Annotated in this window: 109 protein-coding genes, 1 tRNA gene and 1 pseudogene; 53 read left to right on the top strand and 58 right to left on the bottom strand. The window is 48.7% G+C overall.

Annotated elements, in window-relative coordinates:
- The first annotated feature begins 242 nt into the window (after positions 1-242).
- Together MR847_RS07105 and MR847_RS07100 are read left to right on the top strand one after the other, a co-directional pair.
- Positions 243-1,649, top strand: coding sequence for a glycosyl hydrolase family 5 (locus MR847_RS07105; RefSeq protein ID WP_277001989.1), 1,407 nt, complete (start codon positions 243-245; stop codon positions 1,647-1,649).
- A gap of 43 nt (positions 1,650-1,692) precedes the next feature.
- Positions 1,693-3,537, top strand: a complete 1,845-nt coding sequence (locus MR847_RS07100; RefSeq protein ID WP_287723348.1) for a glycosyl hydrolase family 5 — start codon at positions 1,693-1,695, stop codon at positions 3,535-3,537.
- Positions 3,538-3,637: 100 nt separating this feature from the next.
- Here MR847_RS07100 and MR847_RS07095 read toward each other — a convergent pair whose 3' ends face one another.
- Positions 3,638-4,588, bottom strand: coding sequence for a tetratricopeptide repeat protein (locus MR847_RS07095; RefSeq protein WP_241899481.1), 951 nt, complete (start codon positions 4,586-4,588; stop codon positions 3,638-3,640).
- 309 nt (positions 4,589-4,897) lie between these two features.
- Here MR847_RS07095 and MR847_RS07090 point away from each other — a divergent pair, with 309 nt between their 5' ends.
- On the top strand, positions 4,898-5,119 hold the full coding sequence (locus tag MR847_RS07090) for a hypothetical protein (RefSeq protein ID WP_277000223.1): 222 nt from the start codon (positions 4,898-4,900) through the stop codon (positions 5,117-5,119).
- Here MR847_RS07090 and MR847_RS07085 read toward each other — a convergent pair whose 3' ends face one another.
- On the bottom strand, positions 5,120-6,925 hold the full coding sequence (locus MR847_RS07085) for an ABC transporter substrate-binding protein (RefSeq protein WP_287723345.1): 1,806 nt from the start codon (positions 6,923-6,925) through the stop codon (positions 5,120-5,122). It abuts the gene before it with no gap.
- A gap of 3 nt (positions 6,926-6,928) precedes the next feature.
- Positions 6,929-7,252, bottom strand: a complete 324-nt coding sequence (locus MR847_RS07080) for a nucleotidyltransferase family protein (RefSeq protein ID WP_100426778.1) — start codon at positions 7,250-7,252, stop codon at positions 6,929-6,931.
- A gap of 150 nt (positions 7,253-7,402) precedes the next feature.
- Between MR847_RS07080 and MR847_RS07075 the strand changes: the two genes are divergently transcribed.
- Positions 7,403-8,851: a DUF3943 domain-containing protein gene (locus tag MR847_RS07075; protein ID WP_287723344.1), complete on the top strand. Its 1,449-nt coding sequence runs from the start codon at positions 7,403-7,405 to the stop codon at positions 8,849-8,851.
- Between the two features lie 12 nt (positions 8,852-8,863).
- On the opposite strand, the gene tmk is transcribed toward MR847_RS07075, so the two are convergent.
- The 5 genes from tmk to MR847_RS07050 all read right to left on the bottom strand — a co-directional run bounded on the left by tmk (position 8,864) and on the right by MR847_RS07050 (position 15,739).
- Positions 8,864-9,496 (bottom strand): dTMP kinase, encoded by a 633-nt coding sequence (gene tmk / locus MR847_RS07070; protein ID WP_287723342.1) that lies wholly within the window; start codon positions 9,494-9,496, stop codon positions 8,864-8,866.
- A gap of 5 nt (positions 9,497-9,501) precedes the next feature.
- On the bottom strand, positions 9,502-12,411 hold the full coding sequence (gene secA / locus MR847_RS07065; protein WP_287723340.1) for a preprotein translocase subunit SecA: 2,910 nt from the start codon (positions 12,409-12,411) through the stop codon (positions 9,502-9,504).
- 121 nt (positions 12,412-12,532) lie between these two features.
- Positions 12,533-13,333: a hypothetical protein gene (locus MR847_RS07060; protein WP_100425322.1), complete on the bottom strand. Its 801-nt coding sequence runs from the start codon at positions 13,331-13,333 to the stop codon at positions 12,533-12,535.
- Between the two features lie 196 nt (positions 13,334-13,529).
- Positions 13,530-14,714 carry an acyltransferase family protein gene (locus MR847_RS07055; protein ID WP_287723339.1) on the bottom strand — a complete coding sequence of 395 codons (1,185 nt, stop codon included), beginning with the start codon at positions 14,712-14,714 and terminating at the stop codon, positions 13,530-13,532.
- 74 nt (positions 14,715-14,788) lie between these two features.
- The gene (locus tag MR847_RS07050; protein ID WP_100425321.1) at positions 14,789-15,739 is read right to left on the bottom strand and encodes an aldolase catalytic domain-containing protein; all 951 of its coding nucleotides are present in this window, start codon (positions 15,737-15,739) and stop codon (positions 14,789-14,791) included.
- Positions 15,740-16,068: 329 nt separating this feature from the next.
- Between MR847_RS07050 and MR847_RS07045 the strand changes: the two genes are divergently transcribed.
- Both MR847_RS07045 and MR847_RS07040 read left to right on the top strand, forming a co-directional pair.
- The gene (locus MR847_RS07045) at positions 16,069-17,022 is read left to right on the top strand and encodes a Fic family protein (protein WP_277000239.1); all 954 of its coding nucleotides are present in this window, start codon (positions 16,069-16,071) and stop codon (positions 17,020-17,022) included.
- Positions 17,023-17,119: 97 nt separating this feature from the next.
- Positions 17,120-18,403, top strand: a complete 1,284-nt coding sequence (locus MR847_RS07040; RefSeq protein WP_277000293.1) for an O-acetylhomoserine aminocarboxypropyltransferase/cysteine synthase family protein — start codon at positions 17,120-17,122, stop codon at positions 18,401-18,403.
- Between the two features lie 145 nt (positions 18,404-18,548).
- Here MR847_RS07040 and MR847_RS07035 read toward each other — a convergent pair whose 3' ends face one another.
- From MR847_RS07035 to rsmG, 8 genes are all read right to left on the bottom strand, one after another.
- Positions 18,549-18,977, bottom strand: coding sequence for a hypothetical protein (locus MR847_RS07035; protein WP_277000242.1), 429 nt, complete (start codon positions 18,975-18,977; stop codon positions 18,549-18,551).
- Between the two features lie 26 nt (positions 18,978-19,003).
- Positions 19,004-19,076 (bottom strand) — tRNA-Met (locus MR847_RS07030).
- 76 nt (positions 19,077-19,152) lie between these two features.
- On the bottom strand, positions 19,153-19,902 hold the full coding sequence (locus MR847_RS07025) for a metallophosphoesterase family protein (protein ID WP_287723336.1): 750 nt from the start codon (positions 19,900-19,902) through the stop codon (positions 19,153-19,155).
- A 387-nt stretch (positions 19,903-20,289) separates the two neighbouring features.
- The gene (locus MR847_RS07020) at positions 20,290-20,643 is read right to left on the bottom strand and encodes a bactofilin family protein (RefSeq protein ID WP_277000247.1); all 354 of its coding nucleotides are present in this window, start codon (positions 20,641-20,643) and stop codon (positions 20,290-20,292) included.
- A gap of 10 nt (positions 20,644-20,653) precedes the next feature.
- Complete coding sequence (locus tag MR847_RS07015; protein WP_106519255.1) at positions 20,654-21,445, bottom strand: M23 family metallopeptidase; 792 nt, start codon at positions 21,443-21,445, stop codon at positions 20,654-20,656.
- On the bottom strand, positions 21,442-22,341 hold the full coding sequence (locus MR847_RS07010; RefSeq protein WP_287723335.1) for a ParB/RepB/Spo0J family partition protein: 900 nt from the start codon (positions 22,339-22,341) through the stop codon (positions 21,442-21,444). The genes MR847_RS07015 and MR847_RS07010 overlap by 4 nt, the downstream gene beginning before the upstream one ends.
- Positions 22,342-22,343: 2 nt before the next feature.
- Positions 22,344-23,129, bottom strand: a complete 786-nt coding sequence (locus tag MR847_RS07005; protein WP_100425311.1) for a ParA family protein — start codon at positions 23,127-23,129, stop codon at positions 22,344-22,346.
- Complete coding sequence (gene rsmG / locus MR847_RS07000; protein ID WP_287723333.1) at positions 23,122-23,772, bottom strand: 16S rRNA (guanine(527)-N(7))-methyltransferase RsmG; 651 nt, start codon at positions 23,770-23,772, stop codon at positions 23,122-23,124. Before rsmG ends, MR847_RS07005 begins: the two co-directional genes overlap by 8 nt.
- Positions 23,773-24,967: 1,195 nt before the next feature.
- Between rsmG and MR847_RS06995 the strand changes: the two genes are divergently transcribed.
- Complete coding sequence (locus tag MR847_RS06995; protein WP_287723331.1) at positions 24,968-25,699, top strand: sulfite exporter TauE/SafE family protein; 732 nt, start codon at positions 24,968-24,970, stop codon at positions 25,697-25,699.
- 199 nt (positions 25,700-25,898) lie between these two features.
- Here MR847_RS06995 and MR847_RS06990 read toward each other — a convergent pair whose 3' ends face one another.
- On the bottom strand, positions 25,899-26,711 hold the full coding sequence (locus MR847_RS06990) for a lysophospholipid acyltransferase family protein (protein WP_287723330.1): 813 nt from the start codon (positions 26,709-26,711) through the stop codon (positions 25,899-25,901).
- A 232-nt stretch (positions 26,712-26,943) separates the two neighbouring features.
- Between MR847_RS06990 and MR847_RS06985 the strand changes: the two genes are divergently transcribed.
- Both MR847_RS06985 and MR847_RS06980 read left to right on the top strand, forming a co-directional pair.
- Positions 26,944-27,318 carry an Hsp20/alpha crystallin family protein gene (locus MR847_RS06985; RefSeq protein ID WP_157797911.1) on the top strand — a complete coding sequence of 125 codons (375 nt, stop codon included), beginning with the start codon at positions 26,944-26,946 and terminating at the stop codon, positions 27,316-27,318.
- A 63-nt stretch (positions 27,319-27,381) separates the two neighbouring features.
- Positions 27,382-27,750, top strand: a complete 369-nt coding sequence (locus tag MR847_RS06980; RefSeq protein ID WP_100425305.1) for an Hsp20/alpha crystallin family protein — start codon at positions 27,382-27,384, stop codon at positions 27,748-27,750.
- A gap of 95 nt (positions 27,751-27,845) precedes the next feature.
- Here MR847_RS06980 and MR847_RS06975 read toward each other — a convergent pair whose 3' ends face one another.
- Positions 27,846-30,203: an FISUMP domain-containing protein gene (locus MR847_RS06975; protein ID WP_287723328.1), complete on the bottom strand. Its 2,358-nt coding sequence runs from the start codon at positions 30,201-30,203 to the stop codon at positions 27,846-27,848.
- Positions 30,204-30,494: 291 nt separating this feature from the next.
- On the opposite strand from MR847_RS06975, the gene MR847_RS06970 reads away from it, so the two are divergent.
- Positions 30,495-32,705, top strand: a complete 2,211-nt coding sequence (locus MR847_RS06970) for an FISUMP domain-containing protein (RefSeq protein WP_287723327.1) — start codon at positions 30,495-30,497, stop codon at positions 32,703-32,705.
- Positions 32,706-32,712: 7 nt separating this feature from the next.
- Here MR847_RS06970 and MR847_RS06965 read toward each other — a convergent pair whose 3' ends face one another.
- Entirely contained in the window at positions 32,713-33,282 is a 570-nt protein-coding gene (locus MR847_RS06965; RefSeq protein ID WP_287723326.1) for a flavin reductase family protein, read from the bottom strand.
- Between the two features lie 253 nt (positions 33,283-33,535).
- On the opposite strand from MR847_RS06965, the gene MR847_RS06960 reads away from it, so the two are divergent.
- On the top strand, positions 33,536-33,712 hold the full coding sequence (locus tag MR847_RS06960; protein WP_157797910.1) for a hypothetical protein: 177 nt from the start codon (positions 33,536-33,538) through the stop codon (positions 33,710-33,712).
- Here MR847_RS06960 and MR847_RS06955 read toward each other — a convergent pair.
- On the bottom strand, positions 33,709-34,029 hold the full coding sequence (locus tag MR847_RS06955) for a hypothetical protein (protein ID WP_106519250.1): 321 nt from the start codon (positions 34,027-34,029) through the stop codon (positions 33,709-33,711). The genes MR847_RS06960 and MR847_RS06955 overlap by 4 nt on opposite strands.
- A gap of 92 nt (positions 34,030-34,121) precedes the next feature.
- On the opposite strand from MR847_RS06955, the gene MR847_RS06950 reads away from it, so the two are divergent.
- From MR847_RS06950 to MR847_RS06935, 4 genes are all read left to right on the top strand, one after another.
- A complete protein-coding gene (locus tag MR847_RS06950) occupies positions 34,122-35,156 on the top strand; it encodes a tetratricopeptide repeat protein (protein WP_157797909.1) in 1,035 nt (344 codons plus the stop codon).
- An 11-nt stretch (positions 35,157-35,167) separates the two neighbouring features.
- A complete protein-coding gene (locus tag MR847_RS06945) occupies positions 35,168-36,133 on the top strand; it encodes an aldose 1-epimerase (RefSeq protein ID WP_287723324.1) in 966 nt (321 codons plus the stop codon).
- Positions 36,134-36,333: 200 nt separating this feature from the next.
- Positions 36,334-36,804, top strand: coding sequence for a TraR/DksA family transcriptional regulator (locus MR847_RS06940; RefSeq protein WP_100425297.1), 471 nt, complete (start codon positions 36,334-36,336; stop codon positions 36,802-36,804).
- 68 nt (positions 36,805-36,872) lie between these two features.
- Entirely contained in the window at positions 36,873-37,784 is a 912-nt protein-coding gene (locus MR847_RS06935) for a hypothetical protein (RefSeq protein WP_106519248.1), read from the top strand.
- Here the strand turns inward: MR847_RS06935 and MR847_RS06930 are convergent.
- Positions 37,776-38,648, bottom strand: coding sequence for a DMT family transporter (locus tag MR847_RS06930; protein WP_277000275.1), 873 nt, complete (start codon positions 38,646-38,648; stop codon positions 37,776-37,778). The two genes, MR847_RS06935 and MR847_RS06930, sit on opposite strands and share 9 nt — an antisense overlap.
- Positions 38,649-39,083: 435 nt before the next feature.
- On the opposite strand from MR847_RS06930, the gene mscL reads away from it, so the two are divergent.
- Positions 39,084-39,530, top strand: coding sequence for a large-conductance mechanosensitive channel protein MscL (gene mscL, locus MR847_RS06925; RefSeq protein ID WP_100425294.1), 447 nt, complete (start codon positions 39,084-39,086; stop codon positions 39,528-39,530).
- Between the two features lie 71 nt (positions 39,531-39,601).
- Here mscL and rbr read toward each other — a convergent pair whose 3' ends face one another.
- The 10 genes from rbr to lptC all read right to left on the bottom strand — a co-directional run bounded on the left by rbr (position 39,602) and on the right by lptC (position 51,230).
- Entirely contained in the window at positions 39,602-40,141 is a 540-nt protein-coding gene (gene rbr / locus MR847_RS06920; RefSeq protein ID WP_100425293.1) for a rubrerythrin, read from the bottom strand.
- Between the two features lie 38 nt (positions 40,142-40,179).
- Positions 40,180-41,751, bottom strand: a complete 1,572-nt coding sequence (gene murJ / locus MR847_RS06915; RefSeq protein ID WP_100425292.1) for a murein biosynthesis integral membrane protein MurJ — start codon at positions 41,749-41,751, stop codon at positions 40,180-40,182.
- Between the two features lie 43 nt (positions 41,752-41,794).
- Positions 41,795-44,551 (bottom strand): CotH kinase family protein, encoded by a 2,757-nt coding sequence (locus tag MR847_RS06910; RefSeq protein ID WP_287723322.1) that lies wholly within the window; start codon positions 44,549-44,551, stop codon positions 41,795-41,797.
- A gap of 51 nt (positions 44,552-44,602) precedes the next feature.
- On the bottom strand, positions 44,603-45,499 hold the full coding sequence (locus tag MR847_RS06905; RefSeq protein WP_287723321.1) for an MlaD family protein: 897 nt from the start codon (positions 45,497-45,499) through the stop codon (positions 44,603-44,605).
- A complete protein-coding gene (gene hprK, locus MR847_RS06900) occupies positions 45,492-46,520 on the bottom strand; it encodes an HPr(Ser) kinase/phosphatase (protein WP_241899477.1) in 1,029 nt (342 codons plus the stop codon). The genes MR847_RS06905 and hprK overlap by 8 nt, the downstream gene beginning before the upstream one ends.
- A 2-nt stretch (positions 46,521-46,522) precedes the next feature.
- Complete coding sequence (hpf, locus tag MR847_RS06895) at positions 46,523-46,855, bottom strand: ribosome hibernation-promoting factor, HPF/YfiA family (protein WP_106519243.1); 333 nt, start codon at positions 46,853-46,855, stop codon at positions 46,523-46,525.
- Positions 46,856-47,011: 156 nt separating this feature from the next.
- The gene (rpoN, locus tag MR847_RS06890; protein ID WP_287723320.1) at positions 47,012-48,499 is read right to left on the bottom strand and encodes an RNA polymerase factor sigma-54; all 1,488 of its coding nucleotides are present in this window, start codon (positions 48,497-48,499) and stop codon (positions 47,012-47,014) included.
- Positions 48,500-48,544: 45 nt separating this feature from the next.
- Positions 48,545-49,282 (bottom strand): LPS export ABC transporter ATP-binding protein, encoded by a 738-nt coding sequence (gene lptB, locus MR847_RS06885; RefSeq protein WP_100425287.1) that lies wholly within the window; start codon positions 49,280-49,282, stop codon positions 48,545-48,547.
- The gene (locus MR847_RS06880) at positions 49,279-50,529 is read right to left on the bottom strand and encodes a hypothetical protein (protein ID WP_287723319.1); all 1,251 of its coding nucleotides are present in this window, start codon (positions 50,527-50,529) and stop codon (positions 49,279-49,281) included. The genes lptB and MR847_RS06880 overlap by 4 nt, the downstream gene beginning before the upstream one ends.
- The gene (gene lptC, locus MR847_RS06875) at positions 50,526-51,230 is read right to left on the bottom strand and encodes an LPS export ABC transporter periplasmic protein LptC (protein ID WP_287723317.1); all 705 of its coding nucleotides are present in this window, start codon (positions 51,228-51,230) and stop codon (positions 50,526-50,528) included. The genes MR847_RS06880 and lptC overlap by 4 nt, the downstream gene beginning before the upstream one ends.
- A 111-nt stretch (positions 51,231-51,341) precedes the next feature.
- Between lptC and MR847_RS06870 the strand changes: the two genes are divergently transcribed.
- Positions 51,342-52,409 (top strand): glucokinase, encoded by a 1,068-nt coding sequence (locus MR847_RS06870; protein ID WP_157797907.1) that lies wholly within the window; start codon positions 51,342-51,344, stop codon positions 52,407-52,409.
- A 44-nt stretch (positions 52,410-52,453) separates the two neighbouring features.
- Here the strand turns inward: MR847_RS06870 and MR847_RS06865 are convergent, their stop codons facing one another.
- Positions 52,454-53,197 carry an arylamine N-acetyltransferase family protein gene (locus tag MR847_RS06865; RefSeq protein WP_287723315.1) on the bottom strand — a complete coding sequence of 248 codons (744 nt, stop codon included), beginning with the start codon at positions 53,195-53,197 and terminating at the stop codon, positions 52,454-52,456.
- Positions 53,198-54,550, bottom strand: coding sequence for a tRNA uridine-5-carboxymethylaminomethyl(34) synthesis GTPase MnmE (gene mnmE / locus MR847_RS06860; RefSeq protein WP_287723314.1), 1,353 nt, complete (start codon positions 54,548-54,550; stop codon positions 53,198-53,200).
- 173 nt (positions 54,551-54,723) lie between these two features.
- On the opposite strand from mnmE, the pseudogene MR847_RS11025 reads away from it, so the two are divergent.
- From MR847_RS11025 to MR847_RS06830, 7 genes and pseudogenes are all read left to right on the top strand, one after another.
- A pseudogene (locus MR847_RS11025) lies at positions 54,724-54,936 on the top strand (EcoRI family type II restriction endonuclease); the annotation flags it as partial.
- A 30-nt stretch (positions 54,937-54,966) separates the two neighbouring features.
- A complete protein-coding gene (locus tag MR847_RS06855; protein WP_100425280.1) occupies positions 54,967-55,935 on the top strand; it encodes an adenine-specific methyltransferase EcoRI family protein in 969 nt (322 codons plus the stop codon).
- 125 nt (positions 55,936-56,060) lie between these two features.
- Positions 56,061-56,654 (top strand): ATP-dependent Clp protease proteolytic subunit, encoded by a 594-nt coding sequence (locus tag MR847_RS06850; RefSeq protein WP_287723313.1) that lies wholly within the window; start codon positions 56,061-56,063, stop codon positions 56,652-56,654.
- The gene (gene ftsY / locus MR847_RS06845) at positions 56,654-57,556 is read left to right on the top strand and encodes a signal recognition particle-docking protein FtsY (protein WP_100425278.1); all 903 of its coding nucleotides are present in this window, start codon (positions 56,654-56,656) and stop codon (positions 57,554-57,556) included. The genes MR847_RS06850 and ftsY overlap by 1 nt, the downstream gene beginning before the upstream one ends.
- Positions 57,531-57,902 (top strand): hypothetical protein, encoded by a 372-nt coding sequence (locus tag MR847_RS06840; RefSeq protein WP_287723312.1) that lies wholly within the window; start codon positions 57,531-57,533, stop codon positions 57,900-57,902. The genes ftsY and MR847_RS06840 overlap by 26 nt, the downstream gene beginning before the upstream one ends.
- The gene (locus MR847_RS06835) at positions 57,899-58,402 is read left to right on the top strand and encodes a thioredoxin family protein (protein ID WP_287723311.1); all 504 of its coding nucleotides are present in this window, start codon (positions 57,899-57,901) and stop codon (positions 58,400-58,402) included. Before MR847_RS06840 ends, MR847_RS06835 begins: the two co-directional genes overlap by 4 nt.
- The gene (locus tag MR847_RS06830; RefSeq protein ID WP_287723310.1) at positions 58,399-60,030 is read left to right on the top strand and encodes a glycosyltransferase family 2 protein; all 1,632 of its coding nucleotides are present in this window, start codon (positions 58,399-58,401) and stop codon (positions 60,028-60,030) included. Before MR847_RS06835 ends, MR847_RS06830 begins: the two co-directional genes overlap by 4 nt.
- 6 nt (positions 60,031-60,036) lie before the next feature.
- On the opposite strand, the gene MR847_RS06825 is transcribed toward MR847_RS06830, so the two are convergent.
- Complete coding sequence (locus MR847_RS06825; protein ID WP_100425275.1) at positions 60,037-60,321, bottom strand: hypothetical protein; 285 nt, start codon at positions 60,319-60,321, stop codon at positions 60,037-60,039.
- A gap of 24 nt (positions 60,322-60,345) precedes the next feature.
- Here MR847_RS06825 and MR847_RS06820 point away from each other — a divergent pair, with 24 nt between their 5' ends.
- Positions 60,346-61,155, top strand: coding sequence for a menaquinone biosynthetic enzyme MqnA/MqnD family protein (locus tag MR847_RS06820; RefSeq protein ID WP_100425274.1), 810 nt, complete (start codon positions 60,346-60,348; stop codon positions 61,153-61,155).
- On the opposite strand, the gene MR847_RS06815 is transcribed toward MR847_RS06820, so the two are convergent.
- Positions 61,124-61,768, bottom strand: coding sequence for a bifunctional 4-hydroxy-2-oxoglutarate aldolase/2-dehydro-3-deoxy-phosphogluconate aldolase (locus MR847_RS06815; protein ID WP_287723308.1), 645 nt, complete (start codon positions 61,766-61,768; stop codon positions 61,124-61,126). The genes MR847_RS06820 and MR847_RS06815 overlap by 32 nt on opposite strands.
- Before the next feature lie 106 nt (positions 61,769-61,874).
- On the opposite strand from MR847_RS06815, the gene MR847_RS06810 reads away from it, so the two are divergent.
- The 3 genes from MR847_RS06810 to MR847_RS06800 all read left to right on the top strand — a co-directional run bounded on the left by MR847_RS06810 (position 61,875) and on the right by MR847_RS06800 (position 65,928).
- Positions 61,875-64,217, top strand: coding sequence for a ribonuclease R family protein (locus MR847_RS06810; RefSeq protein ID WP_287723307.1), 2,343 nt, complete (start codon positions 61,875-61,877; stop codon positions 64,215-64,217).
- A 3-nt stretch (positions 64,218-64,220) separates the two neighbouring features.
- Positions 64,221-65,108 (top strand): rhamnan synthesis F family protein, encoded by an 888-nt coding sequence (locus MR847_RS06805; RefSeq protein ID WP_287723306.1) that lies wholly within the window; start codon positions 64,221-64,223, stop codon positions 65,106-65,108.
- Positions 65,109-65,235: 127 nt separating this feature from the next.
- Positions 65,236-65,928: a hypothetical protein gene (locus MR847_RS06800; RefSeq protein ID WP_146139433.1), complete on the top strand. Its 693-nt coding sequence runs from the start codon at positions 65,236-65,238 to the stop codon at positions 65,926-65,928.
- A 5-nt stretch (positions 65,929-65,933) separates the two neighbouring features.
- Here the strand turns inward: MR847_RS06800 and hemE are convergent, their stop codons facing one another.
- Genes hemE through MR847_RS06740 form a run of 12 tightly spaced genes read right to left on the bottom strand, consistent with a single transcriptional unit; the run spans position 65,934 to position 79,396 of the window.
- Complete coding sequence (gene hemE, locus MR847_RS06795; RefSeq protein WP_287723305.1) at positions 65,934-66,947, bottom strand: uroporphyrinogen decarboxylase; 1,014 nt, start codon at positions 66,945-66,947, stop codon at positions 65,934-65,936.
- Entirely contained in the window at positions 66,934-67,776 is an 843-nt protein-coding gene (locus tag MR847_RS06790; protein WP_277000078.1) for a 50S ribosomal protein L11 methyltransferase, read from the bottom strand. Before MR847_RS06790 ends, hemE begins: the two co-directional genes overlap by 14 nt.
- A complete protein-coding gene (locus MR847_RS06785; RefSeq protein WP_106519227.1) occupies positions 67,763-68,635 on the bottom strand; it encodes a DMT family transporter in 873 nt (290 codons plus the stop codon). The genes MR847_RS06790 and MR847_RS06785 overlap by 14 nt, the downstream gene beginning before the upstream one ends.
- The gene (locus tag MR847_RS06780) at positions 68,636-70,882 is read right to left on the bottom strand and encodes a lytic transglycosylase domain-containing protein (protein ID WP_287723304.1); all 2,247 of its coding nucleotides are present in this window, start codon (positions 70,880-70,882) and stop codon (positions 68,636-68,638) included.
- Positions 70,875-72,698, bottom strand: coding sequence for a phosphoenolpyruvate--protein phosphotransferase (ptsP, locus tag MR847_RS06775; protein WP_106519225.1), 1,824 nt, complete (start codon positions 72,696-72,698; stop codon positions 70,875-70,877). The genes MR847_RS06780 and ptsP overlap by 8 nt, the downstream gene beginning before the upstream one ends.
- On the bottom strand, positions 72,679-72,954 hold the full coding sequence (locus tag MR847_RS06770) for an HPr family phosphocarrier protein (protein ID WP_106519224.1): 276 nt from the start codon (positions 72,952-72,954) through the stop codon (positions 72,679-72,681). Before MR847_RS06770 ends, ptsP begins: the two co-directional genes overlap by 20 nt.
- Before the next feature lie 22 nt (positions 72,955-72,976).
- A complete protein-coding gene (locus MR847_RS06765) occupies positions 72,977-73,885 on the bottom strand; it encodes an MlaD family protein (RefSeq protein ID WP_100425263.1) in 909 nt (302 codons plus the stop codon).
- Positions 73,886-73,901: 16 nt separating this feature from the next.
- Positions 73,902-74,585, bottom strand: coding sequence for a TrmH family RNA methyltransferase (locus MR847_RS06760; protein WP_287723303.1), 684 nt, complete (start codon positions 74,583-74,585; stop codon positions 73,902-73,904).
- A 6-nt stretch (positions 74,586-74,591) separates the two neighbouring features.
- The gene (locus MR847_RS06755; protein ID WP_287723302.1) at positions 74,592-75,551 is read right to left on the bottom strand and encodes a hypothetical protein; all 960 of its coding nucleotides are present in this window, start codon (positions 75,549-75,551) and stop codon (positions 74,592-74,594) included.
- A gap of 7 nt (positions 75,552-75,558) precedes the next feature.
- On the bottom strand, positions 75,559-77,103 hold the full coding sequence (locus tag MR847_RS06750) for a M16 family metallopeptidase (protein WP_287723301.1): 1,545 nt from the start codon (positions 77,101-77,103) through the stop codon (positions 75,559-75,561).
- A complete protein-coding gene (locus MR847_RS06745) occupies positions 77,104-78,558 on the bottom strand; it encodes a M16 family metallopeptidase (RefSeq protein WP_100425260.1) in 1,455 nt (484 codons plus the stop codon). It lies immediately after the preceding gene.
- A 13-nt stretch (positions 78,559-78,571) separates the two neighbouring features.
- On the bottom strand, positions 78,572-79,396 hold the full coding sequence (locus MR847_RS06740) for a tetratricopeptide repeat protein (protein ID WP_287723300.1): 825 nt from the start codon (positions 79,394-79,396) through the stop codon (positions 78,572-78,574).
- A gap of 29 nt (positions 79,397-79,425) precedes the next feature.
- Here MR847_RS06740 and MR847_RS06735 point away from each other — a divergent pair, with 29 nt between their 5' ends.
- From MR847_RS06735 to MR847_RS06695, 9 genes are all read left to right on the top strand, one after another.
- Positions 79,426-79,947 carry a zf-TFIIB domain-containing protein gene (locus MR847_RS06735; RefSeq protein WP_100425258.1) on the top strand — a complete coding sequence of 174 codons (522 nt, stop codon included), beginning with the start codon at positions 79,426-79,428 and terminating at the stop codon, positions 79,945-79,947.
- An 8-nt stretch (positions 79,948-79,955) separates the two neighbouring features.
- A complete protein-coding gene (locus tag MR847_RS06730; RefSeq protein WP_287723299.1) occupies positions 79,956-80,672 on the top strand; it encodes a hypothetical protein in 717 nt (238 codons plus the stop codon).
- A complete protein-coding gene (locus MR847_RS06725; RefSeq protein WP_287723298.1) occupies positions 80,669-81,448 on the top strand; it encodes a hypothetical protein in 780 nt (259 codons plus the stop codon). The genes MR847_RS06730 and MR847_RS06725 overlap by 4 nt, the downstream gene beginning before the upstream one ends.
- Entirely contained in the window at positions 81,384-82,601 is a 1,218-nt protein-coding gene (locus tag MR847_RS06720) for an AI-2E family transporter (protein ID WP_100425255.1), read from the top strand. Before MR847_RS06725 ends, MR847_RS06720 begins: the two co-directional genes overlap by 65 nt.
- A gap of 84 nt (positions 82,602-82,685) precedes the next feature.
- Complete coding sequence (locus tag MR847_RS06715) at positions 82,686-83,006, top strand: HU family DNA-binding protein (RefSeq protein ID WP_277000087.1); 321 nt, start codon at positions 82,686-82,688, stop codon at positions 83,004-83,006.
- A 187-nt stretch (positions 83,007-83,193) separates the two neighbouring features.
- On the top strand, positions 83,194-83,385 hold the full coding sequence (locus MR847_RS06710) for a hypothetical protein (protein WP_100425253.1): 192 nt from the start codon (positions 83,194-83,196) through the stop codon (positions 83,383-83,385).
- A gap of 158 nt (positions 83,386-83,543) precedes the next feature.
- Positions 83,544-85,148 carry a biotin attachment protein gene (locus MR847_RS06705; RefSeq protein WP_287723297.1) on the top strand — a complete coding sequence of 535 codons (1,605 nt, stop codon included), beginning with the start codon at positions 83,544-83,546 and terminating at the stop codon, positions 85,146-85,148.
- Between the two features lie 135 nt (positions 85,149-85,283).
- Entirely contained in the window at positions 85,284-85,673 is a 390-nt protein-coding gene (locus MR847_RS06700; protein ID WP_287723296.1) for a hypothetical protein, read from the top strand.
- A gap of 66 nt (positions 85,674-85,739) precedes the next feature.
- The gene (locus tag MR847_RS06695) at positions 85,740-86,855 is read left to right on the top strand and encodes a hypothetical protein (RefSeq protein WP_287723295.1); all 1,116 of its coding nucleotides are present in this window, start codon (positions 85,740-85,742) and stop codon (positions 86,853-86,855) included.
- A gap of 351 nt (positions 86,856-87,206) precedes the next feature.
- On the opposite strand, the gene MR847_RS06690 is transcribed toward MR847_RS06695, so the two are convergent.
- The 4 genes from MR847_RS06690 to MR847_RS06675 all read right to left on the bottom strand — a co-directional run bounded on the left by MR847_RS06690 (position 87,207) and on the right by MR847_RS06675 (position 90,955).
- A complete protein-coding gene (locus tag MR847_RS06690; RefSeq protein ID WP_100425250.1) occupies positions 87,207-88,745 on the bottom strand; it encodes an Rne/Rng family ribonuclease in 1,539 nt (512 codons plus the stop codon).
- Positions 88,746-88,876: 131 nt separating this feature from the next.
- Complete coding sequence (locus MR847_RS06685) at positions 88,877-89,839, bottom strand: HAD family hydrolase (protein WP_277000048.1); 963 nt, start codon at positions 89,837-89,839, stop codon at positions 88,877-88,879.
- Between the two features lie 6 nt (positions 89,840-89,845).
- Entirely contained in the window at positions 89,846-90,676 is an 831-nt protein-coding gene (locus MR847_RS06680; RefSeq protein WP_198514871.1) for a M23 family metallopeptidase, read from the bottom strand.
- A gap of 9 nt (positions 90,677-90,685) precedes the next feature.
- On the bottom strand, positions 90,686-90,955 hold the full coding sequence (locus MR847_RS06675) for a hypothetical protein (protein ID WP_146139431.1): 270 nt from the start codon (positions 90,953-90,955) through the stop codon (positions 90,686-90,688).
- A 75-nt stretch (positions 90,956-91,030) separates the two neighbouring features.
- On the opposite strand from MR847_RS06675, the gene MR847_RS06670 reads away from it, so the two are divergent.
- Both MR847_RS06670 and dnaN read left to right on the top strand, forming a co-directional pair.
- Positions 91,031-91,174, top strand: coding sequence for a hypothetical protein (locus tag MR847_RS06670; RefSeq protein ID WP_157797902.1), 144 nt, complete (start codon positions 91,031-91,033; stop codon positions 91,172-91,174).
- 11 nt (positions 91,175-91,185) lie between these two features.
- Complete coding sequence (gene dnaN, locus MR847_RS06665) at positions 91,186-92,307, top strand: DNA polymerase III subunit beta (RefSeq protein ID WP_100425247.1); 1,122 nt, start codon at positions 91,186-91,188, stop codon at positions 92,305-92,307.
- Between the two features lie 68 nt (positions 92,308-92,375).
- On the opposite strand, the gene MR847_RS06660 is transcribed toward dnaN, so the two are convergent.
- On the bottom strand, positions 92,376-94,151 hold the full coding sequence (locus MR847_RS06660) for an ATP-dependent nuclease (RefSeq protein WP_287723294.1): 1,776 nt from the start codon (positions 94,149-94,151) through the stop codon (positions 92,376-92,378).
- 151 nt (positions 94,152-94,302) lie between these two features.
- Between MR847_RS06660 and MR847_RS06655 the strand changes: the two genes are divergently transcribed.
- The gene (locus MR847_RS06655) at positions 94,303-94,482 is read left to right on the top strand and encodes a hypothetical protein (protein WP_277000040.1); all 180 of its coding nucleotides are present in this window, start codon (positions 94,303-94,305) and stop codon (positions 94,480-94,482) included.
- Positions 94,483-94,490: 8 nt separating this feature from the next.
- Positions 94,491-94,649, top strand: a complete 159-nt coding sequence (locus MR847_RS06650; RefSeq protein WP_287723293.1) for a hypothetical protein — start codon at positions 94,491-94,493, stop codon at positions 94,647-94,649.
- A 6-nt stretch (positions 94,650-94,655) separates the two neighbouring features.
- On the opposite strand, the gene MR847_RS06645 is transcribed toward MR847_RS06650, so the two are convergent.
- Together MR847_RS06645 and MR847_RS06640 are read right to left on the bottom strand one after the other, a co-directional pair.
- On the bottom strand, positions 94,656-95,309 hold the full coding sequence (locus MR847_RS06645) for a potassium channel family protein (RefSeq protein WP_100425244.1): 654 nt from the start codon (positions 95,307-95,309) through the stop codon (positions 94,656-94,658).
- A gap of 3 nt (positions 95,310-95,312) precedes the next feature.
- Positions 95,313-96,704 carry a TrkH family potassium uptake protein gene (locus MR847_RS06640; RefSeq protein WP_287723292.1) on the bottom strand — a complete coding sequence of 464 codons (1,392 nt, stop codon included), beginning with the start codon at positions 96,702-96,704 and terminating at the stop codon, positions 95,313-95,315.
- A gap of 43 nt (positions 96,705-96,747) precedes the next feature.
- Between MR847_RS06640 and MR847_RS06635 the strand changes: the two genes are divergently transcribed.
- Positions 96,748-97,632: a hypothetical protein gene (locus tag MR847_RS06635; protein ID WP_287723291.1), complete on the top strand. Its 885-nt coding sequence runs from the start codon at positions 96,748-96,750 to the stop codon at positions 97,630-97,632.
- Positions 97,633-97,637: 5 nt separating this feature from the next.
- Here the strand turns inward: MR847_RS06635 and MR847_RS06630 are convergent, their stop codons facing one another.
- On the bottom strand, positions 97,638-98,813 hold the full coding sequence (locus MR847_RS06630; RefSeq protein WP_287723290.1) for a glycosyltransferase family 4 protein: 1,176 nt from the start codon (positions 98,811-98,813) through the stop codon (positions 97,638-97,640).
- Positions 98,810-99,265, bottom strand: coding sequence for a hypothetical protein (locus MR847_RS06625; protein ID WP_287723289.1), 456 nt, complete (start codon positions 99,263-99,265; stop codon positions 98,810-98,812). Before MR847_RS06625 ends, MR847_RS06630 begins: the two co-directional genes overlap by 4 nt.
- Before the next feature lie 61 nt (positions 99,266-99,326).
- On the opposite strand from MR847_RS06625, the gene MR847_RS06620 reads away from it, so the two are divergent.
- Positions 99,327-101,204 carry a DUF4954 family protein gene (locus MR847_RS06620; protein ID WP_277000028.1) on the top strand — a complete coding sequence of 626 codons (1,878 nt, stop codon included), beginning with the start codon at positions 99,327-99,329 and terminating at the stop codon, positions 101,202-101,204.
- Positions 101,204-101,785: a M48 family metalloprotease gene (locus MR847_RS06615; protein ID WP_287723288.1), complete on the top strand. Its 582-nt coding sequence runs from the start codon at positions 101,204-101,206 to the stop codon at positions 101,783-101,785. Before MR847_RS06620 ends, MR847_RS06615 begins: the two co-directional genes overlap by 1 nt.
- Here MR847_RS06615 and MR847_RS06610 read toward each other — a convergent pair.
- Positions 101,757-102,599 carry an outer membrane beta-barrel protein gene (locus MR847_RS06610; RefSeq protein ID WP_287723287.1) on the bottom strand — a complete coding sequence of 281 codons (843 nt, stop codon included), beginning with the start codon at positions 102,597-102,599 and terminating at the stop codon, positions 101,757-101,759. The genes MR847_RS06615 and MR847_RS06610 overlap by 29 nt on opposite strands.
- 99 nt (positions 102,600-102,698) lie before the next feature.
- On the opposite strand from MR847_RS06610, the gene leuS reads away from it, so the two are divergent.
- The 8 genes from leuS (at position 102,699) to MR847_RS06570 (ending at position 110,966) form a co-directional block, all read left to right on the top strand.
- Positions 102,699-105,392 (top strand): leucine--tRNA ligase, encoded by a 2,694-nt coding sequence (gene leuS / locus MR847_RS06605; protein WP_287723286.1) that lies wholly within the window; start codon positions 102,699-102,701, stop codon positions 105,390-105,392.
- A 23-nt stretch (positions 105,393-105,415) separates the two neighbouring features.
- Complete coding sequence (locus tag MR847_RS06600; RefSeq protein ID WP_100425235.1) at positions 105,416-107,149, top strand: maltotransferase domain-containing protein; 1,734 nt, start codon at positions 105,416-105,418, stop codon at positions 107,147-107,149.
- 60 nt (positions 107,150-107,209) lie between these two features.
- Positions 107,210-107,977 (top strand): ABC transporter ATP-binding protein, encoded by a 768-nt coding sequence (locus MR847_RS06595; protein WP_106519208.1) that lies wholly within the window; start codon positions 107,210-107,212, stop codon positions 107,975-107,977.
- Positions 107,974-109,188, top strand: a complete 1,215-nt coding sequence (locus MR847_RS06590; protein WP_287723285.1) for an ABC transporter permease — start codon at positions 107,974-107,976, stop codon at positions 109,186-109,188. The genes MR847_RS06595 and MR847_RS06590 overlap by 4 nt, the downstream gene beginning before the upstream one ends.
- Positions 109,189-109,520: 332 nt before the next feature.
- Positions 109,521-109,676, top strand: coding sequence for a hypothetical protein (locus MR847_RS06585; protein WP_158256913.1), 156 nt, complete (start codon positions 109,521-109,523; stop codon positions 109,674-109,676).
- Complete coding sequence (locus tag MR847_RS06580) at positions 109,673-110,200, top strand: hypothetical protein (protein ID WP_287723284.1); 528 nt, start codon at positions 109,673-109,675, stop codon at positions 110,198-110,200. Before MR847_RS06585 ends, MR847_RS06580 begins: the two co-directional genes overlap by 4 nt.
- A 74-nt stretch (positions 110,201-110,274) precedes the next feature.
- A complete protein-coding gene (locus tag MR847_RS06575) occupies positions 110,275-110,748 on the top strand; it encodes a DivIVA domain-containing protein (protein WP_100425227.1) in 474 nt (157 codons plus the stop codon).
- Positions 110,745-110,966 (top strand): DUF167 domain-containing protein, encoded by a 222-nt coding sequence (locus MR847_RS06570; RefSeq protein ID WP_106519205.1) that lies wholly within the window; start codon positions 110,745-110,747, stop codon positions 110,964-110,966. Before MR847_RS06575 ends, MR847_RS06570 begins: the two co-directional genes overlap by 4 nt.
- Positions 110,967-110,979: 13 nt before the next feature.
- Here MR847_RS06570 and MR847_RS06565 read toward each other — a convergent pair whose 3' ends face one another.
- Positions 110,980-112,467, bottom strand: coding sequence for a hypothetical protein (locus tag MR847_RS06565; RefSeq protein ID WP_287723283.1), 1,488 nt, complete (start codon positions 112,465-112,467; stop codon positions 110,980-110,982).
- A 38-nt stretch (positions 112,468-112,505) separates the two neighbouring features.
- Between MR847_RS06565 and pyrC the strand changes: the two genes are divergently transcribed.
- A complete protein-coding gene (gene pyrC, locus MR847_RS06560) occupies positions 112,506-113,507 on the top strand; it encodes a dihydroorotase (protein ID WP_287723282.1) in 1,002 nt (333 codons plus the stop codon).
- The last annotated feature ends 221 nt before the right edge of the window (positions 113,508-113,728 follow it).

The raw sequence follows: 113,728 nt of genomic DNA, 5'->3' as shown, positions 1-113,728 counted from the left end.
TAAAGATACTAACTATTTACAAATTAAGCGTCACCGAATGATATTCCACACCCTTTTTGTTTCCAACTTTTTTCCCGCTCAAAATTTTGTTTTCTTTTTCTTACATAAAATACAAAAAAGATTCCTTGGGAACGATTAAAGAACACTTAATCACAGTGAAGAGAATTTTACAAGAAAAATAAGACGGCCGAAATTATTTTAAATCCGTCAAATTTGATCAAGTCCGACGGGACGAGGTTTCTATGAAATTTCCTTTTGCAAAAGCCGCTCTGCTTGTATGTGCAGCTGTCTTTACATGGAACTGTTCGAGTGATTCTTCGAGCGGTTTAGACCCCGCAGACGCTTCGTCTTCGAGCGCAGCGATTACCGCAGATCCGAGCGCCACTTTGGTCGCCACCGTGACAGTTGGCGAAATTTATTCCGATATGACCGTCCGCGATGCAAGCGGCAACGTCATCGGTACATTTGATTCGGCCACTGGTACAATTACCTTGATCGACGGAAGCGTTGTCGATACGAACGGCACGGTGATTTCCGGCCCGACATCTTCTGCCGCGACAGGCGACATCACGTCTTCAGCAACAATGGGCGACGTAACGTCTTCGGCCAGCGGAGACATCGCTAGTTCGAGCAGCGAAGCTGTAGAAACCGTTTCTTCGAGCAGCGCAGCCGGTTTTAGCGGTAGCGGTGTCATGGACCCGAGCGGTTACGAAGTTCCTGTTTTGAACTCCCTTTTGAACAATGGTGCCACCGGTTGGAGCTCCCGCTACTGGGATGCTTGCAAACCGCACTGCTCTTGGCCGGGTAACGTGGACACCACGAGCGAAGCGACCTACCAGGCAAGCTACACCACGGCCCGCAACTGCAACATTCACGACGTTGAAATTCCGACTTACACGTTGAGCTATAACGTTCAGCAGTATTGGATGGGCTATCAGGGCACAACCAGCGCCTGCTCGAGCGATCGTGGCGGTGGAAGTAGCGGTGCATTCGCCTGCACGGATATGGCTCCTGTCGCCGTGAACGATACGCTTTCTTATGGCTTTGTCGCCGCACCGGGTAACGGAAATGCGGGCTGCGGTAAGTGCTACCACATTCAATTCAATGGTGGAAACCATGCAAACGATGTCAAGGCAACGCACAAGGCTCTTGCCGGCAAGCACATGATCGTGATGGCTTCGAACATCGGTTATGACGTGGAAGAAGGCCAGTTCGACATGATGGTCCCGGGTGGTGGCGTCGGTCTTTATGACGCTCTTTCTACCATGGTGAGCGGTTCCAACGTACAATGGGGCGCCCAGTACGGTGGCTTCCTGACTTACTGCCAGCAGTCTCTCGGTTACGATAATACGGTCGCCAAGTATCAGGAATGCGTGAAGGATATGTGCGCAGCGGCATTTACCGGCTACGACAACCTTCTCAAGGGCTGTAATTGGTTTGCCGACTGGTACATGGCCGCCGACAACCCGACTTACAACTGGGAAGAAATCGAATGCCCGCAATACCTGATCGACAAGTATAAAACAACCATCAACACCACCAAGGATACTCGCATTGCTTGGAAGGACGACTGGTCTACCTATACGGGCGGCGCCTTGGACACCCTCGAATGTCTTTCCGACAGTTATCCGCAGGGTTGCAATAAGTAATAGAACTTAACGGTGTGTGTGTTTGGATCCAAGCAGAGGAATCATGATGAAAAAACGTTACTTATCTATTATCACCCTCTCCGCAGCTCTCTTTACATGGAACTGCGGAGAAAGTTCGTCCAACGGATCTTCCGATAACGACACACCGAGAGTTTCGGAACTGCCGTATTACGTCGGCGGTTACACCATTGACCCGGCGACAGGCATCGTTTACAACCTTGCCACGGGCGAAACTGCCGGTCAGTTGAACGCAGACGGAACCATTACCGATGCTGCCGGCAACACTTTCCTTGCTGCAGATACGACTCTGCTTCCGAACATCACCTCAATCGGCTACCTCATCGACAATAATGGCAACGTCACCGACTTGAGCGGAAGCATCATCGGCATTCTCAATGAAGACGGCAAGAGCATCACCCTCACCGACGGTTCCGTTCAAGATCTTTCCGGTAACGTGATTTCCGAAGCGACCGAAACTTCGAGTGCAACTGTCGCTAGCAGTTCTTCGATTTCTGTAGATGCAAGTGCGACTCTCGTCGCAAGTGTTGTGGTCGGCGATATCTATTCCGACATGACCGTCCGGGATGCAAATGGCAACATTATCGGAACTTTTGACTCCGATTCGGGCAACATTACTCTTACAGACGGAACTGTTGTGGATACCAACGGCACAATCATTTCCGAAAAGTCTTCCACTTCTACCGGAAAGTCTTCCACTTCTGTCGTTACCAACTCCTCCGCATCCGTTATCCTTTCTTCTGCAAGTCAGCAGCAAAGCGGGAGCGTTACCGTAACCGGAAACCTGACCCAGACCGTTGCCAAGAACGCTTCGATTTCGACCATCGTCTTTAGCGGCGTTACAGCAGAACCGTCCCGCAACTGGACGCTCTATTGGCTCACGACAAAATTTGACGAAAACGCGAAGACCTATACCGTAACGGGTACAGTTCCTGATTACTTTGCCGATGGAACTTCTACAGAAACCTTCACATTCAGCGATGGAGCTTTCTCCCTAACGATAAATGTCGGCAACGCCACGTTTGTCAGCTCTTCGAGCGTTCAGCAGATTGTTAGCTCAAGCTCCGCTAGATCGTCTTCTTCGAGCGTGCGTTCTTCGAGTTCTGTCGCTTCTTCGAGTTCTGTCAGCATCTCTACCGGCTGCCCGACTATCGTCAAAAAGAGCGGCTCTAGCGGCTCCGGCTGGGCAACCCGCTATTGGGACGGCTGTAAGCCAAGCTGTTCTTGGTCCGCAAATGCGGGCAACGGAAACGAAGCAAAGCAGTGCAACGCCAACGGAAAAACCGAACTCAGCGACTTCAACGCCAAGAGCGTCTGTGATGGCGGTTCCGCTGCTACTTGCACAAGCCAAATTCCATTTACGATTAGCGGTTGCGACAACATCGGCTTCGCCTTTGCGGCTGTCCCCGCGTCCAATGGTGGCCAATGCGGAAAGTGCTTCCAACTGACCTTCACGGGTACGGGCAAATACGAAACCAAGGCCAACCACAAGGCTCTCGTCGGCAAAAAGCTGATTGTCATGGTGACAAATATCGGTTCAGATGTGAACCAAGGCCAGTTCGACATCATGATCCCAGGCGGCGGCGTCGGTATCTTCAACGGAACCGCCGGCTACGGCTGGGGTAGCCAGGGCGCCCAATACGGCGGTCTCCTTAGCGAATGCGAAAAAGAAGTGGGATACTCCGATGGTGTCAATTACCTCACCGATCGTAAGGCTTGTTTGGTGAAAAAGTGCAACGCCAGCTTCAGCAGCGACGCTCAGGCCAAGGAAGGTTGCCTCTTCCTCGCGAACTTCATGGAAGCCGCAGGCAACCCGAACCATACTTACACCGAAGTCGAATGCCCGAATGTACTCAAGGCGAAGTATTAATCCGAGTCTTCATGAACTCTGAAAAATCCCGCTCGGTGCGAGCGGGATTTTTTATTTGCAAATAGGAAATTTCTAAAGAGGCATTTTCAAAACAGAAATCTTATAAAAGATCTTTTTTCTCTAAATCCTTCACAAGCGATCCGGGCATCCACTTTTCGATCTTTTCATAATCCGGATCTAAAAGCTTATCCGCATAGAATTTGGACTTTTCCTTGTCGCCCGCATCCAAATAGATCCGCGAGAGGTTACCGATCGCGCAAAAATAGCGGACCGACTTTCCCGTGCGCTTCAAATACTCCGCAGCGCTTTTCTCGTAGATCTTCGCCGCTTCCGCGTACTTTTTCTGCTTGTACAGCATATCGGCCTTCATCTGCCAAAAAACAGGGTTTGCAGGCGCCTTCGAAATGGCCCGTTCCACCACTTTCAACGCCTTGCCGTATTCCTGCTTGTCGTAATACATCCAGGCGAGCGGCGTCGCGAACAGCGCCCAGAACAGCTCGGAATTCGCCGAACGCTCTTCCAAGATTTTCAAGTAAGCATCCCGATCGTCTGAAACGAACGGCAAAAAACTCAGGCCATCGTCTACATAGTAAGCGTAGATTGAATAAAAGGCTTTCGCATCCTTGTCCTCGGAATCTTCAAACTTCTTTGCCGCACTCCGCGTACCGAGAGCGCCTTTCAAAGAGCTTCCGAGCGCTGACTGCGCATAGCCTAGTTCAAAGGCGCGCAGCACATCCCAGGCGCCCTCTGCCGTGCACTCCGAAAGTTCTTTCGCCGCCTTTTCCAAGGCAAGCGTATCCCCGACGTCATCGAATTCACTTAGGCGCACCACATTCCGCAGCACACAGGCCGCGCCGGGATTCTTTGCCCGAATCTTTTCCGAAACCTGGTAAGAAGTTTTATAATCCGCATTCAGAGCGAGCTTCACGGAACGCTTGGCTTCGGACTGCAAATCACCGGGCAAAGCAAAGAGCGAAGAGCCCGCAAAAGCATGCGCCGCGCCGAAAAGCGTAGCGAAAGCGACAGTTTTTATTCCAACATGCAATAACATTTGATTTTAAATATACCAAAAAGCAGGAACGATTTCTAAAGGGCGAAAAAATTGTAAAGCATTCGGAATCAAAGACTTATCATTTTACGCTCTCCAAAAATTTTAGCGTGGAACCATCTGTCATGCGATTTTTGCCCCGTAACATTCAGTCCTATCCATCATTTTCTACATATAAATTAACAATCTGAAAGTTCAAAATAATAAATTTGTAATTTCACAGCTTTTTGCAATTTGTGTATATCCAAAATAGAGACGCTTGACAAATTCCGTCAAAGTCCCGAGCCCAAAGTCAAACAAAGAAGGCAACCTATGATGAAGATTCTTCACAAACCGGCCTCGCTTTCCCTGACCCTTTTAAGCTCCGGTTTTCAAACTTTCAAAAGACGCATCTCTCAAGAATTGATGCTCCGCAAGGGCGTCAATCTAGAAGATTGCACAGACGACGAAGACCTTTACGCATTCTATTTACGAGGCGAACCCGAGAACTACGTCATGGACGCTCTCTGCGGGTGCGCTGTCGACGAATACTGATTACTTGGACGGGCAAACCGTCTTGTTCACAAAGGCGCTCGAATCCACGCTCATAATCTGGACGTTTGCGTTTGCGCCCTTTTCAAAGCGGATATCGCCATATACGCCGCGGAACACCTTCTGCGAATAGATTTTCTTCACCAGATCCGTTTCACCGGAAGCGATGAGCGAGAAGACAATACTTGCTGCGCTGTAGCTCAAACCACTGACCTTGTCTGCCTTCGGTTCTTCATTCCACTTTGCCTTGTAAGCGCTCTTGAAGTCTTTATAAGTTTGGTTCGTATCGGCATTTCCAAAGGAAACACTAAAGTAAGAACCTTCGACGAGCTTCTTACCTTCATCGATCAAGTCCTGACCATACCAACCCGAAGTACCGAGCAGCGTACCGTCCAGCTTGTGATAAGCGACCTGGCGAGCGATCAAGCCTGCATCCGACGGGCTAGAGCTCGGAATAAAGATTCCCGGAACCTTAAAGACGGAATCCTTCATGAAGGAACGCTTTTCCTTCGCACCCATCGCATCCAAATTCTTCGCGCCGCGGGCAATATTCATCTTGTGCAAAATCTGATCAAAACGTTCCGCTCGGAGCTTGCGAAACTCCGTCGTATAATCCGGACGGCCTTCTTCAAATTCCTGCGTGGCAAGAATCACGCCACCACGGCTTTCCACAGCGCGGCTAAAGCTCTGCGTCATCGCCGTTCCAAAATCCCCGATCGGAGAAAGCACGGCGAATTCACGAATGCCGAGGCAGTCCACTGCATAGTTCGCAATGCCCGTCGCGAGGTTGTCCATGCTGACGTTCACCTGGAAAATATTCCAGCCCATGCGGGAAATGCCAGCATCCGTCGCTGTCGGGGTGAGCATCGGGATATTCGAATGTGTCGAAGAGAGCCAAGCGGCGACCGTTGCAGCCGGAGCGCTCATGATCGGACCGACAATCGCAATGACGCTGTCCTGCGCCACGACCTGTCTTGTGCGGCGAAGAGCTTCCACGGCATCTGCACGGGTATCGGCAACTCGAAGGTTCACCTTACCGTTCAGGTTCGCCTTTTCCAAAGCGAGGCGGACACCCTTCACAGCGTCCAAGCCGAATTCTGCAAAGTCCCCGGAAACCGGAGCGAGCACAAGAACCGTCGGAATCGAAGACTTGCCTTCGAGAGCTTCCATCGCATCCTTTGCTAGTTCCACCCATTCTTCATTTTCATTTGCAACAAGGACCTTCTTATACCAGTAACGGGCAGCCTTGTAATTCTTCTTTTCGGCAAGTTCCCTGCCCAAGCGGAGCCAGGTCACGTTCGACACTTTCTTGCTGACCACAGCCTTGTCCGCAAATGCGGTCAGCTGGCTAATCGTCAAACGCTTGTCCTTTGAAATTGTCTGAGCGAGGAGGTTCTGTGCCATTTCCTTGATTTCGCCGTTCTTGCTGTAGACGAGCACGTTCAAAAGCGTTTCCACGCCCTTCACCATCTGGGAATCCGAGTGGAGCATGCGTTCTGCGGCAATCACTTCCATGCGAGAACGCTTCGGGTTGCCTGCATAGTATTCCAGATAGCGACTCGTCAAACGATCCAAGTTCGCAGTGTCGTTTGTCTTTACGTAGCAGTGGGCCAAAAGTTCTGCAGCCTTGGCGCCGTCTTCCTTGTGAATCTTCTTTTCGGCGAGCGGCTGGAGCAGCGGCATCGCCGTAGCGCAGTCGCCGTTCTGAATCGCGGTTTCAGCCTTGGAAAGTTCTGCAGAAGCTGCACTTGCAACGACGGCAGAAAACAAAACTGCCGAAATCATGGGGAAGATGACGTTTTTTACCATAATCTATCGAGTTTCAGAGACATTCGCTTCCTGGATAACGATATGCTCTTTCTTAATGTTCTTTTGCATGTTCTCCGTGAGCTTGGCCCAGTCCACGATGTCAACGCGGAACGGAAGTCCACTATCGGCAAACGCCTTCTCGACGCTGACCATTTCTTCAAAGGAGATCGGCTTAGGAGAAAGCACTACAATATCCAGAGCGGAATCCGGAGTCAGTTCGACTCCCGTCACGCGCGAACCATAGGCATCCACTTCCAAACCGGAGAAGTGGACTTTTAATATACGCTGAATCTTTTCCAGCTGATCTTTTTCCAAGCATAACTGCATTGTGCCCCAAATATAGAAAATCGAATCCGAATCACAAACAGTCGCTTTTAAGCGAATTCGAACCCGATGACCCTTTTTATCAATATTTCGCACTCTTTATCTTATAATAGCCTACAAAACTTTACAAAAAAGAGCATTTTTGTATATGCAATGAAAAAATTGATAGGCATCCTCTGTTTTACACTTCTTACAACCCACGTTTTTGCAAACGAAGGCGCTGTTGCAGACTCCTTAAAGCAGGATTCTACCTCTTCCGCGATGCCGGAATTCACCCCTCGAAGCCCTACCGGCAGTCGCTTGCCGGTAATCGTTCCGTTTGGAGAAGTCACCTTCTTAAACCTGTTCGTCTGGGGCTGGGACCGCTACGTTCTGCAAAAAGACTATGCAAAGACCGGACCTTCTTACTGGGAACGCAACTTTAAGGAAGGCTGGAAGTGGGACGACAACCACTTCGCGATCAACTTCTTCGGTCACCCGTACCAAGGTTCCATGTACTACGCTGCGGCACGTTCCGCGGGCTACGACTTCTACGCGAGCTTCTTCTTTGCCCTGACAGGCTCATGGATGTGGGAAGAATTCTGCGAAACGGAATATCCGGCGCCGAACGACCTGATCGCGACGAGCGTCGGCGGTACGATCTACGGTGAAATGCTTTACCGCATCGCGACCCGGGCCGTTTCAAAACCCGGAGCAGGACTCCTAGAAAACCTCTTCGCCTTTGCAGCAAGCCCGGTCGCGACTTTCCAGGAATGGATCAACGGACCTAGCTTAACAAACCCAGGCTATGCCCCAATGGAATGGTCTATCTACACAGGCGTAGGGCACCGTTTTGGCGACGAATACCGCTACGACCAGGACGCCGACGACCGCTCCGACAACGACTGGGATTCCCCATCGGCCTTCTATGGACTTAACCTTGTCTATGGACGCCCTGACAGAAAGATCAAGGAACCTTTCGAATACTTCACCTTTAGCTTTGTCCAGGATCAGAGCGAAGACGGTATGTTGATGCGCGTTTCCTCGGTCGGAAAACTCAAGAACTTGAATATGCGGCACAACAACACGAACTGGATGGACCTCGCCGCTTACCTGCATTTCGATACCTTCTACGGTGACCTCGTCGAAATGTCCGCCCTTTCGATCGGCCTTGGCGCAGACGTAAGCGTCGATCTTTCGGACCGCTTCAACTTCCGCATGATCCACATGCCTTCTTACGTGCTCCTCGGATCTTCGGACTTCAACTACGACAATGTCCTTGCCTCCGCGGATTCCAACTACAAAGTAACCCGAAATTACCAATACAGCCTGGGTGGAAGCTACAAGGCGACGCTCCAGCTCGAATGGAAAAACATCGGACGCTTTTACAACTACGCCGCCGCTTACCTCTTCCGCAGCTGGCCGAATACCGAGCCTCACTACGGCACGAACGGCTATGACTTTGTTTTTCTCAACAATCTAGGCCTCGAAGTGAATCTGCCACTCGACTTCGCCGTGGGACTTCGCCTGAATTCCTACGCAAAGATCGCCGCCTACGAACGCGTCGAACCGATGTCGCGCTCCATGCACGCCATTGGCGCGTATGTGCGTTATACCCTCTAAAATTTTGAAAGTTTAAGCGAGACGCTTTAAGATCAAATCGCGAATCTGATCCTGGATTTTGTCCATGTCGCCGTTTGCATCCACAACATTCACGCAATCCGGAAAAACTTCCGCAATTTTCAAGTAACCGTTACGGACGCGTTCAAAGAAGCTGACCGCTTCGCTTTCGAGCCGGTCCGCGACACGGTTTTCCACCGCCTGACGGCGACGGCTTTCTTCGAGAGAAACGTCGAGAACAATCGTCAACGCGGGGTTGAATTTTCCACATGTGATGTTTGAAAGATTCAAAACCATCTGCGGGTCAATTTCTCGACCGTAACCTTGATAAGCGAGAGTGCTCCAGGCAAAGCGATCGGCAAGGACAACTTTACCTGCAGCAAGAGCCGGAGCTATCTTTTCGGCAATGACCTGTGCACGAGCTGCATTGTACAACAAGAGTTCCGTTCTGGAATCCATCACGCCTTTATAGCGGATATCTAACAGAAGGCTCCGGATGCTTTCCGAGATTTCGGAGCCACCCGGTTCGCGAATCGTGAGCACGTCATAGCCCTTGCCAGTCAAGAATTCGGCAAGGCGCTTCAGCTGCGTGCTCTTTCCGCAGCCATCAATGCCTTCAAGGCAAAAGAAACGCTCGGCAGTCTGCATCGAAATTAATCGAGATTCTTACCGTGGCACTTCTTGTACTTGAGACCCGAACCGCACCAGCAAAGATCGTTACGTCCAAGCTTTGGACCTGCGCTCTTCACCTGGGCACCCGGGATCGTGCGACGGCGCAGAGTCTGCGGACGCGTGCCCGGAAGTGCGGAACTCGGAATCGCGCTCGAAGTCGGCGCTTCCGGCACCGGATCCACGGCCTTCGGAGCTTCTTCCGCCGGCTGTTCTGCGGTCGAAGCATCTTGGGAAGGAACCTTGGCGGCTTCGGTCGGCTGAGCGGACAGTGCGTTTTCTGCGTTCTGCGGAGCCGGACGGTTTACCTTCTGGATCTGTTCCGGTGCAACGGAAATGCCGTTACCGAGCTGAATGCGAATGTTCAAGATGCGCTGAGCGGTGAGCGTTGCGATCGTTTCGAGACAGTTCTGGAACGTGGTGAACGCCTGGTTCTTGTACATCACCAGCGGATCCTTCTGGGCGTAACCCTGGTAGCGGATAGCGTCCTTCAGCTGGTCCATTGCGTAAAGGTTTTCCTTCCAATGCTGGTCAATCGTGTAGAGGAAGATGCGACGTTCGATATTGCGGAAATCATTTTCCGGAATGATTTCCACGAGCTTGTCGTACTTCTTCTGGCAAAGTTCGATGACGTCGTCGAGAACCTGGTCGGCAGACTTCTGAGCGCGTTCTTCTTCGCTCGGATTGTATTCGACAGCAAAGCTCAACTTGACAGCGGTCGAAAGACCTTCCCAATTCCATTCATCGGCAAAGCGATCCTTGGAAACAAACTGGGAGACCTTGATATCGCAAGCGTCCTGAACGTTTGCCCAAATATCGCTGCGGATATCGTCGCCGTTCAGAATGCGACGACGCAAACCGTAAATCACCTTACGCTGTTCGTTCATCACATTATCGTAGTCGAGCAAATACTTACGGGTATCGAAGCTCTGGCTTTCCACGCGCTTCTGGGCGCCACGGATCGAACGGGAAACGATCGGGTGCGTAATCACTTCGTCATCGCCGACTCCAAAGCGGTCCATCAACTGCTTGACATTGCTACCGCCGAAGATGCGCATCAGGTCATCGTCTAAAGAAAGGAAGTACTGGGAAGAACCCGGGTCTCCCTGACGGCCGGAACGACCGCGCAACTGGTTATCGATACGACGGCTTTCGTGACGTTCCGTACCGAGCACGTGCAAACCGCCAAGCTCACGAACGCCCGGTCCAAGAACGATGTCCGTACCACGACCAGCCATGTTCGTCGCCACCGTGACCTTGCCCTTGTAACCCGCGTACTGGATGATTTCCGCTTCGCGACTGTGATTTTTTGCGTTCAACACATCGTGCGGAATGCCTTCCTTCAAAAGCAACTGGTGCATCTTTTCGGAACGTTCCACCGAGGCGGTACCGACAAGAATCGGCTGACCGAGTTCATGACGCTTCTTGATTTCGGCGACGATCGCTTTCCACTTCGCGTCTTCGGTCTTGTAAACCATGTCCTGCATATCCTTACGGATGCAAGGCTTGTTCGTGGGAATGACCCACGTGTTCATATTATAAATCTTGATGAATTCCGTTGCTTCCGTTTCGGCAGTACCGGTCATACCGGAAAGCTTCTTGTACATGCGGAAGTAGTTCTGGAACGTGATCGTTGCGAGCGTCTGGTTTTCGCGACGAATCTGCACGCCTTCCTTCGCTTCGATGGACTGATGGATACCGTCGGAGTAGCGACGGCCTTCCATCAAGCGGCCCGTGTTTTCATCTACAATCACCACTTCGCCGTCGCGCACAATGTAGTCGCGGTCGCGGATAAAGAGGTTTTCCGCCTTCAAGGCCTGCTGAATGAAGTGAACCCATTCTGCATGTTCGCCGTAAAGGTTCGTGAAGCCCATAAGCTGCTCCACGTGGTTCGTACCGCGTTCGGTCAGCTGAACGAGCTTGTCCTTTTCGTCAACCGTGTAATCCTTGCCGCGCACGAGCTGCGAAACGAGTTCACGAGCCTTCTGATACTTGTCCGTCGCATCTTCTGCAGGACCGCTGATGATGAGCGGCGTACGTGCTTCATCGATCAAAATGGAGTCCACTTCGTCAACAATGCAGAAGTTCGGTTCGCGCTGAACGACATCCTTCGGATCCACAGCCATGTTGTCACGGAGATAGTCGAAGCCGAATTCGTTGTTCGTACCGTACGTCACATCGGAGTTGTAGCTGATGCGGCGCTGTTCCGAAGTCAGATCGTGAACAATCAAGCCCACGGTCAAACCGAGGAACTTGTAAACGTAGCCCATCTGTTCTGCGTCACGACCGGCGAGGTAATCGTTCACCGTCACCACGTGCACGCCCTTACCCGAAAGACCGTTCAGGTACACCGGGCAGACAGCTGCCAAGGTCTTACCTTCACCCGTCGCCATTTCAGCGATAGCGCCTTCATGCAAAACGAGACCGCCAATGAGCTGCACATCGAACGGAAGCATACGGAACGGCTTCACAGATTCCGGATAAAGTTCACGCACCTTGGCATAGAACTTTGCCGGCATAAAGATTTCCCATTCCGGCTTGCCCGCTGCGAGATCCGCCTTGGCCGCTTCCACAGCGGAAAGAATTTCCGGATCATTTCCGAGAGTGGCGAAATCAAATTCAAACTTCGGCTTGAAAATGTTGAAAATACCGAGACGGCGGTCGCAAGCTTCCTGGCAAACTGCAAAGGCTTCTACTTTGATGTCCTCCAGGGTCTTTCCGTTGTTCAACGCTTCGCGGAATTCTGCCGACTTTGCAGCGAGATCCTTATCGTCCAAAACTTCCAGTTTTTTGCGCGCTTCGTGAATCTGCGCGATAACCGGACGGAGCGACTTCACCTTGCGCTCGTGCGGAGTACCGAAAACCTTATGGAGGAGAGAATCCAAAATGCTCATAGATGTTCAAATCCTTTTTGAAATTACCGTTCAAATTTAACAAAAACGAAAAAGGCGACCTACCATTCACCGGTTTCAGCCACCTTTTCAAGCCGTTTTCAAAAATTAACCTTCATGCGGACTATAGAGACTTCATCAGATTCACAAAGCATTCCGTATCACCGGAAATTTCAAGATTGTAATCCTCAAAAGAAAACGCTTCACCGCCATTTCCCTGTTTATATTCCGCATAGGCGGCTTCGCAATCGGACTTGTTTACCGCAAAACGGGGAGAAAGCGAAAGGGCACAACGTTCTTTATCTTTCAAAACCAAAATATCGATTTCATTTTCTACGACATTTTCCACCTTTACCGCATAGCCGTGGGAAGAAATTGCCACCTCGCAATCTTCCGCTGTGAAATTCCCATCGCCAAAGAAGGTTTCAAAAAAGCGGAAGCTCTTCAAATTGGAAATCGCACAAGAGGTTTCAAAGAAACTCGAACGGGAAATCACGCCTGCATCGTCCAAGGCAAAGCCTTTCACGACACCGTCTGTCGAAGCGGTATCCTTCCACTTGCCGAACGGGAAAACATTTCCTTCGTAATGCAAGGAATGCTTTTCCTTGCCAAAGTCCAAACTCACTTTTTTCTGCTGGCTGTGGAACTTGTATGTAGCTATGCGCTTTTCACCCTTCAAAGACCAGTAAAGAGAATCCCCCTGCTCCCTGCAGACAGGTTCATACGTGACGAGCATCGACTTCTCCATGTCTATCTCGTACGCGCTCTTTGCGTGGTAAAAAAACTTTGAAGAGCTAAGCGCAGCAACCGGAGAATTTTCTTCCACCGTAATCGTTCTTTCGCCGCTCACCGCATTCTCGCCTGCACAAGAAATCACGGCCAGCGTCGTCAAAACGACTGCAAGTAAAAAACTAAATTCCCTCATTCAAACCTTCCTGAAGAGTCTTACTCTCCATGACCCGCGAAAAAAAAAATAGTTCACATATTCCCGTTTTCTCAAGTGAGGAAACTCACAGTTGGGAACTGTCAAATGTGGATAAACGGAGTACAGATTTTGCAAACAGTTTGAAATCAACGACTTGCAAAATTTCAAAATTTTGAAAATTTTTTGGATTTTTTTCTTATTTCTGCGGCGGAAGAGAATGCGCCTGCTTTTTCGAGCGATGCAGATGATCTTTATGTTTTTGGTACAAGGTGCTAATCGTATAGATAAAGACAAGGAATACGACCGTCGAAAGAGGCTTGTTCATGTTGCAGAACGACCAGGCGATCGTAATCAACGGAAGATGAATCAAATACGGATAGAAAGAAGCACGACCGACAGAACGGATGATCGGGACGCAGAAAATTTTGCAGAGCCAGCCTTTGGAAGTCGTGATGCTAATGATCAGTCCGCCGTAGATCATTACGGCCACCGTGTGATGACAAATGAAATTCCAGGCGACGGAATTCGATTTCATCGTAAAGAGGCTTACATACAAAATAACAAGAAGGAAAATCTGCAAAATGCCGGCGAGGTAATTCTTCTGCAAAAAGTCGAATGCACCCGAGCGGTACAACCGGAAAAGAATCATGCCAAAGAGGTATTCGAAAATGCGCACCAGCGGGAACATGTGAAAATACTGGTAACGCAAATCGTAGTTCGCAAAATTTCCGAGCAGCGGAAATTCCCCAAGGAATCCCGCATGTTCAAAGAAAATACCCCAAGCAATTCCCGGCAAAAATACAAGACCGCACAAAATCCAGAGCGTTTTCTTGTCAGAAATCTTCGCCAGTTGACGCGCACAGAAAGGCGTAATCGCATAGCAAATGAAGAATGCGGTGAGCGACCAGCTCGGTTCATTCAGTTTCATTCCCTGCTGAGGAAAGAGCGACCACGTCAAAGTCAGGTGCATAACTAAAGAACGGATCGGATGGAACATGTTCCCAAGACCCGTCGAAATGCAATCCATCCATTCTCCCCAGGCGGGGATATGCGTCCAATGGCTCAGCTTAAAAAGAGTGGCGGCAAACATCAAAAGCGTCATTACAAAGTGGCAACGGTAAAGCTTTGCAATGCGCGCAAACATGAATGGAATCACAGACATCCGACGGTCCGGATCGTTGAACTTGGAAGCGAACAAAAATCCTGCGAGAATAAAGAAAAGGCCCGCCGCAAACGCAGGCGCCGTAATAATCGGAAAAACGTATCCCCAGTTCGACATATAGCCAAGAGCCGAAGACGACGCCAAGTGCAGCATCACAATATTGATCGATGCCAAAAGGCGCAGACCGTCAATCGCAGGGAAATAAGCTTTTTCGTTCACGGCGCAAAAGATAGAAAATGCCGGGCAGTGCTGCCCGGCATTTGGAAGTCAGTTATCCATAAAAGCTAAAACGCTTAAATGTTGATTTCGTTCTGCATCATTTCGTAGAACTTGCGGTAGTTATCCTTTTCTGCACCCTTGCGGAATTCAATAGCAGACGACGGATGAAGATTCAAGGAACCGGTGATCATCTGCGGAATGATGTAACCCCATTCGTATTTTTGACGGAGCGGAACGAAGAGTTCGGTAATCGCTTCGAGAATCGGACGAACGTCGAACTTCGGATTCTTGAGGAAGGAGAGGAGAAGTTCCGTGGTACAGTTACCAGCGCCACGGCCCATGCCGGTGACTGTGCAGTCGAGGTAATCGACGTGGTCGATGACAGCCTGGATCGTGTTGCTGAAAGCGAGCTGCTGGTTGTTGTGACCATGGAAACCAAACTTCTTCGACTTCACATGCTGACGATAGCGATTGATGCACTGGTCAATATCTTCCTGGTAGAAGTGACCGAAGGAATCCACGAGGTAAAGGACGTCTGCCTTGCATTCGTTTTCCACCTGGTCGAGAGCTTCGTCGAGTTCAGGACCTCGGTCTCGGCTTACGGCCATGATGTTCAAAGTCGTTTCATAGCCCATATCGTGGAATGTATTGACAAGTTCGATACCCTTGTCGATGTTCTTCACGTAGCTTGCCACGCGGAACATCTGGTACGGGGATTCGGAAGCAGGCTTGATAGCGGCGAGATTCACACGGCCTACGTCAGCCATCACAGCCATCTTGAGGTTGCTATCGATTCCGTCACGCACCTTCCAAAGAAGATCGTCTTCGCAGAACTTCCACGGACCGTATTCCTTCGCGTCGAAGAGTTCCGGAGAGTTCTTATAACCCATTTCCATATAGTCGACGCCTGCAGCGGTGAGAAGCTGGAAAAGACGACGGACGAATTCCAAGCTAAAGTCGTGCTTGTTGACAAGGCCACCATCGCGGATGGTGCAGTCGAGAACTTTAATAGACGGGTAGTACATTTTGTATTCCTTTTTTCACTAAACGTTTTTTTTCATAAGTTAGCATTCGTTTTTGGCGAATCCAACGGTAAAATCAAAACTTTCTTTAAAACCCTTATTTTAGACGCATATTTTGCGTTATTTATATCTAAGCTATTGATTTTTAATTAAATAAATAAAAAAACAACAATTTTTAATGAGTCGAATTTGCTCAAAATCTTCCTCTTCTATGTAAAGTTATTCAATTAAATCCACCTATCAATTACAGACGTCTTTTCCTTTTTTTAATTTCTACGCAAATTATGCGTTAAATAGATGACATACGCAATTTCCTATTCTATATTACAGATATGCTTTTTATTCATCAATATCCCGACTGGACGAACTTTAGATATCTCCGTTCAAAGATTATCAATCCGCTTTGCCAAGTGAGATTTTTACAGGGCCTGCTCCAGGGAAAAGCTTCCTTTGCCGCATCAAAAGAACTCGCCGAATCCTTGAGCCAAAAGGATTTCGAGGCACTTGTTCGCATCGATGGCCGCTTCGAAGTTCCCGAAGTTTTCAAATCCGCGGTGCGCAACTATGCCTTGCCGATGACCGAAAAGCGTTTGCTCGCCTTGCACGCTTCGCTCGTTCCGGGAGGCGGACATTTTCGAGAAAGCGGCGAACTTTATCATTCCCAGATTCTCCGCGGATTCAAAGGCGTTTCAAGCGAACGCATTCCGCGTGAAGTCGCAAAGTTTATCCAATACTTTAACGAAGATTCGACTGATTCTGTGTTAAAGGCGGCAATTGTCCATTTTCACTTTGTCACAATCCGTCCTTTTGATTCCGGGAATGGAGCCTTGGCGCGACTGCTTTCCGAAATGCTCCTTGCGCAAAGCGAAAACACTTCTCGTTGCTATTACACTTTTAACGAAACTCTTCTCGAAAATAAGGATTCTTATTTTGAAGCCCTATACAAAGCACAGACTTCGAATGGGGAAATCACCAGTTGGATCCTTTGGTTCCTAGAAAAAATGCAGGAAGCGCTCGCCAAAACTTCTCAAAAAATGACAACGCAGTTTGAAGATACCAAACAGCAGCTTTCGATTAGCGGAATCGCTTTGAGCGAACGCGAACAGAAACTCGTCGGGCAGCTGCGCAAAAATCCGAAACATCCGATTTCTTCTTCGGAATGGGCAAGCCTTGCCGAAATTTCGCACGATTCCGCTTTGCGGGACTTAAACGGTCTCGTTCAAAAGAAGGTGCTTCTCAAGTCCAACGGACGCGGGCGCAGTACACGTTACCTCTTGAACAAATAACCCACACTTTGCTAGATTTTTAATAGAAAAGCCTCGCTAAATAGATAAATTCTATCTATAGCGTAAATTTACATCTATGCAAAAGGAAGTATCTGACATGCAGAATCTTGATGACCAAACCGTATGTGTTCAAGGTGGCTGGAAACCGAAGAAGGGTGAACCGCGTATTCTCCCGATTTACCAGAGCACCACTTTCAAGTACGACACAAGCGATCAGATGGCCGACCTGTTCGACCTCAAGGCGGACGGTTACTTCTACACTCGGCTCCAGAACCCGACAAACGATTTCGTCGCTGCAAAGATCACGGAACTCGAAGGCGGTGTCGCAGGCATGCTCACGAGCTCAGGTCAAGCTGCAAACTTTTTCGCCATTTTCAACATTTGCGAAAGTGGCGATCACTTCGTAAGCTCTTCCACTATCTACGGTGGTACTTACAACCTTTTTGCAGTGACCATGAAAAAACTCGGCATCGAAGTTACATTCGTCGATCCGAACGCTAGCGAAGAAGAAATCGGCAAAGCTTTCCGCCCGAACACCAAGGCTTTCTTCGGCGAAACGATTTCTAACCCGACCTGCCATATCACGGACATCAAGAAGTTTGCGGATATAGCTCATAAGCACGGCGTTCCGTTCATCATAGACAACACGTTCGCCACTCCGGTTCTCTGCAAGCCGTTCCAGTATGGCGCAGACATTGTAACGCACTCCACCACCAAGTATCTCGATGGTCACGCCATGACCGTCGGCGGCGCTATCATCGATAGCGGTAATTTTGACTGGGAAGCTCATCACGACAAGTTCCCGGGATTGACTGAACCGGATCCGTCTTACCACGGCCTCGCATACAGCAAGGCTTTCGGCAAGAAGGCTTACATTGTGAAGGCGACGGCTCAGCTCATGCGCGACTTCGGCAGCATCCAGTCTCCGCAGAACGCATTCCTTCTGAATACGGGTATCGAAACTCTCGCTCTCCGTATGCCAAAGCATTGCGAAAACGCTTTGAAGGTTGCCAAGTTCCTCGAAAACCATCCGAAGGTTGCCTGGGTGAACTTTGCCGGCCTCGAAAGCAATCCGGAACACGCTCTTGCCCAGAAGCAGTTCAAGGGAGGTATTCCTTGCGGCGTAATGGCCTTTGGCATCAAGGGTGGTCGTGAAGAATCCATCAAATTTATGGATTCTCTCAAGTTCATCGCCATCGTAACTCACGTAGCCGATGCGCGTAGCTGCGTGCTTCACCCTGCAAGCCACACCCACCGTCAGCTTTCTGACGAACAGCTCATGGAAGCAGGCATTCGTCCGGACCTGATCCGTCTTTCCATCGGCATCGAAAATGCAGACGATATCATCGCGGATATTCAACAAGCTTTCGAACAGATTTAATTTGTTCACAGTTTTGAAAAATAGCTGGGCTTTTTTCCCGGCTATTTTTTGCTTTAAAAATCACGTAAGAATAGCTCTTCATTTTGAATGCTTACAAAAAAACACCCGTAGGGTAACGGATGCTCTTTTCCATTTTTTAGAAAACTTAAAGCTTCAAGCCTGCTTTTGCAAAGACGTCGGCGTTGCTCGAATCTTTGACGGCCACATTCGTAATCCAGTTGTATTCAGCGAGGCCTGCAAGACCGATGCGACTGCAAACCTGATCGCGAGCCTTTTCGTAGTTTTTAAGAATAATGAGCCTTTCTTCGCCTTTGGCCTTCTCAATTTTTTCGGACCATTCTTCACCGAGAAGGATAAGCGCTGCACTGGCATTCACATACTGCTTTGCCTTATTCTCGTTAATCGAAGAATTCTGCGGAGTCACAAAGTTTGGAACCGTAATCGGAGCGGTTACAATCGATGCGGTTTTAGCAGGAAGATCCGGAGTCAGTTCATCGGCTTTATCGCTGCCGCATCCAAATATAAAAAGGGAAGAAGCCAGTAAGAACAAAAACGCAAAAAGCTTATTATTCATATTGAGCTCCTTCCACAAGGAAATAGTAGCGGTTTGTGGGGTCGAACCACAGACACACGGATTATGATTCCGTTGCTCTACCTACTGAGCTAAACCGCCGGGTTGAAATAATTTAGCTAAGTCTTGAAATAAAATCAAGGGTATTCCCTAAAATAATTAGAAATTTATAAAAAAATCAAAGATATCTTAATTCTGTGAAAAGTTTACCATTCCGATATTCAATGTAGCGCCAGCCTGGGACCGTACTCAAAATGTGAAAGTCCACAGAATCCGGATCAAGCTGCATCTGCGTCGAAGGAGTCAGGTAAACCGTCTGGCCATTTCCACGGTCCACTTCCATCGCAGAATGGTAATGTCCCACAAAAATCGCATGCAAATTGGAAATACGGTCAAGAACAAACCCGACTTCCTTCAAATTCTTGAGCGCATAACGGGAATCCATGAACAGGTGTCCACAATGACAAGGCGGATGATGTACAAAAAGAAAAACTTCCTTCTTTTCTTTCGCCGCTTCCTGTTCGAGCCATTCGAGCTGTTGCTTCGAAACGATTCCCATAGAACTGTCCAAAAAGAAGATAGTGGAACCGTTTACATCCTTCTTGTAAAAATAATTCCCCTCTTTCAATGCCATCGGCACCGGGGAAATTTTTGAAATTTCTACCGAATTATCATGGTTTCCGGTGATAAAGCACCAGGGACGGTCATAACCCTGGATCATCCGAAAGAAAAGTTCGTATTCTTCCCTATAGCTGTGTTCGCTTAAGTCACCGCTAAAGACAAGAAGATCCAAATTGAACTTCTTTGCGTCTTCTAAAGTTTTCTTAAAGCTTTCGACGGACTGTAAACTATCCTCCTGATCGTTTTTTACAATCAGATGGATATCCGTAATCTGCCCTATTCGAAAATATCCCGCTCTCTTTTCCATACCCTTTAATCTAATTAAAGTTTAATCCCTAGAGCTATATAAACTCTAAGTCTTTGACTTTCAATGTGATGCAAAACAATTTAATAAATTTATCAACATGTGGATGGATAACCTATTGAAAACTCACTTTCAACGTCGGTTTGTGCCCATTCTGGGGATTGATATTGAAAATTTAACCTTTCCGAGTTTTCAACATTGAATTCTGTTGATAGATTCCCGAGTTTTCAAAAGAAAAAACTTATCCACTTCTTTTATATCTTTTTAAAAATCAATTACTTATATTCACAATTTTACATTTTGTCCACAAATCCACGTTATCAATACCTATACCTTTTATATATATAAGAAGAAAATTTAAAGACAGAGTGGATAAAAAAAAGAAGTCCGTTAAGACTTCTTGGTTTCAGTTTCGACGGAAACATCGCAGTTTCCTTTTAGCTTTGCTCCGCATTGGATGACTAAGAGTTTTGCTTTCAGATTTCCAATGGTTAAGGATTTTGCTTCCAGAACTACCTTTTCGCTGCATTCAATGTCACCGCTGACTTTTCCTGCAATCGTCGCATTTTTTGTTTTGATCGTTCCTTCGACATACCCTGATTCTTCGATCACGACATCGCCTGTCGTTGCGATATTGCCTTTGATTTTACCGGCAATGCGCAAATCGCTCGAACCGGTAAGATCCCCGGTAATGGACATGGAAGGGCTGATCTGTGTAAACTGACTGTCGTTTTCTCTTGCCATAAAAGGTTCCTTATTCTTCAATAAAAAGTTCTGGATCGACGGGAACGTTATTCTTCAGGATTTCATAATGGATATGAGGGCCTGTTGTGTTTCCAGAAGAGCCTACCGTCCCGATTGCTTCTCCCTTCTTCACGAATTCACCTTTTTTTACATAGGTTTTTTGAAGATGGGAATAACTGGTGATGTAACCATTTCCGTGATTGATTTGCAAATGCAATCCGCGATCCTTTGTTTTTGCAGCGGAAATAACTTTTCCTTCTGCAGTCGCAAAGACCGGTTCATCGTTTTTCGCAGAAATGTCAATGCCTGTATGTTCCGAGGAAAACTGTTTACTGATGATGCCGATGGTCGGGTTGATGCTCGGCATTTTGGACCAGTTATCTGATTTTCCGCCGTTGGTATAGCTTTGAAGTTCCGCATTGAAGCGGTTCTTGGAAAGCGGTGTAAAGTCAAATCGATTCTTGTCGATGACTTTGGAAAGTTTGGTAGAATCCGTTTCGAAGAAGGTGCCTAGAATATTCTTGATCTGTTTTTCCATGGTGGAAATGGAATCCAATTCCGAGAAAAACATTTCATATTCCTGCTGTTTTTTGAGCAGCATTTCGTTCTGGGCGTGAACCTGTCTTGAACTGATGATGATCGCGTTGACGGTGGAAAGTTTATAGATGAAGAAACCGCCCATCAAAAAGATGGCGATAATCAAAATTCCAAAAATCTTCCACTTCAGAGAGCTGATTTTAAAGGAAATAGTTTTTCCTGAATCCGAAGGGATGATCTGGATAATGTGATATCGGTTCTTCAATTCAATCCTTCCATTTTTCCCTGGATGCGGGTCAAATCTTCAAAGGAATAGTAATCGATGATGAGCTTTCCCTTGGAAGCGTTTTCACTTCCCTTTTGGAGTTTGACGGACGTGCCGAAAAATTCTTCCATTTTTTTGAGGAAAGAAACGATGTTCGGGTCGAGAGGAGTTTCGACTGCCGGATCCTTTGGAGCCTTTTCCTTTTTCTTGTCCTTGGAAATCTGTTCAATTTCTCGGACGTTCATTCCCTTTTCAATGATGTCACGGGCAACGGCTTCCGGGTCGGAAATTTCCGGGCTGAGTAAGGTACGGGCTGCGCTCTGGGAAATTTTTCCTTCGCTGATCCAGGCTTGGACCTGTTCCGGGAGCTTTAAAAGACGGAGTGCATTCGTGACTGCCGAACGGGACTTGCCCACGCTCTTTGCGAGATCGTCATGGGTGTAACCGTAATTTTCAATCAGCTTTTCATAGGACTTAGCGACTTCGATCGCATTCAAATCCACACGCTGGATATTTTCGATGAGAGACCATTCCGCCATTTTTTTGTCGGAAAGGAGTTCATGCACATAAGCGTCGATGGTCGTCCAACCGGCAAGACGTGCTGCACGGGTACGGCGTTCACCGCTTACGATTTGGTAACGTCCGTTGAATTTTCGAACTGTAATCGGCTGGATCAACCCTTGCTGTTCAATGGTTTCTGCGAGTTCAACGAGTTCTTCTTCGTTGAATTCGGTACGGGGCTGATACGGGTTTGGGTCAATCAAGTCAAGGTTGATTTTTTTAACCTGGATGGTATTTCCGTTTTCATCCTGGTTGAGCTGATCGTTCAAAGTTTGAGCGTGGCTCTGCATGATTGTGCTCAGTCCCTGACCGAGCGCCATCGATTTTTTTCCCATAGTTACTTCACCCCATTGATGATTTCTTCAGCGAGTTTCATATAAGCCTGTGCACCGGCACTTTTGACATCATAAAGAATAACCGGTTTTCCGTGGGACGGAGCTTCGCTGAGTTTGACGTTGCGTGGAATCATGACTTTGAAAACACGTTCCGGAATGACGTTGCGAACTTCTTCTGCTACCTGGCGGGAAAGGCTCAAGCGGTTATCGTACATGGTGAGAAGTGCGCCTTCGATGTTCAAATGATTATTCAAGTTTTTCTGAACAAGACGGATCGTGTTGAAAAGTTCTGCAAGACCTTGCAAAGCGTAGTATTCGCACTGGACAGGGATCAAAACGCTGTCGGCTGCGGTCAAGACATTCAAGGTCAAAAGGTTCAAGCTAGGAGGAGCGTCTATAATGATATATTCAAACTCTTCCTTCAATACATTCGTGATACGGCTCAGACGGTGTTCACGACTCATTGCGTTCACCAATTCCAATTCCATTACGGAAAGGTCCGGACCAGAAGTAATGACGTTCAAATAGTCCAAGTCCGTTTTCAAAACGAACTTTTTCAGAGCTGTTTTTGTAATCGCATCTGGACTTTCTGCCAGTTCGAGTGCTTCGTGCACGTCTTCTTCTTGGCTTTCCAGATAACCCAAACCTTGAGAGGCGTTCCCCTGCGGGTCCATGTCGATCAGGAGGGTTTTCTTTTCTAAAGCGGCAAAATTGGCAGCAAGGTTGATTGCTGTAGTTGTTTTACCCACGCCACCTTTCTGGTTACAAATAGCGATAACTTTACCCATAGATTCCTTTGATCACTAATGAGTATTCTTGAGTTTCAAGAGGAAGATTGTAATCGATTAAATGAACATTCGGAATGTCCTTCAGTTCCTGAGCAATTTCACGAGTTTTAAATGTCACAAATATTCCGTCTTTTTTGAGGCCCGGAAGAGCTCTTTCATAATCCGCTTCAAAACGGGAAAGCGCTCTGCAAGAAATGATGTCGCAATTTTGGATATTAGAAGTTTCAAAACGTTTGCCGACAACAGTCAGATTTTCGAGTTTTAAAGCGTTCTTGGTTTCTTCCAAAAAGAGAACTCTCTTGTGACGAGGTTCAGATGCATAGAATTGAATATACGGACAAACAATCGCAAGCGGATAAATAGGGCATCCACCACCGGCACCCATGTCTGCCCAAACCATTCCGGGCTTCAAATAATTTGCTTTAGACAGAACGATATACGGGAAAAGAGAATCCGCAATGTGGCGAGTCAAAAACTTGGGAATATCATTTTTGGAAATCAGATTTACTTTTTCATTTCCGATAATTACCAAATTTACGTAAGCGAAAAGTTTTTCAAGAATATTTTCAGATAAGGAAATCCCATTCGCTGAAAGAAATTCAACGAGCAATTTTTCTTGATTTGAATCTGAGTAATGTTTCACGTGAAAAATTTAGAATTATATGAAAGGAAAAGAAGAGTGGATAATTTAAATGTTTTACGATTTATGAATATAAGATGTGGATAAAGTGATTTTGAAAGGATTTTTTGAAATTATAAAATTTTGATTTTTGGATGATTGTTTAAAGTTTTATTTGAGGTAATGTTTCACGTGAAACATTTTGAAGAAATACTTTACGGTAAAAAAAGTTTTCTTTATTGCATTGTAAAGCTCGTGCTTAGGTTTAAGTGTCTTTGTTGCAGTATCAACCAAGAATCGTTTCAATAATGTAAAAAAATAAAGGGAATTATATAAAAGGTTCCACCTTACCTAACTATGTAAATTTTTGAAAATAAAGTGTGGTTATTTGAGAACGCCTAGTATGTATCTATATTGTAGCATGAATAGTATAGTGCTATATTGAACAAGATATATCCGAAATGGATCGGGTCGGCTGTGCCGACAACCAAGTTTGCAAACGTTCTCTTGTTTTATAAATGATTAAAGTGAAAAATAAAAGGGAAGTTTTTATAAAGGAAAAATCCCCCGCTTCTGCGAAGGATTTTTTGTGTTTCTGTTTTCGATTGTATTTTGTTTTATCCCGGACAATTAGAGTTCGTAATGTTGTCCCGTTATTGGAATTTTGTTTAACCATAAAGGCCTTCTTAAAGAAAGAATATAAAAAATGTTTCACGTGAAACAAAAAAATTTTATGGAGTAAAATGATGTGGATAATTCTGATGAAAATAAAATTTTTCTGTGAGGTTATCCACTATTTCTTTGAATTCAACGGAAAAATGTGCGTACTCCAAATGTGAATTTAGTATTGAAAACTTTATAAAAATTCTATAAAATTTTAACCAATCATATCGCTACATGCTCAATTGTTATATCCGCCCTTCCCTTTAGATTAATGTATATACATAATTTGAGGTTTAACTTAATTTATAAGGTCATCGTTTATAACTTTACCGGTTGTCCAGCGGTATTTCCCATTAGGCCTTTGAAAAAAAATCCTTTTTCAAAACGGGAGTTTTCCTATTGTGAATATTCCGCCTCACGATTGCTTTCTTTTGAAATGATAAAATTGAAGAAGGAAATTGCTTAAAAAAATAGTTTTTTATTTTCTTACACTATATAATATACTTGTAACTTTCTTTATCAAAAGTCTTTGTTATATTTGCGATGCCTTCTAAATATGACGGATCCTGCGAATATTATTTTGCTTTGCCTGTTTTGCTTAGCTGGAAGTTTTATCCAGCGTGTGACAGGTTTTGGATTCGGAATATTCGTAATGACGATTTTTCCGTTCTTGCTTCCAAGTTATGGTGAAGCGACTGCACTTTCCGGACTGTTGGCAGGAACGAATTCGATTTTAATCGTTTTGCAGAAGTGGAAGTTCATCGTATGGAGGATGTTCCTCCCTTTGTTGATAACTTTTATGGTGGCTTCCGCTATCTGCATTTTTTATTTGACTCGCATTGAAGAACATTCGATTAGGCAGATTCTGGGTTTGGTTTTGTTTTTTGCGAGCTTTTACTTTTTATTTTTCAATAAAAAAATTCATTTGAAACCGACGCTTCCGACTCAGATTTCCATGGGAACTTTGAGCGGTGTAATGGGTGGACTTTTTGCAATGCAGGGTCCGCCGGCGGTTTTGTATTTTCTTGCTTCCTGTCCGAATAAAGATGTTTATATAGCCTGTATGCAAGCTTACTTGTTTTCGGGAAATGTTATGATGACTGTAGTTCGCGGATATAACGGATTTTTAACTCCAGCGGTAGGGCTGGCTTATGGATTTGGAATTTTATTTGTGCTGTTGGGTAATTTTATAGGTGGAAAAGTTTTCAATCGGATTTCGAATAAAGTTTTGCGACGCTGCGTGTATATTTATTTGTCCGTGAGCGGTCTCGTAGTTTTCAACATTTAATCCCAAAGTCCAATTCACTTTCATTCAACATTCCATATTTTATCCTCCATTGTTTCACGTGAAACATTATTTTTTGAAAAAAAATGAGATAAGATTTTGGGATTTATTGTGGATTAAATTCAATTTGAAATAAAGTAAAAATCAAAATATTGCTGTAAATAGATGAATTTCAATCATTTAAAGCAAATAAATAGTTAATTTAGCTTGTCTGAATTTCGGTGGATTTCTGAGTGGATAAATAACGGCGATGTATCCACCCATACCACTCTTCTGGGGATTTTTCTATCTGTTTTTCTAACCATAGATGGTATTTATCAAAAATTTCTCCACCATCTGTAGCAGTCATTTCTTGTGCAGAGAGAATTCTTTTATCGTTTTGTGAATTCAGCCAACAGATATAAACAGGTGTCTGTGGACGGTGTTCGAGGATAAATTGTGGAATCGGATTGCAGTGAACTAGCTTTCTGAACAGTTTTCCAGGAATAAAACGAGGTTTTCTATAGTCTTGATCGGCGATTAGACAGAACAAGTTATTCGCATCTAGGGTTTTGATAATGTCTCTAGGATTGTTTATAAAAAGTGAATAATTATATTTATCCACAGACCTTATATGTGAATATACCCAATTATCGAGAATTTTTGGGTGCAAATGTGCATAACTTGCTACAAGTGGAACGCCCATCCGCACGAGCCACGGGCCAATGATTTCGTAATTTCCGAAGTGAGCTGTCAACATCAGCCCACCCTTTTTCATCTTTTCGAGGACAGGAAGACTCGCCGGGTCTATTTCAAAACGAGGATCTTCCTTTGAATAGATACGGCTCTTGGTGATGAAATCCGCAGCGTCCCGGGTGATGTTTTTTAAGAGCTTTTGATAGAAAGCTTTTTTTTGAGTATTCAACATTCCCGGACGGACATGCTCCAAGTTTTCCCAGAGCACCTTCTTTTTCCAGCCCGAAACCTTCAGGACTGCGTACAGGATGGTTTGAAGAATTTTTGCGCGAATCGTCATAGACTGCTGAAATCATAATTAGAAAATTTTTTCTTCGCAGAGGCAGGTTGGAAGTTGCTTCAAAATAAATCAGCTAAAAATTTCGTTTTAAAACTTCTCGTTCGAATTTGAAATACTCCCCCGCTCCTCTTTTGCCAAAATTAAAAAAAATTTCCGAACTCGGCACTTTGGCACGGCTTTTGCAATAAGCATGGGTGAGAAAAGAAAAAATAAACAAATAGGAGATAACACCATGTACAACACTCAAATGATTCCGACTCACTTCTTTGGACTCAACAAGTTCTTTGATGCGTTCGAAAATGAAGGCAAGGCTTGTGGCTCCTGCATGCCGCGTGCCGCTGTCGCCGAAAATAATGGCCAGTATACTCTCGAAGTCGATCTTCCGGGTGTCAAGAAAGAAGACATCGATCTGAACCTCGAAAACTTCATGCTTACCATCAAGGCTTCTCGTAAGTCCGCGACTGCCGATATGAAGTTCGAACGTTCTTTCAAGCTTTCCCAGGATCTCGATACGGAAGCTGCCGATGTGACTTTTGAAAACGGCTTGCTTTCGATTAAGCTTTCCAAGAAGGCTTCGGCGGCTCCGCACAAGCTCGTCATCAAATAAATTTTTCACTTTAGGCTTTTCGGAATTTTCGTTTCGGTAAAATTCAAAAAAAGGAGATACACTATGTATACAAATGAATTGCTTCCGGTTTTTGGATTTAGCGATCTGTTCGACACGTTGAATGACGATGTCAAGGCTTGCTCCTCTTGCACTCCGCGTGCAACCGTTTCGGAAAAAGGCGGTATTTACACGCTCGAAGTCGAATTGCCCGGTGTAAAAAAGAGCGATATCGATGTGCATGTGGAAGGCAATTCCTTGAGCATCAAGGCGACCCGTAAGAGCGCTTCTGCAGAAATGCATTATGAACGCTCTTTCAAGCTCGCTGATGAAATCAATCCGGAATCCGCCGAGGCGTTCCTCGAAAACGGTATTCTCACATTCAAATTCACGAGAAAGCAGAGCGCCGCTCAGCATAAATTGACAATCAAATAATGTTTCATCCTAAACCCTAAGTAAAAACGACTCCCCTGCGGGAGCCGTTTTTTGATATAAGGATATTTTTTAGAGCGGTGTGAATTCCGATTAGACTAATCCTTGATGCAGCGTACCGTATGTTTATCCTTATTCTTTTTGATGCCTCCTGACGTGCTGACAAAATTTGCAAACAAGGATCCATCATCTGCGGAAACGCACATTTGGGAAGCGGTTTCTTCAGATTTTTCCGTGGAAGCCCAATAGCAAGAGGTCAATGCCTTGCTACCGTAATACTGGGTGGTATACTGGGTTGCAGTGTGTCTAAAATAGAGATTATTTATATCGTCTTTCCATTTTAGGGGTTTATTGCTCGCATGGGCCATCAAAGTCCAAAAATCTTTTGTGGTCGGTAAATGCCAACCCTGTGGACAAATGCCTCGAACTTTGCCGGATGTAGAACAGAACTTTCCATTGCCACAGCCTTTGCCGTCTGTTGAATAAATTCCTGCACTATCCATGGCAACGCTCCAAGGATATTCTTTATCATATTTGTTGTAAAGCGTGTCTGTCGTATCTTGAAGCCGTAGGTTATCCTGCATCCACCATTGGTTTCCAATTTTAACAGTTCGGTAAACTTTTCCGTCTCTCTCATCCACAATGGAATCACTGCATCCGGTGCCGCGGCAGGGATCTACGACGGGAATGGTTTCGTCAAAAGTCGGGAAGGAAATTTTTGTATCCGGTTCGGTCGGTTCGTAAGAATCGAAATGTCGAACGCATCTTACGGACATGTGGTTATTTTTCTCCTGATACTCCCAATCATGATCGAATAAATAACTATGTACTTGTATATAGGTGGCATATTTTTCTTCGACAGATGAACTTGTCCACATAAGGGCACCATAGCCTTCGTACCAGTGTCCTCGTTTGATTCCCACAGGACGGATGTTTAACCCAAGTGAAAAAGCTCCGCCGGCACTGAATTCCGTTTTGGATTCGATATCCTTATTTTTGTATGCCATATATCTAAGATCCAACACTTCAGCACCAGACGGCAAATGCCAACCTTCCGGGCAGACTCCTCGGATAAATCCCGTGTCCGGATGGGGACAATATTTAATTCCGTAGCCACAGCCTTTTCCATTGTCACTGAAAATTCCAGCGCTGTCCACCGCCGCACTATACGAATACAGGCGTCCATCCTTTTTACAATTTTCCGGATCGTTTTCGTAGCAGGAACTCGTGGAATCTTCTGTAGCCGACGGTTGCAAATAGCGGTAATTCAAATTTTCCGCCATCCAGATCATATACCCGACTTGAACGGTCTTGTACTTTTGTCCATCTCTGGAATCGACGAGAGTTCCATATTTACAAGTATCGACTTCGTCTGTTTTACAGGCTACAGCGCGGTTAAGGTCATGTTGGATATCGGTGGAAATGGCATAAGTGGAATCTTCTTCTGTTTTAATACAGCGCAGGTAATTTTTGTGGGAAGATTCCAGAGAGCCATTATCGTAGATTGCGGCATATTGTGGGCTGAGATAGAATATTTTGCTGTACTTGGAACTTCTTTGCACAGAAGTCCAAAAGACGGAAAAGATGGTTTTATAATACTCGGAATGAGTCGACATGACTGCAGAAAATCCGTAATCATCGGTTCCAGTCGTTTTTTTTCCGTTTGAACCTATCTCCGAGTAAAAGGCATTTGCATCATGAAGATAGTACCCCGTATTTATTCGTTGATAGTGCGCTCCCGCATAATATAAAAGCTTTTGGTATTCGATTCCGTTCGGCACATGAAAACCTTCCGGGCAGATTCCCTGTACAGGATAAGACGGGGTGCATGTGACTCCGTTTCCGCATCCCTTTCCGTCGTCATTCAAAATTCCCGCACTGTCCATGACAGCACTCCAAAGATACATGCGTCCGAATTTTTTACAGTTTTCCGGATTGTCTTCATAGCAGAAACTTGAGGAGTCCAAAGAGGCTGTTTTTCCTTTGTATCGGTATCTCAAGTTTTCGGCAATCCATGTCTGGTCCCCAATTTTTACGGTCTTATAGACTTCGCCATCGCGACTGTCCTTGATTTCTCCATAGGAAATTTCCGGATTTAAGAAGTCTGTTGTTTTTAAATTTTCGGGATTTATATCCGATGTATTTTTCTTGGATGAGCTGCTGGATGTTTTGTTCGAAGAGGAACTCGGTTTGGTCTTGTCGTTTGTTTTTTGCCAGGCTTTGCCGTCACATTCGTAATTCAGAGCTTGTTCAGAGACATAGATTTTTTTCCCTGTTATTTCGTCATTACATTCGTAAGTATCCAGTTCAGCCAAGTCATAGACTTCTGCAGGAAGTTCATTGTTACTTGCCGATGACGAATTATCGCAAGCCGAAAGGGCAAACCCGAGCACCCCCGCAAGAGTACAGACCGTAAACTTTTTCGCAAATGTGTTTTTATAAAAATATTCTTTCATAAACCTCATTCCCTAAAAATAACAAAGCACCCCCGTGCGCCTCAAACTTTCAGCGCACAGTAAAAACTTTTAACAGAAAAGCTCTTATTCCTCCAAATAGGTTTTAACAAAAGATAGCTAACACGAGCTTCCTTTACCCCCCCCGCTGTAAATTTTTACAAACAAATTAACTTTTGATATTTTCCACCTTTTTTCAAAAGAATGGTTATCTTTTGCAAAAAGAGAATTAGAATGGGGTTACTCATGAGAAAAGTGCAAATTGTAGCAATGATTGCCATGTTGTTCTTGGCAATGTTTCATCTTTCTGCTTGTGGAAGTTCCACATCGGGCGATCCCTCGGACCTTTCTTACACCGATCCGGACGGGAACGATTCTACAATCGTCATCAAGTCAGGTTCTTTTACGGATAAGAGAGACGGTCAAAAATATTCCACTGTCACTATAGGCGATTACACCTGGATGGCAGAAAATCTGAATTACAAGCTGGACGGTTCCAAAAACAGCAGGGATTACGGCACTTCTAAAAATTATGGAGTGCTTTATTCCTTAAAACAGGCAAAGAAAGTTTGCCCTGAAGGTTGGCACCTGCCGACTTATGCGGAATGGAAAGAACTTTTTTCACTTTTGGAAGAAGCTCACGAGGATTCGGCCGGTTGGGTGCTCAAGACCACATCCGGATGGGAATCGGATGAAGACGGAACCAGCGGAAACGGCGGAAATTTGATTGGATTTTCGGTGAAGCCGACCGGATTTTATAATGGTTATTATGCCTTGGAAGGTCAGTATACTGCATTCTGGGTCGATGGCGATATGGATTGGGACGGCTATGCTACCGCAATCCGCTTTGATTATGACGATGCAGATTGGCATTCTCCGGAACTTTACGCATATCGTGCAGAAATTTATGTACGATGCTTGAACGATAAGAATACTCTAGTGGGAACGCTCGGTACTTGCGACGATTCCAAGGAAGATTCTATCGGCGTATGGAGAAACGAACATTATACCTGTACAGATTCGTCATGGCAAAAATCGACTATCGAAGAAAGTCTCAATTTTGAATTTGGGGAATGCAAAGCTTTGATGTTCGATTCTGTCCGTATTTTAAGCGACACGGCATATATTTGCGATTCATTGACTTCTCAATGGCGAGTGGCAAAGCTTGGCGAAGCACTTGGAAAGTGCAGCGAAAAAAACCTTCGAGAAATGAAAACCTATCTGGGTGAAACCTATTCCTGTCATGCGATCGGTACGATTACTCCCATCTACAGATGGGAAGAACCCGATGCGAACGATATGCTGCCCAAGTGCACCGTGGAACGTCGGACCGAACTTCAAACGTTCAACGAAAATATTTACATCTGCGTAGATTCTGTTTGGGAGTATGCCAGTGAAAAACAAATTGCCCGTGGTGAATGCTCAGAAAAAAATGTGGATGAAATTTCGATAGTAAACGATACGAGCTACATCTGTCTCAGTAATCGCTCGTGGAGAAGGGTCAATCATTACGACTCCCTCTATGGAATTTGCACATCCCGAAAAATCCAAAAGTTGACGTTGATTATCGATACTTCAGCGACAGCGATCGAAGATCTTTATCACTATGATTCTACATATTACATGTGCGATACGACTGGGTACCGCTTAGCGACAACGGTTGAAATCAATACCGACGGTAAGCCTTGTACCGCATCGGAAGTAGGAACCATGACGAATGGAAATCTAAACTCGGCTTTCCGTTTTTACTGTACGCCAAGTTACGGCTGGGTAAGTGTTACAGACGCGAGCCGCAGGGCAAATGAAGTTCCGAAGAGCGCCCGCTTGAATCCGGATATTCAATATGGAAAGATGACGGACAGCCGTGATGGACAGGTTTACTATACAGTAAAAATTGGTAACCAGACATGGCTTGCGGAAAATTTGAATTATACAGACGAAAATTATGTGAAATATAAAAAGAGCGTTTGCCTTGAAGATGTATATAATCCGACGGATGGTGGTGGAACCGCCGGTTGCGAAGTGACGGGTCGTGGCTATTTCTGGGTCGCAGCCATTGATTCGATCGCGCTAGCAAACGATAAGACAAATCCTATGGAATGCGGTTTTAACAAAACCTGCAATTTGACGGGTAAAATTCGCGGTGCCTGTGATTACGGCTGGCATATTCCGAGTAAAGCGGAATGGGAAGAATTGTTAAATTCCGTATATGCGACAGATGACTTTGCGTATCAGCATCCTGGAAACATTTTGCGAATTTTAGGGTCCGACGAAGGAATTCAAAGTGGTGGAATAAGTTCCAAGGCAAACGACATGCTTGGCTTTTCGGTTTATCCATTTTCATTTGGAAATGGATGGATCGGTGGCAGATTCTGGGCTATCGACGAAGTTTACAGTGACGATCGCGAGGTGGCAACATTCTACGTCTGTGCGTATGATGCAGGAGTGGGCGGCAACTGGAAGAACGATTACCGCTCCGTTCGCTGCATCAAAGATGAAGACTAGTTGTGAATTAAAGCAGCTGCTTTCCGTCGCTGAATGCCTTGCCGACCTTTTCACCGAGGACGCGGTAAGCCTTGGCGACGGAATCGTAAGAAATCGGTTGTACCTTGCCTAAATCCACCTTTCCGTCTTCTCCGAGAACGCTTTCGTCGGCGCTCACGTTTTCAACCTGTCCAATGATATAGGTGCTGCCGTCGCAGTCCGGACTCATTTCAAGAATCGTGCATTCGAGAGTCAGCGGATATTCTTCGAACATCGGGGCGTCTACGTTTGCACTTTTCATAACGTGCAGTCCAGATTTTTCCACCTTGTTCGGCAACTTTTTGCCACTGACGATACCGAAGAAGTCGGAGACGACTGCGGTTTGGCGAGTGCCGAAGCTCACGGTAAAAGCTTTGCGTTTTTTCAGGTTTTCCACGGTCTTGTGGCTTGTTCCGAGGCAAATCGTGATCTGGTCGTCTTCACGTTGGCCGCCCCAGGCTGCATTCATGGCGTTTGCAGTGCCGTCTTCGTTGTAAGTGGCGATAATCAAAACAGGAAGCGGTGTGATAATTGCCTTTTTGCCAAAATCCTTTCTCATAAAAACTCCTTTTTGAATAAAATTATCAAATTATAGGTTTGAATGTTCTAACTTGGACATTTGCCGGTGAGAATTTTTGAACCGATTTTTGAAAACTGCCGTTATATTGAATGAAGGAAGGGTTTAATCCAGGAAACTGGAGCAGTGATTAAAGTCTACGGCGTAGTTTTATGCCGTAGACTTTTGTTTTAAAATAAAAATCGCCGATATGTGAATTTTAATATTATTTTAGAATCAGAAAAAAGGAGTTTTCATGAAGAAGGGAATTGTCGTCGGCGCTATCGTGACTGTTTTTGCCGCAGCTGTGGCTGTGATTACCCGCATTGCGATGATGCGCAACGTGGAAGCGGAGCAGGAAATCGAAGACGAGTGTGAAACCAAGAACGAAGCGAAGAACGAAAAGGCTGTCGAAGATAAAGTCGAAGCCTAAAGCGTTGTCCGAATCTCGGGGGTCGTCAATTCATCGACGAATTTTCCTTTAGTTTCATCGATGAATTTTTTGGATTCCGCCCAATCCGCTTGCACAATGTAAATCAGATAGTGCATGGCGCGGAATAAAGGGTTTGCACTGTCCTTCAAAAATCTTTCGTAATTCCGACTTGTGTAAACGATATAGCTGTCGACTTCTTCGGAATAATCCTGCGTGATCAGGTTTCCGAAAATACTTTTGCTCGTTTTATAGATCGTCGGCATGCCGTCACCGGGTTGTTCGCAACGGACATCTTTAATTTTATAACGTGTACTCATTTGCCTTTTAATATAAAAAGTTCCGTGCTGCCGAATTTTCGCAGAGCTTTTATTTTTACTTTTCTTTTTGGAATGAATGAATGGTGTATAAAATGAAGAATGTATTTCTTTTTCTCATCAGTTTTATGGCGTTTTCGTTTGCCGGCGTGAACGAGCTGGTTCAAGAAGGAACTGAATTTCACGACAAGGGAAAATACGATTACGCAATTGCAAAATATAAAGAAGCCGAAAAACTCGATCCGAAAAGTGCACTTGTCAAGTACGAGCTCGGTTATTCCTATTACGCAAAAGGCGATGTAAAACAGGCGCTTCAATTTGCGAAAGAGGCGGAACGCTTGAATCAGGATCCTCGCTTGGTAGAATCGATTGCAAGCATGGTCGGTACGATTTATGATGCGATGAAAATGCCGGATTCCTCTTTAGAAGCATACAAAGCGGGATTTGCGAAGGCTCCCCATTCTTACAATATTCCTTTCAATGCGGGTGTAACTTGCATGGGAGCAAAGCGGGATGTAGAGGCTGCTGAATGGTTTGTAAAAGCAACGCGGAATACAAAGCTTCATCCAAGTACATATTACTATTTAACTTTCGTTTCTGAAAATCTGGGCAATTGGACGGACGTTTTTTCTTATGGCATGTACTCGCTTTTGCTTACCCAGAAAAAAGATCAAATGCAGAATATGCTTCGTATTTTGTATCAGAATTCAAAGGGACTTGTGACGGTTCGGGCAAAGGATACCATTACGATGAATTTGCCGAAGAAGTCAAAAAAGGCGGATTTGCACGATGCTTTTATTTTAGCTTATGCGTTGGCGAACATGGATTCTTTAGGGAATCGAAAATTTTATGAAAAGGATACCACGTCAGAACAGATCGCAGAATACTTGGCCCACATGTTTAAGGATGCTGTCGAATTGATCGCGGGATTTGATGAAAGTCACTATTCGAATGTCTTGACTCCTTTTTACAAGGGACTTGTGAAAGAAAATCTAGTGGACGCTTTTGTTTACACGATTGTTGAAAATGCCGACAGGTCTGTTTATGCGAAATGGCGACTGATCCATGCGAATGATTCCAAACGTTTTTATGATTGGATTCATGCGGAATTTTTGAAAGTGAAAAAATGAGGACTTTACAAATGAACTTTTCCTTGGAATTGAAACCGCTCGGAACAGTAGAACGTTACGTGGTCCATGCGGATGACTGCGAACTGGAAATCCTTGCAGGATGGGGCGCAGGCTTAAACGCTTGGCGCGTCCCGGTGAACGGCAAAAAAATGGACTTGCTTTACGGTTACCGCGACGCGGAAACCTTCCGCAAAATTCAGGCGGATACGAACGCGGGCGTTTGCCTTTCTCCGTGGCCGGGCCGCACGGCAAACGCCAAGTGGCATTGGAAGGGAAAGGATTACAAGTTGGTGAACAACGTAAGCTGGGCTCCGCATGCGCTTCACGGTTTTTTGCATGTTCTCCCGTGGCAGCTCGTTTCTTTTGCTTCGAACGAAACAGAAACGGTGCTGACTCTTTCACGGGATTTTTATGGCGATGCGAACGCTTATCCATTTACGTATAAAGTAACAAATATTTATACGTTCAACGGAAAATCCTTTACCGTAAAATCCATTGTGAAAAATACGTATCACGAAACGCTCCCCTATGCACAGGGATTCCACCCGTACTTTATGCTCGGCAAAAAGGTGAACGCTTTGACGCTTTCGATGCCGCCTTCTCATAAGGCGCTGCTCGATTCCGCGGATATTCCTACAGGGGAACTCGAAGCGGAAACGCGTTTCACAGGAAACACTCCGATCGCGGAAACTTTCATCAACGATTATTTCGCTTTTGACGCCGAAAGTTCGGACCGGGTTTCGGTCATTTTGAAGAATCCCGAAACGGGAAACCAGATTGACGTTTGGCAGAAGACGGGCAAGGATCTGTGGCGCGGTATTCAAATTTACACTCCCCCTGACCGTGAAAGCATTGCGCTTGAACCGATGACTTCTGCGCCCGATGTGCTGAACCATCACCGTGAATTGATAGAAATCATTCCGAATGCGTCGATTGAACTCCTTTGGGGCGCGGAGTTTGGAATATCCGTTCGATAACCACGCCTTTGGCTCATTATGACACGGCAACAGGTGGCAATCATCGGTTTGCGGTCATTCACCGGGATAGTTTTTGGTGTGGGACTTCGGAAATTTGAACAATTTTTATAAAAGCCCGCCCCTTTTCTAAAAAAAAGAATAGTTTATGCGGGCAATGGTACTCTCAATCCAGAGAGTAGTCCAAGAGAGGAATGGTTAAGATGGCAGAAAAGAAGCAAGAAAAAATGAGTCAGAAGGATTTGGATTACTTCAAGGCCCTTTTGCAAGAACGTCGCCGTCAACTGGTCGCTGCTCAAAGCGACGTCGCGAACAACGAAACGTTCCAAGGGCAGCGTGATCAGGGCGGTGAAACGGCCGGTTATGCCACTCACATGGCGGACGTCGCTTCCGACTACAATTCCCTCGAAACGAACTTTGACTTAGCCGCTCGCGATGGCAAGTACCTCGTATACTTGGAAGAAGCCCTTCAGCGTATCGAAGACGGCACGTTCGGCATTTGCAAGGTCTGCAAGAAGTTGATTCCGAAGGCTCGCCTCGAAGCGGTGCCGACGGCGACCAAGTGCGTGAGCTGCAAGTCCGAAACGAAGAAGCGTGAACGCGAAGAAAACCGTATGGAAATGGCTCGCCTTTACGCCCAGCAACAGCGCATGGCGCAGAGAGGCAATTCCTGATTTCTTCAGATCACTACCGTCGCGTTTTTCTCGTCGGCTCGGGCTTTAGTAAGTCCTATTGCCCCGAGATGCCGACGCTCAAGGATTTGAACGGTCGCATCCCCGACGGGATTTATCCGGAGTGCATGACGCTCCGGAATTATTGCTACTTTTTGCGGGAACTTTGCCGTGGTGAATCGGAATATTTAAAGATTGAATCGGTCGCGACGAACATTCTCGCGACGCAGATTTTTCCGAGCGAAGAAGAACGTTTGCACAATGCGACGCTCCGTTTTGAATTGCTCCGGTTTATCGCTCTTTCGATGCACCGCTCGGTGCCGCTTTCGGCGGAGGCTTCCCAGAACCTTTCGCATTTTTTGAATGCGGTGGCAAATGACCGTGCCAATTCCAAGCGGGACAATCTGATTCTCTCTTTCAATTACGACACGTTGATTGAAGACCAGGTGCTGCAGGATCCGGAACTTTGCGCTTCGACTGCCGTGGATTACGGGGTGAACATCGAGCGCGCGGACCGTTCTGCGGAATGCGGCTCCCGTTCGCGGACGATTGACCTTTTGAAACTGCACGGGTCGCTCAACTGGTATCCGGTCAAGGGGACGGGCGAAGATTTTGATTTGAAAAGCGTTTGTCGTATAGAACCTGGCGACCGCAGTTTTCCGATGTATCAAAAGGACAATCCGATTTTTATTCCGATGGCGCATGCGAAGGATTCCTTTTTGCGGGGGAGCCTTTTTAACGTCATTTGGGCGAAGGCGGACTATTACCTTTCGAGAGCGGATGAAATCTATGTAATCGGCTACGGATTTCCGCAGACGGACGGAAACAGCTTCCCGTTTCTTTTGAAACATCGGACCCGTATTCGAAATGTTGTCGTTTTTGAACCTAAGAAGGACAATTCAATCGAACGCTTGCAACGCCTTTTCGACAAGGACGTTGTCGTCTGCGAAGACGCGCAGAAATTCTTGAATCGTTTATTTTAAGCCAAAGAAGAAAAGCCCGATTAGAATACCCACCATGGCGACGTATTTGAGTTTGGTGCGTTTTTCCTTAAAGAAAATCAGCCCACCGGCGAAACTGATCAGCACGTTCGAACGGCGGATGACCGTGACGACGGAAATCAGGGCGTCCGGTTCGTGGACGGCGAGGAAGTAGAAACGGTCTGCGATGACGAGCAGAACGCCCACCGCCAAAATGATCCAGCGGAATTCAAAGCGTTTTCGGTCCGGCTTGTTACGTTGCAAGAAACGGAGTAATAGAATGCTGAACGCTTGGATGCATGCCATGTAAATGTTAAAGTAGAACTGGATTGCGAGCGGGTCGAGCTTTGCCCTTTGCAATAGGAACTTGTCGTACACGCCGCTGCACGATCCGAGAAAGGTGCCGAAGAACATCGAAAGAATCCAGATGTTCGTAAAGAAGTGTCCCGTTTCCTTTCGGGATGCGATGCTGATGAGGAAATAGCTCACCATGGCAAAGCCGATGCCGATCCATTCAAAGGAGCTCGGACGTTCTCCCATGATGGCGACCGCCATCGCGATAGTAAAGATCGGCGCACTTGCGCGGATGGGAGCGGTGAGACTGAGCGGTAGACGGGAGACCGCGTTGAAGGTAAAGATCCAGCTTGCGGTCACGATCGCCGCTTTGACGAGGAGCATCAAATGCTCGGAAAGCGCAAGCGATGGAATTTTACCGAGGACGTAAACCGGCAAAAGAACGGCGGTACAGGTTAAGCTGACAAAGAACAGGACGGGCAAAACGGCGTTGCCGGTAAGAGCCTTTTTCTTTGCAATGTCATAGAATCCTAAAAATAAGGCGGATCCAAGTGCGAGTGTGACCCAAAGCATGGGTCAAAGATAGTAATTGTGCCAACTTGGAATAATTATTATATGGGCACCTCTAAATCGAGGTTGACAAGGACAAAACGGTAATAGAATTCCTCTATCCCGAGGATGAAAATGAAACGGAAATCTGCACGGTCAATACCCGCGAACTACGAGCATTGATGGATGAATGGTTGCGGAAACGAGCCGAATTCTTGAATAAGAAGAAATAGCTTCTTCGCATTTGGGATAGCGGGGTGATTCGAGGAAAGGCCGTCAAACGGCTGGCGCTAGTTCGCTTACCGATAAGATCCCGCTCCAGGAACTTTTGACTGCTAGAAGTGTTGAAAAGCACGAAAAGTCGAGGAAGGAACACTTGACCTTTTCAACGGCCTGTTTTTATTTTAAATTTTTGAGGACACTAGTGATTCAACTTATCCATTAAAAAGGAATCCATGTATGGACATTAAAAATAAGGCTACAGGCCTTCTTGCTGAATTTAAGGCGTTCGCGTTTAAGGGCAACATCGTCGACATGGCGATAGGTGTCATTATCGGTGGTGCTTTCGGTAAAATTGTCACTTCTTTCGTGAACGACATCGTGATGCCGTGCGTGACAGCAATCATCGCAGCTGTTTCGGGTACAAAGAATGCCGCCGAAGGTTTGAAGACGCTTTCTTACACGACGGAATCTGGTGTCGCGATCCCTTACGGTAACTTCATCGGTGGCGTTTTGGACTTTCTCATTGTCGCTCTTGTCGTCTTCATCGTGATGAAGAAGTTCCTCGGCTTTATGCAGAACATGCGCAAGCAGGAAGAAGCAAAACCGGCTGAGCCGCCAGCACCGCCGGCACCGTCCAAGGAAGAAGTTCTCTTGACGGAAATCCGCGATTTGCTCAAGAAGTAATTCGGTTAAGATTCAAAAAAATCCCCGTGCACTCGCACGGGGATTTTTTGCTGTTGATCTGACAACAAGCTTTAATAGTTTTCTTTCTTGATTTCGAAGTAGCTCTGCGGATGGTTGCAGACCGGGCAAACGGCCGGAGCCTTTTTGCCGATGATGATGTGACCGCAGTTGGAGCACTGCCAAATCGTGTCACCGTCACGCGAGAAGACAAGCCCTTCTTCTACGTTCTTCAGCAACTTACGATAGCGTTCTTCGTGTTCCTTTTCAATCTTGGCGACCATTTCGAACTTTCTCGCGATTTCGTTGAAGCCTTCTTCACGAGCTTCCTTCGCCATCTGAGCGTACATGTCGGTCCATTCATAGTTTTCGCCATCAGCGGCATCCTTCAAGTTTGCGATGGTGTCGGGAATTTCACCACCCTTCAGATACTTGAACCAAAGTTTAGCGTGCTCCTTTTCATTGCCCGCTGTTTCTTCAAAGATGTTTGCGATTTGAACGTAGCCATCTTTGCGCGCCTTAGACGCATAGTAGGTGTATTTATTACGAGCCTGAGATTCTCCAGCAAAAGCGGTCCACAAGTTCTTCTCTGTTTTAGAGCCTTTTAATTCCATAGATTATCTCCTTGAACGCGAAAGTGTTCTGCATTAATTTACAAATTTTTTTTTGTAATGCGCGACTTACGGAGAATTTTTCCGAGAAGTTCATTTAAAATATCGCCTGCGTCATCGGAACCAATTGCTTTTTGTAGTCCAAGGCACGTAGGGAAAAGAAGAATGCCGATAAAGCCTGAATAAACGATCAGAGCGAACAGCGAGCAACTGCGGACAAAGTCGTATGAAATATTCTCGATAGCAATAGCGATGACGATCATCGCGGCGAAACTGGCGAGCGCTCTTCCCATATTCCAAAGAGCATGTTCCATGCCCTCCGTACCCGTTTGACGCGCCCAGAGGAACACCATCGTTGCCACTTGGAGTATGGCGCCCGAGGCTCCGATGATTGGGACTACATAAATACCGAAGTCCTCGGCGAAGAAGAGGTAGGCGGGAATCGTCAGCAGGAAAATGCCCGTGTTGATGAGCGTTGGCGTCCACATCTTTTCTTTTGCATAGAAGGAACGCACGAGCACCGCTTGCAGGCAAAGACCAAGGCTTGCCGGCAAATACCAGTGCAAAAGTTTTGCCACGTATTCCGTCGTATCGCGTAAAAAGGCACCACGTTCAAAAAGAATTCTCACAGCGGGGAAGGAAAGTGCCCAGATTGTGATGACCGCTGGAACGAGAATGCAGAACATTCTCGAAAGGCTCGACCAGATCTTGTTATTCAGCTCGCTAAACTTGTTTTCTTTGACAAGGCGCGCCATATCCGGGTAGCCGGAAACGCCAACGGAAAATCCGAAGACCGCGACGAGAGTGTACATCACACGGTAGGCGTAATTCAAACTAGAAATTCCGCTCGAACCGAAAATGCCGCCGAAGCTTCGAATGATAAATTCAAATGCGAACATGCTGCCGACGCCAAAGGACATCGGGAACATCATCTTCACATACCGTATTATGTCGGGATGCTTCGGGTTCAAATAGAAGCGGTAATGTATCCCGCTGCGGTAGGCTCCAAAAATCTGCAGAACAAAGAAACCGATGAACGCACCGATGGGAACGCCCCACGCAAATCCTTCGAGACCGTGATCGCTTCCGATGATACCGCCGCCGATAACCGCAAGGTTGTAGATGACGCCCGTCAACGAAGGAATCGTGAACTGCTTGCGGGTATGCTGTACGGCGACGAGGAAGCTGCCTGCAAAGATAAAGAGCTGTCCCGGCAAAATGATTCTGCCGAAGTATGTTGCGCAGTCTAGGATTTCTTCGGGCAAATCCGCCGCCGAAGTGAAGAGACTGATCAGTTCCTTCATCCAAATGAAGGACGGGATGATTAAAGCTAGGAAAAGAATGCCAATCGTGTTCAGCACATTGCTGAAGAATTTCCAGGCACCCTCTTCGTCGTCTTTTGTCTTGTAGCCAAAAAAGATCGGGATGAAGACAATCGAAAGAAAGCCTGTGCTCACTACGTGATTCAGAATATCCGGGATGAGGAAGGCGAGATCCAGAGCGTTCTTTTCTGCGGTGACGCCCGCTGCACGGGCAAGGAGCATTTCACGGAGAATGCCGAGTACACGGCTGGCGAGCATGCTCGCCGCAATGATAAGAGTCGCTTTGTTCATTTGAACGCAATTTTAGAAAAGTTTAAGGCTTTGAACTTTTGCTTCAGCGGAAGAGAGCGGTATAGGCGCTTCCGTCAGCAGGGAGGAGCGTTTTAACGCTAGAAGTATCACCGTCGTTCCAACCGATGAACGTGCAACCGGCTGAAGGTTCTGCGGTAAGCGTTACCGGAATATTCGGGTAAAGCTTGAGCGCGGTCGCATGGTGCAGGGAAATGCCGTCAACGGAAATCGTGCCGCAGCTTCCTGGGTCGAGCGTGACTGTGGCGAAGTCAGAAAGCCCAAAATAGTCTTCCATTTCGGCAATGACTTGAGCGGGGCGGATTTTGGCAAAATTTTCGATCTTGGAAAGCTGGTTTTCCATATAGCTTGCGTTATGGTCCCAACGGTCCTGATCGCGGGGAATTTCCGCCTGGATTTCTTGCATCATGCTGTGTATTTTTGCAAGGACGGTATCGATGCTGAATTTGGTTACGGTCAGCGCGACGAAGCGGTTGATGAACCGATTGCGGAAGGTGGAATTCTTGAGCAGGTTTCGGATGGGAACCGTGTATTCGACGCCGTTCGGGTAACTGGTCGCCGTGGAATCCAAGGTGTATTCGAACATGTTCATGGATGCGTATCTGTCTTCGGCGTGACCGTTGTCAAATCCCCAGTCTAAATCGTAGAGCATCCATTTCCACTTGGTTTCGGGCGAATGGCTTTTCCACTTTTTAAGGTTATTGCCTGGCCAGTCGCGATTGGCGATGAACATTTCCGTTTGGATGTAATTCGTGTAATTGTCCACGTCCATCAGGCTTTGAACGTAGGCGTAAGCGGCGCTGTCGCGGAGATCGTTAGCTTGGATATATCTTTCGAGGGCGAGGTAATCGCTTGCGCTGCCGCAGGTGACCTCGTTGTTGGTTTTGAGCAGGTCAATGGAGCCTTCGTCATAGCCGTAATTCGTGAGAAAGTAGTTTTCGTTCAGGCGTTCACGGATATTGTGAATGCCAAAGTATTTTCCGTTTACGTAGACGATCGATGGGCGAGCCTTTTGATAATCGACGCCTAAGCCTTGCGTGATGCTCGATCCGAGTCTGTCTCGGATGTAATCCTGGTAAAAGTTCCCGCCGTTGTTGCGGAAGACGAGATCCTTAAAAACGGTGAGGTTTGGAAATTCGGGGAAAATCTTGTATTCGAGTTCGGAATCTCCGTAGCGCTTGCGGAATTTGAGGGCGAAGGATTTTTTAGCGTTTGTACGGCTGTAATTGCCGAAGATTTCGTAGCCGACCGTTTTGCTGAATGCGGGCGTTTGGGCGCCAGGCTCAAAGAAGGTGATTTCGGCAGGGATCGTTTTGTCGAGCCAGTAATTTGCGCCGTAATGCGGTTCTTCGGGGCTTGCGTTTGGGCCTTCTTCGTAAATTCCCGAGTCCGGATCAAAGAGAGAATTCGGGTCGGCGGTGATGAAAGCCGTAGCGATGCTCGGCGCGCTTTCAAAGATGTAGGTGCGTGTGCTAACATCGCTTGGCAAGGCGCCTGTGCGGAACGTGGCGCAGCGGAGAACTGTAGTTTGGGAAATGTCGAGCGTGGTGACGACGGGGCTTGTTTCCGTCGGAAGTTTTCCGCCGAGTTCGCAGCGGGCAACGCTCAAAGAATCGCTTGTGAGGGAGACCGTAAACGGATCCGTGTAAAATCCGGATTCGGGAAGCTCAAAGCGGTTTGTGGCTTGGACAGCATAAGCTTCACTCGTAATCCCGAGCGGAGTAGGCTCTGCAAAGCCCCAACCGTTTCCGGCGAAGGAAAAGGTTTTTCCTTGGGGAACGCTAGGGTAAAGAATGGAATCGCGCAGGGCGCCTGTGGAATCAAACAGGAAAACGCTCCCGCCTGATTTGGGAAGTTTGAAATTTGTATGGGGAAAATGTCCCTGGTTGCAGGCGATGTATGAGGTGAACTTGAACTGTACACGGTTGTAGTGATTGTTGACCGCGGCGAAACGCGTCCCGTAAATGTTTTGCAAATCCGGAAAGGAGGTTCCCGTCGGCAGGGTAATCTTGTACACTGTCGAAGAATCCCCGGTACCGGTAATCGTTGTCGACCAGCCGAGCCAATCATCGTAATCGGGCTGCGTAAGGCGAATTTCCAAAGGTTCGTCCTTTGTCACGTAACCCGTCAGCAGAAGCTGATTCGCCGTTTTCAAGTCTTGCACATCGGAAGTCGAACCGGAATTCACCCCGACGAAAATACAGGCACTGCTCCAGCCAAGTTCCGTATTGACCGCAAGTTGCATCTGCCCCGAAATGGAGCGCCTTCCGTTTACGCTAGAAACGTAATTCGAAGTCTGCCAAGGTTCTGCAATGCTATTGCCTGCAACAGGGGTGGATTGGGAATCGCTCCAACTCCACACGCCACTCCCCAGCATATCGGTAGAATCTGAAGGAGTTTCGTAATCGGCACGGTCCTTTTTCGAAAAATAAACGATCAAAAAACTCTGAGGCGGAACTATCGCGTTTCCGAATGTCCATTTGCGAGGCTCGCTTTCGGAATTCGAAAGAGAAAAGCCTTTCAGGTTCACTGCGGTATCGGCGGGGTTAAAAAGCTCGATCCAATCGGAATTGTCGCCGTCTTCATCTTGGAACGTGAAATTCTGAGGATTCACTTCGGTAAAGACGACTGGAGCGCTGCGCATAAAATTCTCGGCATCCGCAGGAATTTCTCCCGGAGGAGTCAAATCATCTACGGAGACGTCATCGAGATTGTCACTGCAAGAAAGAAGTAGACCGCTGAGAGTGGCGATTGCCAAAGCATATTTTTCCAAACGAACCATACCCTAAACATAAGTATTTATGAGGGGAAGAAACTTATAAAAAAGGTATCTTTAGAAGATGTCGACGTTCAGCTTGATGCCGTGTTTTTTAACGTCAGCGATGAGTGCCTGTGCACTTGCTCGGATTGCATCCAGCTGTTTAGAAACTTCGCTGCCTTTTTGCATCACGAGAGCGGCGGTGTTGTCGTTTCGAGCGAGCTTTTCCAGAACGCTTTTCGACTGGATTTTGGTATTTTCGACGGAAGTTGTCAACTGTTCCAGTTTGGACAGCAGTTCGGAGCAGTCTCCTTCGAGGGCGCCTGCGTCGGACTTTAACTTTTCAAAGGAATTCTGAAGCTTGTCTGCGGAAGAGGAAAGATTTTCAAAGAGGGTTTTCGCTTCGTTTTTCCAACTTTCCATGTCGTTGTTTGCGGTTGCGACCAAGTTCTTGCCTTTGCGAATCACGCGGTCAAGCTTTTGACGGTCGGAATCTTTTTCGATGGTGTCGAGCAGGGCGAGGGTTGTTTCGAGAGTTGTATTGAATTCGGCGAGGGCGGTGTTCAATCCCTTATCGAAGAGAGTATTAAAAATCGTATCCTTGGATGTGTAGACTGTATCGGAGGTGCCGAGATGGATGCAGATTTCGTGGTTGCCGAGGAATCCGACTGTCGTAAAGGTGAGTCTCGAATCCTTGGGAATAGAAACTGTGGAGACCACTTCGAAGGTGACGTAGATGCAGGAATCTGTTTTGTGCATTCCCAGAATACGGCCTTTGGGGAGTCCGCCGATTTTCACATTGCTTCCACTGCCGATGGGACCGACAACGCTAAAGGCGGCGGTGTAATGGGTGCGCTCGTTATAAGGGCTGAGAGGGTGAAAAAAATACCAGAGCAAGAAGATGAGACTGGCAAGGAACAGAACACCGAAGAGCATTCGCTTGTTGCCGTGCATCGAAATCTTGCTATTCATACGTGGTACCGATCAGAACGTCGTTAAAACCGTCATCCTTGAAAAGACCTTGTGCCTTATCTTGAATGACTTTCAACAAATTAGCATTAAATTCCTTGGCGGCGTCCACACCGTTCATTTTCATGAGCGCGTTCATGGCGATGACTTCGGAAATTACGGTTAGGCTCTTGCCCGGAGCGACCGGAATCAAAACTTTGGGAACCTTAACTCCGAGGATTTCTTCGTATGCGTTGGAAAGGCCCGTGCGTTCGTAAGTCATACCCTGCTGCCACGGTTGCAGTTCTATGACGACTTCGATCTTCTTTTTTCGTCGCACGGATTTGATACCGAACATGGATTTGACATCGATGATGCCGATGCCGCGGATTTCCATGTGATGTTTGATCAGGGCTTCTGAGCGACCGATGAGCGTATCGCCGATGCGCGTGATGCGAACGGAGTCGTCTGCAACCAGGCGGTGACCGCGTTCCACAAGATCGAGCACGCATTCGGATTTGCCGACGTTGCTGTCGCCCACGTAGAGCATGCCCACGCCGTAAACGTCAACGAGGCTCGCATGGACGGACGTATATTCCGCAAAATACTGTTCAAGGAAACGCTGCGTTTCTTTTGCAAAGTCAAAGGTCGAAAGTTCCGTTGTCATGAGCGGAACGTTCTGTTTGACGCACATGTTCAAAAGTTCTTGATGCGGCGTCAAATTGTGTGTCAGCACCCACATGGGAGATCGAAATTCAGAAAGCTTGGCGAAAATATATTCGCGGGCTTCGCTGCCGACGCTTTCTAGATAGCTCCATTCCGTGGAGCCGATCATCTGGATTTGATCGGGATTATAAACAGAAAGATACCCGGACATCGCAAGGCCCGGACGATGAATCCCGATATGAGAAATATTGGTTTTTAAGGAATTTTCCGGCGTGTGAAGCTTGAGCTTCAGCGGTTTCTGGAAGTGTTTAAAAAAATCAAGAACCGGGCACAGGGCTCGGCGCTTGATATCTTGATTGTTAAAACAGTAGTATGCCACTTTTACTTTTGTGCAGCAGCGGTGACTTCTGCCATCGATTCCGCCTGATGGGCGCTCTGCTTTTCGTTAGCCTTCTTGAGCTGCACTTTCGCGCGTTCGAAAGCGACATCAATCGCCTTTCCCATTGTTTCTTCGTCTGCGGAGGCGACGACGGTTGCGCCCTTCACATTCAGAGAAATTTCCACATGGCGACTGAGATCGCTGATCTTGTCGAGAACGATGGAAGCAGAAGTAATGTTCGGATAGAATTTTCCAAGTGCGTCCACTGCATCTTTAAGGGTAGCTTGAAGAGTATCAGAAATAGTGCAATGACGAGCGGCAATTTGAACTTCCATATCGAACCTCCAGTTAAGGGTGGAAAATAACTTTTGGAGAACTTTGGACGTCCTCCCATCAATGGATATACATCTTTATTTTCCAAAAAAGAACGCTTTTCGAGAAAAATTTTTTCTTTTTCGGCTTCTAATTTGGAATAGCTCCTTTGTGAACCCTTATTTTAAGGCTTTTCGATGCCTTGCGGGCAGAATTTTCAGTTCTTCTCGGTATTTGGCGACCGTGCGGCGGGCGACCTTCATGCCCTGTTTTTCGAGGGCATCGGCAATCGCCTGGTCGGAAAGCGGAGCTGAGCGGTCTTCGTTTGCGACAAGGTCCTTGATCGTGTCGAGGATCTTTGCCGAGCCGACAGCGCTGCCGTCGCTCTGGATGATGCCCGAGCTGAAGAACTGCTTGAGCTCGTAAATGCCGTAAGGCGTGTCGACGTATTTGCCGTTCGTGACGCGGTTGACCGTACTCGGGTCGCGCTTGACTTCATCGGCGATGTCTTGCAGAATCATCGGCTTTAGATTTTCAGGGCCTTTGGCAAAGAAGTCGTGTTGCTTTTCGAGAATCGCGTTCATCACAAGTTCGATTGTGCTACGGCGATTGTCCACGCTTTTGATAAACGCGTTCGCGGCGTTGAGCTTGTCGCGCACATAGTCCTTGTCTTTTTTGCTCGCATTCGGCTGCTGTAAAATTTTGCGGTAGGTCTCGTTGATGTGCAAGCGAGGAATGTGTTCGTAGCGCATGACGACCTTGAACTTTCCTTCGCCAGTTTTGACGACTTCCATGTCGGGGACAATCGACTGGGTTGGCGTGTTGTTGATTTGGGCGCCTGGATGCGGAGAAAGCACGTGCAGCTCGTGGACCGCTTTTTGCACTTCTTCCGTACTTTTGTTTAAAGCTTTGGCGATGGCTGCGTAGCGGAGCTCGGTCAGGGCGTCGAAATGCTTTTCCAGAATCTGGATCGCAAGAGGGGAAAAGTCCGGGATGCGGTAGGCTTGAATCAAAAAGCATTCGCGCAGGTTGCGAGCGCCGATTCCCGGCGGAGTAAAGGATTGTAGAACGTGGAACGCTTCTTGCACAGGGTAAGAGGCTTCTTCTAAAGGTTTTTTGTTCTGCAGAACTTCTTCGACTTCGGCAATGTCCGGGTCTTTTTGTTCTTCGGCATTTTCATCGAGTAAAAGATCTTTGTCGGCGGGTGCGAGGAAGCCGTTGTCGCCGACGCAGCCGATGAGATATTCCACGATCTTCACAATCTGCGGAGGACGTTTCCATTCGCGAAGCTGATTCTTTAAGAGCTCCTGCATGCTGAGGCCGCGCGTCGGTTCCGGGCGCAGGTCTTCATCGGGATCCCTGCCGCCCAAATCTTTATACGGCGCTTCGGAATTGCGGAACCCGTCTTCCATATACTGATTCCAGTCGATCGAATTTTCGATACCGGGTTCCATCAGATCGTGGCTGTTGTCGTCACCATCGACGCCCGAGCTTTCGCGTACCGGTTCATCCAAGGATTCCATGCGGTTATCGACAGGCTCTTCTGCTTCGAGGAGCGGGTTCGTTTCGATCTCCTGAGTGATTGCCGCCTGGAGTTCGATTGTGTTCATCTGGAGCATTTTAATGGACTGCAGCATCTGCGGGGACAGATTCTGATCCAACTTCATGCCTTGCTTTAATTGAATTCCTAAATCCATAAGAGCGTCCTTGATTTAGTCCAGGCGGAAAGATTCACCGAGGTAAATACGCTTCGCTTCTTCGTTGCTTGCGAGGTAGTCGGAAGTGCCTTCGGTCAGAACCTGGCTTTTGTACATGATGTAGGCGCGGTCTGTGATGGAAAGCGTTTCACGTACGTTGTGGTCCGTGATGAGGATTCCCATGCCCTTGTCTTTTAAACTGGAAATGATCGCTTGAATGTCGGCGACGGCGATCGGGTCGATGCCTGCGAACGGTTCGTCGAGCAGCAAAAAGTCCGGGTTTGCGGCGAGTGCGCGGGCGATTTCTAAGCGTCTTCTTTCGCCACCGGAGCAACTCATCGATTTCGTTTTGCGGATGTGCGTAATTTTGAATTCTTCGAGGAGCTGTTCCAAGCGTTCCTTGCGTTCCTTGCGGCTGTAGCCTTGAGTTTCGAGGATTGCCATGATGTTGTCCTGGACACTCAGCTTGCGAAAGATTGAAGCTTCCTGTGGAAGGTAGCCGACGCCGAGTCTTGCACGGCGGAACATCGGCTTTTCGGTCATTTCCACATCGTCCAAGAAGATGTGACCGGAATCCGGACGGACCATGCCCACGATCATGTAGAATGAAGTCGTTTTGCCGGCACCGTTCGGACCGAGAAGGCCGACGATTTCTCCCTGGGAAACGCTAATCGAAACGTCGTTCACCACTTTACGACCGTTGTAGATTTTGCAAATCTTATCCGTGCGAATGGTTCGAATGAGGTTTTTCATTTGGTATCCTCTTTTTTCGCGGGAGCGCTTTTGTCGGTTTTCTCCAGTTTCTTCAAGGATTGCTCGGTCCATTTTTTGACGCTCGAATCCTTTACCACTTTGGGTAAAATGTTTTGTTTGGTCAGGTCGGTGTAACGCCCGCTGGCGAGCGTCTTTGTCCCCGCGAGTTTTAAATGTTTCACCTTTCCGTCGGCGAAGGCGATTCGAATCGTGTCGCCAGTGGCTTCGTTTCTGCCGTCGATCTGGCGCTTTTTTTCCATCACGTGAAAATAGGTACTTTGGGCATCGCCCGAAATCAGGGCGCGTTTAAGCTTTCCGTTTTTAAAGGAAAGGTCCAGACGACCGCCTTCCATCTGGTTCTTGTAATCGGCAAAGTCCGCTTCGTAGAAGAACCCGCGGGCGTTTAAGTTCACATAAAGGCGCTTGATCTTGTCGTTTTTAAATTCCGCGTAGAGCGTGTCGCCGATCGCTTCCGTGTAGTGGTCGGGTTTTCCTTTTTTGCCCTTTTCGTGCTGCTTGCCTTTGGCGTTGCGAATGACGAGGGCGCTTTTGAGGGTGCGCTTTTCGGAGTCGATTGTGAGGTAGATGGAATCTCCGGTCAGTTCGTAGCCTTCGAGGTTAAATTTGGGGGAACCTTTGAGGGCGACCCAGTTGTTCTTTTTATCAAGGTAGCCCGTGTCGCAGGTGACGATCATTTCGCCCTGGGTGATGGTCACGTTTCTAAAGGCTTCGGCGAATTCCGTTTCTTGATTGAACGTGATGAGTTCTGCGCGTACGACGGTCGTGTCGATTTTCGTCGTGTCCTTTTTTTGTTTTTGATACTGATGTAAAAGTGGCTGGTCGGTGAGCTTTAAGAACTTTTTCTTTTTGTTGTAAACAAGGTTGTTTCCGAAGAAAGCGTAAGAGCCAGCGGAATCTTTTGCTTCGACATAGCCCTTGGCGATGGCGATTTCCGTTTTGCGCTGGTAGGAACCGTAGTTCGCTTTGATGTAACCGTCGGGATGGGTAAAGAGAAAGCTCCCTTCGCAGTCGACTTTGTCGAGATGCTTGTTCCACGTGGCACGGGCTGTGCGGAATGCGATCGAATCATGCGTAAAATAAACGTGTCCGTTCAGCAGCAAAAAGCCCGCTTTGCGCATTACCGCAAGGCTGTCGGCGTGGCGCATCACGAGCGGGGAACTTTGCGCAATGGCGCTTTCCCAGAATCCGCCCAGAAGAATCGCTAGCAGTAGAATGCGAAACGTCATTTTCTGCCTCCCGGAACCGCTTTATTTGGAACGGGCTGCTTTTGTGCAGGCGGTCGATGCGGAGCAGGAACATCTTCTACAATGTTTTCGCTTTGCTTATTGTCTTCTTCCTTTAAGCGTCTGGCTGCGTCCTGAAAAATTCCTGTGACATCGGAAAGAATGTGCCAGTTTTCCATTTTTGCGTCGCTTACAAAGCCTTTTCCCTGGAGAACGTCGCCGTCTTCGCTTACCACGCGGACGTAGCTTTCGGTTTTCACCAGGTTGTCTTTTTTATTCCACAAAAGAGAGTCCGCTCGGACAGAAGCGCCTTTCGGGGTGAGTGCGTAAACATGTCCATAAGCGTAGACGTAATTCATCTTGCTGTCGAGAGTTCCTGAATCAGCCCTTAAAAATGCGGAGCGTTCTCCCGCGGAATCAAAAATGTCGACAAGAATCGGCTTTGCAAAAATTTTTTCGGTGCTGCCCCAGCGTTCCAGATAGGCGGTCTTCACCTTCCATGAAAGTTTTTCTTTTTCGTAAAAATCGAGCAGGGTCGTGTCCGTGAAGAGCATCGTTGGACGTTCGACTGCTTCAAAGCCCGGCGGTGGGCTGTTTTCTTCGGCATCTTCGCAGGCAGTCGAAAGAATGGTCAAAAAAATGCAGGCGCTCAGCGCGAGCGTCCGCCGTAAATGTTTTAGACTGCCTAGCAAAAAATATGCCATCAGTATCAAAGATACTATAAAAATAGGCGCCGGAGTAGAACAAAACAGGGGCAAATTTGATTGAATTGCAAAAATATTGGATATATTTATAGCAACATTTACGGAGTTTTTATGGAATTAAAATGGTGCAACCCAGAAGCTGAATTTGATCGTCTCGTTTTAGCCATTGATATCGGCGGTACGAATACAAATTTGGCACTTGTTGCCTGCAAAGAAGGCAAGTTTACCCTGGTGATGAAGGCGGACTACGCTTCTTCTCAAATCAACGGTCTTGAAGAACCGATTGCGGAAACCCTTCGAATTGCTGCGGAAAAGCGTGCGGATTTGAAGCCGAGCCATTGTTGCATCAGCGCGGCAGGTCCTGTTGCCGATAACCGCTGCGTGATGACGAACCTCAAATGGAGCGTGGACGGTAACGATCTCGCAAGTAAGTTCGGTTTCCCGGTGCTCGTCGTGAACGACTTTATCGCAATCAGCTACGGAATTCCGACTTTGAACGTGAACGATTCGAAACAGATTTATAAGATTCCTCACTTGGACGGTTCGACCCCGGAATCAAAACCGACGACCAAGGCGGTGATCGGCCCGGGTACGGGCATGGGCGTTTCTTTCCTCGCTTATGACGGCAAGAAGTACATTCCGGCGAGTTCGGAAGGCGGTCACATGACCTTTGCCCCGTTCGACAAGGATATGCAGGACTTCCGCGATTACATGGAAAAGCGCATTGGCGCAGTTCCGGGCGTGGAACCTCTCTGCTCCGGCATGGGCCTTGCGCACCTTTATGAATGGTGGCGCGATACGAAGGGCGTTCCGCAGAACGATGCGTTCAAGAAAATCGAAGAAACGGTCTGGAACGACCGTCCAAAGTATATTAGCCGTGCAAGCGATACGGATCCGGTTGCGGCAGAAATGATGCGCCTTTTTGTGAAGATGCTTGCCCGTTATGCCAGTGACGTGTGCACGCTCCTCCTTCCGTTTGGCGGTTTCTACCTCGCCGGCGGTACGGTGCAAAAGGATTTGCGCTGGCTCGTGAACAACAATCTGTTCATGGAATACTTTGAAAAGAATTACAACCCGAACATCCAGCCGCTCTTGAAGAAGATTCCGGTGTACGTGATCAAGGATTACAGCATTAGCCTTTACGGCGCTGCAAATGCAAGCGTTTGCTTGCAGAAGTAATTCTGCTTGAATGTGAAAAAGGCCCGCTGTTGTGCGGGTCTTTTTTATTTCCTTAAAATGCCGAGAGCTCTTTCGATCGTTTCTTCTTCAATGCCAAATATCGCGTGTAGCTTTGAAACTTGGTCTTCTGGCAGGATCTTTTCCATGCGCGAACCGTCTTTATCGCGGATGAGCAGGTTCCCTTTTTGGAAGTAGTACTGGACGCCTTTTTCTCGGTCGAGCTTATTCAGTACCGGATAAGTCATCATTTCGCGGTCAAAGGATTCGCTCCAGTGTTTTTGGAATTCCTGCGGGGTAACGCCCGAAATGTTGAATTCAAACCGGAGCTTCAAAGGACCTTTGAGGGAACCCGTGTACAGCCCAAGGACACCGTTTTCAAGCTCTAAACGGACCACGTTCGGAACGAGCGGATAAAAGGCTTCGCTTTTTTGAAATGGAATGGCGACGGGAATTTTTAACGGGTCAAAGATCAAGTATCCTGGATCGAGCAAAAAGTCTTCACCGTCTACAGGAAGGAGCAGGGCGCAGTGAATGTTTTTTTCGATGCGCTTGTCGCCCATTAAAAGCTTGGGCGCATAACCCATGCTGCGGAGCTCCTGGTATAGATGCCAAGTGAGGCTAAAGCATGTACCGCCGCCCATCCAAGCGTCCAAATCGTTTTCGTAACTGTCGTCGAGTTTACGGGCACCGTCCGCGCTTTTCGCTTCGGAATAGCGGATGATCTTCGTCAGGTTTTCGTAGGTGACGTTTGAAATGCGATTGCAGAGATCGAGAATTTGCTGTTGCATTTACTTTCCGATGCAGAAACCGTTGAAAATCGTTTGCAAAACGTCTTCGCTCGAAATTTCGCCAACGATTTCTGCCAAGGAATTGGCGACGGAGCGAAGTTCGAAGGCGATGAGTTCCACGGCGGGATTGGTGTCGAGAAGTGCCTGGATGCGGTCAAGTCCTGCGTCGGCTTCACGCAAGGCGGCGCATTCTCGTTCGCTTGTAATCCAGTATTCGTCGCTTGTTTCGCCTTCGGGAAAGAGCGCCTTGTCGAGCATTTGCACGAGTTCCGAAAGGCCTGTTCCCGCTTTGGAAGAAAGGGTGAGCGTGACGTCGCTTGGAATGGGAGCGTTACCTGCGAGATCGATTTTGGAATAGACGATCCAGTGCCCTTTTTCTTTGGCTTCGGCGATTTGCTTTTGCGCTTCGGCTGTGTTTGCTTGGGTGGCGTCCACAAGGCAAATCGCGAGGTCTGCGGATTCGATCGCTTCGACGCTTTTTTCCATGGAACGCTCGTCGAGCGCATTCTGGGCGACTTCGGCGATGCCTGCGGTATCGACAAGCGTCGCTTCGCCCGAGGGAAGCGGTAAAGAAACTTCGATAAAGTCGCGGGTCGTGCCGGGAATATCACTGACGAGAACGCGGTTTTCTTTTAGAAGGGCGTTCAGCAGGCTCGATTTTCCCGCATTCGGTGCTCCGTACAAAACGATACGCGGTTTTTTGTTGATCGCTCCGGAATTTTTGAAATGACGGATAAGGTCTTTGACTTTTTCTTGAATTTCGGTAAAACGATCTTTCCAGCCCGCAAAATCGGGGTCCGCTTCTTCTTCCACAAAATCCACTTCGAGTTCGATGCGGGCAGAGATGTCTTTTAATTTGTGCGCAAGTTCGTGAACGTCCTTGGAGAACTTTCCCGATAAAAGCTTGTGCGCATTGTCTAAAGCAGAAAGCGTTTGACTGTGAATTACATCGGCTACGGATTCCGCTTGCACAAGGTCCATTTTGCCGTTCAAGAAGGCGCGTTTTGTGTATTCTCCCCGGTAAGCGATGCGCACGTTTTCAAGGGAACACATCGCATCGATTAAACTGCGGACAATCAGAGGGTTCCCGTGCGGAAAAAGTTCGAGCGAATCTTCGCCTGTATAGGAATTGGGGGCTGCGTAAAAAATGTATAGCAGGGAATCGAGTTTTTTTTGCGTTTCGGGATGCCTTGCCACTGCAAGAGTTGCCATGCGAGGTGTCGGGGATTCGCAGCGGAACATTTTTCTTAAAATGGAGCGCGTTTCAGGTCCGCTCACGCGGATGACGGCTAGCGCGGATGTTCCGTGCGGGGTAGCAGGGGCAACAATCGTCTGTTCTACAGTTTTCTTCATTACTTCAAAAGTAATTTTTCCCATCCACTTCCAGAATTGAGGGAACCTGGGGAAGGTTAAAAAGGCTGTCTTGAAGGGTTTCTGAACGTTATTTTACCCTAAAATGAATGGCGGGTTCTGTCATTTTACTGTCAAAATTATATTGTATATTTATGTAAAGAATAAGGAATTCCTATGGCTACGTCCTTTTCCTGGAAGGTTCCAATTTCCTAACACAGGATGTCGTCGTGACAAGACCCGACGGTAGAAAAGTCACCCTGACCTATAATTCGGGAGCAATAAACAGGCTCGACCGTTTGACGGCGGCTAATTACGGAATGCCAATCAACAGAAATCTTTGCAAAAACAAGGTTGTCCAAATTGGCGATTCTAGCGTCATGCTCCAAACAGCTGACAAAATCTAACTAGGGGATTTTATAGTGCGTAAAATAGATCACTCTCTCTTGGACAACGCCAAGGCAAACAAAAAAGACGAATTCTACACGCAGCTTTTGGATATCGAAAGAGAATTGCAGTATTACGAAAAACACTTCAAGAACAAAACGGTCTATTGCAACTGCGATGATGCCAGAGTCAGCAATTTTTACAAATTTTTTGTAGAAAATTTCAAACGGCTAGGTCTAAAAAAATTGATTTGCGCCTGCTACAAGCGAGACTCTCAGGACTTATTCGAAGCAAATGAACATGCGTTCTACTACGAATATGCCGGAAAAGAAAAAAAATACCCAACCCTAAAAGATGTTAACTATTTCAAGGGAAACGGTGATTTTCGGAGCAACGAGAGCGTTGAACTCCTGAAGCAAAGTGATATAGTCGTGACCAACCCACCATTTTCCTTGTTCAGGGAATATGTTTCCCAATTAGAAAAATACAAGAAAAAATTCCTGATCATCAGCAATATTAACGCCATTACATATAAAGAAGTTTTCGCACTGATAAAAGAAAATAAGGTGTGGATGGGAGTCAATATGGGCCGTGGAATTTCTGGTTTTATTGTGCCAAAACATTACGAACTCTATGGCCTAGAAACTAAAATCAATGGCAATGGCGAAAGAATTATTTCGCCGAACAACTGCATGTGGCTTACGAATCTGGATAATGCACAAAGGCATGAATTTATTCCTCTGGTCAAGGAATACAGGGGAAATGAACACGCTTATCCGCGGTTTGACAACTTTGATGCTATCAACGTAAACAAGACTCAGGATATTCCGTCAGATTACAATGGAATTATGGGCGTTCCCATTACCTTTTTGCATAAGTTCAACCCAGACCAGTTCAAGATTATCAAATTCCGCAAAGGAAACGATGAACGGGATTTGTGCATCAACGGCAAGCCCACATACTTCAGAATTCTGATTCAAGGTCAATCCAAATCCCGCTGACGGCGGAAAAAGACCAGTAAGCCTTCGGGTCCTAAATAAAGCCTTTGATTTAGGCTTTTGAAAAATGGTGCCTGTGAAATTTTGTAAATTAGTGCGGAACAAATTTTACCCGATGGAGTTTTTGAATGAACGCCGCAAAGAAAGCCGAAAAAGAACAAGAAAAGGAACAGATGCCGGACTTCATGAAGAAGGCCGAAGAGTACTTTTCTAACAATCGTAAAATCTTTTTGTGGAATCAAGTGGACGACGAAAGTGCCGGCAAAATTGTGAAGCAGCTTTTGTATCTGGATTCCCTTTCCCATGACGATATTGTTTTCTTCATCAACAGCCCGGGCGGCGTGATTTCTAGCGGCCTTGCAATTTACGATGCGATGAACGCAATTGAGAGTGACGTGGTGACGGTTTGCTGTGGCCAGGCAGCTTCGATGGGTGCTGTGCTTTTGACTGCCGGTGCAAAGGGAAAGCGTTATGCTTGGCCGTCCGCCCGCATCATGATTCACCAGCCGTTGATCCAAGGTCAAATGGAAGGCCCGGCAAGCGACATCAAGATCCAGGCCGAAGAAATGCTTCGCATCCGCTCCATTACCACGAGCATCATTGCGAAGACAAGCGGCAAAACAATCGAAGAAGTCGATCGTGATACGGAACGCGATAACTTTATGTCGGCAGACGAAGCCAAGGCTTACGGACTGATCGACGAAGTGAAGAGCATTCTCTAATGGGTTTGTTTTCTGCCATCAAAAAGGGCCTTCAGAAGACCCGCGAGGCGATCCTTGGCGAAATCAAGGGCATTGCCGGTCAAGGGAAAGTCACAGATGAAATGCTCGAGGAACTCGAAGAACGTTTGATCAAAGCGGATGTCGGTACGAGTGCCGCGTTCCTTTTGACGGACGCTCTCCGTGAAGAGGCTTTGGGCAAGTCCCTTTCGCAAAACGAAGTCCTAGACATTTTGCGCTCCGAAGCGGAACGCTTTCTTGTGGACCCGCCGAAGTTTGAATTCAAGGGTAATCCGCATGTGTTCCTTGTGATCGGTGTGAACGGCGCCGGTAAAACGACGACAATCGGAAAGCTTGCAAAGAAGTTTGCAGACGAAGGCCATAAGGTGATGATCGCTGCGGCGGATACGTTCCGGGCGGCGGCGATTGAACAGCTTGAAGTTTGGGCAAAACGTTCGGGTGCGGAATTCGTGCGCCACGCGGAAGGCTCGGACCCGGCTGCGGTCGCCTTTGATGCTTGCCAGGCGGCCAAGGCGCGTGGCTGTGACGTCGTGTTCATCGATACCGCAGGTCGCTTGCAGAATAAAGATTACCTGATGGAAGAACTCGCAAAAATCGTTCGCGTGTTAAAGAAGATCGATCCGTCTTATCCGCACGATATGATGCTCGTTCTCGACGGCAACACGGGGCAGAATGCAATCAACCAGGCGAAGATCTTTCACAAAAGCTTCCCGCTGACGGGTCTTGTTGTGACAAAGCTCGACGGTACGGCTCACGGTGGTTCCGTTCTTTCGATTGCAAGTTCTCTGAAGGTGCCTATTCTCTGGGTGGGAATGGGTGAACGCATCGACCAGCTCGTGCCTTTTAACAAGGCGGAATATGTCGATGGACTCTTTAAGGAATAAAATCGGGCTTGGAATTTTTGCACTCTCGGTGCTTGCCTGTTCCGAGGGTTCCAATTCTATTCCCCCCGATTTTGTGCGCCTGTACGTCGATCTCCGAGTCGCTTCGCGCGAGTATGGGGAAACTTCGACGGACGGTCGCATAGTCCGCATGCGAATTCTAGAAAAGTACGGCTATACGGCGGAGCGCTTTGATTCGGTCGCGGAATGCATTCAAAAAAGTCCCGACCTTTGGGAGCCGTTCCAGGAAGCGGTCGTCGAATATACGGATTCGATTGCGGTGGCGGTGAATGCTATCGCTCCGCAGATTCGAAACCAGCCCGATTCAAAGAAAGGGGAAAAAAAATGAAGCTCTCTTTCTCGCTTTGCCTGGCCGTTCTCCTTTGCGGAATGATTGCGTCCGCTTTTGCAAAAGACGCTCCGAAATTCAAAGCGGTGACGACGGCCCGCGATTCTGTGCACTGGGAAGATTACACGGCGGCCCTTTCTTCTGCTAAAAAAGATCAGAAGATGATCTTTGTCGACATCGTCGCGGACTGGTGCATTCCTTGCCGCGAAATGGAAAAGACGACTTACCGCGACAAGCAGGTCGTTGAAACTTTGAATAAACGCTTTCACCCGGTACGCTTAAACCAGGCCGCAGAAGATACGATCCAGTGCGACGACAAACGCTTGCCCGTGAACCGATGCTTCTTTAACGTTTGGAATCTTCAAGCGGTTCCTTCATACGTGCTGATCGCGCCGAAGGGACTTTCGATTCTCACTTATTCGAACGGCCTTTCCGCCGATCAGATGAATATCCTTTTGATGCAATTCCTGTCGAAGGAAAAGGAATGGATTGCTGAATGAATTTTACGCCGATAGAAATCGCCTTTTGGGTGCTGCTCTTTTTGCTCGTTCACTGCTATTTGATTTTCCCAGTGACGCTTCCTTTTTTGAGCGAACTTTTCTCTCGTAAGAATCGCATAATTGCAGATAAAGTAAATCTTCCGAAGGTGTCGATTCTCGTTTCGGCGTACAACGAAGAAGCGGTCATCGAAAAGAAGATTTTGAACTTTCTCGAAATCGATTACCCGAAGGAACTGCTCGAAATTTTGATCGGCGACGACGGATCTGCGGACCGTACCGCGGAAATCGTAGAACGCTATGCGGACAAGGGCATTCGCCTGGTGAAGGCTCCGCAGAACGCGGGGAAGGCCGCCATGCTCAACCGTTTGCAGGGACAGGCTTCGGGCGAAATTCTCGTTTTCTGTGATGCGAATACGATGCTCTTTCCGAACGTGATTCGAAAGCTCGTCGCTCCGTTCGCCGATCCGCAAATCGGCTGCGTCTGCGGGCATTTGATTTTGACGGACAAGAGCGGAAGTCCGCTCGGCTCGGGCGAACGCAGCTACTGGGATCTAGAATCGGAAATCAAAAAGTTCGAAGGCATTCTCGATCGCCTTGTCGGCGGTAACGGCGCCCTTTATGCAATCCGCAAATCGCTGTACACACAGCTCCCGGTGAAGAAGAGTGTGATGGATGACTTCTTCATTACGGTCAAGGTTTTGCAGAAAGGTTCCTTCTGCACCTTCGATTCGAGTGCTATCGGAACGGAGCAGACTTCGAAGGAAGGCTCGGGCGAATACCGTCGCAAGGTGCGCATTGGACGTGCGAACTTCAACTACTTGTTCTCTTACTTGCCGTTGCTCAATCCGTTCCGTCCGTTGCTCGCTTACCTGTTCCTTTCGCATAAACTTTTGCGCTGGCTGACTCCGCATATTGCGCTTGTGCTGCTCGTTTTGAACGGTATTCTTTTGACTTCCGGTCGTCCGGTTTATTTTGTGACGATGGGTCTTGCCGTTTTGTTCTTGCTTGTGGCTTTGACAAAACTTTCGGGAAGCGCCTACTACTTTTTGCTGATGAACTTTGCGATGCTCAAGGGCAGCTTCCTTTCGCTTGCGAAGGAACACGGTGGCGGTTGGAAGCGTGAAGCCCGTGGAGATGAAGAAGAGGAAGGAACTTCGACGGTTGTGAAGGTTTTGCCGTTTGTGCTTTCAAGTGCCCTTTCGTTTGCGGCTTTAGCACCAGCGCCTGCGCAAGCCTTGACCGCGGATGTGAGTGCGGGCGTTGTGAATGCGACGGAAGATCTTTCCGAATTCAATTTTAACGTGTCGGGCCACTGGTGGTATCCGGTCGATCAGATGGTTTTTCTGGGCCTTGGAGTGGACTACCAGCGCTTTGGCGATGTGACTCTTGTTCCGGTGATGGGAAGCGCCTATATGCGTTTGCCGTTTGGCAGCGTGATGATGCCAGCGGCGACTTTCGACATCGGTTATGCGTTTGGAAATGATGCCCAGATGATTTGGCGCGTAGGCGGTGGCTTGGATATTAAGCTTGGCCGCTATTCGTCGATGCTTGTGCTTGGCGGTTACGAGAATCTGCGAAAAACCGGAGATTTAGTCTATCTCCGTTGCGGTCTCCTGCTAGAACTTTAAGAAAAGTTATTCCACGATGAGATCTTCGTCTGCCACATTCAAGTCGGCGACGATTTCGAGGGCGTCCGGTTCGTCCAGGAACTTGGCAATCAGGCCGGTGCGCTTTTCGCCTGTATCGTGGGTAATCAGTTCAATCACATCATCGATCTTCACGTCAATGACGGCTTTGTCGGTGACAGGAATTTTAATCGACATACCCTTGGCGATATCGCCTTCCAAAATGGATCCACGAAAAACCAAACTTTTTTGATCTTCACCAAAGAGAGTTCTTTTCACATGAAATTTTGCCATATGCCAAAAAGTTAAATTATTCTCATGAACTTGCGTGTTGGAAGAATCCCTTTTTTGGTGTGCGCTCCGTTTTTTCATCTTTTTTTGAACGATGAAGCGCGTTTTGAAGGCTATTCTTTTGACGATGGCGCGCCGAGCGCTCTGAATCAAAAACTTTGGACGGGTGAAATCCACTTGGCGCCTGCATCTTCGATCGCTTATGCCCGTGCGCCGCAGGATCTTGTCCTTGCTCCGGATCTTTGCACATCGTGCAAGCTCGAAGTGAATTCTGTGGAACTCTTTTCCCGCTATCCGCTGAACGAGCTTTCGGGCAAGCGCATTTACATGACTTCGCAGAGTGGAACGTCGGTTGCCCTTTTGCGGGTCATTTGCTCGCAGTATGCAAACGTTCGCCCGGAATATGTGACGGAACGCGCAGATTGTGACGCGGCACTCCTTATCGGAGATGAGGCTTTGATCGAAAAGGCGAAAGGCTCTTGGCCGTATTGCTACGACATGGCTCTTCTCTGGAGAGACTGGCATGGGCTTCCGTTCGTGTTCGGGGCGTGGAGTATTCATCGTTTGGCGCTTTCGTGCGAGATGCGTCCAAGACTTGAAGCCTTCCTTGAAAATGTGCGCGAGTCGATTGCAAAGTTTCGTGCATGTCCGCAGAAAGCATTAAAAAAATGGGCGGAGCGTTACCCCGTCCCATTCACTGCGGAAGAATTAAAAGGCTATTACGATTCTCTCGATTACGAATTTACAGACGAAAGAAAAAAATCCTTGCAGCTGTATTTTAATTTGTGTGTAAAAGAGGAGATCCTTAGCGAATCGCCGACTTTACGCTTTCTATAAAAATCGAAAGATCCTTTCCGATGGTTTCCCAATCGTTTGCCTGCATCCGTGCGGGCTTAAAAATGCTAGCGCCAAAGGCGACGAGGTTCACGCCACTTTTAAAGTAATCCGCGACGTTTTCGGTAGAGACTCCACCGCAAGCGAGTAGCGGAATGTCGCGGAATGGGCCGCGTAATGCTTTGATGTAGGAAGGTCCGCCGACATGGCTCACCGGGAAGATTTTGACGCAGCTTGCGCCAAATTCATAGGCGCTCTGGATTTCGGTCGGGGTCAGCGCGCCTGGGATGTCGGGAATGTTCTCTTCGACGCATTTGCGGATGACCGATTCGACGGTATTCGGGGAAACGATGAATTCCGCGCCCGCTGCAAGAGCCTTGTCGAGATCTTTCAGGTTGCGGACGGTGCCTGCTCCCACTTGGATGCCAAGCGGCTTTGCGAAGCGTTTGAGCCTTGCAATGATGCTTGCCGCTGCATCGGTATTCATAGTGACTTCGATGGCTTTTAAACCGCATTTGGCGGAGGTCTTGGCGCAGGATTCTTCGGCGCCTTCCGGGATGTCGCGCAGAATGCCGACGACGGGCATGTCTTGGAGTGAGGAGAGGAGCTTGTTCATAGCTCGGAAAATAGCAAGATTCTGTGATGAATTTACGTTTTTTAGCGTTTTTTTGGTTTTTAGCCTTTGATTAACCTATTTTCTAAGTGTAAATAGGAGGCGTTTTATGCAAGATTTGCCCTCGAAAGAACAGATTATTGCCGTTGTGCGAGACGAGCCGATGGTCGGCAGTCAGCTCCGCCGTGCGATGGGCATTACGAAACACAAGAAATTGGCTTTTAAGCAGTTGCTTGCGGAAATGGTGAACGAAGGATCGCTCGCCCGTACAAGCAATAAGGAATACACGCCTGGGACCGGCGAGCCGAAGTATGCAGAAGACAGCGAAGATAACCGCCGCCCGTCAGCGGCGAGCCGTCGTAAGGCGACTTACGATGATGACGAAAGCCGCGTCCACCGTGGCGTTTTAAGCCCGGATGGAAACGATTGGTGGCAGGTGACCGATTCGAGCACGGGTAAGGTTTACCAGATGGCGCATCGCAGCAAGGTTCCGGGCAAGGACGGCGAAACGATCGCGTTTACGCTGTATCCGCATCCGAAGCTCAAGCATTCGATGCTCGCGAAGGTGGACCGTTCCGCGATGGAAGGTGACCTTAAGTGGAGCGATGTAAAGGCTCAGTTCCTCAAGGATTCTTCGCTTCCGGAAGGCTTCTCGGATTCCATTATGGAATTTGTGAACAAGCAGCAGGCTCCGAGCGAAAAGGATTTGAAGGACGGCCGCGTGGATTTGCGAAACCTGTACATTCTTTGCATTGACCCGGACGGCGCCATGGACCATGACGATGCGATTTCGGTGGAAAAGCGTCCGGACGGCGGTTTCCATTTGGGCGTGCACATTGCCGATGTGAGCCATTACGTGCCGGAGGGTTCGGAACTCGATGACGAAGCTTTGACGCGCAGTTTTACGCAGTATTTGCCGTGGACTTCTGTGCCGATGCTTCCGGATCGCCTTTCGAGCGACCTGTGTTCTTTGCACCAGGGTGTGGACCGTCTCGCGTTCAGCTGCCTTATAGAACTTGACAAAGATGCCCATGTGGAATCCTTTGCGTTCAAGAAGAGCATGGTGAACATTACCGCGGGCATTACATACGGCGAAGCGGTCAAACGTTTGGAAGCGGGCGATGAACATGTGAAGGCCTTGCAGGAAGTGACAGCGCTTCTTCGTGAGAATCGTCGCAAGAACGGCATTTTGGAACTCGGCAGTACGGAATTCGGTTGTAAGTTTGACGAAAACGGCGAACCAGAAAAGATCGTGCCGCGAGAAGAAAACGAATCCGACCACTGGGTCGAAGAATGTATGCTCATTGCAAACCAGTGCTGCGCCCGAGAACTCGAACGTCGCCATTTGCAAGGTGTGTACCGTATTCATGAAGCTCCGGATACGAAGGACATTATGGAACTTTACTACCAGATGCCCGACCTGTTCAAGGACAGCCCGATTTCGCTCCGTGAACTCGGAAAGCCGCGCCGCGGCGATACGAACCTGAACCCGGATATCTTTAAGCTTTACCAGCATCTGATCGCCCGTGCTAAGGGAGATGATGAAATCATCATGCGCATTCTTCGCAGTATGCAGAAGGCGCATTACGATAGCAACTGCTTCGGTCACTTTGCGCTGAACTGGCAGGACTATGCACACTTCACAAGCCCGATCCGCCGTTATGCGGACCTTTGGTGCCACCGCGAACTTTCGCGCAAGACTCCGGATGAAACCGATGTGAAGCGCGCCTGGGATGTGGTGGCCGTCTGCTCCGAAATTTCGGCAAACGAAGTGAAGAACCAGAAGACGGAACGCATGTCTTTGAAGGTGTGCGCTACCTGGCTTTTGCGTAAACATTTGGGCGAGGAATTCAATGCGACCGTGACCGGTGTGCAGGAATGGGGCATTTACGTAGGTGTGGAAGATCCGCAGGCCGAAGGCCTTGTGCGTTTCCGCGACATCGCAGGCTCCGACTACTACGTGTTTAATCCGGACAAGGGAATCGTTTACGGCAAGCGTAGCAACAAAACCTTTGCCCGCGGCGACAAGGTTCGCGTGAGGCTGCTCCGGGCCAATCCGGTTCGCGGTGAAGCGGACTTTGCAATCCTCGAAAAGATCGGCGACGGCAGAACCTCTAAAATGGCAAAGCTCGACCGTGCCGAAGCCGCCGAAAATCTGGGCCTTGTGACGCAGCCGGATGAAAGCGAACTTGAAACGCTTCGCCCGAGCGAACGTCGCAAGGTGCGGGAATCCTACGGTGGCGACCGCAAGGCGAACAAACGCAAAGCAGAACGCGATGAACGCGTCGAATACGGACGTGGGCGTAAGCGTACAAGCCGCCGTAGTGAAATGGATGACGAACCGCGTGGCCGTCAAAGCCGCGGAAAAAAATCCTTTGGTCGAAAAAAGAAAACTTCGACTTTTGGAAATTCGCGACGCGATTCCGGACACATTCATGGTAAAAAGCGATAACCGATGACGAATCCAACTTCCAACCTTCGCAAGGTCCTTTACGCCTCGTTTCAAACGGGGGAATCTTTACCGGGCTACATTCGCTATGCGCTGGAAGCTCTTTGCCAAACGGGTTATTCCGTTGTTTACCTGACAAACGAACGTGACTTGGACGCGTCTTCGCACGCGTTTCTCGACTCGCATCACATTGAGCTGTTCTTTACCGTAAATCACGGTTATGACTTTGGCATGTGGCATCGCTATATCGCATACACGGCCCAGTTTCGCCGAGAAGAGTGGGAGCGTTTGGTGCTCGTGAACGATTCCATCGTTTATTTTCAGAATCGGTTTGTGAAGCTTTTCCAGACCGCAGAAGAAATGTCTGCCGATGTGGTTTCTCTGACTTCGAATGAAGAGCAGGCTCCGCATTTGCAGTCGTTCTTTTTGTTTTTGAAGCCGAAGGCGATTGCGCCGTTTTGCGAACGTTTAATGGATGAACCGGAAGGGGAAGATTTTTACGATACGGTGACCCGTTTTGAAGTCGGCACGAGTGTCGCTTTGCGTAAAAAGGGTTTGACTTTTGATTCGATCATTCATACGCCGAAGCCAGTGCTCTTTTCGTATCCGGAACTAATCGAGCAAAAGTTTGGCTTTGTAAAACGCAAGTTCTTGCAAAAAAGATGGACCCGAGGAGAAGCCTATTTCTTCTGGGATCATGATGCTGGGGATGCGCTCCTTTTGGATTATACCCGTTGGATTCGAGAAAAGGGTTCACCCGATCGCGACTTCGATTTGAAATGGCTCTGCGAACCGGAAAAGACGTTCTTGCAGAAATTGCAAGACGTGGTCCGATTTGTATATTATAAATTCCGCTGGAAGCTTTCGAATGCGAAAGCGAAAATGGGGAAATGATGCATTTTTTACAGACTTTCAACACGAATATGGAGTCATCCATTAATTTTATAACCCCTTTAGAGTATATTATTATAGATAAGTTAAAACAGCAGATCTAAATCACAAATTAATTTTTGGCGGAAATATGAATAATTTCAAATGGTTTGCTTTATTTGTAAGTGCTCTTTTTGTTGCATGCACTTCTGATTCTTCTGTGTCATCGGCAGAGAAAAATGAGGAGACTTCGACGGGTTCAAGCGAAATGATATCGTCATCTTCGATCTCTTATGGAATCATTCCCATAGATACGTCGTCTGCTCAACAAGGTTCCGATACAGGAATTGATGATATGATAAGTATGACATCGTCATCGAAGACATATTATCGGTTTACGACAGAACGGGTAGAACTTTATGATACGCTGGGAATTTATGTGAATGCTTATTATGAGGAAAAAGGTCTCTATGGAAATGATAATCGTGTTGGCGGATCGGCCATTTTTACATATCGCCTTCTGAATTCTTCGGCGGATTCGATGCGTACTTTTGTCGGTTGGTTGTTGGATGGAGCTTATTGGAGCGATAATTGCGTACAGGATTCAACTTATTTCGCTAACCGATGTGCGGAATTAGTCGGGGAACTTGTCGATTATAATGAAGGGTGCTCTGTCAATAACCTTCAACTGTCTTGTGTATATCCATATGAATATACAGATTCTGTAGAAGCTTTAAATTCTATTGCAAAAGAATTTTTGAATTTTGCTATGGAAAATTGGGTAGAGATCGAAGAACCGAAAGAAAATTCTTCGATGTCTTCCGCTTCTTCGAAATCCCTTTAAGGGAATCAATCAAAATTTCTAACGGCGTCCACAAACGCTTGGATTCCGCTGAGAGGCGTGTCCGGCAAGACGCCGTGTCCCAGGTTCATCACATGCGAACGATTCTTGGAAAGTTCGAGGATCTTTTTTGTTTGCTGTTGAATTTCTTCGGGATTTGCAAAGAGCAGAGCCTGATCCAGGTTGCCTTGGAAAATCGTGTTCGGATGCTTGTTAAAAAGTTCCGAAAGTTCGGAGCGGTGATCCACGCCGACGACATTTACGTCTAATGTGGTAAATGTATCTACCAAATGCGCGGCTCCGTTTGCGTAATGGATTATCGGGGCTTCGGTGTGATGGCGTACGATTTTGATGACCTTTTCCGTGAAAGGCTTTGCCATGCGAATGTAATCTTCGCGGGAAAGGTGTCCTGCCCAAGAATCCATGATGACGAGCGCGTCTGCGCCCCATTCCGCTTGCCTTGCCAAATATTCGCCGGTCATTTCGGCAAGAAGACTTAAGAAACTTTCAAAGGCGCTTTTGTTCTGGTAGTAAAGCGCCTTGGTGCAGTGTAAATCTTTGGAACTTCCGCCTTCAATCGCATAAGAGGCGACGGTAATCGGGCCTCCGACGAATCCGAGCAGAGCTTTTTCCTTGGAAAGTTCCTTGCGGACTTTTTGCAAAGCGAGCTTTGTGTATTCCAAGTCGTTGTCGAGATTCACCGGGTGCAGATTTTGCAGGTCGGATTCGGAACGGAACGGATTTGAAATCACGGGACCTTTTCCCGGAACGAACTTCAAATCAAATCCCATATAGGGAAGCGCCACGAGGATGTCGCTAAAGAGAATCGCCGCGTCGATATCAAAACGGTTCGTCGGCATGAGCGTTGCATCGGCAGCCGCTTCTGCATTCCGCACAAAGGAAAGGAAGTCCGGAAATTTTTGACGGAGTTCGCGGTATTCGGGCAGGGCTCTGCCCGCCTGACGCATCATCCAGACCGGCTTTTTTGTGGTTTTTCCGAGTGCAGCATCAACGAACAGCATCGACAATCCACCATTCGTCACGGGTGTTTTCGCGGACGGCTGTAAAGCCCGCTTCTTTAAACCAGTCGAGAACGTAATCCTTTTCGGCGGTGAGCTGGCCTGTCAAAAGGAAGTGACCGCCTTTTTTCAGCATGCGTTCCACGTCTTTGCGCATGGGCCAGAATTCCGTGCGGATCATGTTGCAAACGATGACGTCAAATTTGGCGCTGTCGTTAAAGGTGTCCAAAAATCCGAAGAGGGCGCGAGAATTTTTACAGCCGTTTTGGATAAAATTTTCAGCGATGCAGGGGAGTGCGAGCATGTCGATTTCGGTGCCGATGACTTTTTTTGCGCCGAGCTTGTCGGCGATCATCGAAAGAATGCCTGTGCCCGTTCCGATGTCGAGAACGCTTTTGCCCTGCAGATCCAAGCCTTCCATCATGCCGGCCATGAGAGCTGTTGTTGCATGGTCGCCGGTGCCGAAGGCGCTTTTCGCTTCGAGAACGAGCAGAATCGCATCTTTTTCTTCGGGGGTAAAGTTTACCCAAGGCGGACGTACCCAGACGCGGTCGGAAACGTGAACAGGCGTTGCACGGTCTTTCCACCAGCGGTCCCAATCTTTTGCGGGTTCGTCTTCGGTGGTGAAGTTGTACTGCGGGAACTTTTCAATGATGGAGTCGCGTTCCGCTTTGTCGCCTGTATAAAAGCAGAAGTCCGTGCGTTCCGGGGTAGAAGTTTCGAGTTCTTCCAAGGCTCCTACGCCCGCTTCCATCAAGAAGTACGTGGCGAGTTCATATTCTTCGGGAGAGCAGTAACCGGTGGCTTTGTACCAAACATCATTTGTTTGCATGGGACATGTTCCTCTTCAAAGTTTTTTGGATCATTTGGCGCGGACTTGCAATGAACAGGCTCGAACCGAGAATTACAAGCGCAATGCTCACGATCTTTGTCGGCGGAAACGGTTCTGCAAAAACAAGGGCGCCTGCAAGAATCGGAACGACAGCTCCGATTGCAGCACTGAACGGAATCACGAACAAGGCTCTACCGCGGGAGAACGCAACCTGTGTAAAGACAAAGGCGGTCAGGTAAGTTGCTGCAAAGGCCCACACGCGCACGTCCGCAATCCAGTACAAAAGTTCATCTGCCGAAAGTTCAATGCCCTTGGCAGTCGCATCGATCGCAAGGCTCTTGTACAGCACATCGGAGAGACCATAGCAGGTTCCCATCGTAATCGAATCGCCGACTTCAGGACTGCGAAAAATAAAGTGGCTCGCAAAGGCGAAGGCGAGAAGGATTCCCACAAAGATGCAAAGCGCCGGAATGTTCTGCACGCCAGGATCTTCGCCCACTTCGGAACTCGCGAACAGAAGACCGCAGAGAACGCAGACGATTGCCGTTACGACGCGCCGGTTGATCGGCTCTTTCAAAAAGAGACGCCCAAAAATCGCCGTCAGCACCGGATTTAACGCAGAGATCGGCTTGACAAGGCTCAAGTTGTACAGCGCCATCGCCGTATAGTTTCCCACGTTTCCGAGTGCGGAAAGGCTAAAGCCTGTCCACCAGCGCTTCGACGTCAAAAAGCTCACAATGAAGCGAATCGGATGGTGAATGTCCGCCTTTTCTCCGGACTTCGCAACGCCCGATTTCGCAAGGACATTTCCAAATGCGAAGCATACCGCTGCACCGAGGGTGAGAATAAAAAACAGCATTTAGCGATTCCAAACTTCGGAGTAGACCCAATAATTGCCAAGGCAACGCTTTACGTAATCTCGGGTTTCCCAGTAGCTGATTTCTTCAGCGCGTCTGTCCCAAGGTATATCCTTGCCGGCTGCTTGCCAACGTTTGGCAGGTTTTGGGCCTGCATTGTAATTGGCGAGTACGTACATCGGATCGTTTTCATATTCGACGAGCAAATCCTTTAAGTAACGGACGCCGAGTCGAATGTTCATGTACGGGTTGTACAGCAGGTTCGGATGGTAATCGCTAATGCCCTCTGCCTTGGCGAGTTTTTTGGCGGTCGGCGGAATCACCTGCAAAAGTCCACGAGCATTTGCCGGGCTTGTAATCAAATAGTTGAAAGTCGATTCCTGGCGCATCACGCTGTATACAAAAAGCGGGTCGATCGAAGAATCGGCTGCTGCGACGACCTTGTCGTAGAACGGTTTCGGGTAAAGGAACTTCATCACGTTACGCGGTGCGTCGGCCAAGTAACGGCGCGGTATTGCGTTTTGGAATTGACGGGCAAGAGCATAACCCTGAATGATTTCGTTGTAAGAAAGGAAGAGAGTCCCGTAGGTATACAAAAAATCGAGGCGTTTCTGGTTCTTCTTTTTGGCGAATTGGAAAACGTCGTAAGCTTCCTCGGCAAAACCTAGATCGAGAAGGCGCTTGACCATTTCGTAACGGCCAACGCTATGCGAAGAATCCGAAGTTCCCGCTTGCGTCGTTTGAATCCAGCGGATGGTTTCTTCTTCCGACATATCGCGCGGAGCGAGCCAGGGAACCGTGGTGGAGTCCATCAGCTTGCTTTCGATCAGCTTGATGCGGGAACGGTGTGCATAATAGCCGACGGGAAAATCCTGAATGCAGTCGAGGTAAGCGGCCTTTGCCTCTTCGAGCTTTCCTTGGGCGAGATAAATGTCGCCGAGGAACATGCGTGCGCCGCTTGAACTCCATAGATATTCTTCGCTCTTCGCCTTTTCAAAATGAGCGATCGCGGAATCGATCTTGTTTTGCTTTAAGTAGCAGAGGGCAATGCGGAACTGCACCCATTTGACTTTCGGACTGTTCTTGAACTGGCGAATCGTCAAAGAATCGTAGCTTGAAATGGCGTCGTCGTAAAGACCTTTCTGTTCTTGTTCAAAGGCGCGCACCCAAATGTTGTCCGCGTTCTGCATGGTGTAACGGAACTTTTCCTGGAAGAACAAGTCGATTTTTTGGGCGAGAGAATCCATGTGGTTTGCGCGGTAAAGGCGCGCCAGGGATTGCAGCCAACCGGCACGCGGTTCAACGCTGTCGATCAAAAATTCATAGTAGCCGATAGCGAGCGTGTCTTTTTTTAATCGTTTGTAAGCGTTCGCCCGATTTTCCCAAAGGGAAATGCGCGTCTTTAAAGAGATAGAACTCGGGGCGAGTTTCCAGTTCAAAGAATCTTCGGAAGTCTTTAAGTTCGGGATTTTAGAAGTGTCGCGGGCAGGAGCTTCTGCTTCGCCTTGCGCCAAAATGGAATCGACGATAGCGATACATTCTTCATGGAAACCTTTGGCGCAAAGACGGCTTGAATAGGTAATCTTTTCGTCGAGGGTTTCTGCAATCGAACGGGAGCGGATACGGCGGAGAGCTTCCCACGCCTGATCTCCATATTCCGAAGGATGGGCAATCACATACAGGTAAGCTTTTTTCGCCGCCTTGAACCAGTGAGCCTGTTCAAGCAAGACGCCTTTCTTGTAACGCAACCGAGGAACGCTCTCATCGTCTCCGTAATTCTTTAAGAAGACGTCAATCGAATCGGCCTTTGCTTTTGGCTTGATGCCCGATTCTTGAAGGGTCAAGTCTAGACGGATGCGGTCGGCGAACTCTTTCCATTCGTCGTCTTTAGGAAAACGCTCGTCGCCCAGCTTTAAGGTTTCGCGTGCCTTGGCAAACTGCTTGTCTTCAAACTGGGAACGGGCAATACGCGAAAGGATGCTCTTGTCGAGGCTCGAATCTTTGCCGATCAACTTCTTGTATGCTGCCAAAGACTTAACAAAGTTTCCTTTGTAGTAGGCGGCCGCTGCGCAGGCGAAATCCTTTTCAAGATCCGCTGGCAAAGAATCGCAATTCTTCTGGTTGCGATCATAACGGATGACCTTGTTTTGAAATTCATAACCGGGGACGAGAGCGTCATCGGTCGAATTTTCTGCAGCGCAAACGGTTGCTGCGCAAATGAAGAGTCCAGCAAAGATTTTTTTAAGCATTCTTGTCCATCGGGTTCTTGACATCGTGCGAAGTAATAAAGCTCGAAATGCCGAGATCGATGATCATCTGCAGGTACTTTTGACGCAGGTAGCGATTGACGCTTTCCGCCGTGTCCATTTTCAGAACGGTACGTGCTGTCGCCTTTACGTCTTCATAGTTCACCGAACGGATGATCTTCTTGCATTCCATAATGCTCCATGGCGTCATGGAAAGCTCGTCCACTCCGAGGCCCACCAGTACCAGCGTGGAGAGCGGGTCGGAACTCATTTCACCGCAGACGCAAACCGGAATTCCTTCGCGATGTGCGGCTCTCACCGTACGGTCGATCATGTTCAAAACGGCAGGGTGATGCGGTTCAAACATGTTCGCAATGAGTTCATTTGTACGGTCGACGGCGAGTGTAAACTGAATCAAGTCGTTCGTGCCGATGCTGAAGAAGTCCACTTCCTTGGCGAGGGCGTCTACCATCATCACGGCGGCGGGAACTTCAATCATGCAGCCCACTTTGACTTTGGGCAGTTCAACGCCTTCGTTCAAAAGTTGGGTACGGCATTCTTGATAAAGGCGTTTGGCTTCGCGCAGTTCATCGAGACTGCTGATCATTGGGAACATAATGCGCAAGTGTCCTTCACGGCTTGCGAGAAGGAGCGCTCTCAACTGTTCCTTAAAAAGATCCTTGCGCGAAAGGCATACGCGAATGGAGCGCCAGCCCATGAACGGGTTCGCTTCGTCTGTCGCAGAAATATCGGAAACAAGCTTGTCACCGCCGGCATCGAGAGTTCGAATGACAACCGGATGCGGTTCAAGTTTTTTCAAAATGTGCGCATACGCTTGGGCTTGTTCTTCGCAGCTTGGAGCGCCCTTTCTAAAGAAGAGGAACTCGGAACGGTAAAGACCGATGCCCGTGGCGCCGAAGTCGAGGACGGTGTCCGCTTCCATCGGAAGTTCGATGTTCGCGTGGAGCGTGATGTACTTGCCGTCGAGCGTCATCGGTTCGAGCTGACGCATCATGAAGAGCTCTTGTTTCTGCTTGTTGTAAACAGAGAGCTTTTCTTTATAACGGCTTAAGTCGTCTTCGTTCGGGTTCAAGATGACCATGCCGCCCGTACCGTCGAGGAAGAGCAAGTCGTCTTCTTCGATCAGGTTCGAAATGTTGCGCAGGCCGGAAACGGCCGGAATCTGCATGGCGCGTGCTAAAATCGAGATGTGGCTTGTGCGGCCACCGATGTCTGTTGCGAACCCGAGAACGTCGTCTTTTTCGACGGTCATGAGCATGCCCGGAGTCAGTTCGTGGGCGACCAGCAGAGATGGTCCCTTGGACTTTTTGGGGGGGCGTTTGGGAATGGATTCGTCAAGGGCGGACAGAAGGCGGTTGTACAGTTCCTTCAAGTCCGATGCGCGTTCGCTCAGCACTTCGTTTTTGCTGTTTTCGAGCTGCGTGATGAGGCCGGAGAGCGTGCTGTGCACAGCCCAACGGGCATTGTGGGCGTCTTTGAGGATGCTATCGACGATGGGGTCAATGAGCATCGAATCTTTGAGCATCATCAGGTGGGAATCGAAAATGCGGGCCTCTTCTTCGCCGAGGCGTTCGATGGCCACCTTCTTCAGTTCTTCAATTTCTTTTGCGGTGGTATCGACCGCTTTGCGGAAGCGCTTTTCTTCTGCGACAAGAGTGCTTGCGGGAATTGCAGAAGAATCCAGGCTAAACTTGCGACTTTCTGTTTTGCGTACAGGACCATAAGCGTAGCCGGGGGAAGCCGCGACGCCGACGAGTACGGTACGGATTTTTTGACGATTAGTCGTTTTGTTCTTCATGGAAATTGTCACGGAAAAGTTGTTCCAGCTGGGCGAGAACCTGTTCTTCGTCTTCACCGTCTGCGGTGAACTTGACGACGGAGCCCGGTGTAATGGCGAGCATCATTACGTTCAAGATGCTCTTCGCATTGACCTTGTTCCCTTCGTATTCGAGGGTGACGTCGCATTTGGATTTCCCTGTGATGTCGACAATCATGCCTGCCGGACGAGCGTGAACACCCAGTTTGTTTGTGACATTAATTTCCTTACTCTGCATAATAGACCACTACCAGTTCTAATTAAAAGAAGTCCACATTGATGTCCAAACCGTCTTGGAGGATGATTTGGAACAAGCTGTCTGCGGAATGCAACGTCTGCACCAAGTCGTCGTGGAGGGCGCGGTCGTTTAAGAGAATACCCGCGGTATTGTCCGTTGACTGGAGCTTCGATGTCAGCGCTGTTAAACGATCGGTCACGGCGTCCAACTTTCCGATGACACCGCCGGCGTCCTTCATGAGTTCGCTTGCGTCCGAAAGAAGTCCGCCGATCGGAGCCGCCGTCGTGTCGAGCAATGCGTTGACCTTCACGGTCGCATCGTTCAAGTTCTTGAGGCTCTTCTTGAGCTGCGGATCGGTATCTGCAAGCATCTTCGAAAGACGATCTTCCAAATATTCTGCCTTATCCATCATGGTGCGGAACTTTTCACGGAATTCCGGATTCGCAATCGTAGAATCCATCACCTGGTGAACGGAGGAAATCAAAATCTTTGTGGAGTCGATGATTTCGCCTGCAAGACCAAGGGCTTCGGCGATGCCGGCGTCAAACTGACCGTCAATCGTATCGCCCGGCGCATAGTTTTGACTCGAATCGCAGAGGATTACGCCGATCTGGCGTTCACCCATGATGCCGATGTTCTGCACACGGATTTCGGAGCCGACAGGAATCCGGACATCGTTGCGGATACGCACGACGACAAGAACTTTGGTGCCAGCCAAGTGAATGTCTTCTACTTTGCCGAGTTTTACCCCGTTGATTTTCACAGGGTCGTCAAGCGTTAACGTGCTCACCTGTGGAAAACGCAAAAAATAGGTGTCAAAGACTTCCCGAGGGTCTTTGTCGTTCAAGAAGAACAAGCCAAAAATCAAAATGATAATGGCTAAAAGAACGACTAGCCCGACCGCGAGATATAAACTGGTATTCTTTTTCATCTCAAAATTAATTTAGCTATTCATCACCGATGCGCGTAATGGAGCTAGAGGCGCTTTCATCGTTTAGGTGCCTTTCCAGCCATTCGAGGAGTAGTTCATCACGTTCTTTTGGCGAAAGTGTAAAGTTTTGGCGACCTTTCTGCTGCATAAAGTGATCGAGATAGCACATGAGCACTCCCCCCGCGACGGAAACGTTCATCGATTCCGTAATCCCGTACTGCGGAAGTTTGAATTCGCAGTCGGCTGCGGCGAGGGTGTCCGGGTTGTTTCCGGTAAATTCACTGCCGAGATAAAAAGCGGTCGGCTGGGAAAGATCCAGGTCTAAGACGGAGTTGTTCGTGTTGGTGCTCGCCACGGCGATGCGGTATCCTTTTTTTCGCAGATGCTCCATGCAGGCCATGCGCTTTTTGTGCAGGTAAATGTTCATCCATTTGATGGAACCCTTCAAAATGGACTTGTTTACTTTGTACGGATTCACTTCTTCAATCACATGGACGTCTTCCAAGCCAAAGACTTCGGCGGTACGGATCACAGCCGAAATGTTGTGCGGGTCAAAAAGATCTTCAAGCACCATGCAAAAGTGACGGGTGCGGTTCTGCACGACTTTCACCAAAAGGTCGCGACGGTGTTCGGTAATGCGCGGAAGATAGGCTTCGATTTTTTCCTGCATTTCCGGGGAAGAGTAGACGTAGTTTTCCATAGACTTTTATTTTCCTGCGGGCTTGGTTTGTTTAAAGATCATGGGAGTTTCTGTAACGAAAACAGGTTTGTGTTTGCGAGCTTCGGCGCGTTCCTGTTCCACAGCGTCGCCAAGAGTCCAGTTGCGCTTGCCGGCGGCGACTTCCTTGAATTCTTCGAGTTCCTTGGCGTACTTCTTTCGGATGATGGTGGACGTATCGACCGGCGTATGATTGCCGGATACATAGCTTTCCGAGGATTCGGAAATATTGTGGATGATTTCTCCAATCTTGGAGTTCACCACATCGCGGAAGACGCCCATCTTCATAATGGAATTGAGGACGGCGTTCGCGGGGAAGACGATCGCGCGGAACTTGTAATGGGTCTTGTCGCCTTCCGGGTACATATCGAGAATCGCGATTGCGATTCCGTGCAGATTCCAGCGGAGAATTTTGCATCGACCGCTGCCGTAGAAGACGTCGTGAAATCCTTTGCCAACGCCTGCGCTATCTTGCAATGCCCAGTAAAAATCGCCAAAGAGATTTCCACCGTTATTCCCGCTAAAAAGACGGTGGTCCGGAGAGTTGTAATGGATTGTGTAATGCGTCTCTTGGAACACGTTCACAAGAACGGTCGTGAACGGGAAATGGTCAAAGAGATAGCTCATCATCGAACCGGAAACCGGAAGCGTTCCCGTATTCTCGTAGGTCACGCGGTAACGACTTCCCAAGTGTCCGAACATTTCCTTGGTGACAGGGCTTCTCATATCGATTCCTCGATTTTTTAAATCGTGAAAAATCGAGCAGAATTCACCGTCGTATTTCACATCTTCTACCGGAGAAAGTTCCTGTTCGGAACATCCCGGGAGAATCACGTCTAAGCATTTTTTGGTAGCGGCGCAAGCGTTATGGCGCAGCTCGTCCTTTGTCGGAGCGGCGAAAGCGACCGTACAAAAGAGAAGGGCAAATAGGAACGTATCACGTTTCAATGGATTCTCACTTTCGGAAGTCAAGACTGTCGATCGGAACGAGCGTAAAGTTTCCGATGTCCTTCAACTTGTCCTTGGGGCCGACGATGCTCGTTGTCATCTTGCTTGCGTCAAAATACTTGGCAATCATCGCTTTCACCTGTTCCTTGGTGACCGCGTTGATTTCGTTTACGTAATCGATGTAATGAGAATCCTTTTTGCCGAGCATCTGATCTCGGGCGAAGAGAATTGTGGAATTTTCCGGCGAGTCGAAAAGGCTCGGGAGGCTTTCGATCAAAGTCTTTTTCGCGTGGGCAAGCTCTTCGTCGGTCGGGCCTTCCTTGGCGAGCTTGTCGATTTCTTCCTGGATAAGTTTCAAAGCGAGAGCCGCGCTTTCAACCTTTGTTTGCAAACGGATATAGACATAAGATGTGTCGCGGTAATCATTTCCTGCGTGGCTGTGAATGCTGTAAGCGAGACCGTTATCGGAGCGGACGCGCGTCATGAGACGGGAAGAGAAGCTTCCGCCGCCGAGGATAAAGCTTGCGACTGCGGTCGGGTAGTAGTCTGCGTGTGGACGTTTGACGAATGGCGCTAAAATGGAAATGTTCGCCTGCGTGATGTCTTTATCTACAAGGTAAATGCCGGGCTTGTTCTTGTGGGTCATCGGCGGTACGACTGTCGTGTTCTTCGCATTCGACGGCCAGGTTTCGAAATACTTTTTGAGTTCTGTTACCATGGAATCTTTGCTGAAGTCACCGGAAATCGCAAAAATGATATTCCCGCTTTGGAAACGTCCCTTGGCGAGCTTCACCAAGTCTTCCCGTTTGACCTTGCGGAATTCTTCGGCGGTCGCGTTCCAGAGGCGCGGATTCGGCTTGTAGTTTGCGTATTCTTCTAACGCGTTCAGTACGGATGCCGGATTGTCATAGCGATGCTCGTAAGCGTTCGCCGCATTTGCTTTTTGAATTTCCAAAGCCTCGGCGTCAAATGCCGGGGAAAGGAAGACTTCCTTGGCAAGCGCAAGCATTTGCGGAAAATCCTTCGTCATGCATTCGACGCTGATGACGCTTGTGAAAGTTCCGACGGACCCCACAAGAGAAGCTGCGATGAATTCGAGAGAATCGTCTAATGCCTGCGGAGAAAGTTTGGTGGAGCCACCGCGGCGGAACATTGCAGAAAGCAATTCAAAGGCGGCTTCGTTTTCAATCTTGTCGTTCACATAAGGCTCTTCAAAGAAGATGTTGAAGTGAACGAGCGGAAGCGTTTTGTCTTCGATCACGTAGCCCGTAACGTTTTCCGAAAGCTTGATGCGGGCGTCGGATGCATTCGGGGCAACGTACTTGAACTCCGGGAAGACGATGTCTTTATACGTGGCTGGGAAGGAATCTTTTTTTGCGCTCGGAGCGGAAATGTTTGCAGTGGCTGTGGCGCTTTCGGCTGAAACTGAATTTTCAGCTTGTACGGTCGACTGTGCGTTTTGGACGGGTTCTGCTTTTTGTTCAGCGGTACTTGCGCAAGCGATGAGCGATGCGGTCGCTGTCAAGGCGAAAATGGAATGACGAATCTTCATTTAGCGTTCCTCCCCTTTGAGCAAGCGTCCGACGGTGACGCCTTTGTGCTTGAACGTCTTCTTTGCCGCTTCTTGCACGTCGGCAGGGGTCACGGTTTCGAGTTTTTTCGGCCAGTCGAGGAGCAAGCGATAATCGCCAAAAATTTCGTAGAAGGCGAGCTGCGTAGCGACGTTTTCCATGTCGAGAAAACTTTCGACAAGGCTCATCATGGCACGGTTCTTGACCTTTTGCAATTCACGTTCGGAAACCGGTTCGTTCTTGAGCTTTTCGAGTTCTTCCCATACTACGGCTTCTGCGGAATCCGGATTTGCATCTGGGCGAAGCGAAATGTGGATTGCAAATTCCGACATGTACTTGTTGATAGAATTCCCGGCGCGGACAGAAACAGCGAGTTTCTTTTCTTCCACGAGTTTCTTATACAGGCGACCGGAGCGTCCATTCAGAACGCCTTCGGCAATATCCAAAGCGTAGAGCGATTCGTCTCCTGCGGCTGGCGTTTTAAAAATGATGTCCACACGGTGCGGTGCATCGGGACGGTAAACGGTCAGGCGCTTTTCTCCGGCCTGTTCCGGGTCGCGGACGACGAGTGGCGCAAAGGCTTCTCCCGCCGGAATTTCGGCAAAGTACTTTTTCACGAGTTGCATCGTCGGCTCGATTTCCAAGTCGCCGGCGAGAACGAGAATCGAATTGCGAGGCTTGTAATACTTGCGGTAATGTTCCGCAGCCTGTTCACGGGTCAGGTTCATAATGTCCGACGGCCAACCGATGGTCGGGATGCGGTAGGGGAAAGCCTCGTAGATGATGCCGTTCAGCGTTTCGAAGTAGCGGCCCGTGGGGCGGTCGTCATAACGCATGCGACGTTCCTCGCGCACCACGTCGCGTTCCGAGTAGAATTCGCGCAGAATCGCATTCTGCATTCTGTCGGATTCGAGGTAAAGGAAAAGCTCGATGCGGTTCTTCGGAAGCGTTACAAAGTATGCAGTTGCAAGGTCCGTTGTAAATGCGTTGAGTCCGGTGCCGCCTGCCTGTTGGTAAGCGGACCAGATTTCTTCTTTGATCATGTACTGTCTTTCGACGTTCACCAGAGAATCGTATTCGGCACGGTACTTTTTCGCACGGGCGGAATCTCCTGCTAACGCGGACTTGTGAGAAAGTGCCATCACGGAATCTTCTTTTACCATCAACACGGAGTCTTTGGCAAAGTCGGTGACGCCGACCTTCTTTGTTCCCTTGAAAAGTTCATGTTCGAGAATGTGGGCAAGGCCCGAGCTTCCCGGAACTTCGTGAATGGAACCTGTCACATAAAAAAGTCTGCAACTGACGGTAGGCGCCTGCTTGTTCGGATACAGGAGCACGGTCATTCCGTTGTCGAGAACTTCTTTGTGAATCGGGAATTCGGCGGCAAAGAGCGTCGCCGAAGCCAATAGAAGAGTCGAAATCAGTTTCAGTTTCATGATCTTCCAAGAATTAAATAAAGAGGAACGTATTCAGCTTGGAGCGGTATTCCCACGTCAGTGGGTCCTTGGGACCGAGTACGCCGAAAAGGATCAGCATGGACTTTTTCGCAGCGCCGTCTTTAAAGTCCGGATTGGAAAGCGCCAAATGGAAAAAACCTTCGAGTGCCGAACGGTAATCTTTGCGTTCTGCGTCCTTGCAAGCTTCACGGAACGCCTTGGCGTCGCCTTCGACAGAATCCGTCTTGGCTGCTTCAACGAGAAGATCCATCAGGTCGAGAAGAGACTTTGCGTTTGCATATTCGGCGCTGTTGTTTGAAATCTGCTTTAGGATTTCCTTGGACTTTTCGGGATCGCCCATGCCGAGTTCGCATTTGGCGAGAAGAACCTTAAAATGGTCTTCGTTCGGAGTTTTTGCGAGGAGTCCTTCGAGAATCGGTTTAGCGGCTGCGAAGTTGCCTTCTGCAATCGCATCTTCGGCTTCTTGCTTTGCGCGGTCTTCGTCCGACATGAAGAACTTGGAAAGGCGTTTTTTCAGTTCGTCTTCCGAAAGCTTTCCCTGAATGGCATCCTCCATTTGGCCATTGTGCAGCACGACGACAAACGGGAGCGACTGCAGACGGAAGGTCTGGACAAATGCCATATTTTCCGGAATGTCCAGGTTGACTTCGCCGAGCGTAAAGTCCAGCTCGGAAGAGAGTTTCTCAAGAATCGCATTGTAAGATGCGCAATCCGGCATCTGGGAAGAGGCAAATGTCAGGACGACCGGGCGATTTTCTGCCTCTTGCATCAGCTCGGTCTGGAAATTTTCGATTGTAACTTGGATAATTTTTGCCATACCTTAAAATTTACTATTTTCTAAAGACGATGAACTCTACATGCCCCTTCTGCAAATCCGAAACAAAAAAAGTCGAGCTTTCCCACTTGGACTTGCGCATTTGTCCGCATTGCCTAGGGACTTTTTTCCCGAGCGATAAGACGATGGCGTTCCGCAGGGAAATTTTCGACAAAACCCGTATTCTTTGGCTTCAGACTTTGGAAGCGCGTAAGGCGGATTGGGTTGAACCGGATGAAAATACCTGTTGTATTGATCACGGGGAAAAGCTCGTGGACGGCAAGCTTCCAGATTATGGAAATCCGGGGAAGGTTGCCACGTGTTGCGGCATGTTCCAGTTACCGGCTTCGACAATGGATGTTTTGCTGCGTCGCATGGTCGGGACGCCTTCGGACGGAATGCTCCTTTCCACAAAAAAGAAGGAACATTTCGGCTTCATCGTGTTTCTGGGGAAGATGGTGGACAAAATTTTGGGTTCGGGCGATCCGGAAGAAGATGCGTTTGAACTTATGCAGTATAATTTGAAGTTCAAGGATATCCTCGAAAAACACTAGGAGATACGATGGCAAAACGCGTCGCAATCTTATGCATCGCGATTATCTGCTTGTTCATCGCTTTTGTTTTTATTCCGAAGCGTGAATTTTCGATAGACATATTCCCGTTGCGGGCGCATGAAACTTTGATGGTGTACGACGACCTTTCGGATGGGGGGTCTTCCATTTCGAAAATGGAGTTTTCGGATTCCATTTTGGATTTTCACTGCACGCTCGGTATGGACACTTCCAAAGGCGCATGGTGCGGACTGATTTGGACCTTTAGCGGGGAAGATACGGCCAAGAACCGTTACGAAAACTGGAGTCTTGTCGATTCCGTCGTATTCAAAATCTTTGCAGAAGAGAAAACGGAAATCATTGCAAAGGTGTGGACATTCGATCCGGATGTGACGCAAGAAGATTCCCTGCACACCTTCCGTCAGATGCTCAAAGAAATTCCGTTAGAGCAGGGTGAAAATACGATAACGCTTCCCTTCGAAGATTTTTACGTTCCGGAATTTTGGTTTGAGCAGACCGGCGCCGCCAAGGATCTTTCACAGCGTCACAAGGAACACGCCGCCCGTTTTGAAATTACGCCGGGATGGAACGTGAAACGTGGCGAACCTTTGCACATTCGCATTTCGCAGATTGCGGTCAAGGGAACGGGGTCGCTTGAACTTGCGATTTTCCTCGGCGCATGCCTTTCGATCATCATCGTCATTTTTGGATTTTTGAAGAAAAAATGAAAAGCCTTTCTTTGCGCTTCACGCTTGCGTACCTCCTTTGCCTTTTCGCTATCGCTTTGTTCTTTTTCCGTTTTCACACGGAATCGCTCGTCCTTTGGCCTCAGAACAAAGCCTTGGGAAATCCGCGAATCTATACCGACATCCGCGAAGGGGGATTCTCGACTGCCGAATTTTTTGAAAGCGACAGCGCGATCGCGATGCGGGCGACTTTGAATTCGGGCCTGTATCACCCGCATGCGGGCATCGAATTTCCGCTTGCCCAAGGCTTCGAAGCGCTTTCGTTAGAAGGCCGGGATTTTTCCCACATGGACTCGGTCGCGATTACGTTCCGCTCAAACGCCGACATTGCGCTTGTACTGTACACGGCGGATCCGGTTGCATCCAAGGTGGGTGACGTTTTGAGTCTGCGCCCGGTGCGCCTCGACATTCCGGCGACGCGCCATTACACGGAACACCGCGAAGGGCTTTCCAAGGCGCGAACGAACAAGATTTGGTTTGATATCCGCGGGGTGGAACCGGACTCGCTTTTGCACTTGGATCACGTGGTTCAAGTCGCCGTGGAAACGGGAAGGGGCTCTCTTTTGGGGCTTCCGACTGAAATCGAAATTGAAAAATTGGAGTTTTTGGGGACGAATGACCAAATTCTCCGATTGAGCCTATGTATATTGATGTTTGTAACAGGAATTTATATCTGGGGGACGATAAAAGTTCATGGAAAAGGATCCTCAAATCGAAAAAACAATCGCGACGACCGTCTCGGCAAGCACTCGGCTTAAGCTGAAGTACATCACGATCTTGATCATCGCCCTGTGTGCGATTGCTCTTGTCTATTATTTAAGAGGCGTTCTCGCTCCGTTTGTCGGCGCGTTTTTAATCGCCTATGTGGTGAACCCGGTTGTGGACAAGATCGAATTCTGGGTACGCCTGTGTCTTCGCAAACCGCGTTTTTCTGCGGTGCCTAAAAGGGTGGCGAGAATCGTGGCGACTCTTGCGACCTTGCTCTTGATGTGCCTTGCGATTACCGTTTTCTGCCTGATTTTTATTCCGCAGGTGACGGCGGAATGCAGCCGTTTCGTGACGCTTGTAAAAAAGTTTATGTCGGACAGCGCCTGGTTGCAACCGGTTCTTTCGATTGTCCCTTCGGATTGGCGTGCGGAACTGCAAAACATGACGGTGGGCACGGAGCTTGTCAATACTTTGCAGAGCATTGACTTCTGGGAAACTTTGCAGTCGATGATCGCCAAACTTTTGCCGGGTGCATTGGGCGTGCTTTCGGGGACGGCGACGGTGGTGTTGACCTTGGTGAGCATTGTTTTTATTGCAATGTACACGACCTTCTTAATGCTAGATATGCCGAAAATCACCCGTAAGGTGCGTATTCTGATTCCGCTTGAATCGGATGATCGTCCGGATATTTTGCGCAAGACGAACCTTTTGATGAAGGCGTATTTCCGCAGCCAGAGCCTTGTCGCCTTCATCGTGGGCGGTCTGTATGCGGTCTCTTTTGCTGTTATCGGCTTTCCGATGGGGATTGCGTTTGGGATGTTTATCGGTATTTTGAACATGGTTCCGTACCTGCAGGCGGCGAGTATGCCTATCGCAGCCTTTCTCGGAATCATTTATTCTCTCGACACGGGAATGCCGTATTGGCAAGTGCTCTTGGTGATTACTGCAATCTATTTGATTATCCAGATTGTCGAAGATATGCTCATTATCCCGAGGATCGTAGGCACGGAAATGAACCTTCCGCCGGTGTTGATACTGCTTTCTATCTCCGTGTGGGGCAAACTCTTAGGTTTTATCGGCCTTGTGTGCGCGATTCCGTTCACCTGCATCGTGATTGCGATTTTTCAGCAGTATGTGGAACACCGTCTGTTCCCCCGTCGCCGCCGGGAAGAGGTTGTTCCCAAAGGGAGAGAAGTCCCATAAAATAAGGGCTCACGGAAAAATATTTTGTCAAAAACTCTTGTTTTGCACAGAAAAAAAAGTATAATAAATGTATCGAATTCAAAAATACACTTAAGGAGAAATAAATCCATGAATAAGCAAGAACTCGTTGAATACGTCCAGAAGGCTGCTGGCATCGAAACGAAAGTGGCTGCTACTGCTGCAGTGAATGCCGTTCTCGACGGTATCTCGGAAGGCATCAAGAAGGGTGGCCCGGTCCAGTTGATCGGCTTCGGCACCTTCAGCGTGAAGGAACGCGCTGCTCGTCAGGGCCGCAATCCGCTCACCGGCGAAAAGATCAAGATCAAGGCTACGAAGGTCGTTTCCTTCAAGGTCGGTGCAGAACTCAAGGCTACCGCTAAGAAGTCTAAGGCCGCTAAGAAGTAATTTCGTTTACGGCTGATACTGTAAAGTTTGTAAAGAACCCGTCCCTTGGATGGGTTTTTTGCTTTTGTAGCGAAAATGTCATGTTTTGAATTTTGGGTGACAATTTTGGCGTGTGAATTTGGAGCCTTCGGCGAATATAAGGGGCTTTTTTTTACCTTTTTGTCGAAAAAAAATCTATAATAGTGCTATGAAAAAGAGATTTGGCTTATTTGTTTTTGCACTTTTGGCTTTGTTCGCCTCCGTTTTGACCGCTTGCGGTTCCAGCAGCACGGAAGCAGAAAATGATATCACGGATGAATGCACGGTTGATCCGGGTTCCATCAATTGTATTGACAATACAAAACCAGATAATTCAGAAGACGATACGTCGTTAGAATAATTATGTCACACGGCGAAGAACTCGAGCAAGATATTTCTAAGGGCTTTATCCAGAAAGCCTTCAAGAAATGTGGTGCGGGCTCTTTGCTTTTCTATATTGTAACAAATCGATCGTTTGAACCTTAGACAGGGGGTGAAATTCCCCCAAATGGATAACTTATGAAAAAGAAAATCCTATTCCAAGATACGTCTTTCCGTGATGGCTTCCAGTCCATCTTTGGCGCCCGAGTCTTTACAAAGGACTTTATGCCGGCAGTTGAAGCGGCTGCCCAGGCAGGCATCACCCATTTCGAAGCGGGTGGTGGCGCACGTTTCCAGGCTCTCTATCAGAACTGCGGTGAAGATGCGTTCGATATGATGGATACCTTCCGCAAGACGGTTGGCCCGAAGGCTCGTTTGCAGACTCTCGCCCGTGGTATTAACGTGGTGGCTCTCGCTCCGCAGCCGTACGACATGATTAAGCTCCACGCGGACATGTTCAAGAAGCACGGCATGACCCGTATTCGTAATTTCGACGCCTTGAACGACGTGAACAACCTGATCTATTCGGGTAAGTGCATCACGGACGCAGGCCTCGAACACGAAGTCGTCGTCACCATGATGGAACTTCCGCTCGGCTGCACCGGTGCACACGATCCAGAATTCTACGAAAAGACTTTGAGAAGCATTCTCGACGCAGGCGTTCCGTTCGTGTCTGTGTGCTTCAAGGATGCTTCCGGTACCGCTAACCCGATGAAGGTTTACGAAACGTTCAAGCGGGCTCGCAAGCTCCTTGGCGACAAGGTGGAACTCCGCATTCACTCTCACGAAACTTGCGGTACGGGCCTTCGCCAGTACCTCGCTGCAATCGACGGTGGTGCTGATGGAATCGACCTTGCTCGTAAGCCGCTTTCTGGCGGTACTTCCCAGCCGGATCTCTTCAGCATGTTCCATGCTCTCAAGGGTACGGATTACGCTCTCGCTCTCGGCGAAGACGGCATTGTGGATGAAAATGCAATTCCTAAGCTCATGGAAGCGAACAACGTGGCTGTGGAATGCCTCAAGGATTACAACTTCCCGCCGGAATCCCGTCAGATTTCTTCTGATGTGGTGTTCTCCCCGATGCCGGGTGGCGCTCTCACGGCCAATACCCTCATGATGCGCGAAACGAAGACGTTCCACCTGTATCCGCAGGTGATTGCGAACATGTCCGAATGCGTGCGCCGTGGTGGCTTTGCTTCTTCCGTGACGCCGGTTTCCCAGTACTATTTCCAGCAGGCTTATGTCAATACGGTAAACAAGAGCAAGGGCCTTGACACCTGGCACAAGATTACGGAAGGCTACGGCAACATGATCCTCGGCTACCTCGGTAAGACTCCGTGCGAGCCGGATGCCGAACTCGTGAAGATCGCTGCCGAACAGATGGGCAAGGAACCGTTTGCGAAGGTGCATCCGGGCGTCAAGTGCGCTGCTGAAATCATTGAACCGGGTATTCCTCAGGCGAAGAAGCTCCTCGAAGAAAACAACCTCCCGGTGACGGATGAAAACATCTTTATCACGGGCTGCCTCCAGACGAAGGGCGGCAACAAGGGTATCGACTTCCTCAAGGGTAATCGTCACATTGGCGTGCCGAAGAAGGATCCGAATGCTCCGGCTGCTGCCGCTGCAAAACCGGCTGTTGGAGCTGTCAATACCGCAGGCATGAAGGTGGCTGGAACGAACACCTACCGCGTGGCCGTCAACGGTCAGAGCTGGGATGTTCAGGTCAGCACCCTCAGCAAGTAACCCTTTTAAGGATATCTACAAACCGCTTTGGGAATTCCCAGGGCGGTTTTTTTTTGCTGGGTTTGGACAAAAAGTCCATGGAATTTGGCTTTTTTGCAATCCTCGAATCGATAATCTCAGTGTATTTTAAATGGGATGAATTTGTTTTTGGACACAGCGGATTACCGCGACCTGTTAAAGTCCTACTATGAACGGCGCAAAAAAGAGATGCCGCTCTATTCGTACAGAATGATGGGAGAAAAGCTCGGACTGGATTCGAGCTTTTTATTCCGCGTGTTGCAAAAGAAGCATCGCCTGCCGGTGCATGCCCTGCAAAAGACAAAAGAGATGCTCGCCTCGGGGAAGCCTTCCCTGATGGATGCGCATTTGACCGTGGGCGGCCCGGAAAAGGCTTTGGCAGTGCGAAATTTCCAAAAGCAGACGTTGAATTTGCCAATCGAAGCTTTGGATAATGTGCTTGTAAATGAACGCAATGTTTCGCCGACTCGTCCAAAAAAGAGTAGATTCAGTAAAGTATCCGGATAGGGTTGTGCAACTTTCGATGGCGTTTTATCCAGTGGTAAGGGTGAGGAATCAATGAAGTGGAGTTGGATGATGGGATTAGCGGCTGCTTTGAGTGGTGTCTTGGCGGCTTGCTCCGAAAAAACGGCGGGTTCGACCTTTGAAACGGAAAATTCCGTAGCGACGGTTGTTGTTTTGCACGCGGACGGGACCCCTGCGGCTTATAGCCACGTGCAGGTCTGCGAAAAGGATGCCTTTGTCAATTTCCTAGGAACGGGACTTTCCGATGTAGGAAAGTCCTATGAAACGGATGATGCCGGCGTTTTGACATTGAAAGATTTGAAACCGGGCGATTATATTGTGGAAGCCCTGACGAATCGGGAAGATGAATCGATTCTTTTAGGGGCGACGAAAGTGATGATTCCGGCGGTTCTTCCGGACACGAGCATTCCGATTTCGGTGCAGGTGGACGAACCGAGAACGATTTCGGGCCATGTGGAAACGGACATGTCACCTGCTTATGTGATTGTGCGGGGAACGCGCCACGTGCAGGCGGTGAATGCGACCGGGAATTTCTCGATGCAGATTCCGCAGGGCGATTTTGAAATTCTCCTTGTATACAAAAATCAGGTCATCGCTTCGGATTCGGTGAAGGCCGATGAAGAAAATGAATCGCTTGTCTTAACAGATACGCTTGTGCGTGAATTCCTGTTGGAAGATTTTGAAGATAGCTCGTTTGCCTGGTATGTTTCTTATTCGGAATATGCGACGGCGTCCTTGGAAAGAGTGGAGGCGGGCGAAGGCCGTGAAGGGATGGCTGCCCACTTTACTTCTCAAAATGATTCCGTGGGGGGCTGGGCACTGATGGGCCATTATTTAGGAAAGGAAGTGGATTTGAGCGCGCTCGATTCCGTTTCGTTCTGGGTCCGCGGCAGCGTAGACAATTACATCAGCTTTGCCTTCGATGTTTTGGCTGACAGCACTTCGGCTTATACAAGCGGAAAGTCCTGGATCCATATCGATGTTCCGTCGGAATGGAGCCGTATCGTGGTAACGCCGGATTCGCTTCTCGCTGCGGATAGCATCGGTGGAAATATCGGCTGGGATGCGATCAAGGATCATGTGACGAATCTGTCGATCTTTGGCGGAAAGGACGGTGAATTCTGGATCGATGAAATCGTATTTTATGGTGTCGATTGGGAATAATCGCTCATCTTACCTTGGCTTTTTGGCTGTCGTCTGGTGTTAAAATGCTCCAGAATGTGGTGGGGCGGGCTGTGGTTGTGTTGTTTGAATTCAGGATGTAGTTTGGACAATATGTCCACGGGAGTTTTTCCTCGCCTAGAGACTTTCATCAATACGGATGATACTTTAAGCGGAAAGGAGTATTCCATCATCCAACACAACACACCAAAAGCTCCGCGGTAGAATTGCTGCGGAGCTTTTTTGTGATGAAAATCTCCCGAGCCTTTTTCCCAAAATGACTACAGGAGGGATACAAAAAACTCCGCAGTTTTCTGCGGAGCTTTCGAATGGCTTGGAATTTTCACTTGCCGATTAGGCGAAGTTGTATTCTTCCGTGATGTCCTCGTCCTTGTCATTGAACATGTAGAACTGGTTCGGGAACATCTTGTCGTCTTCCACGAGTTCGATCGACATTTCGTGCTTGTATTCCAAGTAGTGGAACATACGGGCCATATCCTTGCAAAGGAGATCGACCATTTCGCTGCTCACGACCATCTTGACCTTCTTGATGCGTCCCTTGGTGCGGGCGCGAGAGAGCCAACGGTCGATGGCGGAAAGGGTCGTTTCCAAACGGAACACGTGACCGGTGCCGCGGCAGACCGGGCAGACGTGAGTCTTTTCGGTCATGAGGTTTGTGCGCACGCGCTTGCGGGTCACTTCCATGAGGCCGAACTGGCTGAGCGGTGTCGGCGTAATCGGAGCCTTGTCCTTGCGAATTGCCTTGCGGAATTCCTGGTACAGAGCGTCGCGATTTTCTTGGAGTTCCATATCGATGAAGTCGATTACCACAAGACCGCCGATATCGCGCAAGCGGAGCTGCTTTGCGATTTCGTAGCAAGCGTCGACGTTCGTTTCGAAAATGATCTTTTCCTGATCCTTACCGTGGACCTTAGGACCGGTGTTCACGTCGATGGCGACGAGAGCTTCGGTCTGATCGATTACCAGGTTGCCGCCATGAGGCAACGGAACGGAACGCTGCAGGGAACGCGCATAATCGTCTTCAATCTTGAAGTATTCGAAAAGGCTTTCCTTGGAGCTCCAGAGCTTCACCTTGTTGATCTTATCGGAAGAGAGCTTCTGCAGTTCTTCACGGATGGCGAAATATTCTTCGCGGTTATCGACATATACGTAGTCGGTGTTATCGCTGAAGTATTCGCGGATTGTCTGATTGACGGAATCCGATTCTTTGTAAATGCAAGTTTCGGCAGGCTGATGCTGGAAATTGTACTTTGTGGCATCCCACTTTGCTTCCAGTTCACGCATCTGCTTCGAAATTTCAAGTTCGCTTTCGGAAAGGCCGTTCGTGCGGACGATGTAGCCCACATCCGGTCCTTTGAGACGGCGAACGACTTTCTTGAATTCGCGACGTTTCTTCGGATCGCGTTCACGCTTCGAGACGCCGACAAAGTTTGTATTCGGCATGCAGACGAGGAATCGACCGGCAAAGCTCAAGTGTGTCGTCAAACGAGCACCCTTGGTACTGATCGGTTCTTTCACTACCTGCACCATGATTTCCTGACCTTCGTGCAAGATCTGATCAATCGAAAGTTCTTCGCCGACTGTTTCTTCATCATCCTTATCGCCGTATTCGCGGGAAAGGAGGATGTTCCGGTCTATTGCATCTTCCTGGTGAAGGAAACCAGCCTTTTCAAGCCCGATGTCAATAAACGCGGCTTTCAGCGCGGGAAGCACTTTCTGCACGACGCCTTTGTAGATATTACCCAGGACTCGGTTCGACTCTGCGCTCTCGACAACGAGTTCAGCGAGGTCTCCACCTTCCATTACGGCAATTCTCTTTTCGTACGGCGTCATGCTAATCAAAATGCCACGCTTCGTATTCTGAATAGCCATTAAAACTCCTAAATGGACAAAAACAATAAAATCTATCAGTCCCGTTCAAAAGGAACGGGAACCTCTAAAATTTTGGGTAGTAGCAATATAAGAATTCCACGGTTCAGCGATTTTAAAACCGTGGAAAATGACTAGGAATTCAGGTGCTCCGGCGGTCTTGAGGCGCTTTGGCGGATGATTTCCCGCTGCTTTTGCACAAGGTTGTCCGCTATATGGGAAACCTGCTCCGAAAGCCACATCCACGTCATGGAATCTTCGCGGTAGTCCGCTTCGCCGTACATCTGAATGCGATGGTCGCGGCGCAGGGAATCGACTTGTCGCATGGCAATGCGGTCTTTTGCGGGGTAAATCGCATAGGTTGCGCCGCCGTGCTGATTCAAAATGCTGAACGCGGGAACGTCGGAAGGACCGTCTGCAATGTAGATCATGTTTTCGAATGGAATGCGACGATTGTTCTTGTCGATCTGCGAATTCACATCGATCGTGTCGGGGAACTTATTTGAACCTTTGTTGATTTCAAACAGGTAACGCGTTTTCGAAGTGTTGTCGAGGGCGATTGCCACCTGTGAAATTTCACCTTCTTGCGGGTCCAAGCTATTGTCTAAATAGCCGGGCTGAGCAGGCGCTTCGATGAATTCACAACCAAAGATTCCGTCGAGATACGGGGCAATGATGCTGCCGCGGATCGTTTCTGCAAAACCGGTGCTCACCACGTAATGCTCTAAGCGAATGCCCGCATTCTGGTACACGGGATTTTCTTCGATGAGCTTTTTAACTTTCGGGAAAAATTCTGGAAGGCCCGGGTAAAATCCGAGTTCCTTTCCGCATTCGCGTAAGATCTTGTTCGAAAGTCCCTTTAGTTTTCCGGCCTTCACATAGGTCAGAATGTGATTCAGATAAGAGGTGTCCCGGTTGATTTGAATGCCGAACTTTGCATAGTAGGCGGGAAGGGCGTTGACCTCTTTCCAAAACTGTTTGGCGTCGATCGCGTAGCGCTTAAAAAGAGGATCTTGCATGTAGCCCGAAATGAGCGTCTTGTCAAAATCCCAGACCATGGCAATGATGTTTTGTTCAAAAGGTCTTGAGTTGTCCATAAAACCTCAGGGAATGATGAAGTAATCTTCCGGATTGACCGATTCCCCATCGATACGAATTTCATAATGCAAAACGGTGCCTGCGGTACGTCCGGAACGTCCTGCGAGAGCGATTGGATCGCCACGCTTGACCGTTTGCCCTTTCTTGACTAAAGCCTTTTCAAGATGCGCATAGAAAGTGCGAATGTGATCGGAGTGCTGAATCTTGACCGTTTGCCCAAAGCCTTGGTGCGTGCGTGCTTCGATGACTTTTCCCGCTCCGGTGGCGATGACCGTATCCCCTTCCTCGGCAAAAAAGTCCACGCCGCGGTGAGGAAGCTGCTGGTCTGTAAAATGATCCTGGATCATGCCAAAGTGATTCGTAATCACGGAATGCTTTTTAATCGGGTGCAGAACGGGGACGGCTTCGGCAAGTTTCGGATTTGCAAGAAGCGAATCGCGGAAGATGGAATAGGTCGTGTATGTTTCAAAGAGAGCTTCGGTGCGTTCTGCCTTGTGAATCGAGTCCGCGCTTTCCGAAGGGACGACGTTTTTGATGCCGCCGATCTTGTAAATGCTATCCTGGTGCGCCTTGGTTCGGTTCAAGTAAAGTTCTGCGCTGTCGTTGTCCGCTTTGAGGGCTTTCACGTTCTGCTTGATTTCGCGGTTTTGCGCCCGTAGATCCAGCAATGTGCCGTCGCTTAATTTGTTGTAAATTTCGAGAGGCGAAAAGAAGATAAACCCGCAGATCGCGATGACTGCACCGATGGTCCAAAGGATTGGCTTCCACAAAGAAACCTGGGAAGATTTTGATTTTCCGGTTTTTTCGTAAAAGAGCTGAAGGTTCAGTTTTTTCAACGTGGAACCTTAAGCTTGAAAGCCTTTCTGTTCCCGCTTCTTCATGTCGCGGATACGGGCGCGGATTTCAGAAATGTTTCCGACGAGTTCGACGACTTCCGGGTCGTTTTTGAGTTCGTCCAAGGCGTCTTTTTCAAGTGCCGGCAGAAGGCGACGGCCTAGGGACTCGTATTTTGCTTTCAAACGGGATTCTTCCGTGGCGATGTTGATCTTGTTCAGCACGGAGCATGCGCAACTCAATGCACCATTTTTGATCTTATTTAACGTGTTTTCTGCCATAAATTTCAATTCCTTGCAAATCCTTTCGAACATAAAATAATAGTTTTTACTCGTAAAAAACAATGGAGATTTTTTATGAGCCGTAGAGACCGTAGAAAAGCGATGCAGGATGCAAAGAATTTCACGCCTAAGAAGAACAAGATGAGTTCTGTCGGCGTGACGATTCTCGCTGTGATCGCCGTTGCCGCATGGATTGCTTTTGTCATGGCTAGAAACTAAGGTAAGGCACTATGAGATTTCAAATTGAAAAAGCGAAATTCCTCAGTGCCTTGAACATGGTCATCGGGGCAGTGCCGAACAAGGCTACCATTCAGGTTTTGAACAACTTTGCCATCCGCTTGGAAGGCAATTCCTTAGAAATCAGCGCGACTGACCTCGACTTGGGGATTAGGGTGATGCTCGATGTCCAGGGTGAATCCGACGGTGCCGTAGTGGTCAACGCTCGCAAGCTTTTGGACTTGGTCAAGAGCTTGATCGATCCGAAGATCGTGAACATTTCTATTGAAGTCGTCGATTACCTCGTGACAGTGCGTTGGAGCGAACGCGGCAAGGCTTCCATTACGGGCTTTGACGTGAGCGACTTCCCGCCGCTTCCGGATGTGGCAGACGGCTGCGTGTTCCAGCTCGGCAAGAGCGAACTTGACTTCCTCGCCGGCAAAACGCTTTTTGCGGTTTCGAACGACCTAACCCGTATGAGCCTGAACGGTGCTTATATGGAAACGAAGGAAGGCAAGCTCATTATGGTGGCGACCGATGGTCACCGTCTGGGCAAGGCTTACGTGGACATTGAAAACTGTACCTTGGGAAAGGGAGTCATCGTTCCGCCGAAGGCAATCCAGTACGCGCTCAAGAGCGTTTCGGGGGAATCGACAATCGAAGTGCGCATTTCCGATACCTACGTTCTCTTTGCAAGCGAAGGCGTGCAGATCATTTCCAAGCTGATCGAAGGCCCGTATCCGAAGTACGAAGCGGTGATCCCTACGAATTTCCAGCGCACGGTCCAGGTGAATCGCGCAGATCTCTTCAACAAGATCACGACGGTGATTTCCATGGCGAACGCTCGCACGCGCATGATCCGCTTGCAGCTCGACGGCAACCAGATGGAACTTTCCGCAAACGACCCGAACGTGGGTGGCGATTCGACGGAAGCTCTTTCGGTGATTCACGAAGGCGAAGACGTGTTCAGCATCGGTTTCAACGGACTTTACATGTTGGATGTCTTGAAGCTTTGTCAAAGCGATGACGTGATTCTCAAGATGAACGGTCCTGTGGCCGCTTGCGTGATAGAACCGGTCGGTTCCGACATGGACTGCATGTTCTTGCTCATGCCGCTCCGTTTGGTCGAAGATTAAACGATTATTGCAAAACAAAAAAGCGACGGATGACCGTCGCTTTTTTGTATTTGAAAATGAAAAATGCTTTAGACGTCCGACTCGTGAGAGCCTTCGATGATCCAAGCGCAAAGACGGTGAATGTCTTCGTAATCCGGCAAGAAACGGTGCGGATCTTCGTTGTGGACGCGTTCAATAAAGTGGTGCCAGGCGCGTTCGTTTTTGCCTTCTAGACCTAAATGCTGTTCGATCGCTCCACGTGTCCAGACCCAGATGCCGACTTTGGAAAGTTTGTCGTGGATGTTTTGCAAAGGTTTGCGCGCTTCGGGCATGGCGGCCATCATCGCATAGGCTTCGCTTGCCGAGATACGGCTCTTTTTGCTGACCGGAATACCGTGCACCAGGCGAATGTGTTCCTGCAGCGAAAGCTCACGGAAAAGATCCTTGCAGAATTCGATATCGGGATCGTCCTTTTCTAAGAAGCCGTCTTGCTGCGCATTGTTGAAGGCATAATCCAAATCGACGATTGCGCGCACGGGCAAATCCATGGCGGTTAAGACCTGCATACTTTTGCGCGTATTGCTCACGCCGCCCTGGTGGACGAGCGCACAGCGGATGAGCGCAAAGGACATTCCGGACATCTTTTCAAAGAGCGTCGGAAGCACACGCCATTCCGTTTTCCCTTCGGTCAAAAGCACATAGTCGGCGAATAGAAGTTCGTTTGAATTCGAAAGCGAGAAGAGCATCTGCAGCTGCGCCTGTGCATCGGTAATCACCGCGTGAACCGCATCTTCCATTCGGCGGCGCATGAACGTGCCACGTTCCTTGTTCTTTCGAATGAGAAGGGAGGTACTCACATCTTCACTGGTGACCATCTGCGCGGAATGCGTCGCAAAAATTACCTGGTAGCCTTCGCGAGAAAGGTTCTTGAGGGCGACGCGCACAAGTTCCACGGCTTGCGGATGCAAAAAGAGTTCCGGGGAATCGATGAGCAAAAGCGTCCGACTCAAATAATGATTGTGATGATGCCGTTTGACTTCGTCGAGGTAACGCACAAGCGCCATCTGAATGGCGCGCTTGGAACCTGCGCCCATCGAATGGATGTCGCGTTCAAAGCCGTCGTCTTCGTCATAGACGTTCAGCTTTGCAGTCGAAAGAAACGATGCAAGGCTCGGCGTTGGAATGTCGATCCGCACGTTCACCGAGGGGAACAGCGGACGGAGCTTTTGATTCAATCCGCGTTCAAAAAGTTCAAATTCCTGCGCGCGGGAATCGCTATGTGCATCGAGCAGGGAAGCGAAGCGCTGGATCAGCTCGTTGAAATCCTTACCGAGTCTGCGCTGCAACGGCTTAAAGATTTCGTTCAAAAGTTTGGTGAAGGCCTTGTCCCCTTCAAAATCCCAAATCTGGATCGGGTGCGGAAAAAACACGTTGAAGATGTCTTCAAATCCGTAAGGCGCCTTGATCCATTCTCCGTGACCGTTGTCTCCGTTCCAGTCCAAAACCCAGAATTCTACATCTGACGCGTTTTCTCCCGGCACACGCTGGAAACGTTGCACGCGCAGCTTTCCATTTTTGAGGAAAGGCTTGATGACTTCTTGCTGGGAGACTTCGAGCTTGCTCAAAATAGAATCGGTGATACCTGCAAAAAGTCCTTCCGCTTCTACCGGCAAATCGGGATTATCGAAATAGGAATTGTCCAGCGAAGAACGGTACAAAAGCCAGCGGATTCCCATCAAAATGGTCGTTTTTCCCGCATTGTTGTAACCGATCAAGGCTGTAAAATCGCTTAGCGGAAACGTCTCCTCTCGAATAGAGCGAAGATTCCGGATGGTAATGGATTTGAGTCTAAGCGATTCTTGCATATTCTTAAACTATACAAAAACACGGATTTTGATGAAAAATGCTCGAAAAAAAACATATAACAATGTACGCAACGGTCCTGGGTGGATTTCTGCCCGGGTGCAATCGTCGGATTTCTCACTCATCCGTCTGCCGAAGCGGCTCTTCTTTTTAATGCTTCTGGGCATTCCGTGCTCCTTCCTTTCGTGCTTCCTGTTCGATTTCCAGATTGCGCAGAACGTGGTGACGCCGATTGCGGAATCCTTGCACAGCAAAGGATTCCCAGTTCTGCTGGCGCAGATCTTTGCCGATTTCTGTGCGGAAATTCCGGACAAGTCGATTTCCATTCTTTAGAGGCTCAGGTGACTGGGCTTTTGTTCATTTCGAGCTTTGCTTTGGCGGCTGTTGCGACGGCGGTGGCGATTATCCAGAAAGAAAGTGGAACCCACTTCGCCCCGGAAATTGTCGAAGCGTTTGTGAAATGCCAGAATGAAATCAAGAAGGTGATGAACGAAGTCTAGACGAAATTATCCGAAGTCTTCGAGTATGTCGTTCGGTCCGAGAATAAACAGAATATCGTTTTCCTTGAGTGGGTAATCGGCGAGGTTTCCGATCAAAGCCTGTGGCTGTAGCGGATCGCGAATTGCGATAATCTGGATGCCGTATTTGGACGTCAAGGAAAGTTCCTTCAAAGTCTTGCCGATGAACTTGCTCGGACAAAGGACCTCGATGATCGAGAAGCCGTCGAGGAACGGTAAGCGGTCGAGCATGTTCGGGTGAGTCAGGCGTTCCGCAATGGAAATGGCCATGTCGCGTTCCGGCTGGAAAATGTCCGAGACGCCAAAACGTTCGAGGATCGACGTATGCTGGGAACTGGAACTCTTGGCGATGATATGCTTGACGCCGAGTTCTTTCAAGTTCAAAATGGTGAGGAGCGAAGCTTCGAGGTCTGCGCCGATGCAGCAGATGACCGCGTCGACTTTCGTCACCGGAAGCGCGGCGAGTTGCTGCTTGCGGGTTGTGTCGGCGACAACTGCATGGGCGACGTTCGGGGTGATGTCCTGCACTTTGTCCGGCGTGTTGTCTACAGCGAGCACTTCACTGCCGAGGCTCGTCAGATGGTTGGCGAGAAAAATTCCCGTGTTGCCAAGTCCGATGATGATGAACTGCTTCTTTGCCATTTTTTAACCCACCATGATGTCTTCTTCTGCGTACCAGGTTCCCGCATCCTTTTTCTTCACCACGGCGGAGATGAGGAAGAGGGCGCCCATACGGCCTACGAACATAAAGATACAAATAAAGATTCTACCGGAAGCGGTAAGCTCCGGGGTGAGACCAAGCGAAAGTCCGCAGGTTGAAAGGGCGCTCGCGACTTCAAAGAAAACGAATACAAAGTGTGAATGGGTACTTCCGATCGCTCCGGCCGGGTATTCCGTAAAGAGAAGCGTGAGCGTCCCGACAAGTGCGAGGACCGCGTAAACGATAAAGATTCGCAGGGCCTTGTCCACCGTTTCTTCTGGAATGGTTCTGCCCATCGCCTGGGTCTTATCGCGTCCCAAAAGACGGTTGATGCCGAGAAGGGTGATGACCGCAGCAGTCGTCGTTTTTAAGCCTCCGCCGCAGCTACCGGGGCTTGCCCCGATGAACATTGCAATGATGATGATGATCGTACTTGTTTCGCGAAGGCTCAAAGGATCGATCGTGTTGAATCCTGCGGTTCGAGATGACAGGGCGACAAATGCGCCCGAAAGCAGCTTTTCCGCCCAGCTTTGCCCGTCAAAGGCTCCGTTCCATTCGATGAGGAGAACGCTGAACATTTCAATCAAGGAAATGATAAGGGTTGCGCTGAGGGCGATTTTGGTGTGGAGTGATATCTTTTGAATGGTCCGCGTTTTAAAGTCGAAAAGGTTCTTGATTTCGGACATGGAGAGAAATCCGATGCCGCCTGCGAGCACAAGAAGAATGATCACGAGGCAAACGACCGGATTGAACTGGTAACTCACGAGCGAGTTCGGAAGCGGGGAAAATCCCGCATTGCAGAAGGCGCTGATCGCGTGAAAGACGGAATAAAGAATGCGCTCGTTCAAGGGCAAATGGCCGAACTGCGTAAAGAGCGCCGTCATGCCGAGCCCTTCCAGGACAACCGTAAATGGGAGGACGGCGGAGAGAATTTTTTTCGGTTCAATGCTACCTTCGGTGGTAAAGCCCGATTTAAAGAGAGCCTGCTGGTTAAATCCGGGTTTCATTCCGGAAAGGAGCAGGATCGCCGTAGAAAAAGTCATGATGCCGAGACCGCCGATTTGGATGAGGGCGGCAAGAATCCAGAGACCCGCATGGGTAAAGGTCGTTCCGATGTCGATGACGGAAAGGCCCGTGACGCAGACGGCGGAAGTCGCCGTGAAAAAGGCGTCTAGAATCGAAAGGTCCTTTTGGAGGGAAAAAGGGCAACTGAGAAGGATCGTTCCGAGGGCGATGACCGCCAAATAGCCTTTCACGAGGAAGAGCATCGGGTTGGAGTTCTTCTTCTTAAAAACGGGTCTGTCGACCGGAATATCCTTGTATCGCGAGAGTAACATCTTCGACCTCCAATTTACTAACTTTGGCTCTACCATGGCGAAATTGAGATCTATTTTGATGCCGGTGGCCATTCTTTTGGGCATTTTACTGCCACAGGCACATGTTCTTTCCCCCGCGTTGCCCTTTATGATTGGACTGATGATGTTTCTCTCGTTTGTGGGAAAAGTGCCGCCTCAACAACACGGCTATACTTTTAAGATTGAAGTCAAGGCGTTCTTAGCGAGCCTTGTGATGCTTGCCGTTTTGTGGGGTGTTGTGGAGTTTTTTAAGCTGCCTCGTGAAGTTCTTTTGGGCGGCGCGATTATTTGCCTGTGCCCGCCTGCCAATGCGGCGCCTGCGATGGCAAAAGTGCTCGGTGGAAATCCGGTGCTCGCGCTCAAGATTTTTTTGAGCGGAAATATCATTGCATGCTTTAGCATTCCGTTGATTTATGGATATTTGACGGGAGCCGATGCGAGCTTTGCCGAAGTCGCCATGAAAATTTTTAATTCCATTCAGCCGATCATTTCGATTCCGCTCGCCATCGCTTTAGGCTTGCGAGCCTTTTACCCGGAACTTGCGGACAAGGCGGTTCGCTTTCAGAAGTACACGCTGCTCGTGTGGACGATTTCCGTGTTTTTGATTCTTGCCAAGGCGAGTTATGACATTCGGGAAATGCGATTTGCGGAACTCTGGAACAGCGGAAAGCTTTCGATGCTTGCGCTCGTTGCGTTGATCCTTTGCATTGTGCAGTTCACCGTCGGGTGGTTCAGCGATAAGAAACACCCGATTGAAAGTTCGCAGAGCATGGGACAGAAGAATACGACTCTCGTAATCTGGATTTCGAGCTTGTATGCGGGTCCGGTGGCGGCAATCGCTCCGACGTGCTATGTGATTTGGCAGAATTTGGTGCTCAGCTGGATGTGTGGAAGGAAAAAGAAGAAGTAAAATGGTTATTTGCCAATCAACTTCTCGTACACCGCAATCTGTTTTTTCGCGATTTTTTCCCAGTTGAAACAGTCGTTGATTCTTTTTTCTGCGCCCTTCAAAAGTTCGGTTTCGTAAGCGGGATCGCTTTCGAGCTTTTGGAATGCGGCTGCGAGAGCTGCGGGATTTTTTTCGGGAACGAGAACGCCCGTTTCTCCGTCAACAACAACGTCCGGGATGCCGCCCACATTCGATGCGACGACCGGAAGCCCATACTGCATGGCTTCGACCAGTACGACTCCTAAGCCTTCGGTGTCGCCTTTGGAATCAACGATCGCAGGCAGTACAAAGCAGTTACTTTCCTGATATTCCTTGCGCAGATCGTCGGGAGAAAGCAGACCGGTAAAGGTGACGTTTTCCGTTTGAATCTCTTTTGCAAGATTTTTCAAAGATTCCGTCAGGTTCCCCTTTCCGACAATTCGGACTTCAAATTTTTTCGGATCCAAAAGTTTTGCCGCCTGGATCAAATATTCAATGCCTTTGCGTTCAATGTGCCGTCCGACAAAAAGAATCTTGTAACGTTCGCCACGTGCATGTGGCGGAACTTTTCCCGAAGAAAGCGGAGATCCATAAGGACTCCACTCGATCTTGGCCGGGCGAAGTGCCGAAATTTTGGAAGCGGTAAAACGGCTGTTCGCAAAAATCGCATTTGCCTGCCCAATGATAAACTTCATGATCGGACGGATCCACTTTTTTTTGCGGATGAGCAAAAGTTCTGCGCCGTGGAAATTCAACACCAGCGGAATGCGGAACAGCTTGCAGGCTCCAAGTACGATCAGCGCATGGGGAAACGGCCAGTGAGCATGGATCACGTCGAACTTTTTCTTCTTCGCAAGCCAAAGGCATTTGAAGAATCCGCTGATGCAGTAGGGAATCGCCAGCAGCTGCATGGACGGGTGCTTCGCCATCTTGGTCGGAGCGCCTTCGTCGTGCGTCAAAATTTCGAGATTTTTGACGGCGTAACGGAAACGATGAACGGGTACACCGTCGATCGTGTGCGATTTTAAACCTTTGTAGGACGGAGCCATGACTTCGACTTCAACGCCTGCATCGCGGAGAGTGGCGACGGACTTGCGAAGCCAGGGAACTTCATTGTCTTCTGGAAAACGAGGGTAGACTGATCCTACAACGAGAACTTTCATGCGTGGTTTTCTTGGGCTGCGGCAGGGGTTTTGGAATCGAGGTAAGCCGGATAGACAAACGCTTTGATGGTGCTCAAAGGCTTGCCGAAATCGGTGATGAAATTTTTGGAGAATTCCTTGATACGACCAACGAGACGGTCCCAACCGTCCATCGTGGAATCGAGCATAATAATGCCGACACCGGATTCGTTTTCGAGGATGCCGAGAACATCGGAACCGCGACCCTTGGTGGCAAAACTCTTAAACACCGCTTCCCAGAATTTTTCCTCTTGATCTTTCGGAAGAGCGTTGCGGATAGAGTCAAAATCGATTTCCGCATAGACGAAATAGCTCTTGTATTCGTCGGCACGGATCATTTCTTCTTGAACGCGCTGGTCGAACAGATCGTTCGGATAGAGTACCACTCCGTTTTTCTGCTTCTTGATATAACGATGGAAAAATTCAGGAATCATATTACGAATTTAAGATAAAAGAATTGCTTCGACAGGGAAAATAGTATTTTTAATTGCAAATATGCAACGTCTGTTCAAATTGAAAAAGGCCCTCAAGGCAAGTTCGATGAATTCTTATGCGGAGCTCTTCCAGACAGGTCGTGCCGCTGCCAAAGAACGCGCACTTTCGCCGCAAGAAATCGAAACCTTGGAAAAAAACGGCAACCGCAGTTCGGACTGGTCTTTGGTGACTGTCGATATGCTTTTCACTCCGGGCCGAATTTTTAGTTCTTCTTTTTCGGGACGGGTTCATTTGCCTGCGTTTTACGGCACACTTTTGATGCCGGGAGATGTCGCTGCTCCGACGGGCATTTATTCGAGTGCCATTCACGATTGCTGGATTGAAAACTCTTTGATTCACCATGCAAGCTTGATGTCGAACATCTGGGTTTCGCAGGGAGCAGTCGTGCAGAATGTGGGCTCGATCGTCGCCAATGGAAAGTCGCATTACCAGATAGCCGCGGAGGTTTGCGTGGGAAATGAAATGGGCGGACGCCCGGTGAGAATTTTCCCCGACATTACCCCGGAGCTCGTGAAAATGCAGCTCTTCACCAAGACCGATGCCGAAACGATGAACGCCTTTGTTTCGCAGATGAACGCTTGGCGCGAAGAAGTTTTGGTGCCGTATGGCATTGTTGGAAAAAACGCCATCGTTGCGAATACGAACATTGTGCGCAATTCTTGGATTGGCGAACATGTGCGCATTGACGGCGCTTCAAAAATTCGCAATACGGTCGTGCTGGGAAGCCTTGAAGAACCGACGTACATTTATGATGGCGTGATTCTTGAAAACAGCTGTGTGCAGGAAGGGGCAAAGCTCCATTCGACGGCTCTTCTCAAAGATTCCGTGCTGATGCGTCGTACCAAAATCGGCAACAAGGCGATTGTGAATTCTTCGATCATCTGCCCGTGCGTCCATATCGATGAAGCGGAAGTCACCCACAGCTTTGTGGGCCCTTTGACCCAGATGCATCACCACTCTTTGCTCATCGCAGCGATTTGGCCGGAAGGTCATGGAAACCTCGGATACGGTGCAAACGTAGGCTCGAACCATACAAGCCGTATGCCCGATCAGGAAATCATGCCGGGCCTTGGAATGTTCTTCGGCCTCGGTTCTAGTATCAAGTTCCCTGCGAACTTTTCGGAATCTCCGTACACGGTCATTTCGACAGGCGTCACCGCTTCGCCGCAGCGCCTCAAATTTCCCTTCAGCTTGATTCTTCCGAACAATCCGCGCGTGCACAGCGTAAGCCCTTCTTTGAACGAACTGCGTCCGGGATGGTGCTACGGAAAGAACGCTTATGCCGTCGCGCGTAACGCTTACAAGTATGCGATTCGCGGAAAGGGGTTTGTGGCGCCTGAAGAATCCCAGGTTTTGAGCGATAAGAATGCGATTCTCGTGGTGGATGCGCTCCGCCGTCTACAGGCTGCGCAGATTCAAGAAATTTATACGGAAGAGGATATTCCAGGGCTCGGCAGTAACTACCTCAAGGAATCTTCCCGTCATTTGGCGGAAATCATTTACAAGGGATTCCTCGAACGTTACATGCTGATGAAGATTTTCCTTGCCACCGAAACGGACCATACGCTTCTTGCGTTGAATCCGAACGACGTTCGCAAGAATTTCCCGGGAGATCTTTTCAAGGAACTCATCAAGGACATTCCGCTGCCGGATACATTCAGCGATCTGGTCAAGCGTCTTCGCGTGATCGAAAAACAGTGGTCGGAAGCGGTTGTCCACGGAACAGATAAGGACTTTGTTCGCGGCCGTCGAATTTTTGACGATTACGACGAATCGCATCCGATTGACCAGGCTTTTATCGACTGGGAAAAGGCGCGTTTTGAAGACTTCGTGCGCCGTTCGACGGTGCTTCTGAAGGAATTGAAGGTCGAAGGCTGATGTCTTTTGCCGAATGGATCTTGATCTCTGCGCTTGTCGTGGAATTTGTTTTGCGCGTTCTTCTCGAAGTTCGGGAAGTGCGTCGCATGAACGGCAAGCTGGACCGTTTTACGTTTTTCCGAATTTTGCCGATTGTGAACGACGTTTTCCCTGCGGAAGCGAACTTTACAAGTGATAACGGCGGAGCCTTTGTGAATGCGCATGAAAAGGCGCATGCGGAACTCCATCACGGCATTGTGCGCCGTTCGTTGCAGGGCGGATTTGCGTTGCTTTGTGTGCTTACTCTGGGAGCGGCAGGCGTTTATTTGAGATTCAATCTGGTGGAACTGTTGCTTTTGTTCCATTTGATCTTTGCCGTGGCGAAGCTTTGCTTTCACATGATCTGTTTTGCGGAAGAATATGAAGCGGATTTTGTGGCGGCAAAACGCGTGCAGCGGGGTGTCGCCATACGCGCCTTAGAATCCCTTTTGTTAAAGGAATTTCCAAGGACCTCTCTTTTTGCGTATGTGTACAGAACGCATCCGACTGCGCAGATGCGTTTAGGCCGCATTTCTAGAACATGTAAGAAAAGCCTGCGTTGATCTGCATTGTCGAATAGCTGCGCTTGTTGTTGAAGATTTTCGTCTTTTTAGCGAAGTCGGTGAAAGCGCGATAGAATCTTAAATCCACAGCCATTTCACGGGAAAGTGCGTAGCCGACACCGATGGCGATGCCTGCTTCGAGAGTGGCCGGCGTGATGATGTCTTCGCCTTCGTAATTGCCGAATTCATAAGAGTCACTGCTCGAAAGGCTGAGACCGAGTTGCGGACCCGCTTCGATGAACATGTCTTCTAAAATTTCGGTGCCTTCCGGAAGGTCTACGCGCACGAGCAACGGCACGTCGATTTCCCATGCGGAAATGTCACCTGACGTGGTGATGTTTTCGGAGGTGTATTCGTAAGAGTTCATGCGGTAGGCGATTGCCACTTCCGGGACGATGTGGAGCATGCTCGAAAGGTTGATGGACATAATGCCGCCGGCACTGAATTCAAAGCCCGTCTCCCAGCCCCAGGTGTCGGCGTCACCGCCAGCGAGCCAGTTTAAGCCGATACTTGCGCGAACGCCGAAGGTGACCGGAGCCGTCCAGTTTTCAAGACGAGCTTCCGATTCGGCACGGCGCCGGGCGTCTTCTTCGCGGGTGTCACGGGAAAATTCCTCTTCCTGAATCTGTTCGGCAGAACGGAAATGGGTCACGCCATCCTCATCCACGTATGTACGCGAAACGTCATCGTTTTCAAAATCGTCTTCGTCTGTATTTTCTTCGTAGTCGAACGTGCTGCTGGACTGCGCAAAAATGGTAGCGGGGCATGCGAGCGCAAGGCTCAGGAAAACGAATCCTGTAATCAGCTTTTTCATAGTGAGAAATTTATAAAAGATTTGTGGGGAGAGCCTCGTTTTGTTAAATTGAGTCCGTAAAAGTGTGTAAAGAGCGATTTAAAATCGGAGTTTCACAAAATGGCTAAATACGATCCGCAACAGATTGAAACCAAATGGCAGTCCTTCTGGGATGCAAATAAAACGTTTAAAACTGGAACCGATATGTCCAAGCCGAAGTACTACTGCTTGGATATGTTCCCGTATCCTTCGGGCGCGGGCCTTCACGTGGGTCACCCGGAAGGCTATACCGCAACGGATATCATCTGCCGTTATAAGCGTAATCGTGGTTTCAACGTCCTTCATCCGATGGGCTGGGACGCGTTTGGTCTGCCTGCGGAACAGTATGCTATTCAGACCGGTACACATCCGGCGGTGACGACTCAGAAAAACTGCGATAACTTCCGTCGCCAGATTAAGCGCCTTGGACTTTCCTATGACTGGGACAAGGAAATCAACACGACCGATCCGAAGTATTACAAGTGGACGCAGTGGATCTTTACCCGTCTTTACAACACTTGGTTTGATGAGGTAGAACAGAAGGGCCGACCGATTTCGGAACTTCCGATTCCTGCCGATGTTCAGGCTCTCGGAGCAAGCGCCGTCCGCCAGTACCGCGACTCCAAGCGTCTCGCTTACTACGCCGACGCTCAGGTCTGGTGGTGCAAACACTGCAAGATCGTCTGCGCAAACGAAGAAGTCCTTGCGGACGGTTCCCATGAAAAGTGCGGCAAGAAGGAAGTCGAACGCCGGAACCTGAAGCAGTGGCTCATGCGCATTCCGCTTTATGCGGAACGCCTGCTCAAGGGCCTCGACGATCTCGATTGGCCGCAAGGCGTGAAGGACATGCAGAAGAATTGGATCGGTAAGAGCCAAGGCGCTGAAGTGGACTTCGCTATTGCTGACAAGGATGGCAAGCCAACCGAAAAGCATCTCCGCGTTTACACGACCCGTTGCGATACGCTCTTTGGCGCGACCTACATGGTAATCGCTCCGGAACACGAAATGGTGAATGAACTCACGACCGCAGAAAACAAGGAAACGGTCGCCGCTTATGTTCACGCCGCCGCTCTCAAGAGCGATATGGACCGCACGGAACTCGCCAAGGAAAAGACAGGCGTATTCTCCGGCTCTTACGCAGTGAACCCGCTCACCGGCACAAAGATCCCTATCTGGATTGCGGACTACGTTCTCACGGGTTATGGCACGGGCGCTATCATGGCGGTCCCGGCTCACGATACGCGTGACTTCGACTTCGCCAAGAAGTTCAATCTTCCGATTATCTGCATCATGGATCCGGACGCTTCTTGCCCGGCAGAAACGAAGGAACTCGTCCTCAAGGGTGAAGCTTGCTGGCCGGCAGATGGCAAGTACATTCAGAGCTCGAACGAAACGCTCTCTTTGAACGGCCTTTCCAAGAAGGAAGGCATCCAGAAGATGATCGAATGGCTCGAAGCGAACAAGATAGGCAAGGCGACTGTCAATTACAAGATTCGTGACTGGCTGTTCAGCCGTCAGCGTTACTGGGGCGAACCGTTCCCGATTATCCACTGGGAAGATGGCGAAATTTCGACCGTGGAAGACAAGGATCTTCCGGTGCTCCTTCCGGAAGTCGAAAACTTTAAGCCGGGCGACGGCGGACAGTCTCCGCTTGCAGGTGCGACGAAATGGCTGAACGTGGTCGACAAGAACGGTCGCAAGGGTATCCGTGAAACGAACACGATGCCGCAGTGGGCAGGTTCTTGCTGGTACTATCTCCGCTATATCGATGCGTGCAACGGTGACGCATTTGTGGCGAAAGAACTTGAAAAGTACTGGATGCCGGTAGACCTTTATATCGGCGGTGCAGAACATGCGGTGCTTCACCTGTTGTACAGCCGTTTCTGGCACAAGGTTCTTTTTGACCTTGGACTCGTTTCGACGGATGAACCGTTCCACAAGCTCTACAACCAGGGCATGATCCTTGCCTACGCCTACGAAGACGCTGCGGGCTCGAAGGTCCCTGTGGACCAGGTGGAAAACAAGGATGGCAAGTTCTTCGAAAAAGGCACGGGCAAGGAACTTCACCAGATTGTCGCCAAGATGAGCAAGTCTTTGAAGAACGTGGTGAATCCGGATGACGTCGTTCAAAAGTACGGCGCCGATTCCCTCCGCCTTTACGAAATGTTCATGGGCCCTCTCGATGCGGTGAAGCCGTGGCAGACCCAGGGTATTGAAGGCATGTTCCGCTTCCTTTCCCGCGCTTACCGTGCGGTGATCGGCGAAGAAGATTCCGTGACGTATTCGGATGCTTCGATGCCGGAAGATCTTTCGAAGGTGATGCACCAGAGCATCATCAAGGTCACGGACGCTATCGAAAAACTGAGCTTCAACACGGCGATCAGCCAGCTCATGATCTTCAACAACGAACTTACGAAGACTCAGGAACGTTATCGCGAAGCCTGTGAAATTTTTGCACAGCTCCTTCAGCCGTTTGCTCCGCATCTCGCCGAAGAAATGTGGGAAAAGCTCGGTCACAAGGAATGCCTCGCCTACGTCGCATGGCCGTCTGCTGATGAATCCAAGGCTGTGGATTCGACAGTCGAAGTCGTGTTCCAGGTGAACGGCAAGCTTCGCGCCAAGGTTTCGATGCCGAAGGATGCGACCAAGGATCAGATGATCGAACTTGCAAAGCAGAATGAACGAATTCAAACTTACCTCACCGACGTCGCGATCGTGAAGACGATTGCCGTTCCAGGTAAGCTCGTGAACTTTGTTGTTAAACCGGGTAAGTAATTCACGTAAAGAAGGTTTAAGTTATGGCTGAAATCCCTTCGAAAAAAGACAATCTCGTTATCGAAAACATTCAACCTTCCGTGGATGCGGGCCGCTTCGCGTTGAAGCGTGAACCGGGCGACACGGTAAAAATTACGGCGGACATCTTCCGTCATAGCCATGAAAAGTACGATGCGGCGATTGTGTATAAGCACCGCTCGGAACGGCGTTGGCGTAAAGTTCCGATGCATTTTGTCGATAACGACATGTGGGAAGGTGAATTTGTTGTTAATAGCATCGGCTATTACGATTACAAGATCATCGCCTGGACCATTTCCCCGGAAGACGTTCCGACAGAAAGCCCGGTCTACGAACTCCGCGTGGATCCGGTTTACGCTCGCACTGGTACGTGGTACGAAATGTGGCCGAAGAGCCAGGGTAACGATCCGACGAAGAGCGCTACCTTCAAGGATTGCGAAGCTCGCTTGGATTATATCCGCGACCTCGGATTCGATACGGTCTATCTCGTCCCGATTCATCCAATCGGAATCACGAACCGTAAAGGCGCAAACAACGCCCTGCACGCGAAGGTCGACAAGAACGGCAAACCGCTTGAACCGGGCTGCCCGTATGCAGTCGGCAACAAGTTCGGCGGCCACTTCGACGTGGACCCGGAACTCGGCACGATGAAGGACTTCGAACACTTCGCCAAGGCCGCCCGTTCCAAGGGACTTCGCCTCGCTCTCGATATCGCTCTCAACTGTTCCCCGGACCATCCGTATGCGAAGAAGCATCAGGAATGGTTCTACCACGAACCGGACGGATCGATCAAGTTTGCCGAAAACCCGCCGAAGAAGTACGAAGACATTTATCCGTTTGATTACTACAACAGGAATTACAAGGCTCTCTGGAAAGAGATTCGCGACATCATTCTTTTCTGGGCCGACAAGGGAATCGAAATTTTCCGTATCGACAACCCGCATACGAAACCGTTCCCGTTCTGGGAATGGCTCGTGCGCGAAGTCAAGGAAAAGCGCCCGGAACTCGTGTTCCTTGCAGAAGCCTTTACCCGTCCGAAGATGATGCACCGTTTGGCGAAAGCCGGCTTCGATATGAGCTATACGTACTTCGCATGGCGTGAACAGAAGTGGGAATTTGAAGAATACTTCAAGGAACTCACCCAGAGCAATGCCAAAGAATACATGCGCGGCATTCTCTTTCCGACGACTCCGGATATTTTCCCGAAGTACTTGGCCAGCCAGGGCCCGGCACAGTTCAAGCAGCGTTACTTCCTCGCCGGTACGCTTTCGAGCTTGACCGGTATGTACAACGGTTATGAACTATGCGAAAATGTCGCCTCTCCGGTCAAGGAAGAACTTTGGGACAGTGAAAAGTACCAGTACAAGGTGCACCACTGGGATTCCCCGGTGAACATCCACGACTTTGTCCGTCGCGTGAATATGGCAAAGCTCAATCACCCGGCTCTTCAGGAATACGATAACTTGGAATTCCACTATGCGGAAAATTCCAATTTGATGGTGTACTCGAAGAAGAAGGATGACGATACGATTCTTTGCGTAGCGAATATGGACATGCATAATCCGCAGGAAGGCACAATCGCTTTGAATATGTCGAAGCTCGGCCTTGCGGAAGACGCATTCTTCTTTGTGAAGGATTTGATTACGGATGAATCCTATGTTTGGCGCGGTTCGCAGAATTTTGTGCGTCTCGATCCGAATAAGGCTCCGGGCCATCTCTTCGTCGTGAAGAAACTTTAATTTCGATGCAACCGGCTGCGTTCTGAAGCATCTAACCTATAAGGCAGACAATAGGAAGCTATGAACGATCCGATTCTCTCGATTCAGCATCTCCGTCGTGATTTTAAAATGGGCGACGAAACGGTTCACGCTCTGCGGGGCGTGAGCTTTGATGTATACTCGGGAGAATTTTTGACGATCATGGGAACGAGCGGTTCGGGAAAAAGTACCATGCTGAACATTTTGGGATGCATGGACAAGCCGACTTCTGGCGAATACATTCTCGACGGGAACCATATTGAAAAACTCAAGTCCGATGCTTTGGCGCGTATTCGAAGCCGTAAGCTCGGATTTGTTTTTCAGAGCTACAATCTTCTCGCCCGCACCACGGCGATTGAAAATGTTGAACTCCCGCTCCTTTACAATTCCAAAATTTCTGCGTCCGAACGTCACGACCGCGCTGTCGAAGCGTTAAAACGTGTCGGCCTCGAATCGCGTATGAACCATTTGCCAAATCAGCTTTCGGGCGGTCAGCAGCAGAGAGTCGCGATTGCGCGCGCCCTGGTGAACGACCCGGTGATCCTTCTTGCCGATGAAGCGACAGGAAACTTGGATACGCGTACAAGCTATGAAATCATGGAAATTTTTCAGGAGCTGAATTCCCGTGGAAAGACGATCGTCTTTGTGACGCACGAACCGGACATTGCGACTTTCAGCAGCCGCACAATCGTTTTACGCGATGGACAGATCAAGCGCGATACGCCGAATGGAGATGTCCAGAATGCGCATGAAGCCTTTATGGCGCTTCCGCCTCCGGAAACTTTTGACGATGAGGATGAGTCCGTATGAGTCCTTTCACCCTCATCAAAATTGCATTCCGCGCATTACTCCGCAATCGCATGCGCACTTTCCTTTCGGTGCTCGGTATTGTGATTGGAGTCGCGGCGGTCATTACGATGGTTGCGATGGGCGAAGGTTCCAAACAGTCGATCAAGTCAAAGATCACGGCGACGGGAACGAATGCGATTACGATTATGCCTAGTTCTTCTTTCCGTGGCGGTGTACAGCTCGATGCGAACTCTTCGACCGTGACGCTTGAAGAAGCGGACGTGATTGCGCTTCGTGAAAAGGCGCAGTACATCAACGGGGTTTCTCCGATGGTGACAGCGAGCGGGCAAGCGATTGTCGGCAACAAGAATGAAGCCGTTTCGCTTTCGGGCATCAGCTCCGATTATTTGAAGATTCGCAATTATGAAATCGATCAGGGTGTGATGTTTGACGACAAGGCGGATCGCATGGCAAAGGTTTGCGTCATCGGGCAGACGGTTGTATCGACGCTTTTCCCGGATACGGACCCGATTGGCAAAACGATCCGTTATAAAAACATTCCGCTCAAAGTGATAGGCACGTTAAAGGCAAAAGGTTCGAGCGACTTCGGGCAGGACCAGGATGAAGTCATCTTTACTCCGTACCAGACGGTGATGAAACGCTTTAATGCGACGACGAACATTCGCACTATCTACGCGAACTCGATCGGCGAAGGCTATGCGAGCCTTGCAAGCGAAGAGATCATGAAAATTCTCAAGGAACGTCGTTCGTGGAAAGAACCGAGGGATCCGTTCCGCGTACGCACGCAGGAAGAAATGATCGAAATGATTACGAGCACTTCGGATTTGCTTTCGCTTGTGCTGACGGCAATCGCCGGAATTAGCCTTCTCGTGGGCGGTATCGGCATTATGAACATCATGTATGTTTCGGTGACGGAGCGCACCCGCGAAATCGGCCTTCGTATGGCGATTGGTGCACGCGGTCGGGATATCCTATTGCAGTTCCTTTTTGAATCGGTGATGATTAGTCTTCTTGGCGGCCTGGTGGGTATTTTGCTCGGCGTGCTTGCGACGACCGGGGTGAAGCTCTTCTTGAACTGGCCGATGAGCATTACCCTTTCGAGCGTCGTGGTAAGCTTTGGCGTTTGCTTTGCCACGGGCGTTTTCTTCGGCTGGTATCCGGCGAGAAAAGCCTCTCGGCTCGACCCCATCGAAGCGTTGCGGTTTGAATAGGCGGTTTTTGGGGAGCGACCATTTTTTCAGACACATCAAGAACAAGGGCAGATGTGGCGATTACACATAGTCCACGCTATATGCTTGATTTGGAAATGCCTTCGGAACAATGTCTTGAAAACTGGAGAAAGGAAATTGTTCCGGCAAATATCCAACCCGAAGCCAGAAGAGTCCTTTGTGCTATTCTGGAAGAGATCGGGGCTAAAATTTAACTTGTTTGAAATCGTCTTTCATCGACGAAAAGTTTGGAATCCGCTAAATTTGTAATCTCTTCCCGAATATGTGTGGGTAAATTGAACCCTCTCTTGGCGTGATTTACTTAAATTTCGGGTATGCAAGATACAGCTTTATATGCCCAGATTTTAGGGACAACATCAATAAAATATTCGATTGAACTTCGTGATTTTTCAATGGATATAACCGTTAAAACAAAGCATGGAGGAATTATAACAATTGAAAAGATGTTGGACGGGAAGCTAGAGCAATGAATTTAAAGAAAATTATAGTCGCATTCTTTTTTGCCGTTTCATATAATTTCAGTTTTGGTCACGAGATTACTTCGCCTCAATCAACGATCGATAGCGCCAAGATATATTATGACTTGATTGCGGAAGAAAACTACCAGGCGTACTCCAGGCCAAATGTGATTGGAATGATTGCAGGGGGGAGTTTGACCGTTGTGGGGGGGGCTCTTGTCGGGTTTGGACTATACGCCATATTGTACAATTCAAACGATCCTTACGAGAATGTTGCCGGGAATGTTTTAGGATCTTTAAGCCTATTAATTTCCATCCCTTTTCTTGGCGTGGGTATTCCTGTTCTTTCGTACAACACTTACAAGTATATTGTCCACAAAGGACATGCCAATAAGCGCGATGAATACCAAGCTGCGCTCGATCGTTATAAGCTGCGAAAGCGCGGTGGCGCATCCAGTGCGCTGCAATTGATGATTTTCCCCGAACTCAATTTTATCGAAAAGCGTGGCGGAGTAAATGCGGTTGTTCGGTTTTAGGGATGGTTTTTATCTCACTCCACATTCCGCCTAAAATTTAAATCCTATATTATGGGTAATCAGAGGTTTATTTCATGGAACTCACGCCGCTCGACATCCGCAACCAGACTTTCCACACCAAACGCTTTGGCGGTTTTGACCCGGAAGAGGTCAAGGCTTTTCTCGAAACGGCAGCCAAGGCTTTTGAAGAATCCGGTCGTAACCGTACCGAGCTCACGGAACGTTTGAAAATTGCAGAAGAACGTGTGAACTATTACAAGCAAATCGAAAAGACGATTCAGGATGCGGCGGTCACAATGCAGCGCACGATGGAAGAGATCAAGCGCAATGCCGAAAAGGAAGGCGAACTAATTGTTGCCGAAGCAAAGACCCGCGCCCAGCACGAAGTGGAAAACACGAAGCGCGAAGCCGAAGATCTCCGCTCTGAAATCGAACAGCTGAAGCAGCTTCGCACCAATTACTTTATCCGCATCCGCGCTATGATCAAGAGCCAGTCCGACCTGCTTGCCGCGATGGAAAAGGAACAGGCTCCGGAATTTCCGGAATGAAGATCCAAATTAAAGTCCATGCTCGGAGCAAACGCGAAGGTGTTGTTCCGCAACCCGACGGCTCCTACAAAGTTGACGTGAAAGCGCCTCCCGTTGAAGGCAAGGCGAACGAAGCCGTCTGTAAAGTCATCGCAGAATATTTCAAAAAGCCTAAAAGCGCGGTCCGCGTCGCGATGGGTTCTACCAATAGCCGAAAGGTTGTCGAAATCGACGACTGATTTTTGGGGTTTCTTATTTCAATTTGCAGGGGAATTTTTGGGTGGAGAACGAAAGTGTATCTCCAAAGAATTGCGAGTAGGGATTCCGCTTCATCTTTACGAGGGAATTGGTAAAGAGAATCCCGTTGTCTTCTACGCTCGTGTTCAAAACCAAAGCGCATTTACCGCCCGAAACAAGGCGTGGACTTGTCGGCTTTGCCGCATTCTTTTTGAGGAAGACTTCGCTTGTATTTTTATAGGTGATGCTTTCGATAAAGTTTAAAAAGAGCGTTCCCGGAACTTTGTTCAAGGTACGGCAGAAAATGCGACCCTTGGAAGGAATGCAGTAATAAACGGAAGAGTCTTTGGTTTCGCGGAAGAATTCGTCTGCGGAAAGAGAAATGAAGTCCTGCTTTTCCTGGGGCACCTGTGCCACGGAGTCCGTTGCCGTGGAATCCTTTTTTGTGGGCGACTCGTAATATTCGATTTTGCGGACAAGGCGTTCAACATCGTAGGATTCTGCGGTACCGTCAGCGCCTTCATACACAAAGGATCCGTGTGTTTCGATCAGGACGGCGTTTCCGTGGGAGTCGTAAACGGTGCGGGATTCCTTTTCGCCGTGGCGGTAAACGGTACGTTCCGAAATGTCGGCACTGTCGCGGTAAACATAAAGGACGGTGTCGTTCTTGGGGGACCAGGCTTTGGAATGTTTGGTGATGAGATGCGTTAAACGGCCTTTGGAGTCGTACTGGTACGTTTCGGTATAATTCAAAAGATCGGGGTAGAACAGACGCTCATCAAATCGGAATTCCACTTTCTTTAACAGGGAATCTTGAAATTCCCGTTTGATCGATCCGATTTTTTTGCCGTTTGCATCCATAGCGACAATGCGGACAAGGGAGTCGTTTTCGCCATATTCGTACAGATGGCGGAACTGGACGCTCGGCGTGTTGCCCGAGGCGGCTATAATCTGATGCTTGCTGTTTTCTTCCCAGGAGAGATGCCCGTCTGCGGAATTCCAGGAATGGTCGACCGGGCTTTGACGGTAGAAAGGCGTTCCCGTTTCTTCGACAATGCGGTTGTCGTTTCCGAGGAAGTAAACGTAGTCTCGGTTTGAATCAAAAACGTGGACGTAGATTTCGCGACGGTTTGCCTTGTGAATCACTTGGGCAAGGCTCGTTAAGCTGCCTGTGCTGTCATAGCTTGCGAAATCTGCCATTTCGCCTGTCGGCAGGTGGTGGATTTCGACGGTTCCCGAAAAATGGGGCTCGAGTAGATTGCCGTCGGCGTCTTTGGCGATGACGTAGTTCTTTTGGGAAATGTGTTTAACTGGCCCGTGAATGTCTTGATACTTTTTCGCTTCGAGATTTCCCAGGAGAACTTCATAGTCCGTTTTGATGTTGGGCGGATTTGTGTAGCTGAACTGCAGGCGTTCGGCTCCGCGGGTATCAAATTCTACGCTGCAAGAACAGAGAACGGCGATGGAAGACAGGGGAACGAGAAGTTTGCGGAGGGGAATCATGACCTTAATATATATTAAAAATGCTATTTTCTTTTGTGATGAAAAAGTTAGAACTTCCGTTACCCGATGATTTCCATGTACACCTTCGCCAAGGCGTGTTGCTTGAAAACTATGCAAAGTCCATTGCGAAGGAATTTGGCCGCATTCTCGTGATGCCGAATACGGTTCCGCCGATTACAAGTGCTGCACAAATTCAGGATTACCGATCCCAGATTCAGAAGGCCGCTCCGGGCCTCGATTTGCTTTTGACGTTCAAACTGAATGCGAAATTCACCCCGGAAGATCTAAAGCAGATGAAAGAAGCGGGTGCCGTTGCCGGAAAGTATTATCCGGCGGGCGTCACCACGAACAGCGAAGACGGCGTCTCGGACTTCGAGTCCATTCTCCCTGTCGTCGCCGAAATGGAAAAACTCGGACTGGTGCTGTGCATTCACGGTGAAGAACCGACCGCTTTCTGCCTCGACCGCGAAAAGGAATTTATCCGCCGCGTGGAATACCTGGCAGAACATTTTCCGAAACTGCGCATCGTTTTTGAACATCTTTCGACCAAGGCTTCCGTGGAAGCGGTCCTTCGCTTGCCGCAGAACGTGGCGGCGACGATCACGGTGCACCATCTGTTGCACACCTTGGACGATATCATCGGCGGTTCCCTTCAGCCGCATCACTTTTGCAAGCCGACGCCTAAACGCCCGGAAGACCGCGAAGCGCTTCGAAAAGCGGCGTTCAGCGGAAATCCGAAGTTCTTCTTCGGCTCGGATTCGGCACCTCACGCTCAGAGCAAAAAGGAATGTTGCTGTGGTGCGGCAGGCGTCTATACGGCTCCGGTCGCCGTCCCAGCTTTGATCCAGATTTTTGAAGAAGCCGGTGAACTCGACAAACTTTCGAACTTTATCGGCGCTTTTGGTGCGGATTTTTACCGGATTCCGCGACAGACAAAAAAGGTCGTCTATGTCGAAGACCCGTGGACGGTTCCGGAGATTGTAGATGGTGCTGTTCCCCTTTTTGCGGGAAAATCGCTAAAATGGAAGCGAATGGAGTGATCTAACTAAATTGCAAAAGATTTTGCAATTAACAAAAGTTTACATTCGGGTGTTTGGACGCATAGAAATTTAGATTTAGGCTGTCACTATATATAGAGGTTGGTCTATGAGAAACTTGATTCCGTTGATGGCTGCAACGGCTCTTGCCGCTCAGGCGTGGGCTCTTCCGAATGCGGCTACCATCCAGCAGAGTATGGGCTTTGGTATTAACATCGGTAACA

Source organism: Hallerella sp. (genome assembly GCF_022776125.1).
GTDB lineage: Bacteria > Fibrobacterota > Fibrobacteria > Fibrobacterales > Fibrobacteraceae > Hallerella > Hallerella succinigenes.
Note: the sequence above shows the minus strand (reverse complement) of the source record. Positions and strands in the feature narration are given on the sequence as shown.

Excerpts from the sequence above, each read along its gene's own strand:
- MR847_RS07090 (WP_277000223.1), top strand. The coding sequence starts at position 4,898 with ATGATGAAGATTCTTCACAAACCGGCCTCGCTTTCCCTGACCCTTTTA.
- MR847_RS06955 (WP_106519250.1), bottom strand. The coding sequence starts at position 34,029 with ATGAGTACACGTTATAAAATTAAAGATGTCCGTTGCGAACAACCCGGT.
- MR847_RS06745 (WP_100425260.1), bottom strand. The coding sequence starts at position 78,558 with ATGAAACTGAAACTGATTTCGACTCTTCTATTGGCTTCGGCGACGCTC.
- MR847_RS06835 (WP_287723311.1), top strand. The coding sequence starts at position 57,899 with ATGAAGCTCTCTTTCTCGCTTTGCCTGGCCGTTCTCCTTTGCGGAATG.
- MR847_RS06570 (WP_106519205.1), top strand. The coding sequence starts at position 110,745 with ATGAAGATCCAAATTAAAGTCCATGCTCGGAGCAAACGCGAAGGTGTT.
- MR847_RS06930 (WP_277000275.1), bottom strand. The coding sequence starts at position 38,648 with ATGCTTTGGGTCACACTCGCACTTGGATCCGCCTTATTTTTAGGATTC.
- MR847_RS06825 (WP_100425275.1), bottom strand. The coding sequence starts at position 60,321 with ATGGCAAAATTTCATGTGAAAAGAACTCTCTTTGGTGAAGATCAAAAA.
- MR847_RS06805 (WP_287723306.1), top strand. The coding sequence starts at position 64,221 with ATGACGAATCCAACTTCCAACCTTCGCAAGGTCCTTTACGCCTCGTTT.
- rpoN (WP_287723320.1), bottom strand. The coding sequence starts at position 48,499 with ATGAAGTTGGATCAGAATCTGTCCCCGCAGATGCTGCAGTCCATTAAA.
- MR847_RS06705 (WP_287723297.1), top strand. The coding sequence starts at position 83,544 with ATGAAAAAGAAAATCCTATTCCAAGATACGTCTTTCCGTGATGGCTTC.
- MR847_RS06565 (WP_287723283.1), bottom strand. The coding sequence starts at position 112,467 with ATGATTCCCCTCCGCAAACTTCTCGTTCCCCTGTCTTCCATCGCCGTT.
- MR847_RS06600 (WP_100425235.1), top strand. The coding sequence starts at position 105,416 with ATGGCTGAAATCCCTTCGAAAAAAGACAATCTCGTTATCGAAAACATT.
- MR847_RS07075 (WP_287723344.1), top strand. The coding sequence starts at position 7,403 with ATGAAAAAATTGATAGGCATCCTCTGTTTTACACTTCTTACAACCCAC.
- MR847_RS06940 (WP_100425297.1), top strand. The coding sequence starts at position 36,334 with ATGGCAGAAAAGAAGCAAGAAAAAATGAGTCAGAAGGATTTGGATTAC.
- MR847_RS06670 (WP_157797902.1), top strand. The coding sequence starts at position 91,031 with ATGAGCCGTAGAGACCGTAGAAAAGCGATGCAGGATGCAAAGAATTTC.
- MR847_RS06995 (WP_287723331.1), top strand. The coding sequence starts at position 24,968 with ATGACGGATCCTGCGAATATTATTTTGCTTTGCCTGTTTTGCTTAGCT.
- MR847_RS06740 (WP_287723300.1), bottom strand. The coding sequence starts at position 79,396 with ATGGCAAAAATTATCCAAGTTACAATCGAAAATTTCCAGACCGAGCTG.
- MR847_RS06610 (WP_287723287.1), bottom strand. The coding sequence starts at position 102,599 with ATGAAAAAGCTGATTACAGGATTCGTTTTCCTGAGCCTTGCGCTCGCA.
- MR847_RS06710 (WP_100425253.1), top strand. The coding sequence starts at position 83,194 with ATGAAAAAGAGATTTGGCTTATTTGTTTTTGCACTTTTGGCTTTGTTC.
- MR847_RS06645 (WP_100425244.1), bottom strand. The coding sequence starts at position 95,309 with ATGGCAAAGAAGCAGTTCATCATCATCGGACTTGGCAACACGGGAATT.
- MR847_RS06585 (WP_158256913.1), top strand. The coding sequence starts at position 109,521 with ATGCAAGATACAGCTTTATATGCCCAGATTTTAGGGACAACATCAATA.
- mnmE (WP_287723314.1), bottom strand. The coding sequence starts at position 54,550 with ATGAAGAAAACTGTAGAACAGACGATTGTTGCCCCTGCTACCCCGCAC.
- MR847_RS06785 (WP_106519227.1), bottom strand. The coding sequence starts at position 68,635 with ATGCTGTTTTTTATTCTCACCCTCGGTGCAGCGGTATGCTTCGCATTT.
- MR847_RS07080 (WP_100426778.1), bottom strand. The coding sequence starts at position 7,252 with ATGCAGTTATGCTTGGAAAAAGATCAGCTGGAAAAGATTCAGCGTATA.
- MR847_RS07020 (WP_277000247.1), bottom strand. The coding sequence starts at position 20,643 with ATGGCAAGAGAAAACGACAGTCAGTTTACACAGATCAGCCCTTCCATG.
- leuS (WP_287723286.1), top strand. The coding sequence starts at position 102,699 with ATGGCTAAATACGATCCGCAACAGATTGAAACCAAATGGCAGTCCTTC.
- MR847_RS06685 (WP_277000048.1), bottom strand. The coding sequence starts at position 89,839 with ATGGACAACTCAAGACCTTTTGAACAAAACATCATTGCCATGGTCTGG.
- MR847_RS06730 (WP_287723299.1), top strand. The coding sequence starts at position 79,956 with ATGGCAAAACGCGTCGCAATCTTATGCATCGCGATTATCTGCTTGTTC.
- MR847_RS07085 (WP_287723345.1), bottom strand. The coding sequence starts at position 6,925 with ATGGTAAAAAACGTCATCTTCCCCATGATTTCGGCAGTTTTGTTTTCT.
- MR847_RS06760 (WP_287723303.1), bottom strand. The coding sequence starts at position 74,585 with ATGGAAAACTACGTCTACTCTTCCCCGGAAATGCAGGAAAAAATCGAA.
- murJ (WP_100425292.1), bottom strand. The coding sequence starts at position 41,751 with ATGAACAAAGCGACTCTTATCATTGCGGCGAGCATGCTCGCCAGCCGT.
- secA (WP_287723340.1), bottom strand. The coding sequence starts at position 12,411 with ATGAGCATTTTGGATTCTCTCCTCCATAAGGTTTTCGGTACTCCGCAC.
- MR847_RS06590 (WP_287723285.1), top strand. The coding sequence starts at position 107,974 with ATGAGTCCTTTCACCCTCATCAAAATTGCATTCCGCGCATTACTCCGC.
- MR847_RS07100 (WP_287723348.1), top strand. The coding sequence starts at position 1,693 with ATGATGAAAAAACGTTACTTATCTATTATCACCCTCTCCGCAGCTCTC.
- tmk (WP_287723342.1), bottom strand. The coding sequence starts at position 9,496 with ATGCAGACTGCCGAGCGTTTCTTTTGCCTTGAAGGCATTGATGGCTGC.
- MR847_RS06945 (WP_287723324.1), top strand. The coding sequence starts at position 35,168 with ATGAACTTTTCCTTGGAATTGAAACCGCTCGGAACAGTAGAACGTTAC.
- MR847_RS07005 (WP_100425311.1), bottom strand. The coding sequence starts at position 23,129 with ATGGGTAAAGTTATCGCTATTTGTAACCAGAAAGGTGGCGTGGGTAAA.
- MR847_RS06720 (WP_100425255.1), top strand. The coding sequence starts at position 81,384 with ATGGAAAAGGATCCTCAAATCGAAAAAACAATCGCGACGACCGTCTCG.
- MR847_RS06725 (WP_287723298.1), top strand. The coding sequence starts at position 80,669 with ATGAAAAGCCTTTCTTTGCGCTTCACGCTTGCGTACCTCCTTTGCCTT.
- MR847_RS06695 (WP_287723295.1), top strand. The coding sequence starts at position 85,740 with ATGATGGGATTAGCGGCTGCTTTGAGTGGTGTCTTGGCGGCTTGCTCC.
- MR847_RS06985 (WP_157797911.1), top strand. The coding sequence starts at position 26,944 with ATGTACAACACTCAAATGATTCCGACTCACTTCTTTGGACTCAACAAG.
- MR847_RS06690 (WP_100425250.1), bottom strand. The coding sequence starts at position 88,745 with ATGGCTATTCAGAATACGAAGCGTGGCATTTTGATTAGCATGACGCCG.
- MR847_RS06905 (WP_287723321.1), bottom strand. The coding sequence starts at position 45,499 with ATGAATAGCAAGATTTCGATGCACGGCAACAAGCGAATGCTCTTCGGT.
- MR847_RS06640 (WP_287723292.1), bottom strand. The coding sequence starts at position 96,704 with ATGTTACTCTCGCGATACAAGGATATTCCGGTCGACAGACCCGTTTTT.
- lptC (WP_287723317.1), bottom strand. The coding sequence starts at position 51,230 with ATGGCATATTTTTTGCTAGGCAGTCTAAAACATTTACGGCGGACGCTC.
- MR847_RS06620 (WP_277000028.1), top strand. The coding sequence starts at position 99,327 with ATGCAACGTCTGTTCAAATTGAAAAAGGCCCTCAAGGCAAGTTCGATG.
- MR847_RS06980 (WP_100425305.1), top strand. The coding sequence starts at position 27,382 with ATGTATACAAATGAATTGCTTCCGGTTTTTGGATTTAGCGATCTGTTC.
- MR847_RS06865 (WP_287723315.1), bottom strand. The coding sequence starts at position 53,197 with ATGCAACAGCAAATTCTCGATCTCTGCAATCGCATTTCAAACGTCACC.
- hpf (WP_106519243.1), bottom strand. The coding sequence starts at position 46,855 with ATGGAAGTTCAAATTGCCGCTCGTCATTGCACTATTTCTGATACTCTT.
- ptsP (WP_106519225.1), bottom strand. The coding sequence starts at position 72,698 with ATGAAGAACAAAACGACTAATCGTCAAAAAATCCGTACCGTACTCGTC.
- MR847_RS06840 (WP_287723312.1), top strand. The coding sequence starts at position 57,531 with ATGTCGATGGACTCTTTAAGGAATAAAATCGGGCTTGGAATTTTTGCA.
- ftsY (WP_100425278.1), top strand. The coding sequence starts at position 56,654 with ATGGGTTTGTTTTCTGCCATCAAAAAGGGCCTTCAGAAGACCCGCGAG.
- MR847_RS07040 (WP_277000293.1), top strand. The coding sequence starts at position 17,120 with ATGCAGAATCTTGATGACCAAACCGTATGTGTTCAAGGTGGCTGGAAA.
- MR847_RS07025 (WP_287723336.1), bottom strand. The coding sequence starts at position 19,902 with ATGGAAAAGAGAGCGGGATATTTTCGAATAGGGCAGATTACGGATATC.
- MR847_RS06870 (WP_157797907.1), top strand. The coding sequence starts at position 51,342 with ATGGAATTAAAATGGTGCAACCCAGAAGCTGAATTTGATCGTCTCGTT.
- MR847_RS06850 (WP_287723313.1), top strand. The coding sequence starts at position 56,061 with ATGAACGCCGCAAAGAAAGCCGAAAAAGAACAAGAAAAGGAACAGATG.
- MR847_RS06675 (WP_146139431.1), bottom strand. The coding sequence starts at position 90,955 with ATGGCAGAAAACACGTTAAATAAGATCAAAAATGGTGCATTGAGTTGC.
- MR847_RS06975 (WP_287723328.1), bottom strand. The coding sequence starts at position 30,203 with ATGAAAGAATATTTTTATAAAAACACATTTGCGAAAAAGTTTACGGTC.
- mscL (WP_100425294.1), top strand. The coding sequence starts at position 39,084 with ATGGACATTAAAAATAAGGCTACAGGCCTTCTTGCTGAATTTAAGGCG.
- MR847_RS07105 (WP_277001989.1), top strand. The coding sequence starts at position 243 with ATGAAATTTCCTTTTGCAAAAGCCGCTCTGCTTGTATGTGCAGCTGTC.
- MR847_RS06615 (WP_287723288.1), top strand. The coding sequence starts at position 101,204 with ATGTCTTTTGCCGAATGGATCTTGATCTCTGCGCTTGTCGTGGAATTT.
- MR847_RS06595 (WP_106519208.1), top strand. The coding sequence starts at position 107,210 with ATGAACGATCCGATTCTCTCGATTCAGCATCTCCGTCGTGATTTTAAA.
- MR847_RS06750 (WP_287723301.1), bottom strand. The coding sequence starts at position 77,103 with ATGAAGATTCGTCATTCCATTTTCGCCTTGACAGCGACCGCATCGCTC.
- MR847_RS07010 (WP_287723335.1), bottom strand. The coding sequence starts at position 22,341 with ATGGGAAAAAAATCGATGGCGCTCGGTCAGGGACTGAGCACAATCATG.
- MR847_RS06990 (WP_287723330.1), bottom strand. The coding sequence starts at position 26,711 with ATGACGATTCGCGCAAAAATTCTTCAAACCATCCTGTACGCAGTCCTG.
- MR847_RS07060 (WP_100425322.1), bottom strand. The coding sequence starts at position 13,333 with ATGAGGGAATTTAGTTTTTTACTTGCAGTCGTTTTGACGACGCTGGCC.
- MR847_RS06960 (WP_157797910.1), top strand. The coding sequence starts at position 33,536 with ATGAAGAAGGGAATTGTCGTCGGCGCTATCGTGACTGTTTTTGCCGCA.
- hemE (WP_287723305.1), bottom strand. The coding sequence starts at position 66,947 with ATGCTGTTCGTTGATGCTGCACTCGGAAAAACCACAAAAAAGCCGGTC.
- MR847_RS07095 (WP_241899481.1), bottom strand. The coding sequence starts at position 4,588 with ATGTTATTGCATGTTGGAATAAAAACTGTCGCTTTCGCTACGCTTTTC.
- lptB (WP_100425287.1), bottom strand. The coding sequence starts at position 49,282 with ATGAAAAACCTCATTCGAACCATTCGCACGGATAAGATTTGCAAAATC.
- MR847_RS06965 (WP_287723326.1), bottom strand. The coding sequence starts at position 33,282 with ATGAGAAAGGATTTTGGCAAAAAGGCAATTATCACACCGCTTCCTGTT.
- MR847_RS06780 (WP_287723304.1), bottom strand. The coding sequence starts at position 70,882 with ATGCTTAAAAAAATCTTTGCTGGACTCTTCATTTGCGCAGCAACCGTT.
- MR847_RS06770 (WP_106519224.1), bottom strand. The coding sequence starts at position 72,954 with ATGCAGAGTAAGGAAATTAATGTCACAAACAAACTGGGTGTTCACGCT.
- MR847_RS06820 (WP_100425274.1), top strand. The coding sequence starts at position 60,346 with ATGAACTTGCGTGTTGGAAGAATCCCTTTTTTGGTGTGCGCTCCGTTT.
- MR847_RS06810 (WP_287723307.1), top strand. The coding sequence starts at position 61,875 with ATGCAAGATTTGCCCTCGAAAGAACAGATTATTGCCGTTGTGCGAGAC.
- MR847_RS07050 (WP_100425321.1), bottom strand. The coding sequence starts at position 15,739 with ATGTACTACCCGTCTATTAAAGTTCTCGACTGCACCATCCGCGATGGT.
- MR847_RS06830 (WP_287723310.1), top strand. The coding sequence starts at position 58,399 with ATGAATTTTACGCCGATAGAAATCGCCTTTTGGGTGCTGCTCTTTTTG.
- dnaN (WP_100425247.1), top strand. The coding sequence starts at position 91,186 with ATGAGATTTCAAATTGAAAAAGCGAAATTCCTCAGTGCCTTGAACATG.
- MR847_RS06970 (WP_287723327.1), top strand. The coding sequence starts at position 30,495 with ATGTTTCATCTTTCTGCTTGTGGAAGTTCCACATCGGGCGATCCCTCG.
- MR847_RS07045 (WP_277000239.1), top strand. The coding sequence starts at position 16,069 with ATGCTTTTTATTCATCAATATCCCGACTGGACGAACTTTAGATATCTC.
- rbr (WP_100425293.1), bottom strand. The coding sequence starts at position 40,141 with ATGGAATTAAAAGGCTCTAAAACAGAGAAGAACTTGTGGACCGCTTTT.
- MR847_RS06800 (WP_146139433.1), top strand. The coding sequence starts at position 65,236 with ATGAATAATTTCAAATGGTTTGCTTTATTTGTAAGTGCTCTTTTTGTT.
- MR847_RS06630 (WP_287723290.1), bottom strand. The coding sequence starts at position 98,813 with ATGAAAGTTCTCGTTGTAGGATCAGTCTACCCTCGTTTTCCAGAAGAC.
- MR847_RS06950 (WP_157797909.1), top strand. The coding sequence starts at position 34,122 with ATGAAGAATGTATTTCTTTTTCTCATCAGTTTTATGGCGTTTTCGTTT.
- MR847_RS06660 (WP_287723294.1), bottom strand. The coding sequence starts at position 94,151 with ATGCAAGAATCGCTTAGACTCAAATCCATTACCATCCGGAATCTTCGC.
- pyrC (WP_287723282.1), top strand. The coding sequence starts at position 112,506 with ATGAAAAAGTTAGAACTTCCGTTACCCGATGATTTCCATGTACACCTT.
- MR847_RS07035 (WP_277000242.1), bottom strand. The coding sequence starts at position 18,977 with ATGAATAATAAGCTTTTTGCGTTTTTGTTCTTACTGGCTTCTTCCCTT.
- MR847_RS06655 (WP_277000040.1), top strand. The coding sequence starts at position 94,303 with ATGCTTCTGGGCATTCCGTGCTCCTTCCTTTCGTGCTTCCTGTTCGAT.
- MR847_RS06765 (WP_100425263.1), bottom strand. The coding sequence starts at position 73,885 with ATGAAAAAGAATACCAGTTTATATCTCGCGGTCGGGCTAGTCGTTCTT.
- MR847_RS06580 (WP_287723284.1), top strand. The coding sequence starts at position 109,673 with ATGAATTTAAAGAAAATTATAGTCGCATTCTTTTTTGCCGTTTCATAT.
- MR847_RS06935 (WP_106519248.1), top strand. The coding sequence starts at position 36,873 with ATGCCGACGCTCAAGGATTTGAACGGTCGCATCCCCGACGGGATTTAT.
- MR847_RS06625 (WP_287723289.1), bottom strand. The coding sequence starts at position 99,265 with ATGATTCCTGAATTTTTCCATCGTTATATCAAGAAGCAGAAAAACGGA.
- MR847_RS06815 (WP_287723308.1), bottom strand. The coding sequence starts at position 61,768 with ATGAACAAGCTCCTCTCCTCACTCCAAGACATGCCCGTCGTCGGCATT.
- MR847_RS06735 (WP_100425258.1), top strand. The coding sequence starts at position 79,426 with ATGAACTCTACATGCCCCTTCTGCAAATCCGAAACAAAAAAAGTCGAG.
- MR847_RS06790 (WP_277000078.1), bottom strand. The coding sequence starts at position 67,776 with ATGCAAACAAATGATGTTTGGTACAAAGCCACCGGTTACTGCTCTCCC.
- MR847_RS06575 (WP_100425227.1), top strand. The coding sequence starts at position 110,275 with ATGGAACTCACGCCGCTCGACATCCGCAACCAGACTTTCCACACCAAA.
- MR847_RS06910 (WP_287723322.1), bottom strand. The coding sequence starts at position 44,551 with ATGGTTCGTTTGGAAAAATATGCTTTGGCAATCGCCACTCTCAGCGGT.
- MR847_RS06700 (WP_287723296.1), top strand. The coding sequence starts at position 85,284 with ATGAATTTGTTTTTGGACACAGCGGATTACCGCGACCTGTTAAAGTCC.
- MR847_RS06880 (WP_287723319.1), bottom strand. The coding sequence starts at position 50,529 with ATGACGTTTCGCATTCTACTGCTAGCGATTCTTCTGGGCGGATTCTGG.